Annotated in this window: 108 protein-coding genes and 1 pseudogene (2 of these 109 only partly in view); 47 read left to right on the top strand and 62 right to left on the bottom strand. The window is 61.9% G+C overall.

The genetic code is table 11. From position 1 onward, the window contains the following. Positions 1 to 234 carry the 5' portion of an NAD-dependent epimerase/dehydratase family protein gene (locus tag NCS00_RS21660; protein WP_250436510.1) on the bottom strand. Its footprint begins 597 nt before the window's first position, so 234 of the gene's 831 nt are visible here — the first part of the coding sequence; the start codon lies at positions 232 to 234; its stop codon lies beyond the left edge, outside the window. Between the two features lie 198 nt (positions 235 to 432). Between NCS00_RS21660 and NCS00_RS21655 the strand changes: the two genes are divergently transcribed. Then, a complete protein-coding gene (locus NCS00_RS21655; protein WP_008348017.1) occupies positions 433 to 1,422 on the top strand; it encodes a LacI family DNA-binding transcriptional regulator in 990 nt (329 codons plus the stop codon). A gap of 75 nt (positions 1,423 to 1,497) precedes the next feature. On the opposite strand, the gene NCS00_RS21650 is transcribed toward NCS00_RS21655, so the two are convergent. Then, positions 1,498 to 2,787, bottom strand: coding sequence for an MFS transporter (locus NCS00_RS21650; protein ID WP_250440952.1), 1,290 nt, complete (start codon positions 2,785 to 2,787; stop codon positions 1,498 to 1,500). Positions 2,788 to 3,188: 401 nt separating this feature from the next. On the opposite strand from NCS00_RS21650, the gene NCS00_RS21645 reads away from it, so the two are divergent. After that, on the top strand, positions 3,189 to 5,144 hold the full coding sequence (locus NCS00_RS21645) for a methyl-accepting chemotaxis protein (RefSeq protein ID WP_175980809.1): 1,956 nt from the start codon (positions 3,189 to 3,191) through the stop codon (positions 5,142 to 5,144). An 83-nt stretch (positions 5,145 to 5,227) separates the two neighbouring features. Here the strand turns inward: NCS00_RS21645 and NCS00_RS21640 are convergent, their stop codons facing one another. Both NCS00_RS21640 and NCS00_RS21635 read right to left on the bottom strand, forming a co-directional pair. Further along, entirely contained in the window at positions 5,228 to 5,536 is a 309-nt protein-coding gene (locus NCS00_RS21640) for a non-heme iron oxygenase ferredoxin subunit (protein ID WP_008348011.1), read from the bottom strand. Positions 5,537 to 5,553: 17 nt separating this feature from the next. Then, a complete protein-coding gene (locus NCS00_RS21635; RefSeq protein ID WP_250440951.1) occupies positions 5,554 to 6,633 on the bottom strand; it encodes a fatty acid desaturase family protein in 1,080 nt (359 codons plus the stop codon). 146 nt (positions 6,634 to 6,779) lie between these two features. Between NCS00_RS21635 and NCS00_RS21630 the strand changes: the two genes are divergently transcribed. Together NCS00_RS21630 and NCS00_RS21625 are read left to right on the top strand one after the other, a co-directional pair. Then, a complete protein-coding gene (locus NCS00_RS21630) occupies positions 6,780 to 7,832 on the top strand; it encodes a LacI family DNA-binding transcriptional regulator (protein ID WP_250440950.1) in 1,053 nt (350 codons plus the stop codon). A 692-nt stretch (positions 7,833 to 8,524) separates the two neighbouring features. After that, positions 8,525 to 9,586, top strand: a complete 1,062-nt coding sequence (locus NCS00_RS21625; protein ID WP_250440949.1) for a glycosyltransferase family 2 protein — start codon at positions 8,525 to 8,527, stop codon at positions 9,584 to 9,586. Between the two features lie 13 nt (positions 9,587 to 9,599). On the opposite strand, the gene NCS00_RS21620 is transcribed toward NCS00_RS21625, so the two are convergent. Further along, positions 9,600 to 9,920, bottom strand: coding sequence for a hypothetical protein (locus NCS00_RS21620; protein ID WP_250440948.1), 321 nt, complete (start codon positions 9,918 to 9,920; stop codon positions 9,600 to 9,602). A 272-nt stretch (positions 9,921 to 10,192) separates the two neighbouring features. Here NCS00_RS21620 and NCS00_RS21615 point away from each other — a divergent pair, with 272 nt between their 5' ends. Continuing rightward, on the top strand, positions 10,193 to 10,414 hold the full coding sequence (locus NCS00_RS21615; RefSeq protein WP_250440947.1) for a hypothetical protein: 222 nt from the start codon (positions 10,193 to 10,195) through the stop codon (positions 10,412 to 10,414). A 38-nt stretch (positions 10,415 to 10,452) separates the two neighbouring features. Next, positions 10,453 to 10,710, top strand: coding sequence for a hypothetical protein (locus NCS00_RS21610; protein ID WP_033536198.1), 258 nt, complete (start codon positions 10,453 to 10,455; stop codon positions 10,708 to 10,710). A 17-nt stretch (positions 10,711 to 10,727) separates the two neighbouring features. Here the strand turns inward: NCS00_RS21610 and NCS00_RS21605 are convergent, their stop codons facing one another. Beyond that, positions 10,728 to 12,140 (bottom strand): HdeD family acid-resistance protein, encoded by a 1,413-nt coding sequence (locus tag NCS00_RS21605; RefSeq protein ID WP_250440946.1) that lies wholly within the window; start codon positions 12,138 to 12,140, stop codon positions 10,728 to 10,730. Between the two features lie 129 nt (positions 12,141 to 12,269). Here NCS00_RS21605 and NCS00_RS21600 point away from each other — a divergent pair, with 129 nt between their 5' ends. Next, a complete protein-coding gene (locus NCS00_RS21600; protein WP_241814118.1) occupies positions 12,270 to 12,896 on the top strand; it encodes a DUF1349 domain-containing protein in 627 nt (208 codons plus the stop codon). A gap of 109 nt (positions 12,897 to 13,005) precedes the next feature. Here the strand turns inward: NCS00_RS21600 and NCS00_RS21595 are convergent, their stop codons facing one another. Continuing rightward, positions 13,006 to 13,794, bottom strand: a complete 789-nt coding sequence (locus tag NCS00_RS21595) for an aldolase (RefSeq protein WP_008347995.1) — start codon at positions 13,792 to 13,794, stop codon at positions 13,006 to 13,008. Positions 13,795 to 14,036: 242 nt separating this feature from the next. On the opposite strand from NCS00_RS21595, the gene NCS00_RS21590 reads away from it, so the two are divergent. Next, positions 14,037 to 14,240, top strand: a complete 204-nt coding sequence (locus NCS00_RS21590; protein WP_008347993.1) for a cold-shock protein — start codon at positions 14,037 to 14,039, stop codon at positions 14,238 to 14,240. Positions 14,241 to 14,309: 69 nt separating this feature from the next. Here the strand turns inward: NCS00_RS21590 and NCS00_RS21585 are convergent, their stop codons facing one another. After that, a complete protein-coding gene (locus tag NCS00_RS21585; RefSeq protein WP_250440945.1) occupies positions 14,310 to 14,579 on the bottom strand; it encodes a hypothetical protein in 270 nt (89 codons plus the stop codon). A gap of 30 nt (positions 14,580 to 14,609) precedes the next feature. Between NCS00_RS21585 and NCS00_RS21580 the strand changes: the two genes are divergently transcribed. After that, positions 14,610 to 14,960: a hypothetical protein gene (locus tag NCS00_RS21580; protein WP_235366225.1), complete on the top strand. Its 351-nt coding sequence runs from the start codon at positions 14,610 to 14,612 to the stop codon at positions 14,958 to 14,960. Positions 14,961 to 15,183: 223 nt separating this feature from the next. On the opposite strand, the gene NCS00_RS21575 is transcribed toward NCS00_RS21580, so the two are convergent. Further along, on the bottom strand, positions 15,184 to 15,951 hold the full coding sequence (locus NCS00_RS21575) for a sulfite exporter TauE/SafE family protein (protein WP_250440944.1): 768 nt from the start codon (positions 15,949 to 15,951) through the stop codon (positions 15,184 to 15,186). Positions 15,952 to 16,033: 82 nt separating this feature from the next. Between NCS00_RS21575 and NCS00_RS21570 the strand changes: the two genes are divergently transcribed. Then, positions 16,034 to 16,924, top strand: coding sequence for a LysR substrate-binding domain-containing protein (locus NCS00_RS21570; protein ID WP_008347985.1), 891 nt, complete (start codon positions 16,034 to 16,036; stop codon positions 16,922 to 16,924). Here the strand turns inward: NCS00_RS21570 and ppk2 are convergent. Together ppk2 and NCS00_RS21560 are read right to left on the bottom strand one after the other, a co-directional pair. Then, complete coding sequence (gene ppk2, locus NCS00_RS21565; RefSeq protein ID WP_008347984.1) at positions 16,921 to 18,012, bottom strand: polyphosphate kinase 2; 1,092 nt, start codon at positions 18,010 to 18,012, stop codon at positions 16,921 to 16,923. The genes NCS00_RS21570 and ppk2 overlap by 4 nt on opposite strands. A gap of 52 nt (positions 18,013 to 18,064) precedes the next feature. Beyond that, entirely contained in the window at positions 18,065 to 18,286 is a 222-nt protein-coding gene (locus NCS00_RS21560; RefSeq protein WP_008347983.1) for an HP1242/YdcH family protein, read from the bottom strand. Positions 18,287 to 18,508: 222 nt separating this feature from the next. Between NCS00_RS21560 and NCS00_RS21555 the strand changes: the two genes are divergently transcribed. Together NCS00_RS21555 and NCS00_RS21550 are read left to right on the top strand one after the other, a co-directional pair. After that, positions 18,509 to 18,820, top strand: a complete 312-nt coding sequence (locus NCS00_RS21555; RefSeq protein ID WP_008347982.1) for a hypothetical protein — start codon at positions 18,509 to 18,511, stop codon at positions 18,818 to 18,820. Positions 18,821 to 18,968: 148 nt separating this feature from the next. Continuing rightward, positions 18,969 to 19,616, top strand: coding sequence for a VC0807 family protein (locus NCS00_RS21550; protein ID WP_008347981.1), 648 nt, complete (start codon positions 18,969 to 18,971; stop codon positions 19,614 to 19,616). Here NCS00_RS21550 and NCS00_RS21545 read toward each other — a convergent pair whose 3' ends face one another. Beyond that, a complete protein-coding gene (locus NCS00_RS21545; protein WP_250440943.1) occupies positions 19,617 to 20,441 on the bottom strand; it encodes an alpha/beta fold hydrolase in 825 nt (274 codons plus the stop codon). 25 nt (positions 20,442 to 20,466) lie between these two features. Then, positions 20,467 to 20,640, bottom strand: coding sequence for a DUF3563 family protein (locus NCS00_RS21540; RefSeq protein ID WP_235366224.1), 174 nt, complete (start codon positions 20,638 to 20,640; stop codon positions 20,467 to 20,469). 474 nt (positions 20,641 to 21,114) lie between these two features. On the opposite strand from NCS00_RS21540, the gene NCS00_RS21535 reads away from it, so the two are divergent. Then, entirely contained in the window at positions 21,115 to 25,062 is a 3,948-nt protein-coding gene (locus NCS00_RS21535; RefSeq protein ID WP_250440942.1) for a response regulator, read from the top strand. 21 nt (positions 25,063 to 25,083) lie between these two features. On the opposite strand, the gene NCS00_RS21530 is transcribed toward NCS00_RS21535, so the two are convergent. Continuing rightward, entirely contained in the window at positions 25,084 to 25,995 is a 912-nt protein-coding gene (locus NCS00_RS21530; RefSeq protein ID WP_033536196.1) for a response regulator, read from the bottom strand. A 407-nt stretch (positions 25,996 to 26,402) separates the two neighbouring features. Between NCS00_RS21530 and NCS00_RS21525 the strand changes: the two genes are divergently transcribed. Beyond that, positions 26,403 to 27,776 carry a sigma-54 dependent transcriptional regulator gene (locus NCS00_RS21525; RefSeq protein ID WP_250440941.1) on the top strand — a complete coding sequence of 458 codons (1,374 nt, stop codon included), beginning with the start codon at positions 26,403 to 26,405 and terminating at the stop codon, positions 27,774 to 27,776. A 357-nt stretch (positions 27,777 to 28,133) separates the two neighbouring features. Beyond that, positions 28,134 to 29,441, top strand: coding sequence for an MATE family efflux transporter (locus NCS00_RS21520; RefSeq protein WP_250440940.1), 1,308 nt, complete (start codon positions 28,134 to 28,136; stop codon positions 29,439 to 29,441). Here the strand turns inward: NCS00_RS21520 and NCS00_RS21515 are convergent. The 4 genes from NCS00_RS21515 to NCS00_RS21500 form a co-directional block, all read right to left on the bottom strand. Continuing rightward, a complete protein-coding gene (locus NCS00_RS21515; protein ID WP_250440939.1) occupies positions 29,426 to 30,130 on the bottom strand; it encodes a class I SAM-dependent methyltransferase in 705 nt (234 codons plus the stop codon). The two genes, NCS00_RS21520 and NCS00_RS21515, sit on opposite strands and share 16 nt — an antisense overlap. Positions 30,131 to 30,144: 14 nt before the next feature. Then, complete coding sequence (locus NCS00_RS21510; protein WP_250440938.1) at positions 30,145 to 31,341, bottom strand: acyltransferase family protein; 1,197 nt, start codon at positions 31,339 to 31,341, stop codon at positions 30,145 to 30,147. 142 nt (positions 31,342 to 31,483) lie between these two features. After that, entirely contained in the window at positions 31,484 to 32,656 is a 1,173-nt protein-coding gene (locus tag NCS00_RS21505) for an alpha/beta hydrolase (RefSeq protein ID WP_250440937.1), read from the bottom strand. 29 nt (positions 32,657 to 32,685) lie between these two features. Continuing rightward, a complete protein-coding gene (locus NCS00_RS21500; RefSeq protein ID WP_008347970.1) occupies positions 32,686 to 33,567 on the bottom strand; it encodes a LysR family transcriptional regulator in 882 nt (293 codons plus the stop codon). 126 nt (positions 33,568 to 33,693) lie between these two features. Here NCS00_RS21500 and NCS00_RS21495 point away from each other — a divergent pair, with 126 nt between their 5' ends. The 3 genes from NCS00_RS21495 (at position 33,694) to NCS00_RS21485 (ending at position 36,833) form a co-directional block, all read left to right on the top strand. Further along, on the top strand, positions 33,694 to 34,977 hold the full coding sequence (locus NCS00_RS21495) for an MFS transporter (RefSeq protein WP_008347969.1): 1,284 nt from the start codon (positions 33,694 to 33,696) through the stop codon (positions 34,975 to 34,977). Between the two features lie 7 nt (positions 34,978 to 34,984). Further along, on the top strand, positions 34,985 to 35,854 hold the full coding sequence (locus NCS00_RS21490) for an amidohydrolase family protein (RefSeq protein WP_250440936.1): 870 nt from the start codon (positions 34,985 to 34,987) through the stop codon (positions 35,852 to 35,854). Between the two features lie 97 nt (positions 35,855 to 35,951). Further along, a complete protein-coding gene (locus NCS00_RS21485) occupies positions 35,952 to 36,833 on the top strand; it encodes an isocitrate lyase/PEP mutase family protein (protein ID WP_250440935.1) in 882 nt (293 codons plus the stop codon). 48 nt (positions 36,834 to 36,881) lie between these two features. Here NCS00_RS21485 and NCS00_RS21480 read toward each other — a convergent pair whose 3' ends face one another. Then, positions 36,882 to 37,181: a DUF4148 domain-containing protein gene (locus NCS00_RS21480; RefSeq protein WP_008347964.1), complete on the bottom strand. Its 300-nt coding sequence runs from the start codon at positions 37,179 to 37,181 to the stop codon at positions 36,882 to 36,884. Positions 37,182 to 37,409: 228 nt separating this feature from the next. Between NCS00_RS21480 and NCS00_RS21475 the strand changes: the two genes are divergently transcribed. Continuing rightward, positions 37,410 to 37,703 (top strand): DUF1330 domain-containing protein, encoded by a 294-nt coding sequence (locus tag NCS00_RS21475; RefSeq protein ID WP_008347963.1) that lies wholly within the window; start codon positions 37,410 to 37,412, stop codon positions 37,701 to 37,703. A gap of 33 nt (positions 37,704 to 37,736) precedes the next feature. On the opposite strand, the gene NCS00_RS21470 is transcribed toward NCS00_RS21475, so the two are convergent. Beyond that, the gene (locus tag NCS00_RS21470; protein WP_008347961.1) at positions 37,737 to 38,459 is read right to left on the bottom strand and encodes a haloacid dehalogenase type II; all 723 of its coding nucleotides are present in this window, start codon (positions 38,457 to 38,459) and stop codon (positions 37,737 to 37,739) included. A gap of 186 nt (positions 38,460 to 38,645) precedes the next feature. Between NCS00_RS21470 and NCS00_RS21465 the strand changes: the two genes are divergently transcribed. Then, positions 38,646 to 39,356: an SDR family NAD(P)-dependent oxidoreductase gene (locus tag NCS00_RS21465; RefSeq protein ID WP_250440934.1), complete on the top strand. Its 711-nt coding sequence runs from the start codon at positions 38,646 to 38,648 to the stop codon at positions 39,354 to 39,356. A gap of 69 nt (positions 39,357 to 39,425) precedes the next feature. Then, entirely contained in the window at positions 39,426 to 39,662 is a 237-nt protein-coding gene (locus NCS00_RS21460) for a tautomerase family protein (protein WP_250440933.1), read from the top strand. A gap of 60 nt (positions 39,663 to 39,722) precedes the next feature. Here NCS00_RS21460 and treA read toward each other — a convergent pair whose 3' ends face one another. Beyond that, complete coding sequence (gene treA, locus NCS00_RS21455; RefSeq protein WP_175980770.1) at positions 39,723 to 41,372, bottom strand: alpha,alpha-trehalase TreA; 1,650 nt, start codon at positions 41,370 to 41,372, stop codon at positions 39,723 to 39,725. Positions 41,373 to 41,505: 133 nt separating this feature from the next. Continuing rightward, on the bottom strand, positions 41,506 to 42,399 hold the full coding sequence (locus NCS00_RS21450; RefSeq protein WP_175980768.1) for a helix-turn-helix domain-containing protein: 894 nt from the start codon (positions 42,397 to 42,399) through the stop codon (positions 41,506 to 41,508). A gap of 136 nt (positions 42,400 to 42,535) precedes the next feature. Between NCS00_RS21450 and NCS00_RS21445 the strand changes: the two genes are divergently transcribed. From NCS00_RS21445 to NCS00_RS21430, 4 genes are all read left to right on the top strand, one after another. After that, positions 42,536 to 43,375: an SDR family NAD(P)-dependent oxidoreductase gene (locus NCS00_RS21445; protein WP_250436487.1), complete on the top strand. Its 840-nt coding sequence runs from the start codon at positions 42,536 to 42,538 to the stop codon at positions 43,373 to 43,375. Between the two features lie 60 nt (positions 43,376 to 43,435). Further along, positions 43,436 to 45,181, top strand: coding sequence for an FAD-dependent oxidoreductase (locus NCS00_RS21440; protein ID WP_250440932.1), 1,746 nt, complete (start codon positions 43,436 to 43,438; stop codon positions 45,179 to 45,181). Next, positions 45,178 to 45,513 carry an NIPSNAP family protein gene (locus NCS00_RS21435; RefSeq protein ID WP_008347947.1) on the top strand — a complete coding sequence of 112 codons (336 nt, stop codon included), beginning with the start codon at positions 45,178 to 45,180 and terminating at the stop codon, positions 45,511 to 45,513. The genes NCS00_RS21440 and NCS00_RS21435 overlap by 4 nt, the downstream gene beginning before the upstream one ends. A 71-nt stretch (positions 45,514 to 45,584) precedes the next feature. Beyond that, positions 45,585 to 46,949: an MFS transporter gene (locus NCS00_RS21430; RefSeq protein WP_250436484.1), complete on the top strand. Its 1,365-nt coding sequence runs from the start codon at positions 45,585 to 45,587 to the stop codon at positions 46,947 to 46,949. On the opposite strand, the gene NCS00_RS21425 is transcribed toward NCS00_RS21430, so the two are convergent. The 6 genes from NCS00_RS21425 to NCS00_RS21400 all read right to left on the bottom strand — a co-directional run bounded on the left by NCS00_RS21425 (position 46,931) and on the right by NCS00_RS21400 (position 50,809). Then, entirely contained in the window at positions 46,931 to 47,464 is a 534-nt protein-coding gene (locus NCS00_RS21425; protein WP_008347943.1) for an Ohr family peroxiredoxin, read from the bottom strand. The two genes, NCS00_RS21430 and NCS00_RS21425, sit on opposite strands and share 19 nt — an antisense overlap. 39 nt (positions 47,465 to 47,503) lie before the next feature. After that, positions 47,504 to 47,677, bottom strand: a complete 174-nt coding sequence (locus tag NCS00_RS21420) for an NAD-dependent epimerase/dehydratase family protein (RefSeq protein WP_250436482.1) — start codon at positions 47,675 to 47,677, stop codon at positions 47,504 to 47,506. A 117-nt stretch (positions 47,678 to 47,794) separates the two neighbouring features. Continuing rightward, entirely contained in the window at positions 47,795 to 48,808 is a 1,014-nt protein-coding gene (locus tag NCS00_RS21415) for a LysR family transcriptional regulator (protein WP_250440931.1), read from the bottom strand. Positions 48,809 to 48,884: 76 nt separating this feature from the next. Beyond that, positions 48,885 to 49,292 (bottom strand): cupin domain-containing protein, encoded by a 408-nt coding sequence (locus NCS00_RS21410; protein ID WP_008347938.1) that lies wholly within the window; start codon positions 49,290 to 49,292, stop codon positions 48,885 to 48,887. Positions 49,293 to 49,330: 38 nt separating this feature from the next. Beyond that, positions 49,331 to 49,810, bottom strand: coding sequence for a carboxymuconolactone decarboxylase family protein (locus NCS00_RS21405; protein ID WP_175980753.1), 480 nt, complete (start codon positions 49,808 to 49,810; stop codon positions 49,331 to 49,333). A gap of 117 nt (positions 49,811 to 49,927) precedes the next feature. Further along, a complete protein-coding gene (locus NCS00_RS21400) occupies positions 49,928 to 50,809 on the bottom strand; it encodes an RNA polymerase sigma-70 factor (protein WP_250440930.1) in 882 nt (293 codons plus the stop codon). A gap of 145 nt (positions 50,810 to 50,954) precedes the next feature. On the opposite strand from NCS00_RS21400, the gene NCS00_RS21395 reads away from it, so the two are divergent. Beyond that, entirely contained in the window at positions 50,955 to 52,244 is a 1,290-nt protein-coding gene (locus NCS00_RS21395) for an MFS transporter (protein WP_250440929.1), read from the top strand. On the opposite strand, the gene NCS00_RS21390 is transcribed toward NCS00_RS21395, so the two are convergent. Then, positions 52,195 to 53,247, bottom strand: a complete 1,053-nt coding sequence (locus tag NCS00_RS21390) for a helix-turn-helix transcriptional regulator (RefSeq protein ID WP_250440928.1) — start codon at positions 53,245 to 53,247, stop codon at positions 52,195 to 52,197. The genes NCS00_RS21395 and NCS00_RS21390 overlap by 50 nt on opposite strands. Positions 53,248 to 53,519: 272 nt before the next feature. Between NCS00_RS21390 and NCS00_RS21385 the strand changes: the two genes are divergently transcribed. Beyond that, positions 53,520 to 53,816, top strand: a complete 297-nt coding sequence (locus NCS00_RS21385) for a hypothetical protein (RefSeq protein WP_008347927.1) — start codon at positions 53,520 to 53,522, stop codon at positions 53,814 to 53,816. 205 nt (positions 53,817 to 54,021) lie between these two features. On the opposite strand, the gene NCS00_RS21380 is transcribed toward NCS00_RS21385, so the two are convergent. After that, on the bottom strand, positions 54,022 to 55,128 hold the full coding sequence (locus tag NCS00_RS21380) for an aldose epimerase family protein (RefSeq protein ID WP_250440927.1): 1,107 nt from the start codon (positions 55,126 to 55,128) through the stop codon (positions 54,022 to 54,024). Positions 55,129 to 55,156: 28 nt separating this feature from the next. Here NCS00_RS21380 and NCS00_RS21375 point away from each other — a divergent pair, with 28 nt between their 5' ends. The 8 genes from NCS00_RS21375 to NCS00_RS21340 all read left to right on the top strand — a co-directional run bounded on the left by NCS00_RS21375 (position 55,157) and on the right by NCS00_RS21340 (position 63,942). Beyond that, positions 55,157 to 55,492: a hypothetical protein gene (locus NCS00_RS21375; protein ID WP_250440926.1), complete on the top strand. Its 336-nt coding sequence runs from the start codon at positions 55,157 to 55,159 to the stop codon at positions 55,490 to 55,492. 230 nt (positions 55,493 to 55,722) lie between these two features. Then, positions 55,723 to 58,332, top strand: coding sequence for a PAS domain-containing hybrid sensor histidine kinase/response regulator (locus tag NCS00_RS21370; protein WP_250440925.1), 2,610 nt, complete (start codon positions 55,723 to 55,725; stop codon positions 58,330 to 58,332). Positions 58,333 to 58,380: 48 nt separating this feature from the next. Continuing rightward, entirely contained in the window at positions 58,381 to 58,968 is a 588-nt protein-coding gene (locus NCS00_RS21365; protein ID WP_250436475.1) for a peroxidase-related enzyme, read from the top strand. A gap of 6 nt (positions 58,969 to 58,974) precedes the next feature. Further along, positions 58,975 to 59,868: a LysR substrate-binding domain-containing protein gene (locus NCS00_RS21360; RefSeq protein WP_175980739.1), complete on the top strand. Its 894-nt coding sequence runs from the start codon at positions 58,975 to 58,977 to the stop codon at positions 59,866 to 59,868. Positions 59,869 to 59,961: 93 nt separating this feature from the next. Further along, positions 59,962 to 60,711: an SDR family NAD(P)-dependent oxidoreductase gene (locus tag NCS00_RS21355; RefSeq protein ID WP_008347913.1), complete on the top strand. Its 750-nt coding sequence runs from the start codon at positions 59,962 to 59,964 to the stop codon at positions 60,709 to 60,711. Positions 60,712 to 60,766: 55 nt separating this feature from the next. Further along, positions 60,767 to 62,095, top strand: a complete 1,329-nt coding sequence (locus NCS00_RS21350; RefSeq protein WP_175980735.1) for an MFS transporter — start codon at positions 60,767 to 60,769, stop codon at positions 62,093 to 62,095. Between the two features lie 24 nt (positions 62,096 to 62,119). Then, on the top strand, positions 62,120 to 62,962 hold the full coding sequence (locus NCS00_RS21345; protein WP_250440924.1) for a transketolase: 843 nt from the start codon (positions 62,120 to 62,122) through the stop codon (positions 62,960 to 62,962). Next, positions 62,959 to 63,942, top strand: coding sequence for a transketolase family protein (locus NCS00_RS21340; RefSeq protein WP_008347908.1), 984 nt, complete (start codon positions 62,959 to 62,961; stop codon positions 63,940 to 63,942). The genes NCS00_RS21345 and NCS00_RS21340 overlap by 4 nt, the downstream gene beginning before the upstream one ends. 42 nt (positions 63,943 to 63,984) lie before the next feature. Here NCS00_RS21340 and NCS00_RS21335 read toward each other — a convergent pair whose 3' ends face one another. The 5 genes from NCS00_RS21335 to NCS00_RS21315 form a co-directional block, all read right to left on the bottom strand. After that, positions 63,985 to 64,566: a DUF2894 domain-containing protein gene (locus NCS00_RS21335; RefSeq protein ID WP_250440923.1), complete on the bottom strand. Its 582-nt coding sequence runs from the start codon at positions 64,564 to 64,566 to the stop codon at positions 63,985 to 63,987. Next, the gene (locus NCS00_RS21330) at positions 64,559 to 65,206 is read right to left on the bottom strand and encodes an OmpA family protein (RefSeq protein WP_008347904.1); all 648 of its coding nucleotides are present in this window, start codon (positions 65,204 to 65,206) and stop codon (positions 64,559 to 64,561) included. Before NCS00_RS21330 ends, NCS00_RS21335 begins: the two co-directional genes overlap by 8 nt. After that, positions 65,203 to 67,449 carry a DUF802 domain-containing protein gene (locus NCS00_RS21325; protein ID WP_250440922.1) on the bottom strand — a complete coding sequence of 749 codons (2,247 nt, stop codon included), beginning with the start codon at positions 67,447 to 67,449 and terminating at the stop codon, positions 65,203 to 65,205. The genes NCS00_RS21330 and NCS00_RS21325 overlap by 4 nt, the downstream gene beginning before the upstream one ends. Positions 67,450 to 67,459: 10 nt before the next feature. Next, a complete protein-coding gene (locus tag NCS00_RS21320) occupies positions 67,460 to 68,146 on the bottom strand; it encodes a DUF3348 domain-containing protein (RefSeq protein WP_175980727.1) in 687 nt (228 codons plus the stop codon). Between the two features lie 107 nt (positions 68,147 to 68,253). Continuing rightward, positions 68,254 to 69,339, bottom strand: a complete 1,086-nt coding sequence (locus tag NCS00_RS21315) for a linear amide C-N hydrolase (protein WP_008347896.1) — start codon at positions 69,337 to 69,339, stop codon at positions 68,254 to 68,256. Between the two features lie 245 nt (positions 69,340 to 69,584). Between NCS00_RS21315 and NCS00_RS21310 the strand changes: the two genes are divergently transcribed. Then, positions 69,585 to 70,103 carry a GNAT family N-acetyltransferase gene (locus NCS00_RS21310; protein ID WP_250440921.1) on the top strand — a complete coding sequence of 173 codons (519 nt, stop codon included), beginning with the start codon at positions 69,585 to 69,587 and terminating at the stop codon, positions 70,101 to 70,103. Positions 70,104 to 70,119: 16 nt separating this feature from the next. On the opposite strand, the gene NCS00_RS21305 is transcribed toward NCS00_RS21310, so the two are convergent. The 12 genes from NCS00_RS21305 to manD all read right to left on the bottom strand — a co-directional run bounded on the left by NCS00_RS21305 (position 70,120) and on the right by manD (position 82,928). Next, the gene (locus tag NCS00_RS21305; RefSeq protein ID WP_250440920.1) at positions 70,120 to 71,589 is read right to left on the bottom strand and encodes an alkaline phosphatase family protein; all 1,470 of its coding nucleotides are present in this window, start codon (positions 71,587 to 71,589) and stop codon (positions 70,120 to 70,122) included. Positions 71,590 to 71,731: 142 nt separating this feature from the next. After that, entirely contained in the window at positions 71,732 to 72,103 is a 372-nt protein-coding gene (locus tag NCS00_RS21300) for a GFA family protein (RefSeq protein ID WP_250440919.1), read from the bottom strand. Positions 72,104 to 72,132: 29 nt separating this feature from the next. Further along, a complete protein-coding gene (locus NCS00_RS21295; RefSeq protein ID WP_008347888.1) occupies positions 72,133 to 72,525 on the bottom strand; it encodes a tautomerase family protein in 393 nt (130 codons plus the stop codon). Between the two features lie 103 nt (positions 72,526 to 72,628). Continuing rightward, entirely contained in the window at positions 72,629 to 73,795 is a 1,167-nt protein-coding gene (locus NCS00_RS21290; RefSeq protein ID WP_250440918.1) for an ABC transporter permease, read from the bottom strand. Between the two features lie 9 nt (positions 73,796 to 73,804). Continuing rightward, positions 73,805 to 74,959 carry an ABC transporter permease gene (locus NCS00_RS21285; protein ID WP_008347884.1) on the bottom strand — a complete coding sequence of 385 codons (1,155 nt, stop codon included), beginning with the start codon at positions 74,957 to 74,959 and terminating at the stop codon, positions 73,805 to 73,807. 6 nt (positions 74,960 to 74,965) lie between these two features. Continuing rightward, a complete protein-coding gene (locus tag NCS00_RS21280; RefSeq protein ID WP_250440917.1) occupies positions 74,966 to 75,658 on the bottom strand; it encodes an ABC transporter ATP-binding protein in 693 nt (230 codons plus the stop codon). A 1-nt stretch (position 75,659) separates the two neighbouring features. Next, a complete protein-coding gene (locus NCS00_RS21275) occupies positions 75,660 to 76,814 on the bottom strand; it encodes an efflux RND transporter periplasmic adaptor subunit (protein WP_239294906.1) in 1,155 nt (384 codons plus the stop codon). 132 nt (positions 76,815 to 76,946) lie between these two features. Next, positions 76,947 to 77,753, bottom strand: a complete 807-nt coding sequence (locus tag NCS00_RS21270; RefSeq protein ID WP_008347879.1) for a GntR family transcriptional regulator — start codon at positions 77,751 to 77,753, stop codon at positions 76,947 to 76,949. Positions 77,754 to 77,818: 65 nt separating this feature from the next. Continuing rightward, a complete protein-coding gene (locus NCS00_RS21265) occupies positions 77,819 to 79,117 on the bottom strand; it encodes an MFS transporter (RefSeq protein WP_250440916.1) in 1,299 nt (432 codons plus the stop codon). Between the two features lie 91 nt (positions 79,118 to 79,208). Then, complete coding sequence (locus tag NCS00_RS21260) at positions 79,209 to 80,246, bottom strand: L-idonate 5-dehydrogenase (protein ID WP_250440915.1); 1,038 nt, start codon at positions 80,244 to 80,246, stop codon at positions 79,209 to 79,211. Between the two features lie 55 nt (positions 80,247 to 80,301). Then, the gene (locus NCS00_RS21255) at positions 80,302 to 81,672 is read right to left on the bottom strand and encodes an MFS transporter (RefSeq protein WP_175980709.1); all 1,371 of its coding nucleotides are present in this window, start codon (positions 81,670 to 81,672) and stop codon (positions 80,302 to 80,304) included. Between the two features lie 47 nt (positions 81,673 to 81,719). Beyond that, positions 81,720 to 82,928: a D-mannonate dehydratase ManD gene (gene manD, locus NCS00_RS21250; RefSeq protein ID WP_250440914.1), complete on the bottom strand. Its 1,209-nt coding sequence runs from the start codon at positions 82,926 to 82,928 to the stop codon at positions 81,720 to 81,722. Positions 82,929 to 83,049: 121 nt separating this feature from the next. On the opposite strand from manD, the gene NCS00_RS21245 reads away from it, so the two are divergent. Together NCS00_RS21245 and NCS00_RS21240 are read left to right on the top strand one after the other, a co-directional pair. Next, a complete protein-coding gene (locus NCS00_RS21245) occupies positions 83,050 to 84,516 on the top strand; it encodes a mannitol dehydrogenase family protein (protein ID WP_250440913.1) in 1,467 nt (488 codons plus the stop codon). A 244-nt stretch (positions 84,517 to 84,760) separates the two neighbouring features. Continuing rightward, positions 84,761 to 85,432, top strand: a complete 672-nt coding sequence (locus tag NCS00_RS21240) for a hypothetical protein (RefSeq protein WP_250440912.1) — start codon at positions 84,761 to 84,763, stop codon at positions 85,430 to 85,432. A 24-nt stretch (positions 85,433 to 85,456) separates the two neighbouring features. Here the strand turns inward: NCS00_RS21240 and NCS00_RS21235 are convergent, their stop codons facing one another. The 7 genes from NCS00_RS21235 to NCS00_RS21205 all read right to left on the bottom strand — a co-directional run bounded on the left by NCS00_RS21235 (position 85,457) and on the right by NCS00_RS21205 (position 92,865). Further along, positions 85,457 to 86,938: a M81 family metallopeptidase gene (locus NCS00_RS21235; RefSeq protein WP_250440911.1), complete on the bottom strand. Its 1,482-nt coding sequence runs from the start codon at positions 86,936 to 86,938 to the stop codon at positions 85,457 to 85,459. Then, positions 86,935 to 88,194 carry a Zn-dependent hydrolase gene (locus NCS00_RS21230; RefSeq protein WP_250440910.1) on the bottom strand — a complete coding sequence of 420 codons (1,260 nt, stop codon included), beginning with the start codon at positions 88,192 to 88,194 and terminating at the stop codon, positions 86,935 to 86,937. The genes NCS00_RS21235 and NCS00_RS21230 overlap by 4 nt, the downstream gene beginning before the upstream one ends. Before the next feature lie 36 nt (positions 88,195 to 88,230). Continuing rightward, complete coding sequence (locus NCS00_RS21225; protein WP_250440909.1) at positions 88,231 to 88,932, bottom strand: ABC transporter ATP-binding protein; 702 nt, start codon at positions 88,930 to 88,932, stop codon at positions 88,231 to 88,233. Continuing rightward, positions 88,929 to 89,696 carry an ABC transporter ATP-binding protein gene (locus NCS00_RS21220; RefSeq protein WP_250440908.1) on the bottom strand — a complete coding sequence of 256 codons (768 nt, stop codon included), beginning with the start codon at positions 89,694 to 89,696 and terminating at the stop codon, positions 88,929 to 88,931. The genes NCS00_RS21225 and NCS00_RS21220 overlap by 4 nt, the downstream gene beginning before the upstream one ends. Then, a complete protein-coding gene (locus NCS00_RS21215) occupies positions 89,693 to 90,682 on the bottom strand; it encodes a branched-chain amino acid ABC transporter permease (protein ID WP_250441073.1) in 990 nt (329 codons plus the stop codon). The genes NCS00_RS21220 and NCS00_RS21215 overlap by 4 nt, the downstream gene beginning before the upstream one ends. Before the next feature lie 29 nt (positions 90,683 to 90,711). Further along, positions 90,712 to 91,572, bottom strand: coding sequence for a branched-chain amino acid ABC transporter permease (locus NCS00_RS21210; RefSeq protein ID WP_250440907.1), 861 nt, complete (start codon positions 91,570 to 91,572; stop codon positions 90,712 to 90,714). 84 nt (positions 91,573 to 91,656) lie between these two features. After that, positions 91,657 to 92,865: an ABC transporter substrate-binding protein gene (locus tag NCS00_RS21205; protein WP_250440906.1), complete on the bottom strand. Its 1,209-nt coding sequence runs from the start codon at positions 92,863 to 92,865 to the stop codon at positions 91,657 to 91,659. 212 nt (positions 92,866 to 93,077) lie between these two features. Between NCS00_RS21205 and NCS00_RS21200 the strand changes: the two genes are divergently transcribed. The 3 genes from NCS00_RS21200 (at position 93,078) to NCS00_RS21190 (ending at position 96,434) form a co-directional block, all read left to right on the top strand. Then, complete coding sequence (locus tag NCS00_RS21200) at positions 93,078 to 93,914, top strand: FadR/GntR family transcriptional regulator (RefSeq protein ID WP_008347857.1); 837 nt, start codon at positions 93,078 to 93,080, stop codon at positions 93,912 to 93,914. Positions 93,915 to 94,169: 255 nt separating this feature from the next. Next, positions 94,170 to 95,693, top strand: a complete 1,524-nt coding sequence (locus NCS00_RS21195; protein WP_250440905.1) for a sensor domain-containing diguanylate cyclase — start codon at positions 94,170 to 94,172, stop codon at positions 95,691 to 95,693. Between the two features lie 96 nt (positions 95,694 to 95,789). Further along, complete coding sequence (locus NCS00_RS21190) at positions 95,790 to 96,434, top strand: LysE family translocator (protein ID WP_250440904.1); 645 nt, start codon at positions 95,790 to 95,792, stop codon at positions 96,432 to 96,434. Between the two features lie 127 nt (positions 96,435 to 96,561). On the opposite strand, the gene NCS00_RS21185 is transcribed toward NCS00_RS21190, so the two are convergent. Next, entirely contained in the window at positions 96,562 to 96,756 is a 195-nt protein-coding gene (locus NCS00_RS21185) for a hypothetical protein (RefSeq protein WP_008347853.1), read from the bottom strand. Between the two features lie 352 nt (positions 96,757 to 97,108). Between NCS00_RS21185 and NCS00_RS21180 the strand changes: the two genes are divergently transcribed. The 6 genes and pseudogenes from NCS00_RS21180 to NCS00_RS21155 all read left to right on the top strand — a co-directional run bounded on the left by NCS00_RS21180 (position 97,109) and on the right by NCS00_RS21155 (position 104,223). Continuing rightward, positions 97,109 to 99,052, top strand: a complete 1,944-nt coding sequence (locus NCS00_RS21180) for a sigma-54-dependent Fis family transcriptional regulator (RefSeq protein WP_250440903.1) — start codon at positions 97,109 to 97,111, stop codon at positions 99,050 to 99,052. Positions 99,053 to 99,258: 206 nt separating this feature from the next. Then, entirely contained in the window at positions 99,259 to 99,333 is a 75-nt protein-coding gene (gene pqqA, locus NCS00_RS33520) for a pyrroloquinoline quinone precursor peptide PqqA (RefSeq protein ID WP_008347847.1), read from the top strand. A 66-nt stretch (positions 99,334 to 99,399) separates the two neighbouring features. Continuing rightward, positions 99,400 to 99,675, top strand: a pseudogene (pqqD, locus tag NCS00_RS21170) (pyrroloquinoline quinone biosynthesis peptide chaperone PqqD); the annotation flags it as partial. A 245-nt stretch (positions 99,676 to 99,920) separates the two neighbouring features. Then, entirely contained in the window at positions 99,921 to 101,660 is a 1,740-nt protein-coding gene (locus NCS00_RS21165) for a methanol/ethanol family PQQ-dependent dehydrogenase (protein WP_250436434.1), read from the top strand. Positions 101,661 to 101,734: 74 nt separating this feature from the next. After that, the gene (locus NCS00_RS21160; RefSeq protein ID WP_250440902.1) at positions 101,735 to 102,931 is read left to right on the top strand and encodes a c-type cytochrome; all 1,197 of its coding nucleotides are present in this window, start codon (positions 101,735 to 101,737) and stop codon (positions 102,929 to 102,931) included. 245 nt (positions 102,932 to 103,176) lie between these two features. After that, positions 103,177 to 104,223, top strand: coding sequence for an FUSC family protein (locus tag NCS00_RS21155; RefSeq protein ID WP_250440901.1), 1,047 nt, complete (start codon positions 103,177 to 103,179; stop codon positions 104,221 to 104,223). On the opposite strand, the gene NCS00_RS21150 is transcribed toward NCS00_RS21155, so the two are convergent. From NCS00_RS21150 to NCS00_RS21120, 7 genes are all read right to left on the bottom strand, one after another. Beyond that, the gene (locus tag NCS00_RS21150; protein WP_250440900.1) at positions 104,220 to 105,368 is read right to left on the bottom strand and encodes a DSD1 family PLP-dependent enzyme; all 1,149 of its coding nucleotides are present in this window, start codon (positions 105,366 to 105,368) and stop codon (positions 104,220 to 104,222) included. The two genes, NCS00_RS21155 and NCS00_RS21150, sit on opposite strands and share 4 nt — an antisense overlap. A gap of 93 nt (positions 105,369 to 105,461) precedes the next feature. Further along, the gene (locus tag NCS00_RS21145) at positions 105,462 to 106,700 is read right to left on the bottom strand and encodes a CaiB/BaiF CoA transferase family protein (RefSeq protein WP_175980680.1); all 1,239 of its coding nucleotides are present in this window, start codon (positions 106,698 to 106,700) and stop codon (positions 105,462 to 105,464) included. Between the two features lies 1 nt (position 106,701). Further along, positions 106,702 to 107,511, bottom strand: coding sequence for an enoyl-CoA hydratase/isomerase family protein (locus NCS00_RS21140; protein ID WP_284504127.1), 810 nt, complete (start codon positions 107,509 to 107,511; stop codon positions 106,702 to 106,704). Positions 107,512 to 107,576: 65 nt separating this feature from the next. Next, complete coding sequence (locus NCS00_RS21135) at positions 107,577 to 108,866, bottom strand: MFS transporter (RefSeq protein ID WP_250440899.1); 1,290 nt, start codon at positions 108,864 to 108,866, stop codon at positions 107,577 to 107,579. A 253-nt stretch (positions 108,867 to 109,119) separates the two neighbouring features. Continuing rightward, positions 109,120 to 112,158 (bottom strand): FAD-binding and (Fe-S)-binding domain-containing protein, encoded by a 3,039-nt coding sequence (locus NCS00_RS21130; protein ID WP_250440898.1) that lies wholly within the window; start codon positions 112,156 to 112,158, stop codon positions 109,120 to 109,122. 54 nt (positions 112,159 to 112,212) lie between these two features. After that, positions 112,213 to 112,977, bottom strand: coding sequence for a 2-keto-4-pentenoate hydratase (locus tag NCS00_RS21125; protein ID WP_250440897.1), 765 nt, complete (start codon positions 112,975 to 112,977; stop codon positions 112,213 to 112,215). Then, a protein-coding gene (locus tag NCS00_RS21120) for a pyridoxal-phosphate-dependent aminotransferase family protein (protein ID WP_008347825.1) crosses the window boundary here: on the bottom strand, positions 112,974 to 114,082 show its 3' portion. The gene runs 112 nt beyond the window's last position; 1,109 of the gene's 1,221 nt are visible here — the last part of the coding sequence; the start codon falls outside the window, past its right edge; the stop codon is at positions 112,974 to 112,976. Before NCS00_RS21120 ends, NCS00_RS21125 begins: the two co-directional genes overlap by 4 nt.

Here is a 114,082-nt window from a genome sequence, read left to right as displayed (position 1 = left end):
ATGCACGATCGCGTCGACGCCCTCGACGAGCTGCATCACCTTGTCGCGATCCGCGAGATCGACGGCGCTGATCTCTTCATGGCTCGCTGCATCGTCGAGCGGCGCGATGTCGGAGAGCCTCACGACGTCGGCCCATTGAGCGAGCGCGCCGCGCAACTGACGACCCAGATTGCCGGCCGCGCCGGTCAGAAGCAGACGCTTGAACGGCTTGGCCGCTGCGTTTGGCTGATTCATCGAGACTCCTGTCAATACGTACTGATGCGTTGAAAGCAATAAGGAAGAAAACGTTTTCGGGACTATATCGATCGGCGCGACGCGCCGTCAATCGCCGTCTGGCATGCAAAACGCCGCATGCAAAACGCAAGTTTCGATGTCATCGTTTCCCGAATTTCTGCGACAATCCGTTAACAGTGCGAAAACGTTACCCTCCGAATGAAAAAAATTTCCCCGACCATTCGCGACGTCGCCGCTGCGGCGGGCGTCTCCGTCGCGACCGTCTCGAAGTACATCAATGGCGCGCAGCGCTTCTCCGCGCCGGTCGAGGCCAAGCTCAAGGAAGCCATCGATTCGCTCGGCTACCGCTCGAACCCGCTTGCGCGCTCGATGATTACCGGCAAGACGCGCACCATCGGTCTCACGATCCTCGACATCAGCAATCCGCACTTCACGCATGTCGTGAAAGGCGCGAACCGCATTGCGCTGCGGCACGACTACACGCTGCTGCTCGTCGATATCGACGAGAATCAGGCGCGCGAGCGGCCGCTCATCGAAGCGCTCGCGCAACGCGTGGACGGCCTGCTCGTCAGCTCGCGCCTGGCAGACGAAAACGCGCAGTGGATGCTCGATCTCGACAAGCCCGTCGTGCTGCTGCGTAACGCCGAGCTGCCGATTCCGAGCGTCGGCATCAACAGCCGCCTCGCTACTTACATGCTCGCGCGTCATCTGCTCGATCTCGGGCATCGCCGCATCGCGTATCTCGGCTTCGAGCACGCGCGCATCAACGATGAACGCATTCGCGGCGCGCGCGAGTGTCTCGCCGAAGCGGGCCTCGAACTCGATATCTACGAAGCCCATGCGCCAACGTCGCTTGCCGGCGAACAGGCTTGCTCGCGCGTGATGCTCGGTCCGAAGCGCCCGCAAGCGGTGATCTGCTACAACGACCTGATCGCGCTCGGCTTCATGAAGGAAGCCGCTTCGCTCGGCATTCGCGTGCCGCAGGACGTCTCGGTGACCGGCATCGACAACGTGCCCTACGGCGCATACGCCGCGCCGGGACTCACGACCGTCGACATTCAGAGCGAGAAGATGGGCGAACTCGCGATGCAGAAGCTCATCGACGCCCTCGCCGGTCATCCCGATCCGGGCAACTCCATGTTCGAGCCGCGGCTCATCGTGCGTGAATCGACTGCTGCCGCTGCATGACGTACGCCGCGCTGCCTGCAAGTTGCGAGTGCGGGCGGCGCGGCGCATGTCTTGACTAATAATCGCTAATACGAATTACGCTGCGAGCTTCGCCGGCGTCATCTTCGGCGTGAGCAAGTGCATGATCCCGAAGGCGATGAGATACGCCGATGCGCCGATCGCGAACAGCACCCAGTAGTGACCCGTGCGTTGCAGCACCTGGCCGATCACTTCCGAGAACAGCACGCCGCCGATCGAACCGGCCATGCCGCCGATGCCGACCACCGCGCCCACCGCACGTCGCGGGAACAAGTCCGATGCCGTCGTGAAGAGGTTCGCCGACCAGCCCTGATGCGCCGCTGCGGCGAGACCGACGATGGCCACCGCGACCCACAGGTTTTCTGCCTGCGAAACGAACGCGATCGGCAACACGGCGCATGCGCAGATCAGCATTGCCGTCTTGCGCGCCGCATTCACGGTCCAGCCCGCGCGCAGCAGCGCGGAAGAAATCCAGCCGCCGCCGATGCTGCCGATGGTCGTGATCGCGTAGATCACGACGAGCGGCAAGCCGATGTGCTGCATGTCCATGCCGCGCGATTCGTTGAGCCACTTCGGCAGCCAGAACAGATAGAACCACCACACCGGGTCCGTCAGGAACTTGCCGACGATGAATGCCCACGTCTCACGCTTCCTGATGAGTTCCTTGAACCCCGGCGCGCGCGCCTTGACGTTGGCCGCGTCGGCGGCGTTGGTGTCATCGCCTTCGTCGGCGATTTCGTCGTCGTGCGCGCGGCCGTCCGGCTGGCGGTACATCACGAACCACACGACGAGCCACACGAGGCCGATCGCGCCGACCATCACGAACGCAGCGCGCCACCCGAAGGCCACCGCGAGCGCGGGAATGAGTGCCGGTGCGAAGACCGCGCCGATGTTCGCGCCGGAATTAAAAATACCAGTCGCGAGGGCGCGCTCACGGCGCGGGAACCATTCGGCGGTCGTCTTGATGGCCGCGGGGAAGTTGCCGCCCTCGCCGATGCCCAGCAGCGCGCGGACCATGGCGAAGCCCATCACGGAGCCGACGGCCGCGTGCAGCATCGCGGCGATGCTCCAGACGAACATCGCGAGCGCATAAGAGATGCGCGTGCCGAGCCAGTCGACGATACGCCCGAAACACAGCAGGCCGATCGCATAGAAAGCCGAGAACGCGATCACGATGCGGCCGTACTGCACCTGCGTCCAGCCGATGTCGTGCTGCAGCATCGGGGCGAGCAGACCGAGGATCTGCCGGTCCATGTAGTTGATGACCGTGGCGAAAAACAGCAGCGCGCACACGGTCCAGCGATAGCGGCTGGCGGTACGCACGACGCCGGCAACGACAGTGTTCATGTAAGTCTCCGGACGCGGCGGCGCTCGTCGTGCCGCGTTTCTTGTTGCGTGAACGGCGACGAGCGCCGTGGGCGATGGCTTTGCGCCGGTTAAAAGCGCAAGCTCGCCGAGGGTTTGGAAAACGTTTTTTCGAAGAATAGTGGGTTTGCTGCCTACTGGCTATCCTAGTATTTGCCCTAATCTGTGGCAGAACTGTTGCTGACGGGCGAGTTGGAAGCCCTTTCACCACCCGTATCGGCGCGTACGAAAAGTTAATCGTTTTCTAGGAGTTGTCTTGGGAAACAGGAGCCGCTCGGCGCACGCGAAGCCATCGCAATGGCTTTCATGCCTGCGGCAAATTAAAGTTTCTTAAGCATCTGCCGATAAGGATCATCACAACTCTTATCGCCCAGTGATTCCCCATGTTTCGTAATGTTCTGGCCCGGACCAACGTCGGGACCAAATTCGCCGTGCTCGCCTGCGCGCTCACGGCAGTCGTCGTCGCGTTCTTCACCATCGCCGTCACGCGCAGCGCGGGCGAGCAAGTCGATACGCATGCGCTCGCGCGCGTCGAAAGCGAGAATCGCTCGATCGCGACGATGATCGGCCTCTTCGACAAGGCCGTGAGCGCGGAAGTCACGCGCTTCATGACGATCTTCGCGCATCGTCTGCCTTCGACGTTCGCGCTCGATGAAACCCGCACCGTGGACATCGACGGTAAAGCCACGCCGACTTTCCTCGCGGGCGACAAGGCGCTGAACAACGACTTCACGATTCCCGACGCGTTCCTCGAGGAAAGCGGCGCCATCGCGACGATCTTCGCCCGCACCGGGGACGATTTCGTGCGCGTGACGACGTCGCTCAAGAAGCAGGACGGCACGCGCGCGATTGGCACGCTGCTCGACCGCAAGGGCCCCGCGTATGCGCCGATCCTTGCAGGCAAGCCCTATATCGGCATCGCAGCGCTTTTCGGCAAGCAGTACATCACCGCGTACAAGCCCGTCACCGATGCATCGGGACGCATCATCGGCGCACTTTTCGTTGGCGTCGACGTGACATCCGAATTCGCAGCGTTGCAGGACACCATCGCGAAGCTCGCGATCGGCGCGAGCGGCTATCACTTCGTCGTCGATGCATCGACTGGCCCGAACCGCGGCAAGCTGCTCGTGCATCCCGGTTCGAAAGGCGAACTGGCCGATGAGCGCGTTGCGCCCTTCAAGCAGATGCTCGACACGCACGAAGGCGAGCTCTCGTTCGACGGCCCCGATATCGCGGGCGCGGATTCGCGCGTGCATGGCGGCAACAAGGAAATCATTTATATGACGGTGCCGCAATGGCAATGGATGATCGGCGGCATTGCATATCGCGACGAAGTGCTCGCCGACGTTCACGCGAGCCGCAATCGCTTCCTGGTTCTCGGGCTCGTCATCGTGGCGCTGCTCGTCGGCGTGCTGCTCTATGCGGTCACGCGACTCGTGGGCCGTCCCATCGACGACGTGACGCGCGCGTCGGAACGCATCGCCGCGGGCGACCTGACCGTGCGTATCGACAGCGCGCGCGAGGACGATATCGGCCGGCTGATGCGTGCGATCGACGGCATCGCGCGCGGACTCGCGGGCATCGTCGCGCAGGTGCGCAGCGCATCGGCGGACATGAACGAAGGGACGGCGCGCATTGCATCGGGCAGCAGCGATATCGCCACGCGCATCGCAACCCAGGCCGCGAGCGTCGAAGAAACCGCTGCGAGCATGGAAGAAATCACGAGCACCGTGCAGCAGAACGCTGCGAATACGGCGCAGGCGGGGACGCTCGTCGCGTCCGCATCCGATGCCGCGCGCGCAGGCGGTCATGCAGTCGGGCGCGTGGTCGCGACGATGGGCGAGATCGACGCATCGGCGCGACGCATCGCCGACATCACCGCGACGATCGAAGGCATCGCGTTCCAGACCAACATTCTCGCGTTGAACGCTGCCGTCGAAGCCGCGCGCGCGGGCGAGCACGGCAAGGGCTTCGCGGTGGTCGCATCGGAAGTGCGCGCGCTCGCACAACGCAGCGCGGGCGCAGTCAAAGAGATCGAAGTGCTGATCGCCGAATCGGCCGCGAAGGTCTCGCACGGCTACAAGATCGCCGAGGAAGCGAGCAGCACGATGGGCGGCATCGTCGAGCAAGTCTCGCGCGTGAATGCCATCGTCGATGAAATCGGCGTTGCGTCACGCGAGCAGGCAAGCGGCATCGAGCAGGTGAACAGCGCGGTCATGCTGATCGGCGAAGCGACGCAACAGAACGCCGCGCTCGTCGGTGAAGCGGAGCACTCCACCGCCGAACTGCGCGATCAGGCCGAGCGGCTTGCGCGCGTCGTCAGCATGTTCCGCGTTTAAGCCTTCGCGCATTCATAGCGGTTCAAGCGGACGTGGCGCGTCGTCGTGCGCGCCACATACCGACGTCGATCGTCGACAGGGCATCAGACCTCGATGAAGATGCGGCCATCCTCGACTTTCGCGGGATACGTCCGCAGCTTTTCGCAAACAGGCGCGCACAGCGGCCGGCCGTCGCGAATGTCGAAGCGTCCGTTGTGCTTCGGACATTCGATGACGTGGTCCATCACGAATCCGTCACTCAGATGAACGTGCTCGTGCGTGCATAGGCCATCGCTGGCATAGACGGCATCGTTCACACGATAGATCGCGAAGGTGCGGCCATCGTGATCGAAACGCATCACGTCTTCGTCTTCGATATCGTCCATCGCAGCTGCATCGATCCATTGCGTCATCGGAACGGCCTCCTTGGTCATGCCTGCGTCGCGGCGGGCATCGGTCTTTCGACGTGATACGACGGATCGCGCGTTTGCCGCACGAGCGCCGGAATGATCTCTGCATATGCCGCGATCGTGCTCGTGTAAGGCGGCGGCATGTCATGCTTCACCGCTTCGTGCAGGCGCGGCAGCGCGTAATAAGGCACCATCGGGAACATGTGATGTTCGACGTGATAGTTCATGTTCAGATACAGAAAGCGGAACATGGGATTCATCATCACCGTGCGGCAGTTCTTGCGATGATCGAGCACGTTCTCAGGCATGCCCGCATGCTGCGTGAGGCCGAAGAAGAGATAGAGCCACGCGCCGTACAGACTCGGCAAGCCGATATAAAGCAGGGGAAGGATCGAATGAGACACGAAGCATGCGCCAATCACCGCCGCATAGATCGCAAGCGTCACGCGCGCTTCAAGAATGACTTTCGGCCATTCCGATTCCGGCACGTAGGTCTTTTCTTCGTCGCCGATATTGCCGAACGCGGATGAAACGATCTTCGGCACTTCGCCTGCTGCGTGCTTCAGCGCGAAGACGTTCAATGCGAGACTCAGCCAGTCCGTCGGCAGCGGCACGGCAATCTCGCGATCCCTTCCGACGACCAGCGTATCCGTGTGATGACGCGCGTGACTCCAGCGCCAGATCGTCGGCCGGCGAAACACCTGAAACGACGCGAACTGATAGAGCGCCTTGTTCATCCACGACGTCTTGAATGCGGTGCCGTGACCGCTTTCGTGCCAGCGCGAATCGGCGGGGCTGCAATAGAGCGTGCCGTAAAGAAGAAATGCGGGAATCGCCCAGAGCGAATGCGCTTGCCATGCCAACCACGCCAGCACGCCGCTCGCGATGATCGACGCATACCAGAGCAAGGTGTCGCGGATGGCGCGTGCATCGCCACGCTGCATCAGGCTCTTCATGACCGGCCGCGGCACCGCGCACTTGTACCAGTCCGCATTGACCAGGCCCGACGCTGTCGCACGCTCGCCTGCGCCGCCGATGAGCCGGTAATCGCGATAGCCGTCCCGCGCGCCCGCACCTTGCGCCTGCTCGGAATCCATCATGTCACCTCAAGCGATGATTGGATTTGCATCATTCGTCATTGCTGATTCGATGATAAAAGCGGATACATCGCCCGCGCAATGTTGACGCGCATTTGCTATCTTTAGGCATCATCGAGCGAATTGAAAACCCATCAATTACATCAAAGATGAGCAAGCGTCCCACGCTTCAATCCGTGGCCGATGCTGCCGGCGTCAGTGCGGCAACAGTGGATCGCGTCTTCAACGGACGTCTCAGCGTGCGCGAAGGCACTGCATTGCGCGTGATCGAGGCAGCCGAGCGCATCGGCTATCACGGCGCAGGCTTGATGCGCGAACGTCTGCGCGCGCAACGCGGCGAGCGCCATGAACGCTATGCCCTCGGCTTCTGTCTGCAGAAACGTGCGGATCCCTTCTATCAGACGTTCGCGCGCATTCTGACGGATGCCGCCGCGCGCCACGAACCGGAGCATTGCAACGCCGTCATCGAGTACATGGATGAACTCGATCCGGCTTCCATCGCACGCACGCTGCTTACGCTCGGCGAGCAGGTGGATGCGCTCGGCGTGGTCGCAGTGGACCATCCGCATGTGACCGCCGCAATCGAAACGCTTCACGGGCAGGGCAAGCCGACGGTCACGTTGCTATCGGATCTGAGTGCGCCCTTACGCGCGGGTTATATCGGCGTCGATCCGCGCAAGAGCGGACGCACGGCCGCGTGGGCCGTGAGCCGCCTCACGCGTCGCGACGAAGGCACTGTTGGCGTGTTCGTCGGCACGCCGCGTTATCTCGGTCAGGAAAGCTGCGAGATCAGCTTTCGCTCGTACTTGCGCGAACATGCGCCCGGATTGCGCGTGCTCGATACGCAGATCAATCTCGAAGACAAGCAACTCGCTTACGAGGCGACGCTCGCGATGCTCGCCCGTCATGCCGATCTCGCCGGCCTCTATATCCCCGGCGGCGGCGTGGGCGGCGTGATACGCGCGCTGCGCGAAGAGGCCGCGGGACGACGCATCGTCACCGTGTGCAGCGACCTGATGCCCGACCGGTACGAGGCGCTCGTCGAAGGCGTCATCGATCTCGTGATCGACACGCCGCTTCAACGCATCGCCGAGACGGCCATTCAGGCAATGCTGCGCGCGTTGCAAGCGCTGCCGGGCGAAGCAGCGCAGGCCAGCCAGTATTCGCTGCCGGCGCAGCTTTATACGCCGGAGAACGTCTGAGCTTGATAGCGTGCCGCTTCAACCGAATGCGTATTTTTTTCTTCTTCGACCTCATGACGCCAAAGTCATGAGAAAAATATGCAGGGCATTGCTACAGTCGCTTGCACGCAGAAACCGTTTGTCACGACTGAATGCTGAAGATGCTCGGGCATGTGGCCGAGCGCACCGAACTGCGACCATCGACTCAGGACGATAACGTTTGCGAGCCATCCTGCGTCGCCGATATGAAGCGGAGGCGATGAAATCCCAGCTTCACGCGGCCGTTTTTCCACTAGTATGTCCCGGTGGACTGCATTTGCCTGCACGCTGAAAGAGGCGAGTGTCATCGCTTCGTTGCTTTGAAGGACTAGCATGCAGTTGCTCGGGGAACCCGCCCGGCAAAAACGGCTCTATTAACGATTGTTCCATCGACATGCACGTCAGGCCGGGGTGTCCGGGGCCCGCCATATGACGTGACATGCTCCAACAATAATGCGCTGCCAGAGCTTCCCGTCTTGTACGGTGATCGAGCCAGCCTCATCCATCAGACCAGCTGCATGTCCGGTCGTGCCGCAATCGATCACAAGGTGATGCGCGTTTGCGCGCGGCGGCACGGCGGGACATCGACAACGGCTCTTCGCATGGTGCGTGCGGAGAGACAGAGCCCAATCAATCGACGGAGAGCGTCATCCATGCCGTTTGAGAGTGACTCCTTGCGAGACACCAGTCCGCTGCTCAGCATCGTCGTGGCGGCTTATAACATCGAGGGATACATCGAGGAAGCGCTCGAATCCCTGCTGTCCCAACCTCATATCGACGCGATGAAGGTCATCGTGGTCGATGACGGTTCTCGCGATGAGACCTATGCGGCAGCGCGCTCGGTCGTGGAGCGCGATCGCGGCGTGCACATCGAATTGATACACCAGGAAAATCGCGGCCTGAGCGCCGCGCGCAATACCGGCCTCGCGGCGGTGCGAACGCCTTATGTCGGCTTCCTGGACGGCGACGATATCTATCTGAAGGGCTTCACCGAAGCGATGATCCCGGTGCTCGCCGAGCGCAAGTGGGATGTGGTGGAGTACAACGTCAAGATCATCGATGACGACGACCGCGAGCTCGATAACATCGAACTCGTCGACCATGCGACGAGCGGCGGTCATCCGATGGATCGCGCGGCGCTGCAGCAGTTTGCCGATCGATTCCATACCTTTGCGTGGGCGCGCGTCTATCGCACCGACCTGTTCGACGCAGCGCCCTTTCCCGAAGGACGAAACTACGAAGACATGGCCCTCGTGCCCTCGACTTATCTGCGCGCAAAAAGCATCTATCGGATTCCCGCGCCGCTGATCGGCTATCGGCGGCGCTTCGGCAGCATCACGCAGACAGCCAAGCTGCGCGACATGCACAATCTGCGCCTCACAGGGCAGGAAGCGCTCGCACGTTGCGACGGCAGTGACATGGACGATTTCTGGCTCACCGTCTTCGACAAGCTCTTTCAGCGTGCGTGCCACGTTTGCGCGCGCGTCGATCGCGCTTCGTTCAAGCAGGCGTCCGAGACGCTCACGGCCATGGCCGTCGATCATCGGAAGATGCGCGAGAAACTCACCGAAGGCGGCAAGCGTCAGGTTGTCGAACTGAAGCCGTTCGATCTGAACGTACGCGCGGACCGCTCGATCCACTTCCTCAAGGGCCTCGTGAAAAAGGTGTTGCGCCGCAGCCTCGATCATCATCAGCGGGCGCGGCGGCCGAGCACGTCCAATCAGTTGAGCGGATGACGCGGCCCCCCTTTCACGCCTCTTCGATGGCGCGCAAGCTCATTCGCTTATAGGCATCGACGAGCAATGCGCCCTCACCGCGCTTGTGCGCGACGGCGAGGCGCATTGTTTCTTCGCCTGGCTGCCAGATCAGGAACGCGAGCGCATTGACGCGCTTGCTGTCCGCACGCGGCATCACGCGCCGGATCGCCGACGCCAGCAATGCGCCGCACGCGCGGCTCTCCGCGATCTCGATGTATTCTTCGACGCGTCGTTGTCGAGCGGCGCCGAACGCATCGTGCTGTTGTCGGGACGTGGCGAAGAAGAAACGCAGGCGGCCGAAGAAGCGCTGCAACGCTCCGGGGCGAGCTGGACCATCCTGCGTTGCAGTTGGTTCATGCAGAACTTCAGCGAGAGCTTTCTGCTGGATCCGATCCGTGAGGGCACGCTCGCGCTGCCGTCGCCGATATCAAAGAGCCTTTCGTCGATGCGGAAGATATCGCCGATGCAGCCGTCGCCGCACTCACGCAGCCAGGCCACGAAAAGCGGCTTTACGAACTCACCGGACCTCGCGCGATCACTTTCGCCGAAGCGCTCGCATGCATCGCGAAAGCGACGAGACGTGACATGCGGCTCGTGCCCGTGCCGCCCCATGCATTTCGCGACGCTCTGCTCGCGGCTGGCGTGCCGAAGCCCGAGACCGACCTGATTCTCTATCTCTTAACGACCGTGCTGGATGGCCGCAACGACAAGCCCGCCGATGGCGTGCGCGCCGCGTTGCATCGCGAAGCCTGCTCGTTCGAGGACTACGCCACGCGAGCCGCGGCGAGCGGCGTATGGGATGTGTGACGCACGAAGCCGCCACTGTTTCGCGGTAGACTTGAGGGATGGAAAAATGTCCCTACTGCGAGCGAATCCGTGACGAATGGGACTGTCACGGTCAGGAATGCCGCACCGCCATCGCCCGCGCGCTGCGTCGACAACGCATGGGATTGCCGATGGTACCGAAGGTCATTCGCAATGAGATTCCGCCGGGCGCGTCGACGGGCGAAGTGATCGCTCAGCTATCGCGTCAGCGCTTGCGCGCACGGCGCGCGAACGAGGAACGCCGCGCACGCAAGGAAGCCGAAGACCTCGATCTATAGCGTAGCGGCGCAGCGCATCAAACGCGTGCGGGCGGATCGGCATTCGATCCGCCGTTCTGCGCAAGCGCACCTTCCTCGCGCCATGCACGCCGCGACTTGCGCATCTTCGTAAGCGCCATGCGCGCGACCTTTAGCCAGCCATAGGGACGCGGATCGGCAACCATGCTGAGCGCGCGCGCATAGTCGAGCGTGAGGCCGGGCGTCCAGGCCATCGTCACCGCGCGCTTGCGTATCTGCGCCGCGACCCACAGTTCCGGCGTCACGATCATCCTGACGAGCGCGCCCCAACCCGCGCGCGAACCGTAAAGGCGCCCTGCCGCCCCTTCGAGCGCGGCGTCGAGTGCGCGCGACACGCTGCTCGAACAGTTGCGGTGCGTGAGGTTATAAGTCGTATCCGCGCGATAGTTGCGCCAGAAACTATCGAGCCGCGCCGGGTCGTAATTGCGGATACGCACGCGCACGGTCGATGGACACCATGCCTTCGATTCGATCGCATAACTCGGCTGGAACACGCCGGGCACATCGTTCTCGCGCGTGGCACGCAGCAGGCGCGCGAAGTCATCGGGCGAGCGGTCGATTTCAACCGCGGGATAGAGACTCACATAGATGCCTTCCGGCGATTCGAGCGCCGCGTGTCCCGTCGAGATCACGCCATTGCGATCCACCGCGGCGATATAACGATCGACGATCGGGTGCCATTGCGTTTCGGCCTTCGACGATCCGACCGGCGTCCACACATGCACGGTGAGCGCCGGTTCGTTATCGGCGGGTGGGCCGTCCCATTCGCTGGCTTGCAAGACGCGCGCTTCGTTATCGGGCGCCTTGTCCGCAACGCTCGCCGCTTCCGCGCTTGCATCGCCCCATACGGCCGGATTGCTCGTCAGCTTGCGCACGCGCATGCCGATCATGATCAGATTCCAGCCCGCGAAGATAAAGAACGCACCGATGCAATACGGCACCGTGCCTTTGTAATGCGTCGGATAGGGTTGAATCATGAAGATGCCGAGGACGATCTCGAAGATGGCGAAGCCGAGTGCGACATGATAGCGCCGGTAACGTACGACAAGCGCCGATGTCGCCTGCAACAGGCCGTCGAAGATAAACGCGAGCCCGATCAGGATCGAAAGAATGAAGTGACCGTGATGATCGCCTTCGAAGATCAGAGCGGCAGTAAGAACGAATGCAATTCCCTTCCCATAGCGCAGTCTGCGCTGTCCGCCGACGCCCGCCCACGCGACGGACAATGTCAGCGCGCCCTCGATCAGCAGCAGCCAGCCGACGAACGCGACCGGAAAGCCGAGCGCGCCGTCGAGGGCATCGATGAAGACGCCGATGCCGACGGCCAGAAGCAACCAGCCCGTGACCGTCAGGCTGCGCCAACGATTGCGCAAATAGTCGACGCCCAGCAGAATCATCATCAGCTTGACCATCGTTCTCTCGATTCAAAGCGTGACGGTAAGTGTTCGTATGTTAATGCAGTCGACACAGAAAACCGTTTTCCTACGACCGTTCGTTGCCCTGCACTGCGTCACGCGCGGCAGCATGACGGCTTGCGCGCCGTGAAATACTTGCGCTGCCATCTTCACGCGACGCCAGACGCCATGTTCGAGCAATGCCGATGGATCAACGAGCCCGCGCAATGGCGCGTCGACAACGACACGCTCATCGTCACGACCGACACGAACACCGACTTCTGGCGCAAGACGCATTACGGCTTCGTGCGCGACAACGGCCATGTTTTCGCGGCGAGCGTGGAAGGCGACTTTACGGCGGAAGTCGCCGTCGCTGGCGATTTCTCCGCGCTATACGATCAGGCGGGCCTGATGATCCGCGAAAGCCCCGAGCGCTGGATCAAGGCCGGCGCCGAATACAACGACGGCGCGCTCACGTTCAGCACCGTACTCACGAACGACCTCTCGGACTGGTCGCTCGGCTCGCGTGCCGGCGCAAACCGCTTCCGGCTTCGCGTGACGATCGCGCAAGGCGTGCTGAAAGTGCAATGCAGCGCCGATGAACGCAACTGGACGCTCATGCGTCTCGCGCCTTTCTCATCGAGCAGCGCGAACGCACGATGGCTCGTCGGCCCGATGTGTTGCACGCCCGAGCGCGGCGGTCTCACGGTCCATTTCTCAGACTTCACGATCGGGCCGCCCATCGTGAAAGACCTGCACGACATCTCGATGTAAGGCACACCGGCTCGCAAAAACACTCATTTGCAGGGCCAGGCCGCGATTCCTGCAGCAGACCGACATGGGCAAACGCGGCTGGTTCAGGCGCTTCGACGCGAAGGGGTCATCACGCCTCGAAATCGATGCCTCGCGCGCGCAACTGGCGCATGCCACTCGCGAGATGCGCCCGCGCGCTTTCGGCATCGCCCGCGCGCATCTGTTCGTACGTGCGCTGCGCGATCTCGTGCGGCACCGGCTTGAGCGGCCGGTTCGCGCTCATCGCGCGCAATTGCACTTCGGCCGCGCGCTCCAGATAGTAGAGATCGTCCCAAGCCTCCGCGATAGTTGCGCCTGCAACCATCACGCCGTGATTCTTGAGGAACAGGATATCGGCGTCGCCCATCGTGCGCGCGATGCGATCGCCTTCCGCGTTGTCGAGTGCGAGACCGTTGTAGTCCTCGTCGACCGCCGTGCGGCCGTAGAACTTCAGCGACGTCTGCCCGAGCCACAGAAGCGGCGGGCCGTCGAGCAGGCACAGTGCGGTCGCGTTCGGCATATGCGTATGAAAAGCCGCCTTCACGCGCGGCATCAGCTTGTGCACGCGTGCGTGAATGTAGAATGCGGTCGCTTCGGGCTCGCCTTCGCCGTCGATTACATTGCCGTCGAAATCGCAGATCAGCAGACGCGACGCCGTGATCTCGCCGAACGCATAGCCGTAGGGGTTCACGAAGAACAGATCGTCGTGCCCTGGAACCATCGCGGAAAAATGATTGCAGACGCCCTCTTCGAACCCGTTCAGCGCCGCCAGCCGGAAGCAGGCTGCAAGCTGCCGGCGCGCTTCGGCGATCCCGGGCGCGTCGAGCCGTGCGGAAGCGGACGCGGCGCGCGGTGCGCCGCTGGAAAGCGTATGTGCCATATGAGCTTGCCTTTGTCGTTTGCGTGACCGTGAAGGCGAGGATAATCGAAAGGACGCGCGCATTATGTCCGACAAAAAAAATCAGCGCGACCGGCGCCTGAGCGCGGAGTATGACGCGTGTATGTCATGTCTCTTAGCAGAAACGCTTATTTGAACTCCGACTTGTGGCATGGTAAAACTCTATGCCGCTCGAAATTCGAAGCGCATCTTCAACGTAATTCGTCTCAATAGGGTTTGGAAAAATGGCAACAGGTACTGTGAAGTGGTTCAACGATGCAAAGGGTTTTGGCTTCATCACGCCGGACGACGGCGGTGAAGACTTGTTTGCACATTTCTCCGAAATCCAGTCCAAGGGTTTCAAGTCTCTCCAGGAGAATCAAAAGGTGAGCTTCGAAGTCAAGCAAGGCCCGAAGGGCAAGCAAGCTTCGACGATCCAGCCGCTGTAAGTTTCAACGCTGGCGCCTCAGGCACGAAACGGCCCGTATGGGCCGTTTTTGCATTGGTGCACGCGGAGATTATTTATCTACCGGATGGTCGGGATTTTCGCGCCAGCGCAAACTGACCTCGGCGCGCATGTCCTTTGAATAAATCAGTAGAATAAATACTGTATTTGCAGCGCCGTTCTCATTGACGGTAATGCGAAATTCTTTCCTCTGATTCACGTGAACTCGGCAAGCAATCGGAAAAAATGCCGTCCGCTGGTTCGGCACAAAACAAAAGCATTGCTCGTCGTCGTTTGGTTCCTGACTTGCGATGCGCGCGCGCAATCGTTCGCGGCGAATCAAAATGCCGCGCGTTTCGTCTCGGAGGTTGTGATGAACGACTTTCGCACCGCCCAGGCGGGCGGCGGTTACGTGTTTTCCTACGATAGCCGCGAAACCGAAGCGTCCTTGTCTGCCAGGCTCGATCGCTGGCTTTCGGGCGCCGATCCCCAGGCCATCGCCATGGACCCAGCGGAAAAGCAGGCGCTCTTCGGCTTCTACTGGGCCGCCAGCATGATGCCGGCGAATTCGCCGTGCTTCCGCGACATCGCCGACCCGGCTTGCGGCGCGGATCTGTCCAAGTGGATGGCGCGCGAACTCGACGACGATCCGCGCTTCATCCGTGCCTACGAGTCCGCGAGAAAGCCGCTCGGCCTGCCGCCAATCGAACGCAACGCGCACTGACCGGCATACGGGCGCGATGTGTTTCGTCGCGGATTCTCGAGCGAAAACATCCGATTCGCGCGCGCCTGATCGATGCGGATTTCGGCGTTTCGGGCTCGTCTTCCTCGCGCGATCCGTGCAGCAGCACGATCTTCGCCGCGATGCTTGCGAGCAGCGATAACGCCCCGATAGTCTCAAGCAAGGCGGGAATCATGTCTGTCTCCCTGAACGTCGACGCACTCGATCATCGATGCGAGAGCATCGGCCCGTAGGTCTTTACGAAAAATGCAATCGTGATACCGGCGCTGACGATCAAGGTGCCCGCGCGAACCCACTGCGGCGGCGCGCGCCGGCCGATCTGCGCGCCGCCATACCCGCCGGCGATCGCCGCGAGCAGCATCGCGATCGTCTCCGGCCAGCGCACTGCCTGCGCCGCCGCGAACATCAGCACGGCCACCGAGTTGGCCGCGCTCACGAGCAACGTGCGCGGCGCGTTCAGACTCTTCAGGTCGCGCGAATCGAGCAGGCCCCAGACGGCCATCATCATGATGCCGACCGCGCCGCCGAAATACCCGCCATACACGCCGAGCGCGAACTGGATCGACAGCACCGCCGCCGCGCCGATATGCCAGCGCCGCCGCAACATCTCGCCCAGCTTGCGGCCGAACGCAAGCGTGAAGCTCGCGCACAGAAGCAGCCACGGCAGCACGAACGAAAACGTCCGCGACGACGTGGACAGCAACAAGACTGCGCCGACGAGCCCGCCGGCGAGCGTCGTCACGAGCATCTTGCGGATCGACACCGAGCCGACCGGACCGAGCCCGTCGCGATAGGCCCACGCGCTCACGACACCGCCCGGAAACAGCGCGACGGTGCTCGAAGCGTTCGCCTGAACCGGTGGCAAGCCGGCGGCGATCATCGCGGGGAGGCTCACGAACGAGCCGCCGCCGGCCAGCGCATTCATCGCGCCCGCAAGAAAACCGGCGCCGATAACGACAATGAAGGGTTCCATGCGACAGATGCTAGCGACGCGGCCGTCCCCTTACAATCTGGCATTTCCAATGCGAGGCTTCGGCCAATCCGAAGGAAGCGCGATGCGTTTCGATCTGACCGACATGCGGCTTTTCCTGACCGTGGTCGAGCGCGGCAGCATCACGGCGGGCGCTCAGGCGATGCACCTCGCGCTGGCCTCGGCGAGCGAGCGCATCGCGGGCATGGAGGCCGCGCTTGGCGCGCCGCTGCTCGAGCGCAACCGCCGCGGCGTGCAGGCGACCGCCGCCGGCGATGCCTTCGTGCGCCACGCGCGCGCGATTCTCGGCCAGGTCGAGCAGATGCGCGGCGAGCTGCGCTCGTTCGCAACCGGCCTCAAAGGCCGCATCCGGCTGATGTCCAACACGGCGGCGCTGGCCGCCTTCCTGCCGCCGAGACTCTCGCGTTTTCTCGTCGCCTATCCCGATCTTTCGATCGATCTCGACGAACGCCCGAGTGTGGAGATCGTGCAGGCGCTCGCGGAGAGGCGCGCGGATCTCGGCGTCGTCTCGGACACGACCGATCTTGGACAATTGGAGACGCATCTGCTCGCGAAGGATCGACTCGTGGTCGTGGCGAATCGCGCGCATCGGATTGCGGGAGAAAGCGAGGTGGCGTTCGCGGAAATCGTCGGCGAGGCATTCGTCGGGCTGTCGGATGCCGCGCTCGAATTGCATCTTGCGGAGCGCGCCTCGCGACTTGGCCGCCAGATTGCCTACCGAATCCGCATGCGCAGTATCGACAACGTCGGGATGCTCGTCGAATCGGGCATCGGACTCGCGATTCTGTCCGAGGCATCGGCGCGGATGCTGGAGCGGCCGACGCTTGCGGTCGTGCCGCTATCGGAGCCGTGGGCGACACGCCGTCTGCATCTGTGTGCCCGCGACTTCCGCGCGCTCACGCCGCACGCGCGTTTGCTCGCCGAAACGTTGATGGACGGCGCAACCGCAAGCTAGAACGGACGCCCGACGATAAACGGATCGACCGCGCCGATCGCTTTGAGATCGCGATTCGCGTAGGGCAGCTTGTGCAGCACATAGCGCATCGCGTTGAGGCGCGCGCGCTTCTTGCAATCGGAGCGTACGACGGTCCAGGGCGTGTCCGCGCTATCGGTATGCGCGAACATGGCTTCCTTGGCGTCGGTGTACGCATCCCACTTGTCGAGCGACGCGAGATCGACCGGACTCAGCTTCCATTGCTTCAGCGGATGAATCTCGCGCTCCTTGAAGCGTCGGCGCTGCTCGGCGCGGCTCACGGAGAACCACAGCTTGATGACGTGCGTGCCGCTCTGCGAAAGATGCCGTTCGAACGCGGGCACCTGCTGCATGAAGTCTTCGTATTCGCGCGGCGAGCAGAAGCCCATCACGCGCTCGACGCCCGCGCGGTTGTACCACGAGCGGTCGAAGAGCACGATTTCGCCCGCCGTCGGCAAGTGTTCGACATAGCGCTGGAAATACCACTGACCACGCTCGCGCTCGGACGGCTTTTCCAGTGCGACGACGCGCGCGCCGCGCGGATTCAGATGCTCCATGAAGCGCTTGATGGTGCCACCCTTGCCCGCCGCGTCGCGCCCTTCGAAGAGGATGACGACGCGCTGACCCGTGTCGCGCACCCACGCCTGCAACTTCAGCAACTCCACCTGAAGGCGATACTTCTGCTTCTCATACGCGCGCCGCGACATCAGGTTCCGATACGGATAGCCGCCATCTCTCCACGACGGCGACAGTTCGTCGTCGGGATCAGGCGTGCCGTTGGCGGCCCGCAGCATCGCGTCGCCATCGAAAAGATGGGCGCGCAACGCCGATACTTCATCCGGCGACATACCGCCGATCAAGGTTCGGACGGTATCGACCAGCGATTCAGCTTGTGCGCCGTCTCGCGCGTCGAAGCGCTTCAGTATGTCGTCCAGGCTGCTCGTCAGCAGGTCATGCGCCGCTTCGACCGCGCGGCCCGTTTCTTCCTGTTCGATGGACGGCGGCTTCGTTCGCGCCGCGACGCCGCCGTCGCTCGATTCGGCAGTGTTACCTGGCGATATCAACTTCATTCCTTCCTCGATGTTGTTGCTCGGAGTCTCTGTCTCTCACGTCGTTTTGTCTTCAGGCGGCTTCGTGCGCCTTTCGCAAGACCGTGTAGAGCTTGTCCTTCAGCAGCAGCTTTTCTTTTTTCAGCGATTCGATGGCGAAGCCATCCGCAGGCGTGACACCGGTCTCCATGTTGTGGATCTGATGATCGAGTTCGTTGTGGCGCTCGAAGAGCCGCGAGAAGTGGCCGTCTTCGGTCTTCAGGCGCGAGATGAGATCGCGATATTCGGGAAACATGCTTGATCCTCCGGTTGATAAACAATTAGCAATTCGAAGTACATATTACCGACCAGAGAGGGCCTTTTCTTAGACAAATATCAAGCGATGCTGTGTCAGACCGCCGCGGATTGCATTTGCAAGCACCTAGGCAAAACCCTCTTTCGCCCGGGTATCGTCCTTGCACAGAATGATGTCGCCGGCCGGGCATCCGCGCGGCCGGCGTGAGCCAAGGAGGCCGACATGAAGAAAAGCCGCAATTGCGCGCAGGGACGCGCCCTGCACATTGCGTTGATCGCCGGCGCTGCTGGCTTGTGCTTCGCCACGGCGGCCAGCGCGGACAGCCAAGCCGCGAAGAAGATGGGCCAGATGGGCGTCATCAACCAGACACTGCAGCCGAAGCCCCTGAAGCCGGCGACGCCGAACACGCCGAACGCGAATACGACGACGCCGAACTACAACGCGAACTCGAACTACAACCCCAACGCGGGCAATACGGCAAACGGCGCCGTGCCCGGAACGCCCGCCGCCGCGGGCGCGCCCCCGAGAAAGTAGGCGCCATGTGCGCGTCGGGCCGCTCGTTGGATCGGGAGCGGCCCGAGCCCTTCCCAGCGAACCGGCGCGCGCGTTCGCACGGCCGCGCATTGTCGATCTCTTATACTTGGCTCAGGCATTGCCATTCAAAGCGCACATTCCTGAGTCCATGAAAAAGATCAAACCCGGTCTCGTGCTCGAACTCGTCGCTAACCTGCTGCTTCCGTGGCTTGCGTACCGGCTCGCGCTGCCTTACTGGGGCGATGTCGGCGCGCTGTATGCATCGGCCGCGCCGCCGCTCATGTGGAGCGTCGCCGAATTCGCGCGCTCGCGCCGCGTGGATGCGCTTTCCGCGCTCGTGCTGTTCGGCATCGCGCTATCGATCGTCATGCTCGCGATGGGCGGCAGCCCGCGCATCCTGCTCGTGCGCGAATCGCTCGCGGCGGGCGCAACGGGCATCGTTTTTCTGATCTCGCTGTTTTTCGAGCGCCCGCTCGTCTTCTATCTCGCCCGCGCGACCGTCACTCGCGAGCAGGAAGACGGTGCGAAACGTTTCGAGGCGTACTGGAGCGAGAGCGCTTCGCTGCGCATGTCGTTGCGGCTGATGACGCTCGTGTGGGGCGTCGGGCTCTCGCTCGAAACCGTGCTGCGCTTCTGGTTCGCGTGGACGTGGCCGGTCGAGCGTTATCTGGTTGTCTCGCCGGTCGTGAGCTACGTGATCTACGGCGGATTGCTCGCGTGGACGTTTTGGTTCCGCGCGCGGCTCATCGAGCGTCAGGGAGAAAGCGCGTCGTCGCGCGACGGTCTGCTCGGCTAGCTAGGCCAGCGGCGCGCACGTCGCCATCGCGATGTGATCCGCGATCGCCGCGTTCACCGCACAGGCATGCGTGAGCGGCCCCATGTGTCCCGCATCCGGCACGACGATCAGCTTCGCCGCCGGCATCAGATCGGGCAAGGTTTCCGCGATCAGGCGCGTCGGCGCGGGCGCGTGCTCGCCGCGCATGACGAGCGTGGGAATGCGCAGCTTCGCATACGCGCTCGCCGGCGTCGGCTCGTGAATCAGCGCGCGAAAATCGAGCGGCGCTTTCGGCACCCAGCGCGTGAGCATCGCCTGTACGGACGGCCGCAACGCCGACCATGCGCCATGTCCGCCCCAATAATCGACGAAGGAATGCGCCGCGCCGCGCAGATCGCCGGCGACGACGCCCTCCGCCGTGCGCGCCGCGATCGCGAGAATCTCGGCGAATTCAGTCGCACCGCGCGCGCCCATGCTCTTCAGCAGATGAAACGCCGACGGCTCGTAAAGCGTGATGCTCGCGACGCCGTGCGGCCGTTCCAGCGCGGCGCGCAACGCGACGCCGCCGCCATACGAATGTCCGACGAGATGCACCTTGCCGCGCTGACGATCGATGATGTCGATCGTGCGGGCTGCTTCGTCCGCGAGCGTGAAGGCGCGCTCGCCGCTCCACGGTCCGACGCTGTCGCAACCATAGTGCTCCGGCGCCATCAACGTGTAGCGCGCGTGATCCGCGTTGAGTGCGTCGAGCGTTTCGCCGAGCTGGCGCCATTGATTCGCGCCCGCGCCCGAGCAGTGCAGCGCGATGACCGCTGCGGCGGTGTGTTCGTCGTTCGAATCCATCATCGTTCGTTCTCGCTTTCGTGAGTGATCAGGCGTCGCCGTCGCACGCGCGCATACGGCGTTCGAGCTCGCCGATATCCGCGCACGATCCGAGATAGGCGTCGCGGCGGCTATGCTCCGCACGTTCCAGCAGCATCCCGGTCCAGCAGATCAGATGCGGCAGCATGAAGTCCTTTCCGACATTGATTAGGTATCCCAACATGATTCGCTCCACTTGCACCAACGAGACCTTCCATGAAATGCCGGCTGAGCGAACGTGCAAGACGGATGAATCGGAGAGTCGCTGAGGCGGCGGGTGTCGATGCAATGCAGCGACCGTGCCAGTTTCGCCGATGCCTTGCCAGTCAAGGCTCGGGGCGAAATCAGCCGCGCGCAGGCCGACGCGAGTGTCGGGCGCGAGCCAACGCTTCGTCTTCGGAAAGACGGCGGACGTCGAACACGTCGCCGGACCTCGTCGGAAGCGACTCCTTGCTTGAGATACGGAAAAGGCCGCGAGAATATTCCCTTCGCATGGGATCAAGCTTTCGCGCCGCCGCGCCGTTAATACGGCTGATTGCCGCGAAAGTCGCTTCGCCCGGCGCGCCTGCCCGTCGACCGGCCCGCTTCGGATGGCGCGATAAGATACGGCAGCGTTCGATCTTAGCGTCCCGCAATCGCTCATTCGGAGACAAACGGCTTGCACAGTCGCCACTCGCTCACTTTCAGGATGACGGTGTTCATCGGCGTCGTCTGCGTGCTCCTCATCGGCACCGATCTCTGGCGCAGCGTCGCCGCACGCCGCGCGCAGATCGACGAGATGACGACGGCGACGTCCAACCTCGCGCGCGCGATGGCGCAGCACGCGAACGACGCGTTCAAGGAAGCCGATACGACGCTCATCGGCATGGTGGAGCGCGTCGAGGAGGACGGCACGTCGCCGGCCGACCTCGCGCGCCTGCACCGCTCGCTCGTGTCACGCGTGCAGCAGTTGCCGCAATTGAACGGGCTCTTCATCTTCGACAAGGACGGCGCGTGGATCGTCAATTCGCAGGCGAAGCTCGACTCGCGATTCAATAACTCGGACCGCGAGTACTTCGAATATCACCGCACGCATACCGATCAGGGCTCGCACATCGGGCCGCCGGTCAAGAGCCGTTCGACGGGAAAGTGGATCGTGCCGGTATCACGCCGCATCGACGCGCCCGACGGCAGCTTCGCGGGCGTCGCGCTCGCGACCATCGACATCGATTTCTTTTCGCGCTTCTACGACAGCCTCGATCTCGGCCAGTCGGGCGCGGCGGTTCTCGTGCTGAACTCGGGCACGATGATCGTGCGCCGCCCTTTCGAGGATCGTTTCGTCGGCAAGAACGTGAGCGACACCGCCCTTTATCGCTCGCATCTGGACGGCCGCTCGGGCGTGTTCACGACCAAATCGTCGCAGGATCACGTCACTCGTCTAAACAGCCTGCGGGAATTGCAGGACTATCCGCTCTTCGTCGCCGCAGCACTTTCGGAAGATGAAATCCTCGGCCCGTGGTGGCGCGATACGCTCTGGCACGCCTCGGTCACGACCGTGCTCGCGCTCGTCATCGCGATGTTCGGCGCACGGCTCGTGCGTCAGGTCACGGCGCGCACCCACATCGAGCAGGCGCTCGCTCGCAGCCTCGCGACGACTCAAACCGTCCTCGACACCGCGATCAGCCCGATCATCACCGTGGACGAGCGCGGCGCGGTCCGCTCCTTCAATTCGGCCGGCGAAAAGGTATTCGGCTATAAGGCGAGCGAAGTCATCGGGCAAAACATCCGGATGCTGGTGCCGCCGCCCCATCTGGATTTGTATAACGAATACATAATGCAATTCAAGGGGGAAAGCGGCGTCGCGACGGCCGACTGCGAACTCGCCGGACAGCGCAAGGACGGCACGTCGTTTCCTGCGCATGTATCGACGGGCGCGATGCGTCTCGATGGCGCTTTGCATTTTGTATCCGTAATTACGGATATCTCCAGGCAGCGGAAGGAACGCAGCGAACTGGCGCACGCGCGCGACCAGTTGCTTCTGGCTGCCGACATTGCCGAACTGGGCATCTGGTCGTGGGATCTGGTGACGGACAAGCTGCACTGGAACGCGCGCATGTTCGAGATTTATCAATATCCGCCGGAGATGCTCGATAACGGGCTGCACTTCGAGCACTGGCGCCTGCGCATACATCCCGAGGATCACGACGCGATCATGGCGAACCTGCGCGCGGCCGCTGCAGGAGAGATCGAGACCTTGCAGCCGTTCCGGATCGTCCTGCCAGACGGGACGACGCGGCGCATCCAGAGCGGGCTGCGCACGCAGCGCACGGCGAATGGCACGCCCGTCGTGATGACCGGCGTGAACTACGACGTCACCGACCAGTACGAACTGGAGTTCCATCTGCGCAATGCGAAGGAGCAGGCGGATGCCGCGAGCGCGGCGAAGTCTTCGTTCCTCGCGAACATGAGCCACGAAATCCGCACTCCGATGAACGCGGTGCTCGGCATGTTGCATCTCGTGCAGCTGACGGCGCTCAATGCGCGCCAGCAGGACTATGTGAGCAAGGCGGAAACCGCGGCCAGATCGTTGCTGAATTTGCTCAACGATATTCTCGATTATTCGAAGATCGAAGCGGGCAAGCTGCAGCTCGACAGCCATCCGTTCGAGCCGGAAAAACTGATGGAAGAGCTCGGCATCGTGCTCTCGGGCAACCAGGGCGCGAAGGATGTCGAAGTGCTGTTCGATCTCGATCCGTCCGTGCCGACTGTGCTCGTCGGCGATAGCTTCCGCCTTCAGCAAGTGCTGATCAATCTCGCGGGCAATGCGCTCAAGTTCACGTCGGCGGGGCAGATCGTCGTGAGCGTGCATCGGCTCGACGGTTCGCCCGATGCATCCGGCGATGCGGTGCGCTTGCGTATCACGGTCAGCGATAGCGGCATCGGCATCAGCGAGGCACAGCTCGAACGCATCTTTGAGGGCTTCACGCAGGCGGAGGCATCGACTTCGCGCCGTTACGGCGGCTCGGGCCTCGGGCTCGTCATCAGCAAGCGGCTTGTCGCGATGATGGGCGGGCAGCTCGAAGTCGAAAGCCGTGTGGGCGAAGGCAGCCGCTTCTGGTTCGACATCACGCTTGGCGTCGAAACGGCGAGCGCGTTGACGCATGACGAAAGCGCGAACCTCGAACATGGCGCGCGCATTCTCATCGCCGATGACAACGCGATCGCAGGCGAGATCATGGCGCGCACGGTGCGCTCGCTCGGCTGGCGCGCTGACATCGTGACGAGCGGACGCGAAGCGGTCGAACGCATCGGCGAAGCTGCGCTGAACGATGCGCCCTACGACATCGCCCTCCTCGACTGGCGCATGCCGGAACTCGACGGGCTCAACGCCGCCAGGCAGATTCACGCGATGAAAGGCCGCGCTGCGCCGCCTCTCGTGCTGCTCGTCACGGCATTCGGCCGCGAGGTGTTGAAGGAGTCGCAGGAAGGCGGCGACGCGCCTTTCGCCGGCTTCCTGACGAAGCCCGTGACGCCGAAGCAACTCGCGGCGGCAATCCGTGCCGCGCTGCCTCGCGACACCGAAACGACGCGGCCCGTCACGCCGCTGCCGACAATGAAAGCGCGCCGCCTTGCGGGACTCGCGTTGCTCGTCGTCGAAGACAATGCGCTCAACCGCCAGGTTGCCGAAGGCGTGCTGCTCGCTGAAGGCGCATCCGTCACGCTTGCGCAAAGCGGCCGTGAAGGCGTCGATCGGGTCATCGCAGCAAACGCCTGCTTCGACGCGGTGCTCATGGACGTGCAGATGCCCGATCTCGATGGACTCGAAGCGACACGCCTCATTCGCGCGGACGGCCGCTTCGCCGCGCTGCCCGTCATCGCGATGACGGCCAATGCATCGGGCGCGGATCGCGATGCATGCATAGCGGCCGGCATGAACGAACATGTAGGCAAGCCAATCGATGTAGAGCGGCTGGTCGCGGTGCTGCGCGCGCACACCGAACGCACGCTGCAAGCGCCGGATGCACATCACGCGAATGCCGATATCGAATCCATCATGGAGCCGCGTGATTCGATCGTCGCGCGTTTCGGCGGCAACGTCGATCTGATCCGCAAGGCGATCGACGGCCTCGACGCGCAGACTGGCAAGCAACTCGCGATGCTCGCCTCGGCGCTCGCGGCGCACGACGTGCGCGGCGCCGCGGCGATGCTGCATGCGATCAAAGGCAGCGCGGGCACGATCGGCGCTGCTGCGCTCGCGCGGCTCGCGAGCACGCTCGAGAAGGACGCGCATGTTCTGGAAGCTGCGCGCGTGGCGTTGCCGAGCATGCAGCAGTTGCTTGCATCGAGCGTGGCGCAACTCGTCGATGAATTCGGTCGGCCCCGATCGCCTGCACGGAACACTTCCAACGTTTCACCGCTGCAAGACCACGACTGGCGCGCACGCCTCACTGCTATCGTCGAATTGCTCGATGCATCGAATCTGCAGGCGATCGCGCTATCCGAGAACTTGTCGCCTTATGCGCCGAGCGCGTATCGCGAGCACTTCGAGCAGTTTCTCGCGTGCGTGCGCGCACTCGAATTCGCGCGCGCATCGGAGATCGCGCGCGATATGCTCGAACAGGTTTGAGCCGAACGAGAACGCTAGACGTTAGCGGCCATTTGCATCGCGAACATACACCGGAAACGGATGGACGTTCGCGCCGCATGCCGAGTCCAGCATCGCGCGCAATTCTTCCCGCGCCTTGCGCGCAGAAGCCAGCGCGCCCTGCACGCGCGCCTGCAACACGGCGGACCTGGCCGGCTTTGCAATGACATCCGCCGCGCCCGCATCGAGCGTGCATTGCTCCGTTTCGACATCGCGCGCATCGGCCAGCACGACGATCGGTACGTGGGCCAGTTCCGACAACAATGCGCGCACCGCCGCGCAAGGGTTATCGCAACAACGCGCATCCAGCACGATCGCATCCGGCTCCTTGCTTTGCGCAAGACCTAGCGCGGCATTGCAATCCTTCGCGAGATCGAGTGCGCCGATGCCTTCGAGCGCATGCCGATGCGCCTCGATCGTGTCGTCCCCGAGGATGCCGAGCACGCGCACGCCCGTAGGTTTCGACGCCGCCGCTTTACCCTGCTCGTGCCGACGCGCCTGCGCCTCCATCACGCGATGCCGCAGACGAAGCTGTGCCCGCACACGTGCCTGCAGGCGCGGCGCGACCAGCGGTTTGATGACGTAATCCGCCGCGCCGATGTTGAAGGCGTCGACTTCGAGCGCGGGCGCGTCGTGACTGGTGACGAATATCACCGGCACGCGCGCGAGCTTCGCATCGCGCTTGAGGATTTCGCAGACATCGAAGCCCGTCATGTTGGGCAGATTGGCGTCGAGAAGGATCAGATCCGGCGTCGACTCGCGCGCCAGCGCGAGTGCCGCTTCGCCAGTGGTGGCAAAGCGCTGGTTGGGGAACTCCGCGAGCATGTCCCCAATGATGCGAATCATCGCCGGGTCGTCGTCGACGAGAAGCAAACGCGGCTGGTACGTTGAGGTGGAGTTCTCTGCTTTATCCATATTCGAACGGTCATTCATCAGACGAGATGCACCTTTATGAACTCTACGTCCGCAATGCGTGCGCCGCAAATTGATATGCGTGGAGGTATTAATTATCTGATATTTCAGTGCTCGCAGATTTCTGTTCCGCAAATACTTTCGTGCATGGACATATTCATAAGTGAATAAGTAACTTGTTGCGAGCGCTCCGTGCGCGCCCGTCCGTGTCATTTAGGGCACGGCCGGATAAAGCACGTTCGTTCCGCAGGTTTTCGCACGGGCGTCCCGCAAAAAATGCTATGACGTTTTTAATCGAATCCGCCGATCAATGTAAACATTCAAAAACGGCTTATCGTTTGCGAGGCTTTTTACATTGCGACCTCAGGGCGCATACTTGCCGCAATATCTATAAAAGCCGGGAAAAAGCCATGTACGGGGAAGCCAGAACGCTCTACTTCGTGGGCCGCGCATTATCGGACGATGTCTCCGAGCGTTTGTGCGCTCGTGGCTGGACCGTCGAGCGCATCGACCCGGCCAAGCCGCCCAAGTCCGCCAAACACGGCAAACGCGCAGCGGCGGGTATCGTCGATCTCACCAGTCGCGGTTTTGCACAGGACGCGGCCGCGCTCACCGCGATGCTCGCAAGTTATCAGATCGGCTGGGTCGCGACGGTCGACGCCGAGCATGTCGATAACCCCGATATCTGCCGCCTCATTCGCGATTTTTGTTTCGACTATGTGACCGTGCCGTCCACCGCCGATCGAATCGTCGATGCAGTGGGACACGCATACGGCATGGTTTCGCTGCACGATGCCGCGAGCAACGATCCGCGCAAGGACGAATGCAAGGAAGGCAGCATGGTCGGTTCCTGCGATGCAATGCAGGCGCTTTATCGCTCGATTCGAAAAGTCGCGATGACCGATGCGCCCGTCTTCATCTCCGGCGAATCGGGCACGGGCAAGGAACTCACCGCTGTTGCGATTCACGAGCGATCCGTGCGGCGCGAGCGGCCTTTCGTCGCGATCAACTGCGGCGCGATTCCCGCGCATCTGTTGCAGTCGGAACTCTTCGGTTATGAGCGCGGCGCATTTACCGGCGCCAATCAGCGCAAGATCGGTCGCGTTGAAGCGGCCGACGGCGGCACGCTCTTTCTCGATGAAATCGGCGATCTGCCGCTCGAAAGTCAGACGAGTCTGCTGCGCTTTCTTCAAGAGCGCAAGATCGAGCGTCTCGGCGGACAAGGTTCGACGGACGTCGATGTACGCATCATTTCGGCGACGCACGTCGACATGCAGACGGCCATGCTCGAAGGACGCTTCCGCGCGGACTTGTACCATCGCCTGTGCGTATTGCAGATCGACGAGCCGCCGCTGCGCGTGCGCGGCAAGGATATCGAACTGCTTGCGAATCACATGCTCGATCGCTTCAGAAAGGACGCGAGCCGGCGGCTTCGCGGCTTCGCGCCGTGCGCGATTGCAGCGCTGCATAACTATGGCTGGCCCGGCAATGTGCGCGAGTTGATCAATCGCGTGCGTCGCGCAATCGTCATGTCGGAAGGAAGGCAGATTCTCGCCAGCGATCTCGAACTGGGCGAATATGCGGAAGCCGCGCCGATGACGCTCGCACAAGCGCGCGAAGCAGCCGAGCGACAGGCTATCGACGTGGCGTTGTTGCGTCATCGCGGACGTCTCGGCGAAGCGGCGGACGAACTGGGCATCTCCCGCGTCACGCTGTATCGCATGTTGACTGCCTATGGCTTGCGCGCCAAGGCCGACAGGCCGCTGGAGGCATCAGGCGGCTGACCGGTGCGCGAATCATGATTCGCTCAAAAGGGCAATAAGGAACCTTCATTCGCCTTCGCCGCTCCAATCACGGCGTCATGAAAGCGTGAAGCGGCATTCACACCGCATTCGTACCTCACGCACGTCGCAGTTCCTCTCGTAGCGCTCCCGCGCTACGCAGTCTCGTTTCAATCATTTGCGGCCCGCCTGCGTATCTTCGGCGCGCTCATTCTGCGCTAATGCGCCATGCCATAACATTCATTCGCACGCATGATGCGTCGCGAATTCTTATGGGCGTGCCTAGCGAGTAACGTCTGGTTGTCAGTCATGGCTTTCTATAACAACGCTTCTCTCATTCGTCAATTTTCGAACTATGCAGTGCCCACCGTGCTGGCTGCATGGGTGTACTGCATGCACTCGGTCATCAGCGGCATCTTCATCGGACGCCATGTCGGCCCAGATGCGCTTGCCGCGTTGAATCTGCTCGTTCCGTTGCTCTATCTGCCTTACGCATTCAGCGTGATGATCGGCGTCGGCGGATCGACGCTCGTCGCGAGATTGCTCGGCGAGCAGCGCGAACGCGATGCCGCCGAAGCATTCACACAGGCGCTCTGGCTGCTCGGTCTATGCGGCGTGACATTCGCGATGGCGATCCATTTTTATGCCGATACCTTCGTGCAATGGACGGGCGCGCGCGGCGAGCTTGCGCTGCTCGCGAAAGACTTCCTGCACGCCTATGCGCCTTTCGTTCTGTTTCCGACCGCATGTTATGCGCTCGAACTGTTCTTGCGAATCGAAGGCGCGGCGAAGTTCGGTCTCGTCTGCCTGATCGCGGGCGGCATCGCCGATGTCGCCTTGACATGGTGGATGGTGAGCCACATGCAATGGGGCATGCGTGGCGCGGCGCTCGCATCGGGCATCAGCCAGGCGCTCGCCTGCATGCCGATGCTCGCCTACCACTTCGTCAAGGCCCGGCACGTTCGGCCTGTTGCCCATGCTTTCACGCGGCTCGATCACGCATGGCGCATGGCTTATAACGGGGCATCGGAGTTTCTCGGCGAGATCGCGCCAAGCGTCACGCTCTTCGCGTTCAATCACGCTGTATTGCGCTGGCTCGGCGACACCGGCCTCGTTGCGTTCGCAGTCGTGGAATACATGACGATGATCGCGTCGGTCACGATGGTCGCGCTCGTACAGAGCATGCAGCCTATCGTGAGCTTTCAGCGCGGCGCGGGCAACGCGCATGCCGTGTCGCGCGCGTTTTCGATCGGCGTCATCGTTACGGCAGGCTTCGCACTCGCCGCCGCTTTCGCCATCCTCGCGCTCGCGCAACCGCTCGGGGCGCTCTTCGTGCCCGACAGTCCTGCGGCACAAGCGCTTCTGCGCGACGCATTGCCGTGGTGCGCGCTCGCGTTCCTGCCTGCCGCGATCAACGTAGCGATCAGCGGCTATCTGACGGCCATCGAAGCGCCGCTCGCGTCGATGATCGTCGCCCTGTTGCGAAGCTGGCTGCTGCTCTTGTCGATGCTCTGGCTTCTGACCGAATGGTTCGGGCCGCGCGGCATCTGGATGACCGTCGCCATCACCGAGCTTGCGACGCTGGCTCTGAGCATCGTGCTGTATCGCACGCGCGGAAGGCGGTTCGAATTGCCCGCGCCAGCGACGACGAATCAGGCGCTTTTGTAGGCAACGAGTCCGACCCACTCGCGGCCATCGAGAGGGAAGTATTCCGGATTCACGCCGCGAGGACACGGCGTGAATTCCACGCACTCGATGCGAAAACCCGCGAGCATGAATTCGCGGGCGAGTATCGTCGGGTCCATGAGGTTGACTGTCGCGGGCAATAGCTTTGGCGCGAGTGCATAGCGATCCGAATCCTCCGTCAATCCTGGCCATGCATTGCCCGATACGATCGCCCGCTCGTAGTCGGAAATCATCTTCGCCATAAAACGATGATACGGCGTGAAGCACAGCACGAATGCCTTGCCGTTGGGTTTGAGCCAATCGAATAGCCGGGCGACGCCCGTGCGGAAATCATCGGGCGCGAGGAAATGGAGTACGTGAGACGCGAGAATCACGTCGAGAGAAGAGGCTTCGAGTTCGTAGTGCGGGAACGCGCCTTCCAGCAAGACGAGATTACTGACGTACGCGGCTGGTGCAGCCTGCCGGATTTGCTCCAGTTGCGCCCGGGAAATGTCGTTCGCGATCACGCGCGTGCGTTTGCTTAACGCAGGCAGGGACGCGGTTCCATAACCTGCGCCGATATCCAGCAATACCCCACCTCGCTTGCGAGCGAATCGAATGAACGCGCGCGTGTACTTTGACAGCGGGAAAGCCGAGCCATGCCGGCTTTCCGTCAGGCGTTCTGCGCTCATGCTTATCCTCGCAATCAGGCGTCGCGCGTCAGATGAAAGCGTCGATCGACCGATGCGAGCAGGCGTCTCGACAAGCGTGTAGCACGCCCTTGAATCAGCCGGTCCGACACACGCGACAATGCATAAGAGACGACGAGCACCGCGATCAGCGTCGCGCCGAACAACGCGAGCGACGTCTCTCCATTCTTCTGTCCGAATGAGCGATCGAAGAAATGAAACGTCACGTAGACGCAGATGAAGTGCCAGAGATAAATACCATAACTTTCGCGGCCGAGCGCGGCGGCGGCGCGTCGAACGAGTGTGACGCGCGGCACGGCATGCTTGTTATCGCGATGCTTGCGGGCATGACGTGAACACACGAAGAGCAGAAAGGCCACGGCGCTGCATGCCGCGAATACGGGGGCGAGCGCATGCGCCTTGTCGAGCCACACGCCGAGCGCTGCGGTCATGAGCGCAAAAGCCAGCGCCAGTGAAAAATACAGTAAAGACACGCGCGCCGTCACGTCGGACACGCCGAGAAGATGCGAGCGAAATGCATACCACGCCCACATGCCGACGATGAAGCACGGACCCTGCACGGGCGGCCAGAAATAGCTGAACGTGTTATTGGCGACATTGCAATCGAGCGTGCCGTTGCAATCGGCCATCGACATCACGGCATACGAGAGGCCGAGCAACAACACCGTAGCCAGCAAGAGGCGCGCGCGATTCATCGCGAGAAAAAATAGAAGTGGCGCAATCAGGTAGAACAGCATCTCCACGCCGATCGACCATCCGCCTGGCACGACGTTATTGATCGCTGTCGGCGAAAGCGCATGCAGAAAGACCAGGTTGAGCAGCACGTCCATCGGCCCATGTGCGCCGAGAATCCATGCGCGTTCGATGCCCGAGCGCGTCGCGCCATAGCTGATGAGTCCATAGACCGCGATCGCTGCGTAGTACATCGGCGCTATGCGAAAGAAACGCTTGATATAGAAGCGCAACGTGACATGACGCGCATCCGCGCAGCGCGCGTGATCCACTTCGAGCGTCATGAAGATCGTGATCGCGCTGATCACGAAGAACAACTGCACGCCGTATTGGCCCATGCGCGCAATGAGCGTGACGGTGCCCGGCAGATTGGGAAACTGAAACGACAGGTGTACTGCGACTACCCCGACGATCGCGAGCGCCCGGCCAGCGTCGAGCGCGGCAACACGTCCTTTATCCATCGATACTCTCCTCGCGGTTCATGCCGACCTACAAAAAAGGCCGCGAGGCTCGTGGACAGCCGCGATTTCAATGAAGTTCCGCCGGACAACTCATTCAGATGAGACTCTTACAACAAGAAACTTCATACACGTATGGATACATCTATGGCGCATTCTGACGGAGAAACCGCAGTATGCGGCTGACGACCGTGCTCGGCTGCTCCTGCTGCACCCAATGCCCTGCGCCTTCGATCAGATGCGTCGCGCGAAAATCGGTGCAGGCCAGCACGCGCATCGCTTCGAAATCGCCCGGCCGCTGGTAATAGCCCCAGTCGCTCGCGCCTGCGATAAAGCATGACGGCACGTCGATAGTGCGCCCCGACCACATCCGCAGTGCAGCAGCAAGACTCGGATCGGTGCCGCACCGATACCAGTTCAGTCCACCCTGAAATCCCGTGCGCGCGTATTCGCTCGCATAGACGTTCAAATCGCGGTCGGACAGCCAGGCACATCCGGCGATTTGATCGGCGTCGGGCGAATGTTCGGCGACGGTTTGCGGCATCGTCGCATCCGCGTTCATTACGTAGTACGTGGGCAGCAAAGCCAGTTGATCGGCAGAAACGGATGCGAGCGGATGCGGATCATTGTCCGGCCAGTCCGCGCTCTTCATGTGGTAATACGCGCGCAAGAACGCGGCGAGTCCTTGCGGCGGGTGCCACATGTCGTCATTCGCCTGCGCGCCCGAGTAATACCATTGATAGTGCTTGCGCGGCGGATCGAGCGACGCGAGCCCGGCGACCGCTTCGGCCATGATCGATTGCGCCGTCTCGACGCGCGCGAGCCTTGCATCGTCGTTCGCGGTATTGAAGGCGAATGCGGGCGGCCCCGCAAAAGGCGCGCTCATCATCACGACCGATGCGAATACATCGGGACGAATCAATGCACACCACGCGGCAACGGGCGAGCCGAAATCGTGACCGATAACCGATGCGACTCTACGATAACCCAGCGCCGACACGAGACCCAGTACATCGCGGACCAGATTCGGAAATGTGAACTCGTCGAGATCGGTATCGAATGAAGCAATACCGCCGATAGTGCGCCCATAACCGCGCTGATCCGGCGCGACGACATGAAAGCCCGCATCGGCAAGCGGTTTCATGATCTTGCGCCAGCTATAAGCGAGTTCGGGAAAGCCGTGAAGGAGCACGATGCAAGGCCGACCGGGGATATCGAATCCGGCTTCGAGCACATGCATCGAAAGGCCATTGCCATTGTCGATCATGCGCGCGCGAATGCCGTCCGGTAGCGGCAGATCGTTCGATGTTTCATTCATGCGTGTCTCCTTGCGATGCGATCATGCGCTCAAGCTTCGAGCAAGGCCGCGAAGCGATCCGCGAGCGTCGGGCGGGAACGCATCGGCCATATTGCGCTGAGTTCGAATGGTGGCAGGTTATCGCCGTCGCGCACGTCGCAGAAGCGCACGCCGGCGAACTGCAACGCAGTCACGGATTGCGGCAGGAGCGATGCGCCGCATCCGGCCGCGACGCAAGCCAATACCGTCAGAGAACGATTCGCGTCCTGCACGACGTTGGCTTCGCAACCCGCTTTACGAAAAGCACTGAGGATGCCCGCGCGAACTACCGGCAATTGATCGCTCGGAAACCATACGAGGCCTGCATCGGATAACTCCTTCAAACCGACTTTTCCATCGTCGCCAATAACAAAAGACATCGGCAGTACCGCGAGCAAGCGCTCTCTCACGATCAACTTTTCGCGCATGCGCCCGCCCACGGCAACAGGCGTATGCAGCAAGCCGATATCGATCGTGCCTTTCTCCAACGCGCTTGCCTGCTCCGCATTGCTCATTTCTCTCAGCATGAGTTCGACGTTGGGCACCTCTTCGCGCAGCGCCGCAATCGCGCGAGGCAACAGGCTGAAAAGTGCCGCCGATGCAAAGCCTATCGTCAGACGCCCGCCGCGCTGCGCACCGATTTCACGCGCACGATGCGATGCCGCGTCAATGCGCGCCACGCTCAATCGAATGTCTTCGACGATTGCGTCGCCCGCCGGAGTCAATTGCGCGCCACGTCGCGTGCGCTCGAAAAGCTTCACGCCAAGATCGCGCTCCATGCGCGAAAGCGCCTGACTCAACGCGGGTTGCGCAATATCGAGTACCTCGGCCGCGCGCGTGACGCTGCCTGCATCGACTACCGCGAGAAAGTATTTGAGGTTGCGCGTCTCCATCTTGCGAGCATATCAAAATGCTATGAAAGATGAACGTATCCATAGTATGCGCGGCCGCGATTCGTTTTTAGAATTCAGTGGCATATTGAACAAGAGCCGGCCAGAGGCCAGCACAGGAGACGCGAGATGAATTGGTACCGTGAAATTTCCACGGCGGAAAGACGCACGCTATGGGGATGCTTTGCAGGCTGGGCGCTCGACGGCGTCGATACGCAGTTATTCAGTCTCGTCATTCCGACACTCATCGCGACATGGGGCATCGGAAAAGGACAAGCCGGTCTGATCGGCGGCGCGACGCTCGTCGCGGGCGCATTGGGCGGACTCTTCGCGGGCGTGCTTTCCGATCGAATCGGACGCGTCAAGGCCTTGCAAGTCACGGTTCTCTGGTTTTCGCTTTTCACGTTTCTCAGCGCCTTTGCGCAGAATTTCGAACAGTTGCTCGTGCTCAAGTCGCTTCAGGGACTCGGCTTCGGCGGCGAATGGACGGCGGGCGCAGTATTGTTGAGCGAAACGATTCGCGCGAAACATCGCGGCAAAGCTATGGGCATCGTGCAAAGCGCATGGGGCTTTGGCTGGGCCGGTGCGGTTCTGCTCTATGCAATCGTATTTTCATGGGTATCACCCGACTGGGCCTGGCGCGTGCTGTTCGCCGTCGGCCTCATTCCGGCTGTGCTCGTCATTTATATGCGCCGCAATATCGAAGAGCCGCCGCGTGAATCGAAACCTGCCGAAAAGGAACATGCACAACGTCAGAGCGCTCTCGCCATTCTCGCTGGAATCTTTCATCCTTCTGTGCTGCGCACGACGATCGTCGGCGGATTGATCGGCCTCGGCGCGCACGGCGGCTATCACGCCATTACCACATGGCTGCCCACCTACCTGAAAACCGAGCGGCATTTGTCGGTGCTCGGCACGGGCGGCTATCTGGCTGTCGTGATTACGGCATTCATCATCGGATGCTTTGTCAGTGCATGGCTGCAAGACAAGATCGGTCGCAGGAAGAACGTGATTCTCTTCGCTGTCTGTTGCGCGGTCACGGTCAACGTCTATGTGTTCCTGCCCATCGGCGATATTGCCATGCTCGTATTGAGCTTCCCGCTCGGTCTGTTCTCCGCGGGCATTCCCGCAACGCTCGGCGCGCTCTTCAACGAGCTCTATCCGCAAGGCGTGCGCGGTACGGGCGTCGGCTTCTGCTACAACTTCGGACGCGTCGTGTCGGCGGCGTTTCCGGTGCTCGTCGGCCACATGGGCAATTCGATGCCGATCGGACAGGCAATCGGCATCGACGCGGGCGCGGCCTATGGACTCGTCGTCGTGGCCGCGTTGCTCTTGCCTGAAACGAAAGGCCGTCGCATTGCTGTTGTGCCTGGTCAAGCTGCGTCGAACGAGCGTTCGCCCAAGCATGTCTGAACTTTCCATGACGCGTTCACTTCATTCCACGCTCGGCGATGAGCAATGGCTCGAATCGAAGCCTGCCGCCATCGAAGCGATCGACAGTCACGCGCATGTCTTCGTGCGCGGCCTGCCGCTGGCACCGCATCGTCGACACGCACCCGACTACGACGCAACGCTCGATGCCTATGCGGAACACTTGCGCACCAACGGCGTCTCTCATGCGGTGCTCGTGCAACCGAGTTTTCTCGGCACCGACAATTCGTTTTTTCTCGATGTGCTGCAGCGCTATCCGCAACGCTTTCGCGGTGTGGCCGTTATCGATCCTTCGATCAGCGACGCGGAGTTGTATCGCCTCGCGGCACTCGGCGTCGTCGGCATGCGGCTCAATCTGATCGGGCTTGCGTTGCCCGATCTGCGTGAAGCGCGTTGGCGAGCGTTATTCGAGCGCGTCAACGCGCTCGGCTGGCACGTCGAGATTCATCGCGATGCCGTGGACTTGCCGATGCTTATCGCGCCATTGCTCGAACAAGCCTGCACAATCGTGATCGATCATTTCGGCCGTCCCGATCCGGCATTTGGCGCCGACGATCCGGGCTTTCGCTATCTGCTGACGACGGCGCAATGCGGCCGCGTGTGGGTCAAGCTATCGGCGGCTTACCGCAGCGTGGAAGGCGAAACCGGCACGTCGCTCGGTCAGACGCTCACGTCCGCCTTGCTCGATTCATTCGGCGCAGCGCGGCTCGTGTGGGGCAGCGACTGGCCGCACACGCAACATCAAAGCCTGATGGACTACGGCGCATCGCGCGAAGCGCTCGACCGCTGGATTCCCGACGCATCGCTGCGTACCATCGTGTTGCGCGATTCGGCGCGTGCGCTGTTCCGCTTCGAATGACGTTCGTGCGAGCGCCGAAGCGCATCGCGCGTTAGCATTGCAGACGCTGGCGCATGCATCGACGCCGAACACGAACTATCTTTCCGGAACCTTAGCCATGACCACTTCTTCCTCGCGCCGCCGCGCGGCCTTTCGCGAACGGGTCAACGCTCGCAGCGCCCTGCTGCTGCCCGGCGCATTCAACGCAATGAGCGCGCAAGTCGCCGCCGATCTCGGCTTCGAGGCGATCTACATCACCGGTGCAGGTGTAACCAACATGTCGCTCGGCCTGCCGGATCTCGGCTTCATGGGACTCGCGGAAATCGCGGAGCATACGTCGCGCATCCGCGATGCAGTGGACCTGCCGCTTATCGTCGACGCGGACACGGGCTTCGGCAATGCGCTCAACGTGCGTCACACGGTACGCACGCTGGAGCGCGCGGGCGCGGACGCCATTCAGCTCGAAGATCAGGTTATGCCGAAGAAATGCGGGCACTTCGCGGGCAAAGCCGTGATATCGACCAATGAAATGGTAGGGAAGATACGCGCAGCGGCGGATGCCCGCGAAGACGATAACTTTCAGATCATCGCGCGCACCGATGCGTGTGCGGTGGAGGGCTTCGATGCAGCGATCGTACGAGCACGCGCATTCGTCGAAGCGGGCGCCGACATTCTCTTCGTCGAAGCGATCGAAACGCCGGAGCAAATCGCGTCACTGCCGAAGCTGCTCGACGCGCCGCAACTGATCAACATCGTGATCGGCGGAAAGACGCCTGTTACCGACCGCGCGGATCTCGAACGCCTCGGCTTCAGCCTCGTGCTCTATGCAAATGCGGCATTGCAAAGCGCCGTGCGCGGCATGCAGACCGCGCTCGGCGCCTTGAAATCGCAGGGACGTCTCGACGAAAATCCCGCTGTCGTTGCGCCTTTCGCCGAGCGTCAACGGCTCGTGAACAAGCCGCTTTTCGATGAACTCGACCGCAAATACGCTGCGGACTGAATGCATCGCCTGAAGCGGTCACATAGACCGCTTCGGTCATTCACGCATTTAGCGCGAGTACATTGCGTTCCAGTCGGACTGCGACACACGTGCGCTACCCGATTGCGATGCACCGTTGGCCGCGCCGCCATAGGCCGTCGCACCATCGCGTGCGGCGAGCTTCGCTTCGGCCGCTTGAATGGCTTCGGGATAGTGCGCCTGATCGCCGTCGCCGACGTGATAGCCGACGCTCTCCAATGCGGCCAATTCCGCGCGCACTTGAGCGCGCGTGATCTGGCTTTGCGCGAACGAAGCGACGGGAATGACGAGAGCGGTTGCGACGAGTGCTGCGCGGATGATCGACTTCATGATTAAACTCCAGTGTTATGAGGTGCCCGGCTTCGAACACAGTGCCTTTCGAAGCAGTGAAAGCAGTTTATGACGCAGGTGCTCTCGGGTTAACCCCTAGCGCAAGAAAGCACCTTTCACCGAAACGCGCTTAATCGAGAATTTGCTATGCTGTCCGCCGGACTGAATGCAAATGCACAGTGCGTTCGCCTCATGGCGCAAGGCGCCCTTCAAACACTGGAGATAAAGATGGCAAAGGGATATTGGGTCAGTGTGTACACAAAAATCATGAAGCCCGATCAGGTTGCGGAATACTCGAAGATCGCAACGCAGGCTATTGCAGAAGGCGGCGGCCGTCCGCTCGTGCGCGGCGTTGCGTCGATGGTGCAAGGCGAAGGCGTGCTCGAGCGCACCGTCGTCATCGAATACGATTCACTCGAAGCAGCCGTCGCCGCCTATAACAGTGCAACGTATAAGCGCGCACTGGAAGTGCTGGGCGATTCCGTCGTGCGCGACTTCCGCATCGTCGAAGGCGTCGCTTAAATCCAGCTCGTCATTGGCCGATGCTCGCAGCGCTCACGCACCCACGGCATCGGCCAATTCGTTCATATCCTTGGCAACGACATCCCAATCGCTTTCGGCTTTTAAATCCACTGTCTGAGCGGGACCGCGTTCATAGGGCCGTGCGATGAACGCCGTGCGCAACCCACACCTTCTTGCCGCCGCGAGATCGTCGTTATGCGCGGCGACGAGACATACTTCTTCCGGCGTCAGCATCAACACTTCGGCCGTGCGTAAATACGCCTGCGGATCGGGCTTATAGATTTGCGCAATCTCCGCGCCGAGAATCGCATCCCAAGGCAGACCGGCGCGCTTCGCCATATCGACCATTAATCGAATATTGCCGTTGGAAAGCGGCGCGATGATATGGCGCGCCTTGAGCCGTTGCAAACCCGTTATCGAATCCGGCCACGGATCGAGCCGATGCCATGCAAGATTCAACTCTTCGAGCGCTTCGGCAGCCACGGCATTCGGATCGATGCCGAACTCCGGCAGCACGTCGAGCAGATTCTCGCGATGCAGCACATCGAGCCGCACGAATGGCCGCTCCCCGTTGATCACCTTGCGCATCGCAGGCACGTAGCGGCTTCGCCATGCATCGGCGAACGCTTCGGGCGTTGCGTCGATCGCGCCGTGGCGTTGAAGAAATGGCGCAGCCTCGCGTGCAACTCCGCCGCGCCAGTCCACTACCGTGCCGAATACGTCGAACACGAAGGCCTTTACGTTTTGCAGCGTCACGTCGTTTCTCCTATCGGTGATTCATTCGTCTGATCGATTTCGCTGCGGCCCATTTGTTCCTCGCACGCAAGACTGATTGTCCATCACGGGTGTACGCAAGGAATCTCGAAAGGCCTAGATTACGAGCCATCGGAGCCGTCGGTCCGATCCGCAACAGGCCCAAACCAACATTCATCGAGGTTCATCATGAGCAACGCAAGCAAAGTCGCTATCGTTACCGGTGCATCGCAAGGCATCGGCGCTGAAATCGTCAAGGCACTCCGTGCGCAAGGTTATCGCGTCGTCGCGACCGCCCGTTCAATTCAGCAACCGGACGATCCGAACGTCGTCGCTGTCGCCGGTGATATCGGCGATCGCGCCACCGCGCAGCGCGTGGTCGAAGCGGCAATCGCAAAGTTCGGCCGCATCGATACGCTCGTCAACAACGCCGGCATATTCGTCGCAAAGCCTTTCACGCAATATACGCAGGAAGACTATGCCGCGGTTCTGAACGTGAATGTGAATGGCTTCTTCCACATCACGCAACTGGCTATCGAGCAAATGGAAAAGAACAAGAGCGGCCACATCGTCAGCATCACGACGTCGCTCGTGGATCATGCGGTAAGCGGCGTGCCTTCGGTATTGGCGTCGCTGACCAAGGGCGGTCTGAATTCCGCGACAAAGTCGCTTGCTATCGAGTATGCGAAGTCAGGCATTCGCGCGAATGCAGTGTCGCCCGGCATCATCAAGTCGCCGATGCATGCGCCCGAAACGCACGACGCGCTCGGCGCACTGCATCCGATGGGACACATGGGCGAAATGAGCGACATCGCGAACGCGGTGCTGTATCTTGATGCGGCGCCGTTCGTGACGGGCGAGATCCTGCACGTCGACGGCGGTCAAAGCGCGGGACATTGATCGATTCTTTACCCGTTGAGGATGCGCCTCTCGCAGGCGCTTCGTCGTTTCCCACTCAAGGAGATCGTCATGCCGATCGTAACGATTCAGGTGACACGCGAAGGCAACAAGCCCGGCACGAACGCGGTGACTGCCGAGGAAAAGAAGCAACTCATCGAGGGCGCGAGCCAACTCCTTCTCGAAGTATTGAACAAGCCGCTCGATACCACGTTCGTCGTCATCCAGGAAGTGAAAATGGAGAACTGGGGCGTGGGCGGCATGACAGTACCGGAATATCGGCGGCAAAAGCAGGCGAAGAAGGATTGACGCGAACCGAAACGCGGGCATCGCTACATGACCTTTGACGATGCCCGCCGTTTCATCGGCTCATTGCCCCGGCGAATAGAGATCGAGCAGTTTCAGCGTCACGCCATTCGTCCATCCGAAACCATCCTGTAACGGATATTCCCCACCTCCTCCGCCGCCCGTTCCACTACCTTCCACGATGTACTTCTCAACGAGCTTATGTTGAGTGTTATAGACGTTATTCACGTCGGCAAGAAAGCGCGTGCCGATCTGTTGCGCGAGATCGCTGCGCCCATAGCGCTTCAATCCTTGCACGGCGATCCAGTGCAATGGCGCCCAGCCATTCGGCGCGTCCCATTGCTGCGTCGTGTTGTACGTGGTCGTCGTGAGTCCGCCCGGCTTGAGCAAGATCGCTTCGACGGTTTCCGCGGTCTTGTGCGCGCGCTCCGGCCACGCCACGTTGGCGAAGAGCGGATAGAGCATAGCAGCCGATGGGTTGTTGCGCGGCTGACCGAGTTTCCAGTCGTAATCGCCGTAATACCCGTTCTTGTTCCAGAGATATCTGTTGATGCCGATCGCGCGTTTGGCCGCACGCCCCACGAATTCGCCGACACAACGGAAATCACGCGCCTCGCCGCAACCGATTGCGATCGTCGTTTCGAGGTGGAACATCAGGCTATTCAAATCGACGGGAATGATCGATGTCGTGCGGATCGTCGCAAGCGTCATATTGTCGCCGAACCAGCGCGAGCTGAAGTCCCAGCCGCTTTCAGCCGCCGCACGCAAGTCGCGATACACCTCGTTCGCCGGACGGTTCGTGACCAGCTTGGCGGTCGCCACGTCTTCCGAGTAGGACTCGTCGCGCGGCGTATCGCGTTCGTCCCAATACCGATTGAGCACGGTCTTGTCCGGCATCATCACGACGTTGCGTACCGCGCCGCCTGGCCGCAGCGTATCCGCTCCTTGCATCCAGTAATCATGTTCGCGGCGCAATTGCGGCAAATACTTCTGATAAACACGTCCACCTTCCTTGTGCGCGGCAAGTTCGACCATATAGGAGAAGAACGGCGGCTGCGAACGGCTCACATAGTATGTGCGATTGCCATTCGGAATATGGCCGATCGTGTCGATCAGATACGCGAAGTTATCGAGCATATCGTCGACGAGATCTTCGCGGCCTGCCTCCTGCAGACCGAGCATCGTGAAATAGGTATCCCAGTAGTAACCTTCCCGAAAGCGTCCGCCAGGCACCACGTACTGCTTTGGCATCGGAATCAGGGAACTGTTGGCGGGTACGTTCGCGGTCGTCGTCAGACGCGTGAGTTCGGGCCAAAGCCAGTCGATATGTTCGCGCAGGCTCTGATTCGGCGGCGGCGTAATCACCTGATCCGTCGGCGGCGTGAAGTATTGTGCGACGAACGTCGCGAGCGAGAAGCCCGGCACCGACATCTGCTGATGATAAGCCTGCACGATCTGCGCGGGGTCTATCTTGGGTATGGCATCGACGAAAGTCTTCTGATCGGGATAGACGCCCTGCGTCTGCACGGCGACGAAAAGGTCACCGTATAACTCGCTGGGTGGCGGCAGAAGCGTATACGCCGTTTGTGCGTCGGCATAGGCGACATTGGCAGCCGAGCTCATGACGAGCCAGGCGCACAGCATTCCGCGTGCCTTTATGCGGAAGCGCCGCGACGCGTCGTGCGCCGCTGGATCCGATGACAGTACGATCATGTTCACTCCTTCGAAGGGTGATTAAACCGGACTGGTCTCGCTCGGGCCTTTCTTGTTGTTATCGATTTACAGCACGGCGAAGCATCGCACGCTTGTACGAAGCTGGCAACCCTCGAAGAAGGAAGCGAACGGGCTATTGAATGGCCAGCGCCTTGTGCGCTTCCGCCTGGAATCGGGTCGGCGTGACGCCGGTCTGCTTGCGAAAATAGCGGCTGAAATAAGCGATATCGGCAAAGCCCAGTCCATGTGCGATCTGCTTGACCGACATGCTGGAATAAACGAGATCGCGCTGCGCCTCGCGCACAAGATGCTCGTTGATCATTGCGAGCGGCGAACTCGAGATCTCTTCGCGGCATATCCGCCCGAGTTGTGTGACCGTCATGCCGAGCTTCTGCGCATAGAACTCGACAGGTCGATGCTCGCGAAAATGCGCGGCCACCAGTTCCCTGAAGCGCTTGATCTGCTGCGCCCGCCTTTCGGTCGATGCGACACTCGGCGCAGATGCGCTTTCGCATAGGCGCACGACATGCACAAAGAGTGCAATCAATAGCGACATGCCCGCCGCCATGTGACCGCGATTCGTCGCGCGGAATTCCTTCTCGAGCAATTCGACGATCGGCAAGAATGCGCTTTCCTTCATGGAGTGGGCACTCATGCGCGAGACGCCTGCGCGTTGCAACACCGGAACGAGTCCCGGCGCCGCGATCGATGCCAGCGCCTCGATCGATCTTTGCGCGACGGTCACGACGAGACCATCCACGTTCGGCGCGAAGTTGAATCCATGAACCGTTTGCGCGGGCAGCATGATGACGCACGGCGGCACGAGATCGATCATGCTGTTCTCGATCAGCACTTGCCCGCCGCCGCCGCGAATGTACAGAAATTGCAAGAGCGCATCGTGGCGATGCGCGTCGATATGCCAGTCGTTGGGCGCGCTGCGCTCGACGATCCATTCGAAGTTGAACGCGTCATACCACGGTGGACGCGCCGATTCCCCGTACAAGTTGTAGTTAGGGATTTTCCTCATATCCTGCGTCTCCTGATGCACAAATTGTCCTGTCGTCTGCGTCCTTTGTCCAATCTTTCGTGCATGGGCGTGAATATACTTTTTTCACAGGCAAGGCTATCGGCGCCTTTGCATCGAACGAACTCAGGAGACAAGGATGACTAATCAGGCCGCGCGGGATCACACCGCGCAGCATTGGCTCGGCCTCGAATCGAGCGTATGCGTAGTGACGGGTTCGGCCGGCGGAATCGGGCGCGCCATTGCATCGACATTCGCCGATGCGGGCGCAAGGCTCGCATTACTCGATCGCGATGAAGCGGGCTGCAACGATGCGGCGCAAGCATTGCGCGCGACTGGCGTCGATGCCATCGCCATAACTTGCGATATCGGCGATGCAACGAGCGTGAACCGCGCACGCGATCAAGTTGCACGCAAGTTCGGTCAGGTCGATGTGCTCGTCAATAACGCAGGCCTGTTGCGCGCGGGCGGCATCGAAGATATCGGCCTCGATGCATGGAATGCGATGCTCGCCGTCAATCTCACCGGCTACATGTTATGTGCGCAGGCATTCGGGCGCGACATGCTCGCGCGCGGCGCCGGAAGCATCGTGCATATCGCATCGGTGGCGGCGCATCATCCGCAGACGTGGAGCGGCGCATATAGCCCGAGCAAGGCGGGCATCGCAATGTTATCCCGTCAGATCGCCGCCGAATGGGGCGGGCGCGGCGTGCGCAGCAATACGGTCTGCCCCGGCATGATCCGCACGCCGCTTTCGATGGCGTTCTATGAGCAAGGCGATGTCGAAGCGCGCCGTAGCGCAATGATCGCAAGCCGGCGCATCGGCGAACCGCGCGATATCGCCGAGGTGGTTGCATTCCTCGCAAGCCAGCGCGCGGCCTATGTGAACGGCGCGGAGCTTGCCGTCGACGGCGGCTTCGAATGCATGTTGATGGATCTCGTTCCACGTCCCGGCTTCGAAGCGCCGCGCAACGCCTGACACGCTGCTTCTCATCTCACGGGCGTGCGAAGCGCCCGGCTTCAATCAAAGGACTTCATCATGACTACCGTAACGCGGTCGTCCGATCTCGCTTGCGATGTCCTCGTGATCGGCTCGGGCGCCGGCGGCCTTTCCACGGCCATTACAGCGAAGAAGCAAGGGCTCGACGTGATCGTCGTCGAGAAGGAGGAATACTTCGGCGGCACGACCGCGTTCTCGGGCGGCGTCTTGTGGATACCGGGAAATCGCCACGCGAAAGAAGCGGGCGTGCAGGATACGCGCGAAGCCGCAGTTCGATACATGCGCAGCGAAACGGGCGCGATGTATGACGAAGCAGCCGTCGAAGCGTTCCTTGAAAGCGGCCCACGCATGATCGAATTCTTCGAGCGCGAGACCTCGGTCGAATTTCTGCCGACGCTCTACCCCGACTATCATCCCGATGCGCCGGGCGGTGTCGACGTGGGACGTTCCGTCGTTGCAAAACCGTTCGACGCACGCGCGCTTGGCAAGGACATCGTGCGCCTGCGCCCGCCGCTCAAGACGATAACTTTCATCGGCATGATGTTCAATTCGTCGAGCGCGGATCTCAAGCATTTCTTTAACGCGACGAAATCGATCGAATCCGCGTGGTATGTCGCGAAGCGACTCGCGAGCCATATCCGGGAACTCGCACAATACAAGCGCGGCGTGCAGATCACGAGCGGCAACGCACTCGCCGCGCGCCTCGCGAAATCCGCGCTCGATCTCGGCATTCCGATTCACACGCGAACGGGCGCGAAAGAACTGATTACGGTGAAGGGCCGCGTGACCGGGGCGATCGTGATTGCGAACGGACATGAAACGCGCATCGTTGCGCGACGCGGTGTCGTGCTGGCGTGTGGCGGCTTCTCTCACGATGTCGCGCGCATCGCAAAGGCCTATCCGCATGTGCGGCGCGGCGGCGAACATGTATCGCCTGTGCCGGCAGGCAATACCGGCGATGGCGCGCGCATGGCCGAGCGCGTGGGCGGACGTGTCGATATTCGCTATCCGCAGCCCGCTGCGTGGATGCCGGTCTCGCGCGTGCCGCTAAAAGGCGGCAAATACGGCGTGTTCCCGCATCTGCTCGATCGCTACAAGCCGGGCGTGATCGGCGTGACACGCAGCGGCGTGCGCTTCACCAACGAATCGAACTCCTACCACGATGTCGGCGCAGCGATGATCGAAGCCTGTCGCGATGAAAGCGAAACAGCCATGTGGCTCATCTGCGATCACGCGACGATTCGCAAATACGGCCTCGGCTTTGCAAAGCCCGCGCCGCTACCGGTCGGTCCTCATCTGAAGAACGGTTATCTCGTCAAAGGCCGCACGCTCGCGGAACTGGCACGGCAGACAGGCATCGACGCCACAGCGCTCGAAGCGACGGTCCGCGACTATAACCGCGATGCCACGCATGGCAAGGACACTGCTTTCGGCCGTGGCACGACATCTTTCAACCGCTATCGCGGCGATGCCGCTCACAAGCCGAATCCTTGCATCGCACCGATTGGCGACGGTCCGTACTACGCGCTCAAGGTCGTTATGGGCGATCTCGGCACCTTCGACGGAATCGCGACGAATCCGCATGGCCAGGTACTCAAGGGCAGCGAGCCGATACCAGGGCTCTATGCCGTCGGCAACGACCGCGCGAGCGTCATGGGCGGCAACTACCCCGGCGCGGGCATCACGCTCGGTCCAATCATGACGTTCGGTTATCTCACCGGATTGCATCTCGCGGGCAGCGTCGACGCGCACGCGAAGTCCAGCGAATTGAGGAGCGCAGCATGAGCAAGCCCTTCATCGATCACCGCATCTATACGATCAAGCCGCGCGGCATGTCGGAATTCATCGACGTATTCGACCGTCTAGCGATGCCTATTCAGACCAGATATCTCGGCGCGCCCGTAGGTTTCTATATGAGCGATATCGGCGCGTTGAATCAGGTCGTGCATCTGTGGGGCTACGAGAGCATCGCGGATTACGACCAGCGGCGCACCGCGCGCGACAACGACCCCGAATGGCCCGCTTATCTGCATGCGTCGGCGCATCTCATCGTCGCCCAGGAAAGCCGCATCATCAGGCGCGTCGAGTTCAAGAGTCTTTCGCCAGCAGTTCGATAAGCGCGCGGCATAGCGGCACGACGAAGGCCGCATTCTTCCGCTTGCACATGAATGAATGGAGACATAACGGCATGGAAAAGAACGTCGGGACCATCGAGGTCCAGAGCTTTATCGACGGCGAGCGCTTCTCGCCCTATCAATGGGTCATTCTGATCCTGTGCTTTCTCGTCGTCGCGGCCGACGGTTTCGATACCGCGGCAATCGGTTTTATCGCGCCGTCGTTGATCGGCGACTGGGGCATCACGCGCGCCGCGTTAGGCCCGGTGATGAGTGCGGCGCTCGTCGGTCTCGGCATCGGCGCGCTCGTGGCCGGGCCGGCCGCCGACCGTATCGGACGCAAGGCGGTGCTTGCCCTTTCCGTGTTCTTCTTTGGCGTATGGAGCCTCGCATCGGCACAAGCAAGCTCAGTCGAAACACTAACCGCGTGGCGCTTTCTCACCGGCCTGGGTCTCGGCGCGGCAATGCCCAACGCGGTCACGCTGATGTCCGAATACGCACCGGCGCGCGTTCGTGCTATCGCCGTCAATGCGATGTTCTGCGGCTTCTCCGTAGGACTATCGCTTGGCGGGCTCTGCGCCGCATGGCTCATACCGCATTTCGGCTGGCAAAGCGTGCTCGTCGCCGGCGGACTCGGTCCTATCGTGCTCACCGTGCTGTTGCTCGTTCTGTTGCCCGAGTCCGCACAGTTCATGGTCGTGAGACAACGCCCTACGCGAAAGATCGCGCGCGTCCTGCGCCGCATCTCGAACGATCTGCGTCTCGCGGAAGGCGCGCGCGTCACGTTCACTTCTGCCGATACGCGCACGGCCGGCGCCGACAAATCTTCGCTCGGCATCATCGTCTCGCGTCCCTATCGCTTTGGCACGTCCATGTTATGGCTCGCCTATTTCATGGGGCTGATGATCTTCTATCTGCTGACGAACTGGCTTCCTACGCTTTTCAAGGATGCAGGCTTCTCCGCCGAGCGCGCTGCGCTCACGACATCGCTCTTTCCGCTCGGCGGCATTCTCGGCAACCTGTGCCTTGGCTGGGTGATGGGCAAGGCCAATCCGCGACGCGTGAACGCGTGCGCTTATGTGCTCGCAGCGGCGATGGTGCTGACAATCGGACGCGGCATCGCGGATCAGTTCTGGCTTGCTCTGCTGATCTTCCTGACCGGAACAGCGGTGACGAGCGCGGTTACATCGATGTCGGCGCTCGCCGCGTCGTTCTATCCGACGCGAAGCCGCGCGACCGGCGTCGCATGGATGCTTGGCATCGGCCGCATGGGCGCGGTCGCGGGCGCAATGACCGGCGGCGTGCTCATGAGCATGGGGCTGCAATTTGGCGCGGTCTTCACGCTGCTCGCGATTCCCGCAATCATCGCCGCGTTCGCGTTGGGCGCGTTGAGCCGGCGCGATAGAGCGAGTGAAGCCACTCAACGTTTGATGACTTGATGTGCTTTCGAGGCATCGTCGGTATTTGCAAGCGCAACTATGTTGACGATGCCCTGACGCGCCATCTTCGTATAAGGGCAAAAGCGTTCCGTGCTGCGCACGAGTTCCTCAGCTACGCTGCGTTCGATGCCGGGCATCTGCACGCGTGTGTGGGCGGTCAACACGAAGAGCCCGTCCATCGGATCGCGGCTGAATTCGACCGTGACGTACACGCTTGCAGCCGCGACAACGATGCCGGCGCGCGCCGCAAGCAGGACCATCGCGCCATGAAAACATGCAGCGTAGGCCGCGGCGAACAGTTGCTCGGGGTTCGTGCCGCCGCCGGGACCGCCGAGCGCCTCGGGCATACGCAGGTCAAGAGCGAGATTGCCGTCGTCGGATCGTGCCTCGCCCGTCGCGCGGCCATGTCCCGCATCGCCACCCGTCACCGCGACGGTCGTCGAATACAGGGGTTGCACGTCGCGTCCTTGATACCTGTCGAGCAGGCTGACGGGCGGCGGATCGATATGCTCCATGGCGGTCATCCATTCTTCGCGCGAACGTTGCACGATCGCTCAAGGCGCCGCGACCTCGCGCGCGTCCTGCAACCCTTCTTGCAGGCCCTTTCCTGTCATCGTGTCGACGCCTGATGCCGGCGATGCCGCGATTACTTCGTGCCCGCGCGCACGCAGACGCTCCACGACCTTGCTGCCGATGAGTCCGCTTCCGCCGATGACTACGGTGTTCATGATTTCCTCCTCGAAACGATGCGCGAATGCGCGAATGCGCGATGATGACGCATCGTAGGCGTGCAGGCGTGCATCCGGTAGCGCCTCGCACGGATGCGCAGTGTTGCCTTCGATGCATCAATCGGTTGAGATGAGCTGCTGCACGCCCGCACGTGGGTTCGTGATGAACGTCGTCAGGCAATGCAGATCAAGCGCCCGCGTCTGCTCGGTCATGTAATCGACGAATACACGCACGCGCGCGGGCAAATGCTTGCGGCTGAGATAGCAAAGATAGTGGCCGCCATCGTCGGGCGCGTATTGCGCGAGACAGGTGACGAGGCGCCCCGCCTTGAGCGAATCGCAGACGAGATACGCAGGCAGTTGTGCGATGCCCTGCCCGTCGAGCACTGCTTGCAGCATCAGGTCGATATCGTTGAAGGTTTGCCGGGCCGCAGGCGAGCGCTTTCGCGCAAGGCCGTCGACCTTGAATTCCCATTCAGCGATGCGCCCCGCCGGCGCGCGGAAATTGATGCAGCGATGGTCGTCGAGATCGTCGACATGACGCGGCAGGCCGTGCTCGCGCGCATACGCCGGCGATGCGCAGACGATCATCTGCATCGGAATCAATTGCTTTGCAACGACTTCGCTATCTTCCATGTGACCATCGCGAAACGCGACATCCACCCGATCTGCCGTGAAATCGCACGGACGATCGTTCAGCAGCAGTTCGAGTGCGATGTCCGGATAGCATGCATTAAAGCCGGCTAGAAGCGGCGCGACGACCTTGCGGCCGAAGCCCGGCGCCGACGCGATGCGCAAGTGACCGCGTGGCGGCCCGTTGCGCAACTCGCGCATGTCCTCCAGCGCCTGCACGATGCGCTCCACGCCTGGCTGACAATTCTTGTAGAAGAGCTCGCCTTCGCGTGTGAGCGACGTGCTGCGCGTCGTGCGCAGGAAGAGACGCGCATCGAGCTGTGCTTCCAGCTTCTGTACGTTGCGGCTGACGGCGGAACGGCCGATGCCCAGGCGGTCGCTCGCTTTCGCGAAGCTGCCTTCGTTGGCGACGGCAAGAAAAGAAACGACGCCCGCATAACTCGCTACGAAGCTATACGCGAGAGAATCGTCGGAATGACACACAAGGTCTGATGGCATGGCGGCACGAAACGTAGTGGCTCTGTCCAACAAGACGTTTGCGCCACACGGTTTGTGACGCGCCATGCCGAATTTTTTATTTAACGGGCGTCAGAACGGGCTTGTCCTTGTCCTTGAGAAGCAGCACGATGAATTTCGCGCGCTTCGTGTTGCTCGCGTTGCGTCCCACAGTGTGAATGTCGTCAGGGCCTTCATAAAAGGTATCGCCGGCTTTGAGCGTCACGGCCTTGCCGCCGCGAACCTGCATGACGATCGTACCTTCCAGGACATATACGTAGGCATGAGCGTCGTGACGATGCACGGGATCGACCGCGCCCGGAGGATACTCCACGCTGATCATCAGCGCCTCCTTGCCGGGATATTCCGGAAGCGGCTTCGTCATGAGTTCCTTGACGATGGCCTCCGGCGCCGCGTGCGCCGTGCTCGCCGCGAGCGCCGCGCATCCGAAGACGAGTGCAAGTCCCACGCGTTTGATGCTGTGCATGATCCGTTCTCCCATGATCGAACGACGGCGCGAACGCACTACGACAGGTTTGCCTTGTCCAGGCCGAAAGCTTTATCCGACGAACCCGGAACCGTCTGAAACGCGACATTCGCACGGTTCCACCCATTGATCTCGATGATGATGTACGTCAGATCCGACAACTCCTTCTCCGAAAACTGCTCACGCACGCGTGCAAAGAGATCGTCGGACACGCCATGCTCGGGAATGCGCGTCAGCACTTCGGTCCACGCGAGCGCGGCACGTTCACGCGGCGAAAACAGCGGCGATTCACGCCAGATCGCAACGTGATGCGTGCGCAGTTCGCGCTCGCCATGAATCTTCGCTTCCTTCACATGCATATCGACGCAAAACGCACAGCCATTCATTTGCGATGCGCGAAGCGTCACGAGATCGCGGGTCGTCTGCTCGATCGAGCATTCACGCACCGCCTGACTGAACTCATAGAACTTCCGGAAAAGCTCGGGAGATTGTTGAATGTAGTTGATTCGCTGCGTCATGATGACTCCATGTCTGGTTGAAGATGGATGTCATCCTAGGTTTGCGCGACTTGTCGCGGTAGACACGCGAACGTGCCCACGCTGTTGCCTCGCACGCATCAATCGAATCGCGAGCGTTCATGCATTGCCATGGCGAGCCGCAATGCGTTCGAGCTTATCCGGATTGCGCTGCACCTGTATGCGTACGATGCGTTCATCTTCGATATCGAAAGTCTGCGCGGATTCGAGCTTGCCGTCGATGAAACGCAGCAGCGCCCATTGCTCATTCAGCATGACGAGTTCGAGACACACGCCGTTTCCATACCGCAGAAAGGCCGCATAAAAAAGCTGCGCGATGCGTTTGCCGCCCAAAAGCGGTTTGGGGAAACTCTGCACGCGCCCGCCGCCATCGCCGATCAGCATGGCGTCCTCCGCGAGCATCGCGTGAATAGCTGCGAAATCGCCGAGCTCCATCGCGTGCGCGAATCCATGCAGCAAGCGCCTTTGAATCTCTCGCGACACCGAACGTCGCGGACGCTCTTCGCGTAGTTGTGCCTTGGCTCGGCTCACGAGCTGGCGGCATGCGGCCTCCGTCTTGCCGATGATGTTCGCGACCTCCGCATAGTCGGCGTCGAAGACCTCGCGCAACAGAAACGCCGCGCGCGCTTCGGGCGTGAGGCGTTCGAGCAGCATGAGGAACGCGACGGATACGTCGTCCGCGCGCTCCGTGACTTCCTCCGGCGTTGCCGGCGGGTCGGTGATCTGCGGCTCGGGCAGCCAGATGCCGGTGTAGTGTTCGCGCCGCAACTTCGCGGCGCGCAACCGGTCGATCGAATGGCGCGTCGTCACTGCGACGAGCCACGCCTCGGCATTCCCGATCGCTTCGCGAGCCGCCGCATGCCAGCGCAGCCACACGTCCTGCACGATATCCTCGGCTTCGGCGACCGAACCGAGCATGCGATACGCAATGCCCTGCAGACGAGGGCGCAAGCGGTCGAATTCGCGCGTGGCGTCATCCATGAAGGCGATTCCTCGTTACTGAACGTCTGTGAAGTCATCGGCTTGAAAGGAGATCGTATATTACGCGTGCGCGATATTCCTTTAAAGATATGAATAACACGGCCGTTAATATCGATGGCCGGAATCGAACGCGCCAATCTCATTCATGACTGAAATCGAACGTCCACAAGCGCCCGCGAATCTGACCCGCATCATCGTAGCGACGGTGATCAGCAACGGCTTCGTCGCATACGACTTCACTGTGTACGGCTTCTCCGCGGCGATCATCGGGCGGCTGTTCTTTCCCGCGCATGATCCCGCCTCGTCTCTGCTGCTATCGCTCGCGACATTCGGCGCCGGCTTCGTGATGCGTCCGCTCGGCGCAGTGCTCATCGGACGATACGCGGATCGATGCGGACGCGAAGCCGGCATGCGGCTGTCGATCGCCGTGATGGCGCTGGGTACGTGGCTGATCGCATGCTTGCCGACGCACGCGGCGATCGGCGCGAGCGCGACCGTGCTGATCGTGGTCGCGCGGCTTTTGCAAGGACTCGCGGCGGGCGGCGAGATCGGACCGGCATCGGCGCTGCTGATGGAATCCGTGCCTTATGAACGGCGCTGCTTCATCGTCAGCTGGCGTGGTGCGAGTCAGGGCGCGGCCGCGTGCGTGGCGGCGCTCGTCGGCGCGTGCACATCGGCGCTTCTGTCGCCGGAGCAACTCTTGCAATGGGGATGGCGCGTGCCCTTCTTCATCGGCGGACTGATCGCGCCGCTCGGATGGTTTCTGCGCCGCATGCCGGGCGACGCATCCACGTCGAAGCCCCGACCCGCGCGCACGCCGCTCGCAACTGTACTGCGCGAGCACGCGCGCCCGCTCGCATGCGGCATCCTGATGATGGCCGCGCCATCGTCGAGCATCTACATCGCCGTGCTGTACATGCCGAGCTATCTGACGCATACGCTGCAGCGGCCCCCTGTCATCAGCTTTCTGATCGCGTCGCTCTCCGGCCTCGTTATTCTGATCGTCACGCCGCTCGTCGCGCTTGCGGCCGATCGGCTGATGAGCCGCAAGACGCTGCAATATGCCTCGCTCTTCGCCGCGCTCGCGACGGCTTATCCCGCGTTTTATGCGCTCACGCGAGGCGCACCGGATGGGCTCGCGCTCGTCATCATCCTGCTCTATGTCGCAGTCGCGCTGAACAACGCGGGCGCCGCTTCGGTGCTCATGCTCGAAGCCTTCCCGAGGGATCGGCGCGCGGCGAGCCTCGCCGTGATCTATACCTTCGGCGTCGTCATCTTCGGGGGATTCTCGCCGTTGACGGTCGCATGGCTCGTCGGCGCGACGGGCAACGTAATGACGCCCGCGTGGTATCTGCTCGCCGCGAACTGCCTGACGCTTCTTGCGCTCAGCCGCTTTCCGGAAGGCCGCGCGAGTGCGCGGCGCGCATCCGCATGACGGGATCGCCACTCGTCGCGCGCAACAGTTCGAGCGCGCGCAGGCGCATCTCGAGCGGACTGACGTCGAACGCGCGGCGAAACGCGCGCGTGAAATCCGATGCGCTCTTGAAGCCGAGACCGAATGCGATATCCGCAATCTGCAGATTGGGAAACAGCGCGAGTTCGTCGGCCGCTTCGCGCAAGCGGCGAAGTCGAATATATGCGGCGAGCCCGCCCTCCTGCTCGAACCACCGATAGACTGTCGCGCGCTTGAGCCCGAGTGCCTCGACGATCGCGGTCGGCGTGAGATCGGCCTCATGCAGGCGCGTTTCGATGTAACGCTTCACCTGGCTCTTCACGGCCGTTTGCAGTGCGGCGCGTGAATCGCTCGCGGCATTCGGCTTGTCGGCGAATGCCGCGAGCAGGAGCCGCGCGCCGGCATCGAGCGCGTCAGCGGCGTCGGGCCGGTCGAGCACCGGCAATTCTCGCGCGGTGGCCTCGAAATGTTCGAACACGAAATGCACGAGCGGCGCGTGATCGGGCAGCACGCGACCGTGCAACGCGTCGCAGTCGCCGATATGCGCGGCGACGATTACACGCGGTACGAACATCGTCAGCACGCGGCACGCCGGACGTTCGACGCGAAAGCGCTGATTCAGATCGAGTGCGATGATGCCGCGCACAGAGCCAGGCGCGCTGCGCTTGACGCTCAGCCCGCTGACGTGACCGGTCTCGCCTTCCACATAGACGTGAAATGCGAAATCGCGACGCGTGTCAGTGGAGACGCGCGCGATAGATCGCTCGAGCACGAGCGCGTCGGTGCGCGCTTCCGTGAACACGAGGCCGCCCGCCGCATGCAAATCGATGCTGCCCGAGAAACCGCGTGCAATCTGATCCTTGTCCGGCACGACATCGACCACATGCCCGACCCGATCGCGCCATGCGAGCAATTGACGCTCACGCGGACAGGCGCGCGTCGAAAAGTGCGTGGAAATCTTCGGCGGATCGGAATCTGCGGGCATATGCGGCAGTCGATGTTGTCGGGTCGTCCTTCGCGCTGTGGCGCGCACGATACGCGCCAGCAAATGAGACGCATGGTAAAGCGTATTTTGAATGCCGGTATATCGTGCTGGACGAGGAGCAGCGTGTGCGGCGTCGTGGGCGGCCAGGTCGGCGATTCCTTGCCTTCATCCCGCCGTCACATTGCTGACTCCCCATCCTAGGGTTTACGGCTAGTCAAGATAAAAAATTCAGCCGCACATAAAGAGAGAAAAGACGTTTCGGGGCGTCACACATGGAAAAGTCGAAAATTGTGCAAGTCGGGCGCGCCGCGCAGGCCACGCGAGCGATGCTCAAGCCCGCGCGTCTCGCGGACACCCAGCTCGATCATCTCGAGCACATGATCCGTTCGCTCGCGCTATCGGGAAATTCAAAGGCGGTCGACCAGTTCGATCATGCCTACTGGAAAAGGCGGCTCGCCGCGGTCGGCGACGAAAGCGATCTCGTCTCGACGCAACGCGCCCGCGTGCTGCGGCTCCTCGATCTTCTCGAACAGAACCGGGCAGCAGACTCCGACAAGGCGGCCGCCTAGCGCTCCGCCAGCAACGCATGCGAAATGCAAAACACGACAAGGCATTTCGAATGCAAAACGCAAAATTCCGTTTGCGCCGAACGAATTCCGAGGGCCAGCCTGAGAGAGAGCACTCGACGCGGGGGCCGATTCCGACCACCGCGTCGAAAAGTGCCTCTACGTGTGGCTTCGCGTCCCGGGGTACGATTCGCACCCGACTCATGCGCTAACGCACACCGATCTTCCAGACGGTGACTTCGTGATACTCGTCGCCGGGCTTGAGTTCGGTCGATGGGAACGTGGGGCGGTTCGGCGAGTCCGGGAAATGCTGGGTTTCTAGCGCGAAGCCATCCGTTTGTCGATACGCCACGCCCGACGTGCCGATCGCGCTGCCATCGAGACCGTTGCCCGTGTAGAACTGCAAGCCGGGCTGCGTCGTATAGACATCGAGCACGCGGCCGCTCGACGGATCGTAGGCGCGCGCGGCAAAGCCGGGTTCTCCATTGCGCTGTCCGTTCTTGTTGAGCTTCCAGTTGTGGTCGTAGCCGCGCGCATAACGCATCTGCTGATTCGACGAACGCAAACGCGCGCCGATCGGCGTCAGCGCTCGCAGATCCAGCGGTGTGTTCTCGACGCTCGCCATCTCGCCGGTCGGAATCGAATCGGCGCGCGTCGGCGTATAGCTCGATCCCGCGATCATGATGAGCTGCCCTTCGACATTGCCGCTGCCCTCGCCCGCGAGGTTGAAGTAGCTATGGTTCGTGAGGTTCAGGACGGTCGGCTTGTCCGTCTTCGCACGATAGTCGATACGCACTTCGTTATCGTCGGTGAGCGTGTAGGTTACGTCGACAGTAAGCGTGCCGGGAAAGCCGTTCTCGCCATCGGGACTCACATAGCGAAGCTGCACGCCCGCGCCTTGCGCGCCCTGAAACGTCTTCACCACGGTCCAGATTTTCTCGTCGAATCCATGCGGACCGCCATGCAGTGTATTCGGTGGCTCGTTGACGGGCAGCTTGTAGTCGCGGCCATCAAGTTCGAACTTTCCATCGGCGATGCGATTCGCATAACGCCCGATCAGACCGCCGAAATGGATCTTGCCGTTGTACTTCTCATAGTCGTTGAGCGAGCCAAAGCCGAGCACGATATCCGCGCGACGCCCGCGCCGGTCCGGCACATCGAGACGCGTGACGATGCCGCCATACGTGATGCAGTTCATCGACACGCCGCGCGCATTGGACAACGTGAATTGCGTCACCGCCTGGCCTTGTTGGGTCGCGCCATAGGGCGCGGAGGCAATCGAAGCAGCGAAGCCGCGCGGCGATAACAAAATCATGCATGCGATAGCGGCAAAACGAATGAGCGTGTTTTTCGCGAACTGCATAAGAGCAATGAGAGAAGAACGTTCGATCGATACATCGGAGTGTGAATTGAGCATCGGCTGTACCCGGTACGGCGGGCACGTCGGATGCGACCTCTTCATGTCATCCGACGAACACGACAAGGAGCCGCTCATGAATCAGCAAACCGATCGACCGACGCCGCCCACCCAAACGCCAGAAGATCCGAACATGGCCGACCGCCGCTTGTCCGACGAGCAAAAGCGCACGATGAGAAATGAGCCCGAGCCGCCGAAGCGCACCGATCAAAGCAAGGAAGAAAAGCTGCCGAATCCGAAAGACGTAGGTGAGGCCGGCTGATCTTGCGTGCTTGCTATCGTCCAATGAATCAATAAGGCGACGCGCTGATTCATAAGACGAAACATTCTTTGATACGTATAAATTACATATAACCTTTCGGAGCGATGATGGCTGCATCGCCGTATCGCGATGAAGCCCATCGCTTTTGTTGTATGGTATCCCTAAGCTATCAAAGCCTCGGATGGCGTGCGCGGCGACGCTTTTCGCCGGAGTAAGGAAGCAAGGACGCCATGCACGATCCTGCTCATTTCCTGCCGTCGTTTGTGTGGCGCGCGGCACGAGACGGGGTAATCCAGTACGCCAATCCGTGGGCTTGCCGGTATCTCGGCATTCCGTTTCCCGAACTCGTCGGGCAGCATTGGAAAGCTTTTGTTCACCCCGACGACATCCCGCCGGTTCTCGAAGCACTGCGTCAGATGCGCGACGGCACGCTGCTTCGCAACGTCGATGTGCGCCTGTTACGCAACGATGCCGCGTTCCGCTGGCATACGCTCCATCTTCAGGCGCGGCGCGATGAGGAAGGGCAGATCGGCGAGACGGTCGGTGTGGCCATCGACATTCATGAGTGTCGTCACGCATGGGCAATGTATGAAGCCAGCGAGCGGCGCTTGCAGGCCGCTTTCGCGGGCGCACGCATGGGCGCGTGGGAATGGGACATGAAGACGCGCGTCGTACGCATGACCGCACAGCTCGCCGCGCTCTATTCTTTTCCGCCCGGAACCGAAGCGGTTCTTCTTTCGGAAGTGTGGGACCGCGTCGCGCCCGAACATCGCGAGCCGTTTCAGCGCAAGTTGACCGAAGCATTGCGCGATGGCGGACCATTCGAATTCGACTTCGTTCTGGAAAGCGAACAAGGACAACGTCGATGGCTGCGCATGCGCGGGCATCCCGAGTTCGACCGTCATGGCGTGCTCACGCGCGTCTATGGCGTGAGCTTCGATATCAGCACGCAACGCGCCGATGAAGATCGCCTGAGCCTTTCGGAACGACGCTATCGGGCACTCGTCGAAACGACGGGCGCGCTCGTCTGGTCCGCCGATGCAAACGGCGAAATTCGTCCTTCTGGCGGCGAATGGGAACAGTTCACGGGCACATCGCCGGACGTGTTGTCCGGCTGGGGCTGGCTCGATTACATCCATCCCGACGATCGCGAGCACACGCATCAGGCATGGCTCGATGCATTGCGCGACGGCGTCGCTTGCACGCTCACCTTTCGCATGTACCGTCGCGACGGCGTTTATCGCATGGTGCAGGCGCACGCCGCGCCACTCTACGACGACAAGGGTAGCTTGCAGGAATGGTTCGGCACGACGACCGACGTCACGCCGCGCTTCGAAGCGCAAGCCGCAATCGAGGCGCGCAGCTTGCGCCTCACGGTGGCGATGCAGGCCGCGAACATTCATATCGCGTCGCTGGAACTCGCGACGTGGACGTTGTCGCTCGAAACCGGCGGCGAGCGTCAGACCACCGAAACGCTCAGCTATGAGGCAGCGCTCGCACGCGTGCATCCCGATGACAGCGCCATGCTCGATCGCTATGTGCGCAGCATCGCGGCCGGTGAAGACGCCGAGGGACATTTCGAGTTTCGCGTGCGCAACATGCACGGAGAACAGTGGATGCAAGGCAGCGCCCTGCTCCAGCGCAGCAAGGACGGCGAGCCGCTGCGCATCATCGGCAGCGTGATAGACATCACCGAACGCAAGCATATGGAGCTGATGTTGCGCGAAGCGGGACGACGCAAGGACGAGTTCCTCGCGATGCTCGCGCATGAACTGCGCAATCCGCTTGCGCCGCTGCGAACGGCCATAGCGCTCCTGCAAAAGGATCAAGATGGCGACACGCATCCGCGCGATCTTATCGATCTCATGCGCCGGCAAGTGGAGCACATGACGCGCATCGTCGACGACTTGCTGGAGGTTTCGCGCATTACGCAGGGACGCATCGCCTTGCAACTCGAACCGATTCTCGTCGGCACGGCGGTATATCACGCAGTCGAAGCCATTGCGGGCATGGTCGAGTCGCGTTCGCAAAACATTCAAGTCGATGTTTCCGATGCGACGACATGGGTCTGCGGCGATCCCACGCGTCTCTCGCAGATCCTTGTCAACGTGCTGAACAATGCGAGCAAGTACACACCGGAGCAAGGCCGTATCAGCGTGAGTGTGCAGGCTGCCGACGATTCGGTGTCTATCGTCATCGCCGATACGGGCACGGGCATTTCCGCCGACCTTCTGCCGAAAGTATTCGAGCTATTCTCGCAAGGCGAGCGCACGCTCGACCGCTCGAACGGCGGCCTCGGCATCGGGCTTTCTCTCGTGAAGAAGCTCGTGGAAATGCATAAAGGCACGATCACCGTGCAAAGCCCGGGACCGGGCCTCGGCACGACGGTGACCGTGCGGCTGCCGCGTTTGCATCATCACGAAAGGCATTCCGCGCTCGCACTTTCGGAGACGAGCATGCGCGAGACGCGCACGGCGCTGCGCATTCTCGTCGTGGACGATAACCGCGATGCCGCCGATTCGCTCGCGATGCTGTGCGAGTCGGAGGAACATGTCGCGCGCGTCGCGTATTCATCGGCGGAAGCGCTGGAAGCCGCGCCGCTCTTGCAGCCCGATGTGGCGCTGCTCGATATCGGCCTGCCAGATATCGACGGCTACGAACTCGCGCGTCGTTTGCGTCGCAAGGGAGACACGACGCCTTTGCTGATCGCGATCACGGGTTATGGCCAGGCCGAAGACCGATTGCGCGCGCAATCGGCAGGCTTCGACTATCACTTCGTGAAGCCCGTGAATGTCGAGAGCCTCTTGAAGCTATTGTCGTCGCTCACAGTCACGCGTTGACGAACTCTCGCTCTACAATGGGCGTTCGATCAAGCCTTCGAGGACGTCATGACGCCAAAGCCCATCAGCCGCTATCCCGTTCCCGATCCGAAAGAATGGCCCGACGATATCCGCGCACGCATTCTCGAAGTGCAGGACAAGGCGGGGTTCGTGCCGAACGTGTTTCTCACGCTTGCGCACCGGCCCGATGAATTCCGCGCGTTCTTCGCTTATCACGATGCGCTGATGCTCAAGGAAGGCGGCCTGAGCAAGGGCGAGCGCGAGATGATCGTCGTCGCGACGAGCGCGGTGAACGATTGCCTTTATTGCGTCGTCGCGCACGGAGCGATTCTGCGCATCTATGAAAAGAACGCGCTCGTGGCGGATCAGGTGGCGGTGAATCATCGCAAGGCGGATATCACGCCGCGTCAGAAGGCGATGCTCGATTTTGCGCTTAAGGTATGCCGCGCATCGGGCACGGTGAATGATGCCGATTTCGCGGCATTGCACGCGCATGACTTCAGCGATGAAGATATCTGGGATATCGCCGCGATCACCGCATTTTTCGGGTTATCGAATCGCATGGCGAATGTCATTTCAATGCGGCCCAACGACGAGTTCTTTTTGATGGGGCGCGTGCCGAAGGAGCCGAAGTAAGCTTCCATGCGCCTTCCTCCTCTCAAATCCATCATCGCGTTCGAGAGCGTCGCGCGCACGAAGAGCGTCAACCGCGCAGCCGACGAACTCGGCCTCACGCCTTCGGCCGTCAGTCATCAACTGGCGAATCTGGAGAGCATCGTCGGGCGGCCGTTGTTCACGCGGTTCGGCCGCGGTCTCGTCCTCACCCCGACCGGCACGCAATATCTTGCCGACGTCACCGGCGCGCTCGCCGAATTGAATCGCGCGACGGAACGCGCATCGAGCGAAACATCCGTCGAGATACTGCGCATTCATTCGAGTCCGAGCTTCGGCCTGATGTGGCTATTGCCGCGTCTCGCCGCGTTTCAGGAAGCCAATGGCGATATTCAAATGAACCTCGCGTGCTCGTATGAAGACGTGTCGTTCACATCGGGTTACTACGATATCGCCGTGCGTCATGGCTATGCTCATTGGACCGATGTCGAAGTGAAGACGCTGCGGCATGAAAGCATTGCGCCGCTCGCTTCGCGCGCCTATCTCGAACGCTTTCCAGTCGCTACGCCAGATGATCTGCTCGACCGTCGTCTGATTCTCTCCGAATCGCCGCTCGTTCAATGGCAGCAGTGGTTCGGCAAGTTCGGCGTCGCGGTGAAGCGCAAGGCATTCGACTTTTCATTCGACCGCTCGTACATGTCGCTCGAAGCGGCCGCGCTCGGTCACGGCATCGCGCTCGAAAGCACGATGCTCGCGTCCGGGCATCTGGAACGCGGTTCGCTCGTGCCTGTATTCGGCAAGGAATACGCGGTCGAAGTCGGCGCGCATCATCTCGTTTACCCGAGTCAAAACGCCGGATTGCCACGCGTCGCAAAGTTTCTGGCGTGGATGGATCAGCAAATCGAGCGTCGCGGCGATACCTGAAAATTTCTCAGCAATAGTTGAGCCAAACTGCGTTGATCGTCAGGTCGAAGGCGGAGAAACTGCGCCTACACCAGACAACCAACGGAGACAACGATGTTGCTCGAGAACCAGGTAGTGATCGTCACGGGCGCGGCTTCGGCGCGCGGTATCGGCAAGGCAACGGCGAAGGCGCTTGCGGCGCAAGGCGCGCGCATCGTCGTGCTGGATCTGAAGGAAGCAGACGCGCAAAGCGCCGCGAACGATCTGGGCGATGGCCATCTCGGTCTCGCTTGCGACGTCACCGATAAGAACGCGTGCATCGCGGCCGCCAATGCCACCATCGATAAATACGGACGCATCGACGCGCTCATCAACAACGCGGGCATCACGCAGCCGATCAAGACGCTGGAGATAGGCGCCGATAACTTCGATGCCGTCATCGACGTGAATCTGCGCGGCACGCTGTATATGTCGCAAGCCGTTATTCCGCAGATGAAAAAGCAGAAGAGCGGCAGCATCGTATGCATGTCGTCAGTGTCGGCGCAACGTGGCGGCGGCATCTTCGGCGGGCCGCATTACAGCGCGGCGAAGGCCGGCGTGCTGGGCCTCGCGAAGGCAATGGCGCGTGAATTCGGCGCCGACGGCATCCGTGTGAATTCGATCACGCCGGGCCTCATTCAAACCGACATCACCGGTGACAAGCTCACGCCCGAAATGCGCGCGGACATCATCAAGAGCATTCCGCTCGCGCGTCTCGGCGATGCAGCGGATATCGCCAACGCGTGCCTGTATCTCGCGAGCGATCTTTCTTCCTATCTCACTGGCGTCACACTCGATGTCAACGGCGGCATGCTGATTCATTGATTGCACGTACGGGCGCACCTGGAAACCAGGGCGCCGAACATGGATGGAGACACACATGAAATCAAAGTTATCCGCGGCGGCGGTAAGCGCTGAGTTCACATCGTCCGACGATGCCGCCAGCTTCGAAGCAAAGACCTATGCCAAGGTCGGACGCCGCCTGATTCCCTTTCTGATGCTGTGCTATCTCGGCGCGTATCTGGATCGCGTGAACGTCGGCTTCGCCAAGCTGCAGATGCTCAACGATTTGCGCTTCTCCGAAACCATCTACGGCATCGGCGCGGGCATCTTCTTTCTCGGCTACTTCCTGTTCGAAGTGCCCAGTAACGTCATCCTTCATAAAGTGGGCGCGCGCAACTGGCTCGCACGCATCATGCTGACGTGGGCCGTGATATCCGCGAGCTTCGTGTTCGTGAAGTCACCGACAGTCTTCTATGTCCTGCGATTTTTGCTTGGCGTCGCAGAAGCGGGTTTCGCGCCGGGCGTCATTCTCTATTTGACGTACTGGTTTCCCGCCGCGCGCCGCGCCAAGGCGCTCTCGCTGTTCTTCATGGCGATTCCGCTCGCGGGCATCGTCGGCGGACCGCTCTCGGGCTACATCATGCATGCGTTCCAGGGCGTGCAGGGGCTCGCCGGATGGAAGTGGCTCTTCATGCTCGAAGCGCTGCCTTCGCTCTTCCTGGGTGTCGCGATCCTGTTCTACCTCGACAACGGCATCGCCGGCGCGAAGTGGCTCAGCGACGAAGAGAAAGCATTGCTTCGGCGCAATGTCGAGAAGGACAACGCGCAGACGGTGAAGCACGTATCGATCCGCGCGTTCATCGGCGATCGTCGTCTTTGGCTGATGGCCGCGATCTACTTCTGCGTCGTGATGGGTCAATACGGACTCACGTTCTGGCTGCCGACCATCGTGCGCCGCACCGGCGTAGCGGACCCGCTGTGGGTCGGCATTCTCACCGCGATTCCGTATCTTTGCGCCATCGTCGCGCTGCCGCTGATCGGTGCAAGTGCCGACAAGCGTCGCGAACGCCGCCTGCATCTCGCGATTCCGATGCTTGTGTCCGCAGCCGGCTTCGCCACCTTGCCGATGCTCGGCAGCGTGGGCGCATCGATCGTCTGCGTGAGCATCGCGGCAGCAGGCATCCTCGCGTCATCGTCGCAATTCTGGTCCTTGCCTACGGCTGTGCTGGGCGGCATGTCGGCGGCGGCGGGCATTGCCGCGGTCAACTGCTTCGCCAATCTCGCGGGCTTCTTCTCGCCTGCCATCGTCGGATGGCTCAACGACTTCACCGGCAAATCGACCGCGGGCCTGATCTTCATTTCCATAGCCATCGTGATCGGCGCGGCGCTCGTGTTCTTCGTGCCCGCGAAAACGGTCAATCGCTAATTTTATTAATCAAGGAGACAACGCATGAATGCTCCCGTTATCGAAGAGGTGACGCTCGCCGAGCGCGCCTATCGTATCCGCCGCAATGCCCTTCTGATGGGCGAAGTGCAAGGTCAAGGTTATATCGGCCAGGCGCTCGATATCGCCGATGTGCTGGCCGTCGCCTACTTCGGCGCGATGAACTACCGCCCCGACGATCCCGAATGGGAAGGCCGCGACCGCTTCCTGCTGTCGAACGGTCACTATGCAATTGCGCTGTATGCCGCGCTCTTCGAAGCAGGCATCCTGCCGCAAGAGGAACTCGAAACCTATGGCAGCGACGATAGCCGTCTGCCGATGTCCGGCATGGCAAGCTACACGCCCGGCATGGAAATGTCCGGCGGGTCGCTCGGGCAAGGTCTCACGATCGCTGTGGGCCGCTGCCTCGGTCTGAAGCGCAAGGGCTCGAGGTCTTTCGTGTACACGCTCTTCTCCGATGGCGAGCTCGATGAAGGCTCGATCTGGGAAGGTCTGATGTCGGCGGCGCACTGGAAGCTCGACAATCTCATCGCAATGGTCGATGTGAACAATCAGCAGGCGGACGGCCCGTCGACGCAGATCATGTCGTTCGAGCCGCTCGTCGACAAGCTCGAAGCATTCGGCTGGTACGTGCAGCGCGTGAACGGCAACGACATCGATGCGGTGAAGAACGCTTTCGACAACGCGCGCAATCTTGAGGACGCGAAGCCGCGCATCATCGTATGCGATACGCAGATGGGCCGTGGCGTGCCCTTTCTCGAACAACGCGAGAAAAACCACTTCATCCGCGTCGATGCCCATGAATGGCAACTGGCGCTGCAAGCACTCGAAGCAGGGAGACAAGCATGAGCACTCGTTTGAAGACATCCGCGATGATCGCGTCGATCGCAAGCGAAGGACAGGTCACGCGTTCGGCCCCCTTCGGCCATGCGCTCGTGGAAGAAGCGCGCACGAAGACGAATATCATCGGCATGACGGCCGATCTCGGCAAGTACACGGACCTGCATATCTTCGCGAAGGCATTCCCCGAGCGTTACTACCAGATGGGCATGGCCGAGCAATTGCTGATGGGCGCGGCTGCGGGCTTCGCACACGAAGGCGCGCAGCCGTTCGTGACGACGTACGCGGTATTCGCGACGCGCCGTGCGTATGACTTCATCCATCAAACGATCGCGGAAGACAATCTCGATGTAAAGATCGTCGCCGCGCTGCCGGGACTCACGACGGGTTACGGCCCGAGCCATCAAGCCGCGGAGGACCTCGCACTGATGCGCGCGATGCCGAACATGACCGTGATCGATCCGTGCGATGCGCTCGATATCGAACAGATGGTACCCGCGATCGCCGCGCACAAAGGTCCGGTGTATGCGCGTCTCTTGCGCGGCAACGTGCCCGCCGTGCTCGACGAATACGACTATCGCTTTGAACTCGGCAAGGCGAAGCTGCTGCGCGATGGCCGCGACGTGCTCATCATTTCGTCGGGCATTCTGACGATGCGCGCGCTCGAAACCGCGAAGGCATTGCAAGCCGATAACGTCGATGTCGCCGTGCTGCATGTGCCGACGATCAAGCCGCTCGACACGGAGACGATCGTCCGCGAAGCGAAGCGCTCGGGACGTCTCGTCGTGGTGGCGGAAAACCATACGGTGATCGGCGGGCTCGGCGAAGCGGTGGCAACCGCACTGCTGACGGCGGGGGTCGCGCCGGCTTATCGTCAGATCGCATTGCCCGATGCGTTCCTCGATGCAGGCGCGTTGCCTACGCTGCACGATCGCTACGGCATTTCGACGAACGTGATGTCGAGCACGATCAAAGGCTGGCTCGCGTAACAGGCTGCATGCCGCGCGATCGATGAATCGCGCGGCGCTTCATCACTTCTTCTTGCGTCCGCCCTTCTTCGCACCCGACGCTTCTTTCGCGACGGTCACAGTCGGCCCGTTCAACTCTTCCATCCACGAAAGCGCATCGACGTAGGCAAGAAATTGCTGGAGATAACCCGGCGATACTTCGCGCATCAGCGACAACGAACGATGCACGAGACTGCTCGAATTGAGCGGTCCTGCGTTTCGGGGCACCTGTGCGAGCGAATCGCGCAACTGCTTTTCCGCACTGACTTTCGACCATACCGCGCGAAAGTAATCGAGCAACTCCGCATGAGATGTTCCATGCATCGAAGATGCTTTGGCGATGTCAGCGATCAGCGTTGCCAGCGGACCGCGCACATCGGCATCGCTTATCGGTGCATCGGAAGATGCAGCACGTTCCATATCGCTTCGATACGCATCGAGCAATTGCGCGACACGTTCATCGAGCAGGCGACGCGCCTCGCCTTCATACGCGGCCGCGCGCTTGTCCAGCGCAACGATCAGATGGAAGCGCACGGGATTCGCGCGATCGTCGCCATTCGCGCGCCATGCTTCGAGTATCGCGCGTGCAGAGGCCACGTTACTCATGCGCCTTCACCGCGCCATCCGACGAGCGCGGCACAGCTGAAATCTCCACGCGACGATTCTTCGCCCGCCCGCTTTCATCGGCATTGGAACTCACCGGCTGTTCCGAGCCGAACGCCGCCGCGAACACCGACGACGAAGGCACGCCCGCATCGATCAACGCGCGCATGACCGTCAGTGCGCGTTTCGCTGAAAGCTCCCAGTTGTCCGCGAATCGGCGGTTGCCTTCGTGGACTTGCTGATCGTCGGCGAAACCGCTCACCATGAGAATCTCTTCATGCGCACGTAGATACGTCGAAAGCGGCGCTGCGAGACTCTTCAGCACATCGCGGCCCTGCGGCTGCAATTGATCGGAATTGAGCGCGAAAAGCACGCTGCCGCTGATGCCGATGCGACCGTTCACGAGCGTCACGCGTCCCGATGCGAGCGGTCCCGCGAGCGCCTGTTCCAGCGTCTTGCGGCGCTGCGTCTCTTCCTGACGATGCTTCACCTCTTCGTCGAGCTTGTTCTCCAGCTGCAACTGCACGCCGATCACGCCGACGAGTATCAGCACGAACGCGCCCAGCAGCACCGACATCAGATCGGCGAACGCGGCCCAGATCGGCGCGGCGTGTTCCGCGCCGCCGTCGATTTCCTCGTTCATGCCGCGCGCGCTCCGGCCACGCGTTGCCCGGCGATATGCTGCAAGTCCTCGACGATCTGCTTCTGCGACATCATGCTCAGGTCGATCACTTCCTTCGCCTGCGCAACGTAATACGCGAGCTGTTCATCGCTGCGCGCAAGCGATTTGTCGAGCGCGCTCTCGATGCGTTCGAGATGCGCGACGAGCTTGTCGTTCGATTCGCCGAAAGACTGCACGGCCGCGCCGAACGCATCCGAGAGGCTCGCCATTTCGACGGCGCTCGTCGTCACTTGCGCGGCCATCGAAACGAGTTTGCCGGCCTCGGCTTCGACCGTGCCGGTGAACTGCGCGCCGACGCGTTCGAGCAGCGTCGCCGATGTGTCGACGAGCGCATCGATCGCGGCGCGTTGCTCGTTCGATGCGAGGTTCACCGCGCCGAGCAATGTCTCGACGGTGGCGAGCAAGCGGCTGCGTTCATCGAGCATCGCGGTATCGCGGACCATCGAATCGGACAGCTTCTGACGCATTTCGGCGACGACTTCGGCGGCTGCCTTCGGTGCTTCAGATGCAGCCTGCACGAGCCGCTCGATCTCCGCGATGGTCGCGCTCGCGTGTGTCTGCGATTGCGCGGACATGTCGCGCGCGGTTTGCGCGAGGGCATCGCAGATGTCCTTCTGACGATTCGCCGCGACGTCGCTCGTTTGCTGCCATTGCTCGCGCAACGAGCCGGTCATCGAGTCGAGCGCGCTGCTCCATGCGGCGAGGCGCTCTTCCCCGCTTTGCGCGAGTTCGGCGCGTAAATCCGCATGCGAACGATCGACCGATTGCACGAGCGCCGCTGCATGTTGCTCGAAGCTGGCCGCCGCGGTCGTCAACGCGTTCTGGTTCTGCGCGGCTGCCTGCTCGCTCGCGCGCGCGTGCTGTGCGAGCGCATCGGTCCACGCTTGCGACATGTTTCCCGTCGCGGTTTCGAGGCGCGCGGACACATCGTCGATCAAGCCGGACGAACGCGTATCGAAAGTCTGTGCGAAGCGTTCCAGCGATGCATCCATGCGTGCGACGAGCGCATCGCGCGATTGCTCGTGCTTCGCAACCGACGACGCCAGCGCGCCCGACACGCGATCCATTTGCGCGGACACGCCATCGACGAGATGCGTCGAACGTTGCTCGAATGCTTGCGCGAAGCGATCGAGCGACGCGCTCATCTCGCCGACGAGCGTTGCGTTCGACTGCGCGTGCTTCGCGAGCGATGCGTTCCAGATGTCCGCGACCTTCGCCGACGATGCCTCGAAGCCGCTCGACAAGCCTTCCAGTTGACGCGCCACCGCCTGCTCGACATTGCCGTGCAACGCGGTGACTTCGCGCGCGATGCCGTCCATCGTCGCCTGCATGACGGGCTGCAACGCGGCGCTCGCGGCGCGCGCGCTATCGGCAACGCTTTGCTTCAACGACAGTTCGACCGATGTTGCGAGCCGCCGATACGACGTCTCCGCTTTCGCATGAAACGCATCCTGACTCGCGATCTGACGCTCGCTCGCGGCGAGGCTTTGCTGTTCGATTGCGATCGTCATCGACTGAAGACGATCGACGAGCTTCGGCATCAGTTCGGTCTGAAGCTGCAGCAGCTTGAACGTTTCGTCGCGTTGATGCGCCTGCGTGAAGACGCGAAGTGTCGTCGCGATCTTCACGTCGAGTTGCTGCGTGACATGAAGACGCTCGCGACGGCACAGCGCCGACAGCAGGCCGAGCATCGCGGATGTCGCGACACCCGCGATCGACGTGCCGAACGCGAAGCCCAGCCCAGTCACGGGCGCGGAAAGCGATGCGCGGATCGCCGTCAGATCGGATGCGCTTTGCAGCGCCGTGCCGGTGCCGCGCAAGGTCGCGACCATGCCGAGCAGCGTACCGAGCATGCCGAGCAACACGAGCAGACCGACGAGATACGGCGCGAGCACCGGACCGGGCAACGGCGCGCGCTCGCCTTCGACACGCAGACGCACCGCATTGCGCAGGCTCGGATCGAGGCTGTCGAGCCACACGGCGAGGCTGCGCGGCGCGGTCGAGAGTTGTGCGACGGCCTGTTCGAGCGAGCCGGTGATCTGTTGATAGCGGCGCAATTCCGCCGCGCCCGCGAGATAGCATGCGGCGATCACGAGCGTGACGGCGAACGCGATCGCATTCGACGTGACGTATGCAATGCCGATGCCGAGCACCGCGGCGAGGCCAATCGAAAATACAGCGATGTTCAAAAGATTTCGGGGCATAGCGAGCCAGTTAGCGGGGCCGAAGAGCCGCGAGCAAGCCTTCGATCGGTTGAAAACGAACATCCAGTTCGGCGAGCAGCACGCTCTGCAGATCCTTGCGAAACACGTCGAGCCATGCATTCGGCGCCGATGTCTCGACAGCGGCTTGAGCGCGCTTCAGACGCTCGAAATGCTTGCCGAGCAGCGCGGGCACGTTGCCGAGCAGACTGCGTTCGCGCGCGCTCAACGCCTGTTCCATCACGGCATCGACGACGGCGAGACGCGCCATGTCCGGCGATTTCGTCGCGAGCGTCGATCGCAGACGCGTGCGCAGCGCACCGATGTCGGATTCCATCGCTTGCTGCAAGGACACATAGCGCTGACGAAAGTCCGCGTAGTCGATGGGCGCATCGTCGGACGACGGCTTCACCGGCGCACGATTCCTGCGGCGCACGGCCGCTTCCTCGCGTGCGAATGCGCCTGCGAGCGAGTTGCGCACGCGCGCGCACTCTTCTTCCACCTCGCGCGCAACGGATCGCGCGCCCGACGCGGCGGGCGGATCGGATGCGAGCGCAGTGGACAGCGCAATCGCATCGGTCCAGCCGAGCCATTGGCTCAGGCGGTCCGCGAGCGATTGAGCGGGTTCGTGAACGTCGAGATCGGCAAAATGTGCCAGCAGGCGAACGAGCGCCGGGCCGCTGAATGCCGTGCGCTTCATGCCTTGCACAGGATCACCGGGGGCAAAAGGACACTATTTTACCTGCGCGGGCGAAATCGATGCCCCGTTTCGTGCGGAGCCGCGACAACATCGAGGCAAATGCTGGCTCATGGCGCCTTCGCGGGCATGAACGCGAAAGGCTGCGTCGCGACGAAGCTGCCCGCGGTCTCGCCGGAGAAGACCTGTCCCGAATCGATCGTCAGCTTCATCACCGGCGCGCCTGGATTCAGGTTGAGCTTCTTGAGCGACACCCAGAACGTATCGGGCCGCGTCGCTGAATCGAAGTAATAGATCAGGTTCTGCTGATCCGAGACCGTGCGCCATATCGTCGACGACAGATTCGGCTGCTCCGGCGTGCTGATGCCGAGCGGCACGCTCACCGAACGCATGAGACTCATCACGCTCGCGACGGCCTGGAACGCGTACGACTGCTGCGGCACGCCCGCCATGTAATTCGCATCGGCCTGCTTCGGAATCGCATCGAGCAGAAACGACGCGCGCACGAAGCGGTCCGCCGCGCGATTCGTGCCCGGCAAGAAGCCCATGCCGCCGACGCTTCTCCAGTAAGTATCGATAGCAAGCTGTTCATCGTAGATCGGCGAGTTGGTCATCACCTTGTACTTCTTGCCTTGATGAATGATGAGCTTGCCGTTGATGTACTCGAAGATAGCAGAGTCGCCGCGCGCATCGGAAAGAGAAAGATGGATCGTCAGCGGCTTGCCGTTGGGCAGGGGCGGCGCGATGATCTGGAACGGTTCGCGCGACATCACATACACGGCTTGCCCGACGGTCGCGAAGTTATCGAGCGCATATTGCGCCCACAGACTGATCGACATCGGATCGCGCTTCGGGTCGGGCTTGCCGTAATCGGTCTCCGCGAGATAGAGCGCATTGGCGACGAGCCCGCGCTCGTTCATGCCGTCCACCGTGCCAATTTCATAACCCGACACCACCACGCTGCCGTACTTCGATTTCCATTTGATCGAGCGCGGCCCCGCGTTGCCATCGCGTTCGATGCCCGCGGGCATCACCCAGAGATTGGAACGCATGTCCTCGGACCAGTCCATCGAACGGCCGGTGATGACGAGGCCTTTGTCGCCGACATAGAGCGTGCGCGTGCAGGCAAGCGCGAGCGACGTGGAGAGCAATGCCAGCGCGAAGAGGAAAGCGAACGTTCGAATCAGACGGGTCATGGCCGTGTTCCCTTTTCGTTGGTTCGTGAAGCCGCCTTCAGAAATATTGGATTCGCCCTGCTTTGTAAAGCGCACCGGTGGCAACAAGGGCGTCGTCTTTATGATTACCCGATGGTGACAATTACCTGAAGACATTCGATCGGCGCATGGGCTAAGGATTTATTTCCGATTCGTCCGCCTGCGAAGAGGAGATGTGAGGCGCCCGGCTATCATGGATGTCCCCCCATTTGTTCATTGCATGCGTTATGCAGAATGCCATCATCCCGCCGATCAGACGCCTGACGCCCGCCGACGCACAAGCGTTCCGCGATATTCGTCTCGAAGGCCTGCAGCGTTATCCAACGTCGTTCGGCGCTTCGTATGACGACGAGCGCATGCAGACGCCCGACTGGTTCGGCGCGCGCATCGCGGATCACGCGGTGTTCGGTGGCGACGGCCGCGATGGCATGTTAGCCGGGGTAGCCGGGCTGCTCGTGCCGACGGGCGCAAAGCTCCGGCACAAAGGCGTTCTCTGGGGCATGTACGTGCGCGAGAGTGCGCGCGGCACGGGACTTGCCGCTGCGCTCGTCGATGCCGTGCTTGCGTACGCGCGGGGCGTCGTCGACGAAATCAAGCTCGAAGTCGCGCCGGACAATCTCGCTGCAATGAGGCTGTATCGCGCGGCGGGATTCGTCGAATACGCGCGCGAGCCGCGTGCGCTGAAGATCGACGGCACGTATCACGATTCGGTCCTCATGACGCTCGACTTCGCGCGCGGTGCATAGCGCGTCGATCAGGAAATCACGAAGAAGGGAATCCCAGCGCAGTTGCCTTGGCGCGCAAGTCGGCGAAGCGCCCGCCGGGCGTCGGCGTCTGCGATGCGCCCTCCGCTGCTTTCGCCGTCCGCGACTTGTCGATGGTCTCGAGACCCGATCCTGTCGACGCCGTGTTCGAGCATTCGAGTCCGAACGGCCCTTGCGCCACCGTAATCGCGGGCGCATCGGTGCGTGGCGCATCGCTCAGATCGAGCGCGTAAGCCATGTTGAACGTGGTCGGATCGCTCGCGCGCACGCCCAGCGGATCGAGCCCGAAGCGCCAGACAAGCAGTTGATGGATCGAACTCGGATCGAACGGATAGCGCGCCACGTTGTTCGCGCGCACGCGCGGTCCGAGCAATACGCATGGCACACGAAAACCCAAGCGGCCGTCGTTGCCGAGCTTCTGTTCCGCCTCCGACAGCGACTTGACCGGCGGCGCGACATGCTCGAAGAATCCGCCCCACTCGTCGTAGACGACGATCATGAGCGTCTTGCTCCAGTTTGGGCTCGTGCGCAGCGCTTCGTAGATTTGCGCGAGCAGGACCTGGCCGTTGCGGACATCGGCATGAGGATGATCGTCGTTGGACGTGCCGTTCGCCTCGCCGGCAAAGCTCGGATCGACCATGCAGAACGACGGCAGATTGCCGCCCGCCGCATCGGACAGGAAATCGGAAAAGAGCTTCGAGCGGCCGACGTAACGCGTGCCGTAAAGCGCCGTGAACGGCACGTCATGAAAGTAATACTTCGACGACACGTTCTTCGCATCGAGCCGGTCCCAGATCGTCGATAGCGACGATGTATCGAGCGTATCGCTCAAGCGATCCGTTTCGCCGCTATGCAGATAGACGCGGTTCGGAAACGTGTCGGCGAGAATGCCGCTCATGTAGTAATCGCAGACGGTGTATTGCGTCGCCGCCTGTCGATAGAACTCGAGATCGCTGCCCGTGAAGTAACCGATCGGCAGCAGATCGCCGCGCGTCTTGTTCGTATCCGGCGTGAGCAGGAAGCCGTTCATCGCGCCGTTCGCGAGATGCGTGCGGCCTGCGTCGTAGGCGTGATCGGGATCGGCAAACTGGCAGCCTTGATAACCAAACGCAGCGTTGGCCGACAGCGCGAATGTCGATTGCACCGTGCCGAACGCATCGGTGAACTGCTTACCCGCCTGCACGCCCTCCGCGCCCGGCACCCAGCCGAGCATGTGATCGAAGGAGCGGTTTTCCATCGTCACGAGCACCATGTGATCGATGCCCGAAGTCTCCGGCGCGGGCAACGCCGGACGCGGCAGATTCGCGCGATCGGACGGAATCGTGCCGATAGGACTCGTCGGCGTGACGGTGCCCGAGTCATCGTCGCTGCCGCCGCCACCGCAGGCCGACAGCATCGCCGTGCTGGCGAACGCGGCAAGCAGACGCCGGCGTACCGCGTCGGGTTCGTTGGAAGGCTTGTGTGCCATGACGGCGCTCCATGTGAGTGTTGTTATCGAACGCCGTTCTCGGAAACGCGGTTGCGCCTCGAACATCGAACGCGAACGGCTTGTGGGTGCCGGGTTGTAGCACGCGGCGTTCCCGGCACCCTTCACTCACATGGCGACGCTGCTATGCGCGCCCCCCTACCGAACTGCTCGCGCCGTCCTTGACGGGTGCATCGAGCGAATACGCATCCACGCCATCGACACAGCCGAGGTTCACGCGCCATTCAGCAGGATTCGAACGCGTTTGATGGAACGTGTAAATTCCACAGCGCTTGCAAAAGTAATGCTTCGCGACCTGCGTGTTGAATTGATAAAGCGTGAGTTCGTCCTCGCCCGACAGGATGCGCAACTTCTCTTTGACAAAGGGCGGCGACATGACCGCGCCGCGCCTTCGGCAGAAACTGCAATTGCAGCGCGCGGCGGGTTCCGGCGAAGTTTCGACTTCGAAGGTGATCGCGCCGCAGTGACACGCGCCTTTCAGGGTCGTCGGGTTCATCGTGGATACGGCTCCTTTGCGGTTTTCGGTCAGGCCGCGTCCTCCACGTACTGCGCGAGTCCGCGTCCGAACGACCAGTCTTCGCGGCGATTCGGCGCGAGCGCGATCATCACGTCGTCGGGCCGCAGTCCGGGCGATGCCGCGAGCTTCGCCACCAGTGTCTTGTAGAACGCTTTCTTCGTCGCCGTGTCGCGCCAGTCGCTCGCGGTGATGTGGATGAACACGACGTCGTCGCTGCGTTCGACACCGAGATAACCGGGATCGTAAATGAAGTGGTCGCGCTCGTGTTCGTCGATCAATTGAAAGCGGTCGTCGGCGGGGACCTTGAACGCTTCGACGAGCGCTTCGTGCACGCCGTTCGAGATCGCGCGGATATGCTCGCGCGGCTTGCCTTTCATGAGCGAGATTCTGACGAGCGGCATGATGAAACTCCTTCGAGATCGAGTTCGGGTGATCTCGACTCTACGCCGCACAATGCATGTTGAATATTGAATACTTTCGGAGCGACCGTTCGACGAAACGGGATCATCGCGCGCGCAGCGCGTCCACGATATTCATCCGCGACGCCCGCATCGCCGGCAGGAATCCGCCGACGAGTCCCATCGCGAGCGAGAACCCGAGTGTCTTTGCGATCACCGAAGGCGTCAGGATGAAGCGGAACGACAAGTCCGCGAAGGTCTGAAAATTGGTCGTGGAAAACGAAGCGAACTGCATCAGCGCGGCGCACGAAAGTCCGGCCACGCCGCCGACCAGCCCGAGCAACAACGCTTCGAGCAGGAACGCCCCGAGCACGTCGAAGCGCTTGAAGCCGAGCGCGCGCAACGTTCCGATCTCCGCGACACGATTGGCCACCGACGCGTACATCGTGATCATCGCCCCGATCATCGCCGCGATCGAAAAGATGATCGACAGCGTGAAGCCGAGGATATTGATGAACGTCGACAGCGCCTTCGACTGATCGCCGTAGAACACCTGTTCGCGCTTCGCTTCGTCGGCGAGGCGCGGGTCCACGTCGATATCGCCGCGAAAGCGCTCGAATGCATCGCTGCGGGCGAGCCGCACGACCATCGACGAATAACTCGTGCGCCGGAACGATTGCATCAACTGATCGACGTCGCCCCATATTTCCGAATCGAAGCCGCTGCCGCCCGCATCGAAATGGCCGACCACGGTCCAGTCGCGCTGCGCGAAACGCAGGGAGTCGCCGATGCGCGTGCCGCCGAACCCCTTCGCGATGCTGCTGCCCACGATGATCTCCGACGAGCCGCGCCTGAACATGCGCCCCGCCGTGAGCTTCACTTGCGGACGCAATTGCACGCCCATCGGCGAGACGCCGCGAATCACGACGTTGGCGGGCGTGTTGGTGCCGAGCTTGGTGAGCGAGATCAGCACGACGGTTTCCTTCGATGCGAGCGGCTCGCCGTCGCCGTTCATCGCGACCGACGGATGCATCTCCATCGCGTTCGCCTGATTGCGGTCGATCGCGCTTTGTATCTCCGTCTCCGCGCCCTTTCGGATCACGACGACGTTGTCCGCTTCGCCCGTCGATACGAGCGTTTTCGTCAGTCCCGCGTCGAGCATCAGCACGGTCGCGAACACGAACACCACGAGCGCGAGACCGCCTGCCGTCAGCATGGTCGTGAGACGGCGCGCCCAGAGATTGCGTGCGACGTAGGAAACGGGAATGGCCATCGCGCGTCCTCAGCCGATCGCCCGCAGGCCTTCGACGATGCGCACGCGGCTCGCCTGCACCGCCGGCACGATCGCCGCTGCCATCGCGACGGCGAACGCGCATGCCGCCTGCAGAAGCATCGTCTCGTGCGACACCATGAAGACCGGGAACACGCCGCCTGTGGCGTGCTTGAAGACTTCGGCCATCGGCGGCGTCGCCAGGATGCCGATGCCACCGCCGATCGCGCAGATTGCCATCGATTCGCCGAACACGAGCACCGATAGAAATGCGGAGCCGAAGCCGAGCGCCTTCAATGTCGCGTATTCGGTGATGCGCTCGCGCGCGCTCATTGCCATCGCGTTCGCCATCACCGCCATGATGATCAGGATCACTACATATGACACGACGCGTATCGCCGCGATGATCTGATTCGACATTGCGACGAAGCCGAGCTGAAACGCCTGCTCCGTTTCCGTCAGCGTTTCGGCGAGCGAGTTCTTGAAGACATTGTCGATCTTGCGCGACACGACAGCCGCTTCGTCCGGATCCTTGATGCCGACCACGTACACGCCGACCTGATCGACATTGCGCTTGGTCGTCTTGCGGATCGTCTCGTTCAGATAGTCGTAGTGAAAAATCAGTTGCCGCGTGATGGTCGATTCGTCGCGCCCTTCCATGATGCCGCGCACGACGAAGTCCCATGTTCCCGGATAGATCGTGCCCTTGAGCGGAATGACGTCGCCGACCTTGAAGCCGTATTGATCCGCGAGCTGCCGGCCGATGAGCGCGCCTTTGCGATCGCGTCGATAATCGGCGCGTTGCTGCTCGGGCACGATGAACTCGGGATAGAGATCGAGATAGTTGTCGGACACGGCGAACTGCGCGAAGAAGTTCTTCGGATCGCGATACACGCCGCCGAACCAGTTCGAGCGCGCAACGAGCGTCACGCCCTCGACGCCGCGTATGCGGTTCTCATAGGCGAGCGGCAACGGAAACACGAGCGAGATTGCATTGCGCGTGACGAGCCGCGCGTTCGATGCAGCCGCGGCGCCTGCATACCACGCATCGACGACGGTATGCAAAAGACCATATGCGAGCACCGCGATGGTCAGCCCGAGCACCGTCAGCGTGGTGCGCAGCTTGTGCCGCATCGCGTTGCGCAGGATCAGCTTGAACACGAACATGATGGCTTAGCCCACGGTTCCATCGATCAGCTCGCCTTTCTCCAGATGCACGAGCGCCTTCGCCGCGCCGGCCGCGTGCGCGTCGTGCGTCACCATGATGATGGTCTTGCCGAGCTTGTCGTTGAGACGTTGCAGCATCGCGAGGACATCGGCGGCGGAGCTGCGGTCGAGATCGCCGGTCGGTTCGTCGGCGACGATCAGCTTCGGGTCCGTGATCAGCGCACGCGCGATCGCGATGCGCTGCTGCTGCCCGCCCGACAGCTCCGACGGATAGTGACTCATGCGATCGGCCATGTTGACCATGTCGAGCACCATCGCGACGCGTTCCTTGCGCTCGTGGCGCGTGAGGCGCGTGAGCATCAGCGGCAACTCGACGTTCTCGAACGCGGACAGCACCGGCATCAGGTTATAGAACTGGAAGATGAAGCCGACGTTCGCCGCGCGCCAGTCGGCAAGCGCGGCTTCGGGCAGGCGCGTGATATCGAGTCCGCCGACGAGCAACTCGCCGCTATCGGGCCGGTCGATGCCCGCGATCAGGTTGAGCAGCGTGCTCTTGCCCGAACCCGACGGCCCCATCAACGCGACGAAATTGCCTTCCGCGATGGACAACGTGATGTCGGTGAGCACCGGCACGGTCTGCACGCCGCGCCGATACGACTTCGCGACGTGGCTGATCTGAACGAGAGGCGTCGTGCTCACGTTATTTCTTCGCCAGCGTGACTTTGGCGCCGTCCTTGATCTTGTCGCCGGGCGCGAGCACGAGCACGTCGCCGGGCTTCACGCCCTGCACGGCCAGCAGATCGCCGATGCGCTCGCCCGTCGTCACCGGCACTTCGCGCGCGGCGTCGTGATCTACCACGTAGACCACTTTCCTGCCATCGCGCGTGACGACCGCCGATGGCTGCACGGCGACAACCGCCTTCTTCTCCTCGGGCGGCACCGGCTTCGACAGGAACGCGACTTTCGCGGACATATCGGGCAGCACGCGCGAATCGCGTTCGACGAAACGCACTTTCACGAGCACGGTGGCTTTGGATCGATCGACCGTCGGCACGATGCGCGACACGCGGCCCGCGAAGCGCGCGTCGGGCAGCGCATCGAGTTGAATCTCGCACGGCTGATCGACAGCGATGCGCGCGATGTTCGACTCGGCGACATCGGCTTCGACTTCGAGCGTCTTCATGTCGGCGATGGTGACAACCGCGCCCTTGCTGTCCGACGCCGATGAGAACGGCGTGATGTTGTCGCCGACATTCGCGTGCTTCTCGATCACGACGCCGTCGAAGGGCGCGCGAATCACGGTTTGATCGACGGCTACTTGCGCTGCCTGCGCGTTGGCTTGCGCGGAGACGATCGCGGCTTCGTCGCTGTTGATCGACGCCTTGGCCTTGTCGAAGCGGGCGAGCGCGGCATCGTACTGTGTCGCCGGAATCGCGCCTTGCGGTGCGAGGATCTTGTAGCGCTTGAGATCGACTTCCGCGTTCTTCAGTTCGGCGCGCTGCAGCTCGAGATTCGCCCGCGCGACCTTGACCTGCGCCTGGGCCTGCGCGAGCGACGCAGCCACGTCATTGCTCTCCAGCCGCGCGATGATCTGCCCTTCCTTCACCGGCGTGCCTTCGAGCACGCCGAGCCATTCGACGCGCCCTTGTCCTTTCGATGCGACTGCGGCCTTGCGTTGCGGCACGACATAGCCCGTGGCGTTCAGAAGCGTATAGCTCTGCGACGGATACACCGACGTGACCGTGGCGGTTTCGACGGCCTGCGGGCCGGTGAGACGAAACGCCACGCCGATGAGCGCGAGCAGAATCGCAACGATGATGGCGTAACGAAGCCAGTTGCGCCGGCGCCGCGGCATCGCGGCAGACGGACCCCGGTCGATCTTGAGTTTTTCTAAGTTGTGTTCAGCCAATTTTGAACGTGCGCCGCGGGATGGGCCCGCGGATCGGCATGCGGTGAAAGGATGGTCAGTATAGCGCTGTCCTTTCAATCAGCTTCCCAAGGCCACCCGCTCCGGCTCGTCGGGCTCGAACCAATCGGGATTGCGTTCCGCGATCGGATGCAACGACACCAGAATCTCGCGCAGATGCGCGCGCATCGCTTCCTCGGCGCCATCGGGATCATGCGCCTTCAACGCGCTCACGATGCGCGCATGCTGCTTGATGAGCAGATCGAGCGGCGATACATCCGGCAAGCTCAGATAACGCACGCGATCCATCTGCGCCTTGATGTCCTGGATCGTGTCCCATGCAGCGACGCAGTCGATCGATTGCGCGATCTGCATGTGGAACTGTTCATCGAGTGCGAGAAAGGCAGTGGTGTCGTTCACTTTCGATGCGCTCTTCTGCTCGCGAAGATTCGCGGCGAGATCGTCGAGTTGCGAATCGGTGATGGCGACCGCGGCCTTGCGCGCGACCGCCGTTTCGATCGCCTCGCGAATGAAACGCCCTTCGCGCACCTGACGCGGCGATATTTTTTTCACGAAGGTGCCGCGCTGAGGCAACACTTGCAGCACGCCCGCCTCGACGAGCTTGATGAAGGTCTCGCGCACCGGCTGCCGCGAAACCTGGAACATCTCCGCGACTTCCTTTTCGGAAAGCGGCGTGCCGGGCACGAGTTGTCCCGCGAAGATAGCCTGACGCAGCGCCCGAAAAATCTGCTTGCCGATGGGCTCATGCGAGTCGTGCGATATCGCCGAAGTCAGATCGGGCAATTCGAACTTCTGCGATGCGAGCGGCCTGCGTACGCGCGCACGCCGCACTGCAGCCGAGCCATTCGACACGATACCGTCTTGCATGATTGAACCTGAACGCTAATGAGGAGAAAGCGAGCCACGTTCGCGCGCCTCGCTTCCCGATACTATCACGCAGCACTCGCCGCGCTTTCACGCTTCGCGCGCGCTTTCGGCTCGCGAATCCATACGAGCGAACACAGCGCGCCGAGCACCGCGATCGCGCCCGCCAGAACGAAGGCGCTGCCATACGCGCCGTGCGTCGCCTCGACGATGAAGCCCGTCACCGCCGGTCCGATCACGCCCGCGAGATTCGCGAGCAGATGCACGAAACCGCCCACGCCGCCGACGTTTTCGCGCCGCACCGTGTCCTGAATCACGGCCCAGTACACGGACCCGGTTACATAGAGGAAGAAGATCGTCACGGACATCAACGCCACCGCGCCCTGCGTGCTCTCCACACGCCCCGCGAACGCGACGCACAGCGCCGCCAGGCCGAGGCACACGGTCAGCACGATGCGGCGCGACATGAGCGGCTTGCCTGTGATACGCAGAATCGCATCGGTGATGAAGCCGCCCGCCGCGAGCCCGATGCTGCCGAGCAGCCACGGAATCACCGTCGCAAAGCTCATGTCGCGCAGCGACATGTGATGCGCTTCGGTCAGATACGTCGGGAACCACGAGAGAAAGAAGAACAGCACGTAGTTGTATGCAAAAAACGCGAATGCCGTGGCGAGGATGATCGGCTGACGCAGATAAAAGCCGAGATTCGCCTGCTTGCCGTGCGTGCCGTGCTCCATCGACGCGGCGTCCTGCTGGCCCGCGACGATCAGATCGAGTTCGGCCTGCGTGACGCGCTTGTTCTGTTGCGGATGCTCGGTCGTCGAAAGCGCCCAAAGCACGAGCCACGCGAAGCCGATCATCATGATGATGACGAACGCCCAGCGCCAGCCGAACTGGATCGCCATGTAACCGACGACCGGGCCGGCGAGCGCGCCGCCCAGCGGCGTCCCCGAACTGATGACCCCGATCGCGCTCGCCACTTCACGACGCGGAAACCAGTTGTTCACCATCTTGCTGTTCGACGAGCTGAACGGTCCCTCTCCCATGCCGAAGAGCACGCGAAGCACGATCAGCGACACGAGACTGCTCGCCAGCGCAGTCGCACCGCAAAACAGCGACCAGATACCCATTGCGCCGCCGAAGACTTTCTTCGCGCCGATCCTGTCCGACAGCACGCCGCCGACAAAATTGAATAATGCATACCCGATGAAAAAGCTGCTGAACACGATGCCCATCTGTGCATGCGTGAAATGCAGGTCTTTCTGGATGAGCGGAGCGGCGATGGAAAGCGCCGCGCGGTCGAGATAGTTGACGACGCCCGCGAGGAACAGCAGGCCGACGACGAACCACCGCTGACTTTTGATCATGTCGAGTCTCCGATGCACCGCTTCTTGTGGCCTTCCGGTCCGGCGGTTTCATGAATGATGAATTTTGAATGCCGATGCCAAGTGGCGCCCGTCAGTCGAACTGGAGATGCACCTTCATCGATTGAGAGCGATCCAGCGCGACTTCGAATGCACGATTCGCTTCGGCGAGCGGAAATGCGTGCGTCATCAGCAGACGAAGGTCGATGCGCTGCAAGGCGATTTCATCCGCGGCGATCGCGTATTCATCGGTGAAGCGGAACGAGCCCTGATAACGCAGCTCTTTCGCCATCACGAGGTTCGCCGCGACCGGCGACTGACCAGCCGGCAGATTTCCGAGCTGGATCACCGTGCCGCCCGCACGCACCGAGCGCAACGCGGTGTCGAGACCGGCGGGGCTGCCCGATGCCTCGATCACGACGTCGAAGGTGCCGCGTTCGCGCGACCAGGCATCGATGCGCGCCTGATCGTTCGCGAGCACGGTCTCGTCGGCGCCGAGCGACGCCGCCATCGCGAGCGCCTTGTCAGCAAGATCGAGCGCGACGATGCGATGCGCGCCCGCGCGCCGCGCGGCGGCCAACACGATGCAGCCGATCGGCCCGCAACCCACGAGCAGCATCTTCGCGCCGACGAGCGGGCCGGCGAGCTTCAACGCGTGCAGCGCGACAGCAAGCGGCTCGGCCATCGACGCCTGCGCGAAATCGAGGGTATCCGGCACCGGAACGCATTGCCGCGCGGCTGCCGTGATGTATTGCCGGAACATGCCCTGCATATGCGGGAACGTCGACGCGCTGCCCATGAAGCGCATCTTCAGGCAATGGTTCGGCATGCCTTTCTCGCAAAAGCGGCACGTTCCGCAATTCAGGCCCGGATTCACCGCGACCCGCTGGCCGACTGCAAGGCCCGTCACGCCCTCGCCCAGCGCGGCAATCTCGCCCGCGACTTCGTGACCGAGCACGAACGGCTCGCGCACGGCGAAGTCGCCGCTTTTGCCCTTGAAGTAATACGAAAGATCCGACCCGCAGATGCCGCCCGCGCGCACGCGAATCTGCACCTGTCCGGGTTCTGGTTCGGGCGTGTCGATCTCGTCGATGACGAGGTTCTTCGGTTCGTGTAGAACGGCTGCGAGCATGATCTGTGTCCTGGAATCTGCGGTTTGCACTTTGTATAAAGCGTTTTGCATGCAATCAACGGCGGGCGGCGAGCGCCGGTTCTGCGTTCGATCCGGCGATCGCGGCATCGTGTTGCGGCGCGCCCCAGTCGTGCAGATCACGGCCGACGCGCGCCGGCGCGGTCTCGGGCAGAAGCAGAAGCGAGATCGTCGAGACGATGCCGAGCGCGGCAACGTACACGATGAGACCGATCGAGCTTCCGCCCGTCGCCTGAATCAGCTTCACCGCGACGAGACCTAGCACGCCGCTGCCGATCAGCGAACCGATCTGCCAGATGAGCGCAATGCCGCTGCATCGCACGCGTGCCGGAAAGAGCTCGGGAAAGAGCGATGCTTGCGGTGCATAGCAAAGGCTGTGGCCGACGGTGATCGCGAGAATCATCACGGTCTGGATCGCGAGGCGGCTGCCGCTATCGATAGCGTGAAAGAGCGGCATGACGAGCAGCACATGCAGCACTGCGCCCGCGATGAATGTCGCGCGCCGACCGATGCGATCCGACAGTGCGCCCGCGAGCGGGATCGCAATCAGTTCGAGCACGACCGCGACGATGATCGTCTGCAGAAGCAGCGAGTCGGCGATGCCGTGCGCGCGGCCGTAGGCGAGCACGATCATCGTGTACATCGCGAACGTGCAAGCCTCGATCAGCTTCGCGCCGACACCCTTCACGATCGTCGCGCCGTGCTGCTTCACCACTTCCACGACGGGCCGCGATTCGACCGCCTTGGTCTCGCGGATCGCCGCGAACACCGGCGATTCCTCGGTGCGCAGTCGAATATAAAGCCCGACGACGACAAGCACGATGCTGCCGAGAAATGGCAGACGCCAGCCCCAGTCCATCAGTTGTTCGTGCGTGAGCATCGCGGTCAGAACGGCGAAGATGCCCGATGGGATCAGAAAGCCCGCGGGCGCGCCGAGCTGCACGAGGCTCGCGAAGAAGCCGCGTTCGCGCGGCGGCGCATATTCGGCGGTGAGCAAGACCGCGCCGGCCTGCTCGCCGCCGACGCCGAAGCCTTGCAGCACGCGGATCAGCACAAGCGCCGCCGGCGCCCAGATGCCGATCTGCGAGTAATCCGGCAACAAGCCGATGGCGAACGTGCCCAGACCCACGATCAGAATGGTGACAATCAGCGCTTTCTTGCGGCCGATCTTGTCGCCGAAATGCCCGAACACGATACCGCCCACAGGCCGCGCGACGAACCCGACCGCATACGTGGCGAACGCGGCCAGCGTGCCGATCAGCGGATCGTGGCTCGGAAAGAATTTTGCGCCGAACACGAGCACCGCTGCCGTGCCGTACACGAAGAAGTCGTAATACTCCGCCGCCGTGCCGATGGTCGATGCCGCTGCCACCCGGCGCAGCATCGCGCTGGTTTCCCTGTGTGCCATGTCTGTCTCCGGTATCTTGTGTTTTGAATGCCTTAAACCAAACGCGATTACCAGTTCCAGAGCGTGCCGTCTTCGAGGCGCGCCACCGGCAAGTACGCCGGATCGTACGGATACCTTGCGGCGAGCTTTTCGTCGATGTCTACACCGTGCCCCGGCGCTTCGCCCGGGTGCATCATCCCGCGATCGAACGACCATGCATGCGGGAACACATCGAGCGCTTCCTTCGGAAAGCCCATGTACTCCTGCACGCCGAAGTTGGGCACCCACAAGTCGAAGTGCAGCGCTGCGCCCATGCAGACCGGCGACAGATCCGAAGGACCGTGGCAGCCCGTGCGGACCTGATACAGCGATGCGAAATCGGCGATGCGCTTCAGATGCGTGATGCCGCCCGCATGCGTGAGCGTCGCGCGGATGTAGTCGATCAGTTGCTCTTCGATCAGCTGCTTGCAGTCCCAGATGCTGTTGAACACCTCGCCCACCGCAATCGGGGTCACGGTGTGCTCGCGGATCAGACGGAAGCCGGCCTGATTCTCGGCGGGCGTCGGATCCTCCATCCAGAACAGGCGATACGGCTCGACCGATTTGCCGAGCCGCGCCGCTTCGATCGGCGTAAGCCGGTGATGCACATCGTGCAGCAGATGCGTGTCGAAACCGAACTTGTCGCGCACGGCTTCAAAGAGTTTCGGCACGAAATCCAGGTACTTTTCGGAGGACCAGCTCTGCTCCTCGACCGCACCCTTCGTCGCCGGCTCATACATGCCGTCGCCCTTCGCGACGCCATAAACCGAACGCATGTTCGGCACGCCGCACTGGATGCGAATCGCCCTGTAGCCCTCTTCGATATGCTCCGCGTAGCGGTCGAGCGCTTCGGGGATGTCGCGGCCGGTTGCGTGTCCGTAGACCATCACGCCGTCGCGCGACGCACCGCCGAGCAGCTTGTAGAGCGGCATGTTCGCGGCCTTGCCGAGGATGTCCCAGAGCGCCATGTCGACGGCGGCGATTGCGGTCATCGTGACGGGGCCGCGTCGCCAGTACGCGCCCTTGTAGAGAAACTGCCACGTGTCTTCGATGCGGCCCGCTTCGCGCCCGATCAACAGCGGACATACGTGATCCTTCAGATACGACGCGACAGCGAGTTCGCGGCCATTGAGCGTCGCATCGCCGATACCGTAGATGCCCTCGTCCGTTTCCACTTTCAGCGTGACGAAGTTGCGGCCGGGGCAAGTCACGATCACGTCGGCGCGGATGATCTTCATAGGTATTTCCTTGAATGGGCATTCGATGTGGCGGATACTACCATACCAGTATGTTACGACGTCAATAACGGGTTTTCCCCATTCCTAATTCAAAATGCCATCGAAAATGCCTGAGAAATCAATGCTCTCCCGTACATCGCTCAATGCACTCGAAGGCCATTGCCTGTCGCGCGAGTGGCACGAGCCAGCTATCGGCATCGTGCATCTGGGCATCGGCAACTTTCATCGCGCGCATGAAGCGCTCTATACCGAAGAGGCGATGCTCGCCGAGCCGGGCGATTGGGGCATTTGCGGCGTCACGCTGCAGGGCGACGTCACCAAGCGCGATGCGTTGATGGCACAGGACGGCCTCTACAGCGTCGTGGAACGCGGGCCGGACGGCGTGCGCGTGACGGTCGTGCGTGCATTGCGCGAAGTGCTGGCGATGCCCTTCGATCGCGCACGTCTCGTCGAGCTTTTCGCCGACGAACGCGTCCGCATCGTGTCGCTGACGGTTACGGAAAAAGGCTACTGTCGCGATCCGCGAACCGGCGATGCCGACTTTGCGCACGCGGGCGTCGCGCACGATCTCGCGCATCCGGACGAGCCGTCCACCGTGCCGGGCATACTCTGCGCCGCGTTGCGAGCGCGACGCGACGCGGACGCCACCCCCTTCACCGTGCTTTCCTGCGACAACCTCTCGCACAACGGCGATGCATTGCGTCAGGCGGTGTGTTCGTTCGCACGCAGGCTGGACCCGGCGCTCGCGACGTGGATCGAGACGCGCGTCGCGTTTCCGTCGACGATGGTGGATCGCATCGTCCCCGCCACGACCGACGCGGATCGCGAAGCCGCCCAAGCGGCGCTGGGCGTGGGCGATGAAGTGCCCGTGCCGTGCGAGCCGTTCAGGCAATGGGTCATCGAAGATCGCTTCCCCGCCGGGCGTCCTGCGTGGGAAGCGGCAGGCGCGCAACTTGTCGACGACGTCGCGCCCTTCGAGATCGCGAAACTGCGCATGCTCAACGCGACACACTCGACGCTCGCGTATCTGTCCATGCTCGCCGGTTTCGACACGATCAGCGACGCCGTCGGCCACCCGCCGCTGAAGTCACTGATCCACGCGATGATGACGCGCGAGATAGCGCCGACGCTCGCGGTACCGGCATCGTTCGATCTCGCCGCATACCGCGACGCGCTCCTCGACCGCTACGCGAATCCCGCGCTGAAACACCGTTGCAGCCAGATTGCGATGGACGGTAGCCAGAAGATGCCGCCGCGAATTTTGTCGACCATTCAGGCAAGGCTCGACGCGGGTCAGCCGTTCGAACGGCTCGCGCTTGCGGTGGCGGCATGGTCTACGTTTCTGCGCGGACGAGCGGACGACGGCACCCGTTACGCGATCAGCGATCCGCTGGGCGAACGTCTCACGAAAGCGGCGGAGGATGCGACCACGCCGGCAGGCCTCGTCGATGCGCTCGTCGGCGCAAGCGATGTTTTCCCCGCATCGCTGGCACGCAATCCGGTTCTCCGGGAAGCGCTTCTGCGCGCCGCGACAAGGCTCGCGAACGGCGCGCTCACGGCGATCGACGAATATGTGCGGTTGGATTGAATTCATTATCACGCATGCAAAATGCCGAACAGTCCGCTTCGTTTTAAGATAGCCACTTCCATCATGAGCGGCCCTGACGCGCCAGGAGTGGCAGGTGTATTTATTGAAACGTGGACGTAGCTCTGCTCTGTGCATCGCATGCGCGCTGTCGTGGGTATCCGTATCCGCTCTGGCGGCCGCGCCGCAGCCTGGCCGTGCAGCGAGCGCTGCCGACATAGCGAGCGGCGCCAATGCTCAAGGCATCATGTCGGCCGACACGCTCGCACCGAACTTTACCGGCGACGATCCGGAACACGTCCGCGATGCGCTGGCAGGTCATTCCGCACCGGGACAGCCTGCATCGATAACCGGCCGCGTACGGGCGTTTCTTTCGCGGCCCTTCACCAAGGCGCAGCATGCCGCGAGCCAACCCGGCGCGCAGACAGATCGCACGTTCACGTTCGTCATTCCGGTTTCATACGGCGTGCGCTATCTGTCGAAGAAGAAAGTGCTGACGGTGAACGTCTCCCTGGCGGCGTCTCACGATCCGGATGCCATCCTGCTGAAGGAAACGGTAAAGGGGCAAAGCGGCCGCAAGCTCGTTGTTGCGCCTGAAGCCAAGGAAAAGGGTTTCGTTCAGACCTTCGACAGCATTGAACTGAAGCAGGAAGGCAGCGCGAGAACCACGGTCAGAGGCAGCATCGTGCTTCCGAACTTCGACCGCGCGCATGGCAGCGATGACTTCGCGATCGTGCTCATCTGCACGCTCGCGCCACCCTACCTGACGGACGACATCGAGCATAACGCGCCCACCGATGAAGAACCCACGGATATCACGCGCAGAACATCGATATTGATGGGCCATGTCGATGCAGCGTGGCTCATCGATCGCAAGGAAGGCACGATCATTACGAAGCGGCTGCGCCTCGTGAAGTGAAAGGCGCGCCGCTCTTCTGTTCGATCAATATTCGACGTTCGAATCCAGCGGATAGACGGGCCGCTTCAGGTTCTCGAATGCGAAGAGTCCATAGTCCGAACTCGTGACACCGCGGCTATCGCATTCGACGAGGCCACCCGATATCGGCACGAAGACGGGGCGGCAGTACATGCGGGACTTGAGAATCAGAAAGCGCGCGCCGCGTGGATCGATGCCGACACTCTCGAACACGCGCAGGTCCCACGGCTCGTGCGTGCGTTCCGTTACAAGGATGCGCGCCGCGGCGGTCTCGATCACGGCCGCGCGGCCCATGAACGCGCGCTGCCCCGTATACGTCGGTCCGCTGATGATGTATTCGCCATCGGTCAACGCCCGCACTATGCCGGTAACCTCGAGCGGCGGCTTCGCTCGGGACGCCACGCTCGCTAGCTTGTTGCCGACGCCGATCGTGACCGTTGCGCCCTCGCCGGCTGCGAAGAGTTGCGCGACAGCTTCGGGATCGCATAAAGGTCCCACGACGATGCCATCGAGTCCTTGCTTCAACGCTTCTTCGAATGCGTCGGTCGTGTCGCACGTTCCGCCCGACATGCAGTTGTCGCCGTGGTCGAGCAGCAGTACGGGCTTGTCCGTTTCGCGTGCGAGCGCAGCGCCCTCGCTGATCGATTGCGCGAGCGGCACGCTGCGATAAACGAACGCGTCACGCTCGTTCCAGATTTGCCGCGCGATGCGGTCCGCCACGCTCTGCGCCTTCGCGCGCTCGCCATCCGCCACCACGACCACGCTGATGCAAGGCGCGGCGATATCCGCCAGCGAGAAACCGGATAGCACCGACACGGCCAGCACGCCATCTTCAGCTTCGGCTGCGCGCGCGGCATCGACTGCACGCTTCATTGCACCGTCCGCTGTCGAACTCCTCAGCGTATGCGTGAGCAGCGGCGGCTGCGCCCAAGCGATCACGGGCTTCGCCTTGTCGTGAATCAGATCGAGCAGCAGTCGCGCCGCATGCTCACCGCTCTCGTACATATCGACGTGAGGATAGGTCTTGAAGCTCGTGATCACGTCCGCGTTGTCGATCATCTTCTGCGTGACGTTCGCATGCAGATCGAGCGATACAGCAATAGGCGCATGTGGCAGCGCGCGTCGCACGCGTTCCAGCAAATCGCCTTCGCCATCGGGCGAATTCTCCGCGACCATCGCGCCGTGGAGGTCGAGCATCACGGCATCGCAGCCTTCTGTTGCATCGACGATCGACTGGCAAATCGCGTCATAAGCGGCAGCAGCGACGGGACCGCTCGGATTTGCCGAAGCGGATATCGGCGTCACGATGTCCGCATGTTCGCGCTTCGCAGCATCGATGAATGCGGACATCGCCGTACGCATGCCGGCATTCTCGTTATACGCTTCGGCGCCATGACACGGACCGTCGCGCCCGAATGCTTCGAGCGGCGTCGCAACGGGCGAGAACGTGTTGGTCTCGTGGTTCATGCGGGCGATGAGTATCTTCATGCTGCGTCTCCTTCGGACGCGTTGGCTGCGCGCAGCATCGCTTGCAGAAGCACATTGCAGCCTGCTGCGAGATGATCGGCGCGCGCATCCTCGATCTCGTTGTGGCTGATGCCGTCCTTGCACGGCACGAAGATCATCGCTGCCGGCGCCACGCGTGCGAGATAGACGGCGTCATGACCCGCGCCGCTCACGACATCCATCGACGTGAAGCCGAGCGCATCGGCGCTCTCGCGCACCGACGCAACCAGCGATGCGTCGAACGGTTGCGGCGCGAAGTAGACAACTTCGTCTACCTTGACCGGCAGATCCGCTTGCTCGCATGCGTCGCGCATTGCACGGTCCATTGCGAGAAGCGTCGCGTCGTCTGGCGCGCGCAGATCAACGGTCAGCTTGACGCGCCCCGGAATGACATTGCGCGAGTTCGGATGCACGTCGACCCAGCCGACCGTTCCGCGTCCATGCGGCGCATGATCGATTGCGATGCGATTGACGGCGCGAATGAGATCTGCCGCGACGAGCAAGGCGTCGCGGCGCAGTTCCATCGGCGTCGGACCCGCGTGCGCTTCCATGCCTTCGATCGTCACGTCGTACCAGCGTTGACCGAGCGCGCCTTGCACGACGCCGATCACCTTGTCCTTCGCCTCCAGCACCGGACCCTGCTCAATGTGCGCTTCGAAATACGCACCCACGTCATGCGCCTCGACGCGATCTCCCGCATAACCTATCGATGCCAGCGCGTCCCGCACGAACACGCCGTCGCGATCCTTCTGCGCGAGTGCATGATCCAGCGTGAACGCGCCCGCGAATACACCGGAACCCATCATCACCGGCACGAAGCGCGAGCCTTCCTCGTTAGTCCAGACGGCAACTTCGAGCGGCGCAACCGTACGCACGTTATTGTCATTCAGCGTGCGCAACACTTCGAGGCCCGCCAGCACGCCATAGTTGCCATCGAACTTGCCGCCCGTCGGTTGCGTATCGATATGGCTGCCCGTCATCACAGGCGGAAGATCGTCACGCGTGCCCGCACGGCGCGCGAAGATGTTGCCGATCGCATCCACGCGCACGGTGCAGCCGATTTCCTTTGCCCACGCGATAAAAAGATCGCGGCCTTGCTTGTCGAGTTGCGTCAATGCGAGACGGCACACGCCGCCCTTCTCCGTCGCGCCGATGCGCGCGAGATCCATCAGACTGTTCCAGAGACGCGCACCGTCGATGCGCAGAGCGGCCTGCGCCGGCATATCATGAGCTTGCATTCGAGGTTCCTGAGCTGAGTGATGCAGATATGAGGTTCAGACGACGCCCACGCCGAGATAGCGATCCTTGATCGATTCATCGGCGATGAACGCATCGTTCGTTCCTTCGTACACGATGCGCCCTTGCTCAATGATGTAATGGCGGTCGGCGAGTTGCGTGCAGACTTCCAGATTCTGTTCGACGAGCAGAATCGTCACGCCCGCTTGGCGAATCAGCTTCAGTTGCGCGACGATTTCCTCGACGATCACAGGCGCGAGTCCTTCCACCGGTTCATCGAGCATCAGCAAGCGCGGATGATTCATCAATGCGCGGCCGATCGCGAGCATCTGCTGCTCGCCGCCCGAGAGTTGGCCACCGCCGTTCGTCCGGCGCTCCTTGAGACGCGGAAAGATGCGATAGATATCCGCGAGTTGCCATGGAGAACCTTTGCGCGCGCCGAGCCGCAGATTCTCTTCGACGGACAAGAGCTTGAAGATACCGCGATGTTCCGGCACGAAGCACACGCCGCGCGCAGCGATCTTGTGCGGCGGCATCTTCGCGAGCTCGACGCCCTTGAACTTCACGCTGCCGCGCTGCGGCGCCACGACGCCGGCGATGCTTTTCAGCGTGGTCGATTTTCCCGCGCCGTTACGGCCGAGCAGCGTGACGGTTTCGCCTTCGCCCATCGTGAGCGAGACGCCTTGAAGAATATGGCTCTTGCCGTAATAGCCGTGAATGTTATCGACATCGAGCATCATGCGCGTCCTCCGGTGATCATGTTGCCGAGATAGGCGCTGCGCACACGTTCGTCCCCGCGGATATCGGCGGGCTTGCCTTCGACAAGCACGCGGCCTTGCTGCATCACCGTGATGATGTCGGAGATGTCCATCACGATATCCATGTTGTGCTCGATCAGCACGACCGTGTAGTCATCGCGCAGACTGCGGATCAGATGCTTCATGTCGTCGAGATCGTCGATGCCCATACCCGAGGTCGGCTCGTCGAGAAAGATCGCCTTGGGCCGGGCGGCGAGCGCCATGCCCACTTCGAGACGCCGCTGCTGGCCATGCGATAACGCGCTCGCCTGCGTCGACGCCAGGCGTTGCAGCGCGAGACGTTCGAGAATGCCATCGACCGTATCGCGATGTTCCAGCGCGCCGCGCGGCGGCGTCCATGCGTTGAGTGCGCGCTTCGAGTCCACGCCTTGCGCGGCGAGCCGCAGATTCTCACGCACCGACAGATTCGTGAAGAGGCTCGTCACCTGAAACGATCGTGCGATGCCACGCTTCACGCGACGATGATCGGGTTCCTTTGTCACGTCGTGACCATCGAACACGATATTGCCCGCGGTGATCGGCACGGTCCCGGTCAACACATGAAACAGTGTGGTCTTGCCCGCACCGTTCGGTCCGATCACGGAATGCACCGTGTTCCTTGCGATGCGCAGATTGACATCGGTTAGCGCGGCGAACTTGCCATAGCGCTTCACGACGCCCTTTGCTTCCAGTATCGACGCGCTCATGCCGGCTCTCCTCGATCGCGCTTCATCGCGCGCCAGATGCGTTCACCCAGACCCCACAAACCGCGCTGCATGAAGAGACTTACCGCGATCAGCACGAGCCCGAGCAACAGCAGCCAGCGCGGCCATAGCGTTGAAAGCCAGTCGGCGAATAGCACATAGAACGCTGCGCCCAGTACGGAAGAAAAGAGATTGCCCGTACCGCCGATAACGGTCATCACGAGAATCATCTCGCTCGTGTGGTAGTCGATGTTCGATAACGGCGCGATGCCCGTCATCATCGCGTGCAATGCCCCGGCCAGGCCAGTGACCGCACCCGATACGACGAACGCGGCCAGCTTGAAACGCTTTACGTCATAACCTACGGCAGCGGCGCGCGCCTCGTTATCGCGGATTGCGAGCAGCGTGCGGCCGAAGACCGAATGCGACACGCGCAACATGAACCAGAATGCGATCAAGAACAATACGGCGACGAACGCGTAGTACTGCCACGGCGACACGAGCGAAACGAGTGGCTGCCCGAAGAATGACAACGCGGGCCGCGGAATATCGAGCAAGCCGTTGTCGCCGCCGGTGAGATCGGGTGTCGTATAGGCAAGGAAATAGAACATCTGTCCGAATGCGAGCGTGAGCATCACGAAGTACGCGCCGCGCTGACGAATGGAGAACCATCCGACGAGAGCCGCGGCGAGCGCACCCGCGATGATGGCGCCGAGCAATGCCGCGGGAATCTGAAGCCCTGACTTCGTGAGGATCAGACCCGCGGCATAGCTTCCTAGACCAAAGAATATGCCTTGTCCGAACGACAGCAGGCCCGTATGCCCGAGCAGCAGATTACAGCCGAGCGCGGCGAGCGCATAGACGAGCACTTCGGTTGCGAGCGATCCGGAGCGGATCGTCAGCGGAAGAACGCAGACGACGATGGCCGCGAGCAGCAGAAAGCGATAGCGATGAAGCGACTGCCTGAAGGATCGCGGTGGCGCGCTCATGTCCAGTGTCTTCGAATCCAGTTTGGAATTCACGCGGTCCTCCCGAGTAATCCGTTCGGACGCAGCAGCAGCACCGCGGCCATCGCCACATAGATCATGAGACGCGCGCCTTCCGGCCACACCGTACTCATCACGCTCTGCACGATGCCGACGAGCAGTCCGCCGACGAGCGCACCCAGAAAATTGCCCATGCCGCCCACGACCACGACGACGAATGCGACGCCCAGTGCTTCGATCCCCATGAACGGATCGACGCCGCGTATCGGCGCGGCAAGCACGCCCGCGAGTGCCGCTGTTCCCGCACCGAGCGCGAATACAAGACTGAAGATGCGCGTCACGTTGATGCCGAGCAGCGATACCATCTCGCTCGATTCGCTGCCCGCTCGCACAGCGCTGCCGAGCCGCGTGCCTTCGAGCACCCACCATAGAATGCCCGCCAGCACCGCCGTGAACGCGATGACGAAGAGACGGTACTTCGGGTAGATGAAGCTGCCCCACATCACAACGCCGTTGAGAACGTCCGGCACCGGGACGTTATCGCCGAGCGGTCCCCACGCGATGATCGCGCACTCCTGAATCACGAGCGCAAGGCCGACTGTCGCGAGAATATGAAACTCGTGTTGCTGTGCATAGACGTGGCGCAGCACGACTTTCTCGACGATCCATGCGATCACGCCGACGACGATGGGCACGACGACGAGCGCACTCCAGAAGTTCATCGACCACTGCATCGCCTGATAACAGAAGTACGCGCCCAGCAGATAGAAAGCGCCGTGCGCGAAGTTCACGAAGCGCAGCAACCCGAACACGATCGACAACCCGACCGCGAGCAGAAAATACAGCATGCCCACGCCGATGCCGTTCACGACCTGCAACAGATAAACGTTCATGGCCTTGCATCAGAAGAGTGGCAACGCGAATGCAGAACTCGCCCGCATTCGCATGAAAACAACGCGCGTCACAAGATCAGGCGATCACGCAAGCTTGCATTGCGTCTTGTCGAGCGGCAGGAACGACTGGCCCGAACTCACGATGTCGGCGTAATCGTCTTTATCCTTCATCTTGCTCTTGGGCTTGCCTTTGAGAAGATAGTAGTTCTTCAACACCTGATGATCGCCCGCGCGAATTTCCTCCGGCCCGGTCAGGCCCGCGTACTTCATGCCTTGCAGCGCAGCGACGACTTTTTTCGGGTCGGCGGTGCCCGCTTTTACGATGCCGTCGAGCAAAATCTTCGTGCAGATGTACGAACCCGCGAGGCTATAGTTAGGGTTCGATTTATAAGCCGCATTCACACGCTTGACGAGGTCCTGATTGAGCGGCGTATCGACCGCATGCCAGTATTGCGCGCCGAAATAGACGCCCTCGCAGATTTCCGGTCCGAGTGCTTCGAATTGCTCCAGCCCCGACGCCCATGCCATCAGGATCGTGCAGTTGTTCTTCATGCCAAAGCTCACGGCCTGACGCAACGTGTCCGATGATTGCGAGCCGAAGTTGAGGATAAGAAGAACATCGGGCTTCGCCGCGACAGCATTCGTCAAATAACCGCTGAACTCTTTTTCATTGAGCGAGTGATAGCTGTTGCCCACATGCTCGATACCCTTCTCTTTGAAGATGTTCTGCGCCGCCGATAAAAGCCCGTCTCCGAACACGTATTGCGGCGTGATCGTGTACCAGCGCTTTGCATTGGGCATCGACTGAATGAGCGGCCGCACCGTTTGCTCGATCGCGCCGAAAGTGGGCACCGACCAGCGAAACGTCGCGCTGTTGCAATCCTTGCCGGTGAGTTCGTCGGCGCCCGCAGTCGTGATGAAGATGCCGCCGGCCTTCTCCGCTTCCTTGCCCATCGCGAGTGCTTCCGACGAAAGAATGCCGCCCGCGAAATAACGTGCGTTCTTCTGCTGCGCGATTTCCTGCACGCGGCGCACGGCCGTTGCGGGTTTTCCCTCGGTGTCGAGCGTCGCATAGGCGAGCGGTTGACCCAGCACCTTGCCGTATTGTTCGATAGCCAGCTTCATGCCGAGATCGGCGTACTTGCCATTGGCCGCGAACGGACCGGACATCGGCACAGGGCATGCGAACTGGATCGGCGAGCCCTGCGCAAAGGCGCTTCTTGCGACGAGCGCTTCGAACGATCCTGGAATGGCCGACAGCGCGGCCAGCTTCAACATGTTTCGGCGATTCAAAATTGACGCTCCTTGAGAAGATGACCCGCGCAGCCGCCCCGCTTTTTTTCGTGGTAGGTTCAAGCCTCGGCTCGGTTCATTCTATTTATCATGATAAATAGAATGAACCTGATGCTAGGAACAATAAATTCGGGTGTCAATAAGGCAATATTCCAGTCTGCGAATTCGCGACACGCGCGCGTATAAAGCAGACAAAGACAGGGAGCATCGACATGGTGATGGAGCGTGCAAAACGCACCGGGGCGGCAATCGAAATCGCGCAGCAGCCGATCAAACAGCCCAAGCGCGCGGATCTCGTCGCCGAAGAAATCAAGCGGCTGATCACGGAAAAGAACCTGAAGCCCGGCGACAAGCTGCCGCGTGAAGTGGAATTGCAGCAGCTCTTTTCCGTCAGCAAGAGCACGACGCGCGAGGCGCTCAAATCGCTGGAAGTGCAAGGGCTGATCAAAGTGACGACGGGACCTTCGGGTGGCGGCACGATCGTCGAGGTGCCGCTCGATCGCACCTTGCAACTCTTGCAGAACTATCTGTTCTTCAAGGACGTGACCATCGACGATATCTATACGGTGCGTCAGTTGCTCGAACCGGAGCTCGCGGCAGGCGCAGTGCCGCATCTCACCGACGATGACTTCAACGCGCTGGAAGCGAACATCGCTTGTTGCGACGAGCCGGCCTCGGCGCACGCGAATCGCGACATCGTCCGGCAACGACAGGAAGACGTGAACTTCCACGATATTCTGGCCGCTGCGAATCCCAATCCGTTTTTGCGCTTCACCTGCGAGTTGATCAACGAAATGATCCGGCAACTCATCGAGTTCAGGAACGACACGCCGCAAGCCGAACATGAACGCTTCGGCCGCGCGAACGTGAAGATTCACAAGGCGATCACCGAAGCGGCGCGCGCGCGGGACGCGGACAAGGTTCGAGAACTGATGGTGATTCACATGACCGAGGCGCCGCGCTATGTGAAGCGCATGAAGGGCAAGCTGCGCGGGCGGCTCATTCTCGACTCGGAGATTCGCAAGCGCATGGGCGGGCGCGGCGGGTGATTCGAGCATGGCCGTGCAGAAAGGATTGAGCCTGAGCGACTACAATCGGGGTGCAAATACGCGCGGCGCTGTTCACCACATAGCGCATAAGATGCAAACCAATCCATAAGATACGGAGTTTTTCGACGCATAGCGCAGTCGCGCCGCACATCATGTCGTGCCCGGATGTGCGGAAATCGCGCCGCGCGGAGAACCTGAATGCCCGCCAGATTAAAAGCCGTTCGTAAGACCGGACGCATGGTCAGTCGCCGGTTGATGCGACGCAACAGCACCGCCGCAATCCGTTTCGCCGAAGTGTTTTCGCACTTTCCGGCGCTCGCTGGTCTTATCGGCACCGCCATCGCCATTTGTATGGCCGTGTTGTCGTTTGCCGCGCTGTGGCAGGGACGCGCGCAAGCGCTGCAAAACGCGCATCAGGCTGCGGCCAATCTCGTCGCCACCTTGAGCGCCGATATCGCGCGCAATATCGAATCGAGCGACCTGTCGCTGCGCACCATCGTCAATGGCGTTAGAAACCCTGCCGTAATGGGGCTTCCGCCTGATCTGCGCAAGCTTGTTCTATTCGATGGCGCCACCGGCATGAACTCCGTCGGCGGCGCATTCGTGATGAATCGCGAGGGACGCATCGTCATCGAACGCGATCCTTCCGATCATGCCGACTTGCTCTTCAACGATCGCGACTACTTCAAGGTCCACGCCGAGCACCCCGACGCCGGTCTCTACATTTCCGGACCCTATGCGTCGCGATTGCGCAAGGGCGCGGCTTCGCTCGCATTGAGCCGGCGCATCGATGCATCGGATGGCTCGTTTGCGGGCGTCGCCGTGATCGCCTTGAACGTCTCCTACTTCAAGGACCTGCTGTCGCGCGTGAAGCTCGGCACTTCGGGCGCGGTGTTCATCGTGCAACAGGATGGCGTGATGATCGCGCGCAAGCCTGCGCTGCCAGGCGATAGCGACGGCTACGTCGCGAAGTCACCGACCTTCTCCGCGATGCGCGACGCGGCTTCAGGCTCATACATCTCACGGTCTCCGCTCGATGGCGTCAGGCGGCTCTATACATTCCAGCACGTACCCGGCACCCGATTGATCGCGGCGGTCGCGCCCGCCGAGGATGACGTCCTCGCGGCGTGGCGCGAACGCAGCCTCGTCATCGGCGGATTGACGATGGCGTTCGGAGGCGGCTTCATCGTCATCTCATGGCTGCTCGCAATTTCACTGCGCTCGCGAGCAATTGCGCAAGAGAAGCTGCAACGGCTCGCGGGTACCGATGCGCTCACCGGACTATGCAACCGCCGCGCGCTGGACCGGCAGCTCGACGAAGAATGGCGGCGAGCGCGCCGCGTCGATCAGCCCCTGTCCGCGCTGTTCATCGACGTGGACCACTTCAAGCTCTATAACGACACCTACGGTCACGCGATGGGCGACGACGCGCTCATCGCCGTGGCCGACTGCATACAAAATGCCGCGAAGCGCCCCGGCGACATCGTCGCGCGCTATGGCGGCGAAGAATTCGTCGTGGTTTTGCCGGGCGCCGCGGCGAGCGGCGCGCTCACATTTGCCGAGCGTCTGCGCGAGAACGTGGAACAACTCGCCATTCCTCACAGCGCGGCGCCAAGGAGCGTGCTGACGATCAGCATCGGCATTGCCACGGCCTCGCCACGCCATAACGACGACGCGCTCAAGTTGCTGAACAATGCCGACGCCGCGCTCTATCTCGCCAAACGCAGCGGGCGCAATCGCGCCATCCACGAAGACAGCGTCGCCGGCAGCGGCGCCTGACGCGATGCACGTGAAGTCGGACGTATCATGCGTCGTGAATGCAATCCGGCGTTTTGCATGCCGCATTCAAACTGCACATCCGAAGGAGTTATTCCGATGACCGCTTCGACCGCCGTACTCGCGATTCTCTTTTCACTGTTGCTGGGCGCGATGATTCCGGGCCCGAGCTTCGTAATCGTGGCGCGCAATGCCATCGGCATATCACGCGCCGATGGCCTCGCGGCCGCGCTCGGCATGGGCGTGGGCGGCATCTTCTTCGGCGGCGTCGCCCTCGCGGGACTGTACACGCTGCTCGTTGCCGTCGAGTGGCTCTATCTCGCGCTGAAGGTCGCCGGTGGCCTGTATCTGATTTATGTGGCGTCGAAGATTTGGCGGGGCGCCGCGCAGCCGATGGAGATGCCGGCAACGGACGGCGCGTCCCGGCTCACCGGGCGCGCTCGAAAGTCCTTTTGGCTTGGCCTCTCGACGCAACTGAGCAATCCCAAGACAGCCATCTGGTACGGCAGCATTTTCGCGGCGCTCTTGCCGCAGCATCCTCCGCTGTGGTGCTACTTCGTATTGCCGCCTATGGTCTTCGTGATCGAGACGGGCTGGTACACCATCGTCGCGCTTGGCTTCTCAAGCAAGCGTCCGCGCGAGATGTATCTGCGGGCGAGGAAGTGGATCGACCGTTTCGCAGCGAGCGTCATCGCGATGCTCGGCCTGCGCCTCGTGCTGACGGCGGGTCGAACCGGCCTTTGATTTCGCATGCAAAACGCGTAACTCAAAAAGCCTTCGGAAACTCTGAATGCAAAAGGCAAAAGACAAAAGGCCGGCCGCGCCGCGAGGCTCGTCCCGCCTTCCTGCAAGCAGCATCGATGTGCGCGAATCACAGCGGATGCAACTTGCCGTCAAGATCCATCGTCCACTTCGAGCCGTCCTTGAACGTCAGCACGCCGCTCTGAGCGTCGATATGGATGGGTCTGCCGGCTGGCTCCTTTTTGTCTCCGCCGATGATGCGCTTCATCTCGGAAGCGGAAAGCTCCTGACTATGTTGCAGATCGTCGAGCTTCAGGTTCGTCATGGTGTTTCTCCTTACGGTGCGTGAGCAAGCGTTCGTTTGAGTCGAATCGAGCGTGTGTCGGCGCTCGCCTGGTCTTTTGCATTGGATATGCCAACGCGCGGGCGCAACGCTCGAATGCCCGCAGCGCCTTGCGCGGCGCGCTCGCAGGGTGCAGACACACCTGCTCCGTCAGCGCGTCGAGTCATCCGCAGCCCAACACAACGTCCGCGGAGCTGTCGGCGTCACGATGACATCCCGCATCCTTTCGATTAGCCCACGACAGCCGTCGACGGCGCTTATTGGCGCAGGACTTGCTTTTCTCCCCGCTCAAATATCCGGCGACATGACCGGCACTTGCACAACGGAGGAGACGATGCAAGACAACATCCACGAGATCGCGGCTGCCCACGATGAACGACAGAGCGCCTGGCTGATTCCCGCGATACGCAAGGCGCACGAACGCTCCGAGACATTCGGTCTGAACGCCTCGACACGACCCGACTACGACGTGCTTACCGAAGGCGAGTTGCTCCTCAAGCTCGAGCAGAACCGCGTGCTATGCGCGCACGCGACGCCGGTGATGGAAACGCTGCGTGAACAGATCGTCAACACGCAAAGCATGATCGTACTGACCGACGCACAAGGGCTCATCCTCCACTCCACAGGCGATGACGACTTCCTCGCACGCGCAGAAAAGGTCGCGCTCAGGGCGGGGGCGAACTGGGCCGAGGAACGGCAAGGGACCAACGCCATCGGCACGGCCATCGCAGAACGCTCGCCGACGGTCGTGCACGGCGATCAACACTATCTTGCGGCCAATCGCTTTCTGACCTGCTCCAGCGTGCCGATTCTCGATCCGTACGGCGATCTGATCGGCGTGCTCGACGTCACCGGCGATCATCGCAGCTACCATCGACACACGATGGCCCTCGCGCGCATGTCCGTCCAGATGATCGAAAACCACCTGTTTTCCAGCACTTTTCAGGGCATGTTGCAGATCGCATTTCACAGCCGCCCCGAGTTTCTCGGCACGCTGATGGAAGGGATTATGGCCTTCACCTGCGATGGACGTTTTCTCTCCGCCAATCGCAGCGCGCAGTTTCAGTTCGGCTTGCCGCTCTCGGCGCTGCGCGCACATACGCTGTCGTCGCTCTTCGGACTGACGAGCGCGCAACTGATCGATCGTTCGCAAGCGAGCCGCGCGCCGCACATGTCGCTCGATCTCAACAATGGCGCAGTCGTATGCGCCCGCGTGCGCCTCAACCGCGCGCCTTTCGTCGAAACTCCGTCCACGTCCGTGCCGATGAGATCCGCGCCGCGCGCATCGGCTGCGATCGATTCATCGTCGAAGCTCGCATCGCTCGACACGGGCGACCCGAAAGTGGCCGCGGTCATCGGCAAGGTACGCAAGGTCATCGGCAAGGACATACCGATACTCATCACCGGCGAAACCGGCACCGGCAAGGAACTGCTCGCACAAGCCATTCACAGCGATTCGCCGCGTCGCGCGGGGCCGTTCGTCGCGGTGAACTGCGCATCGATCCCGGAGAACCTGATCGAATCGGAACTCTTCGGTTATGAGGAAGGCGCGTTCACGGGCGCACGGCGCAAGGGCGCGGCGGGCAAGCTGCTACAGGCCAATGGCGGCACGCTCTTTCTCGATGAAATCGGCGACATGCCCTACCCGCTGCAAGTGCGCCTCTTGCGCGTGCTGCAAGAGCGCGTCGTCGATCCGCTCGGCTCCAGCAAGTCGATTCCTGTCGATGTCGCCATCATCTGCGCGACGCACCGTAACCTGCGCGAGATGATCGAGCAGAGTCGCTTCCGTGAGGACTTGTACTACCGTCTGAACGGGCTCGTCGTCAAACTACCGCCATTGCGCGAACGCACCGATCTCGCAGCCGTGATCACGAAGATGCTCCACGCCGTAAGCGCCGATGATGGGAGCGGCATGCGCCTGTCCATCGACGATGACGTAATGGCGCTCTTCGAGCGCTATGCGTGGCCCGGCAACTTCAGGCAACTGTGCAACCTGCTACGCACTGCTGCAGCGATGGTCGACGACGACGGCTGCATTCGCCGGCAACATCTACCGGAAGACTTCTTCGATGAACCTCGCGCCAACGTGCATCGCGTGTCCGAAGCATGCGCTCCATCGGCGCTCGCTTCGGGACGCCTGCAGGAAGTCACGGCATCCGTCATCGCGGCGGCGCTCGCGCAACATCGTGGCAATGTCTCCGCCGCCGCGCGCGCCTTGGGCATATCGCGCAACACCATCTATCGAAAGATGCCCGCATGTTCATCGATGGAGCAATGAGTTGTTCAGTGCAGTGTTTCACTTCGGTACACCCTTGTTGCGAAGCGGAACAACATCGTCACATCCATTGCGCGTCATCGAAATCGAATTGAAAGGCAAAGAGCGTGCACGTGCACTGTCGATGATCGAAGGCATGGACCTTGCATTTCGAGGTCCGGTCGCGAAACGGCTCGCGATCCAACTCGAACATCATCAAGGAGATGAACATGCAATGGACGACACCCGCCTTCACCGACCTGCGCTTCGGCTTCGAGATCACGATGTACATCGCTACACGTTGATCCTTCGATGACGGCAAGCCTGGGGCGAATCTGCCCCGGGCCTGCACCCTTCCCTTTCCGTCCCACATGAACTCTACGACCGCGCATGCGGACGCATGCACGCGCCCGCGCCTGCGTGCGTCATTCAAGCTGCATTGGCATGCGGACATGCAAACGTGCGAGATCGTTCATCGGCACGGCAGCGTCGAACTGAACCGCAGCGCGGGCGAGATACTCGCACGCTGCGATGGCACGCGCGCGCTCGACGAGATCATCGGCGAACTGGAGACGCGCTTCGGCATCGCAGGTCTCGCCGCGGATGTCTATCGCTTCGTCGATGCAGCACGTCGACTAGGTTGGCTCACTGAGCTCGCGTTGTCACATCGGGCAACACGTCAAACGTCCCACTGCTCCACGATGCAACACCTCTTCAATAACGCCTCAATGCGCCCGCATTGAGCGCTTTGGACGCGACAACCGCGTACAGCAAGGCGATTGCGCGTATCGGTCGTCGATGGCACATGACTTGCCTTGATGACGTCGCAACTGCTTCGCATCGCTATCGAGTTTCAATAAGACGTTGCATCGACAATATCCAGGAGACAACGATGAACATTCGCTTCAGTCCGGCCCTGCGCGTCGCGGCCCTTGCAGCAGGTGCCGTCGCTGCGTTCAGCGTGGCGCAGCATCTTGCCATCGCGGCGGAAGGCACACCGGCGCAGTACCCGGACGTCAGCTATGAACGCCTCGCGAACGCGCAAGACGACCCCGGCTGGCTCACGTATTACCGCACGTATAACGGTCATGGGCATTCGCCGCTCAAGCAGATCGATACGAGCAACGTGAAGAACCTGAAGCAGGTGTGGAGCTACAAGTTTCCAAAGGACTTGCAGCAAGGCTTCGAGGCCACGCCCATCGTCAACGGTCGCTTTCTCTTCGTGACGACGCCCAAGGACAACGTCTATGCATTCGATGCCGCAACGGGCAAACAACTCTGGAAATACGAGCCGAATCTCGATGCGAAATCGTTCAAGACCGCATGTTGCGATGTGGTCAATCGCGGAGTCGCGTTATACGGCAAGAACGTTTATGTCGCGATGTTGAACGGCGAAGTGGCCGCGCTCGATGCGCAAACGGGCTCGCTCGTGTGGAAGAAGGCGATGTTCGATCCGGGCGTCGGATATGCGTTCTCGCTCGCACCGCTCGCACTCGATGGCGCGCTCGTCGTCGGCAGCTCGGGCGGCGAGTATGGCGCGCGCGGCTTCATCGCAGCACTCGATCCCAACGACGGCAAGGTGCTGTGGAAACGCTATACGGTGCCCGGCGCGAAGGAGCCCGGCGGCAACACATGGCCCGATGGCATGCAGGAGCATGGCGGCGCCCCCGCGTGGCTCACCGGCACCTATGATGCGGCGAGCAAGACGCTTTATTGGGGCGTCGGAAATCCGGGACCGTGGCTCGCCGATCTTCGTCCTGGCGACAACCTCTATTCCGACTCGTTGCTCGCGCTCGATCCGAAGACGGGCGATCTCAAGTGGCACTATCAATACACGACGAATGACACGTGGGACTATGACGGCGTCAATACGCCGGTACTCGCGAACATCAAGTATCAGGGCAAGGACTACGACGCCATCATTCACGCAGACCGCAATGGCTTTTTCCATGCGATCGATCGCAGCAACGGCAAGCTAATCTATGCGCGGCCCTTCGTCACCGCGACATCGGTCACAGGCTATACGGACGATGGCAAGCCGATTCAGGATCCCGCCAAGTATCCGAAGACCGGCACGACCATCGAAACGTGTCCGAGCTTCCTCGGAGGCAAGAACTGGTGGTCCGTTTCATACGATCCGCAGAAACATATAGCCTTCGTGCCGGCGCTGCATGCGTGCATGTCCCTGTCCGGCAAATCGGTGAACTACATGGAAGGCCTGCCCTATCTCGGCGAAGGCTTCGAGATCAAGCCGGAACCGAACAGCAAGGGCTACGGCGAACTGCAGGCGATCGATGTCGACACCGGCAAGAAGATCTGGAGCCACTGGACCAAGCTGCCTTGGAACGGCGGCGTCGCGACGACGGCGGGCGGCCTCGCATTCAGCGGCTCGCTCGACGGCCATCTCTACGCGTTCGATGAAAAGACCGGCAAGGTCTTGTGGCAAAGCCCCAAACTCGCGAGCGGCATCATCGCCCAGCCTTCGGTGTACGAGATCGACGGCAAGGAATACGTTGCCATTCTCGCGGGATACGGTGGCGCCAATCCGATCTGGGGCGGACCGATGGCGAAGGCCGCGGACAAGGTGCCGCGCGGCGGCACGCTCTATGTGTTCGCGCTCAATCGCGCCTGACCCATGCTGATCGAACCGCGAGCGCGCATCGCCGCGCGCTTGCGGTGCTCACCGACATCACCGGACGCTTCGACATGAATCATTCGCTCAACTCCATTCGCGCAGCAGGCATGCTGGCCGCATGCATCGCGCTCGCACCATCGGCTTCCGACGCGGCCGTGAAGATCTGCACGTTTCCCGGCAGTCCTTCGGCCGCGCTCGACCGCAGCGTCGCGCAAGCGGTCTTCGCCCGTGCCAACATCGCAGCAACGTTCGTATCGCACGGTATCGGCGAAGGCGACGACGACGGCGTGTCGCTTCACGAACTCGACAAGACGCTCGCGCGCGATTGCGATGTGATCGCTGGCTTTCCCCGTTCCACCGTCGCCGATGCATCGGGTGGCAAGATGCAATTCTCGCGCGGCTATCTGCGTGCGGGCTATGTCAGCATCGAAGCGCCTGACGTGGTCCTGAACGATGCCGCAAAGCGCACGGTCGCCGCGACCTATGCAAGCCCCGCACAACTGATCGCCGTGCTGCAGCGCGACGTGACGCTCGATCTGGAGAACACGTCGGCATCGACGGTCGATGCAGTCGCGAACGGACGCGCTTATCGTGCGATCGTGTGGTATCCCGCTGTCGTGGCTTATCGCATTGCGCATCCGCAACAGAGCTTCACCGTCGCAGCCGCGAATTCGCCCTACGCGGACTGGCATCTGGCATTCGCATTCGGCGACAGGAGCGCTGCGTTGCGTCCGCGCATCGACGATGCGCTCAAATCGATGATCGACGAAGGCCGCCTTCAGGCGCTCACGAAACAGTGGACGTTTCCCGTGCAAACTGCATCGTCTTCTGCAGCACCGTCGAAGCACTCGGGCATCATGCTCGCCGACATGAATGGCGCGCGCGCCGGCCGCTTCATCAAGGTCGCGAATGAGGGAACCGTCGAGCCGCCGACGTTCGAACAAGCGCAAACGACGCACGGCAAGGCGCTTTATTCGAGCTCGTGCGCGAAGTGCCATGGGGCACAGTTGCAAGGCATCACAGCGCCCGCGTTGCAAGGTCCGTCGTTCGCACCGCCGTCGAATTCGCATCTCACCGTGGGCGGCATCTTCACCTACATGGCCACCAACATGCCCGCGGACCGTCCAGGCAAGATGAAGGACCAGGACTATGCCGACATCATGGCCTACCTGCTGATGTCGAACGGCTACAAGCCCGGCGGTGCAAAGATGACAGCCGACAGTGCCCGCGCGTCGAAACTCCCGCTCAACGCCGGGCCGGCCCGATAAGGTCGCCATGCCAGCACCGGCCACTCAGGCTCATATAGCGACGCTGGTGGAAGCCGTGCCGATGCTTACGTCGCGACACGAGGGCGGCACATGTGCCCCGGAAACATCGGGCATATGTGCCGCCTTGTCTTTCCCTTCCTGAACAGCTTCATTTTTTCGCACCGTGCACATTGGCATAATGCAGCACGGGCGCGCATGCTTCGCGTCTCCTTCGCTTGTCCCGTTTCGTCAACGACCGAGACCGCATGACTTCGATCACTCGTACTCGAGTTCAGGTGCGCGCCTTCTTCGGCGCACCCGAAGCAAGACGCCTTCTTCGCACACTGATGAGTTGCGCGATCAGCTATGCCGCCGCACGACTGGCCGCACTGCCCGAAGGTTACTGGGCACTTATCACGACGCTCGTCATCGTGACGCAACCGAGCCTCTCGCAGGCGGTCGATATTGCTCGCGACCAGATCATCGGCGCATTCATCGGCGCGATCGCGGGCGTGCTCGGCATTGTCGCGATGAACCGCGGCGCGCCGCCGCTCGCGGTGTTTTCGGTCGCGCTCGTGCCGCTTGCCGCGTTGAGCGCGAAGCGGCCTGCGTTCAGGCTTGCGTGCGTGACGCTCGTGATCGTCGTGCTGATTCCGGCGGGACCGGGATCGCCTTTCGAGCGGCCGATGCATCGCGTGCTGGAGATTCTGATCGGCGCCGCTTCGTCCTTCGTGTCGGCGCTCTGGCCCAATCGTGCGCTTACGGCCGCGCATCGCAGCGTCGCCGATACGTTGAAGAGCCTCGGCCAGTTGATCGCGCTCCATCTTTCGGGCGAGCGGGATGATGCTCGCGCGACGCGCCTCGAAACGCAAAGCACCGACGCGCAAAAAGCCTTCGACGATGCGTTGAAGGAAGCCGAACGCGAACACATCATCGTGCTCGTGCAAAACCGCCGCTCGGATGCCATCGACAAGGCCGCACCGTTTCTGCGGCGTCTCCATAGCGATGCGCTCTTTCTCGCGAAAGCTGTATCGCGCCTCGATCGCGATACTTGCGCGGCTCGGCTCGGCGCGGCCGGTCGCGAATTGCAGGCTTTGTTCGAGACGCTCGCGAGCGTGCTTGCAGCGAATCGTCAGGACGATGAGAAGCTGGCGCGCGCACGTTCCGCCGTGAACGAACTCAAGGCCATGCTCGAGCAACAGGAAGCGACGCACGGCGCGCAGGAAGTGGCGCAGTTCGTGATCGGCCTGATCGTTGCCGACGTCGATGCGCTGATCGCCACGATCTATCCGCCGAAGGAGTCACGGGCTTAGCGCGAAAGACCGCGCGCGTCGATCGGCCATATGTCGGTCACGCGTTCGCCTCGATAGCAGACGTATTCATCGTAGAGATTCACGGTCGGATCGCAATGACCCGGCGGCAACAGCACACGCTTGCCGACGAGATCAGCGAAATCGCCTTCAGGATCACGTTGCGCTTGCAGCATGCCGTGCTCATCGTTCGCGGAGATATAACTGAACGTGGGCTTGGCGCCCGCACCGAGCCAGTTCACGCTGCGCGGCAAGCCCGAATCGACCGCGAGCCCTTTCAGGCCGACATCGCATACGGCCATGCCGGGGCGCGTGGCGCTCATGACCGTCGACAGCACGAAGAGACTGTGACGCCAGCGCAATTCGCCGCCCCAACCGATGCCGCCATAGTCGCCGTCCATGAACAGATACGAGCCCGGCTGCAATTCGGTGAAGACGCCACTCGCAGCATCGAACTCGACAGTGCCTGTGCCGCCGCCCGTCACGATGCCGCAACGCACGCCGCGAACATCGAGCGCGCGGACGTAGCGCGCGGCGATATCGGCGGCGCGGCTTGCTTCGGCCTTGCGTGCAATCCAATCCGCGACGTGTTGGATGCCGCCGTGATACGCCTGCAATCCTGCGAAGCGCAGCGCGCTCTGCGCTGCGATGCCGTCGACGAGCGCGAGCAGCGCATCTTCGCTCGTCACGCCGCAGCGATGCTGACCTGCATCGACTTCCGGCAGCACGTCGATCGTGACGCCCGCGCGTGCCGCTGCGTCGCCGAGGGCCTGAACTTGCGGCAACGCATCCACGCATACCGAAAGATGCACATGCGATGCGAGTTCGACGGCCATCGCGAGTTTGTCCGCGCCGACGAACTCATTGCTGACATGAATGCTCGCGATGCCCGCCGCCGCGAACGGATACGCCTCCGACAGCTTCTGACAACACACGCCGACCGCACCCGCGCCGACCTGACGCTTCGCGATCTCGCTGCACTTGTGCGCCTTCGCATGCGGACGCAACGCGACGCCATGACGCGCGGCGAACGCCGACATCGCCGCGAGATTGGCGTCGAAGGCATCGAGATCGATCATCAGGGAAGGCGTGGCGACCGAAGCGAGCGAATCGCCCGCGCGAGCGGCGGGAGGAGGTGCGAGCGTCATGGCAGAGGGTGTCGATGAAGTTGGATCAGACATCGATCATAGCGCTGCATACTGCATGATGAATGCATAAAACCATTCGCTCGCCCGTCGCTTTCACGCGGGAACCTCCGTTTCCAGAATCGCGCCTTCGTCCTTGAGCGCCTGAATGCGCGCCTCGTCGAAACCGTATTCGTCGAGCACTTCGCCGGTGTGCTGACCGAGCAGCGGCGCGGGACGCGAAGCCTTCGTGCAGCCTTCGGAGAAGTGAATCGGCAACCCGATGCCGCGCATCGGGCCGGCAAGCGGATGCTCCGTTTCGACGATCATCCCGCGCGCCATGGCCTGCTCGTGCGACGACGCTTCCGGCACGCCCAACACCGCGCCGCTCGGCAATCCGATGGCATCGAAGGAAACGAGCCACTCGTCGGTCGTGCGTTCGATGAGACGCGCCGTCAGGATATCGACGAGCGCCTCGCGATGCTTCAGACGTCCCGCGTTGGTCTGGAAGCGCTCGTCCTCAGCGAGTCCCGGAATATTCAACACGCCGACGAGACGCTCGTAGTTGCTCTGATTCGCCGCGCCGATGTTCACCCAGCCGTCCCGCGTGCGAAACGCCTGATACGGCGCGCTCGTGGGGTTGGCCGAGCCGGCTTTAGGCAGGACGGTGCCATCGGCGAAGTAGTTGGCGAAGGCCCAGTACATCTGCTGCAGGCCGGCTTCGAAGAGCGACGTATCGACCATCTGCCCGAGACCGGTCGCCTGCTTGCGCGCATAAGCCGCACTGATGCCGAGCGCCGCGAGGATGCCCGCGTTGATGTCGGTGACGGGCGAGCCCGCCTTGATCGGCGCCTGCCCCGGCTCGCCCGTCATGCTCATCAAACCGCTCAGCCCTTGCGCGATGAGATCGAAGCCGCCCTTGTCGGCCATCGGCCCGCTGCGCCCATAGCCCGATATCGCGCAGTAGATGAGTCCCGGATTCACGGCCTTCAGCGTTTCGTAGCCCATGCCGAGCTTTTCCATCGTGCCGCGCCGATAGTTCTCCGTCACGACGTCCGCGCTCGCGAGCATCTTCCTCAGCACTTCCTTGCCGCCCTCGGTCTTGAGATTGAGGGCGATGCCGCGCTTGTTGCGGTTCACGATCATGAACGACGCGGATTCGCCGCTCGCAAGAATGGGTGCGAAACGACGGCAATCGTCGCCGCCGGGGATCTTCTCCACTTTGATGACATCGGCACCCATGTCCGCGAGCATCATCCCGCAGATGGGCCCCGACATGATGTGCGCGAGTTCGATCACGCGCATCCCCGCAAGCGGTCCCGCGCCGGGCGCTACTGTCGATTTCGTGTCTGCCATGTCAACGTCCCTTGAATTGCGGTTTGATCTTGTCGAGGAAGGCCTGATAGCCGATGCGAAAATCCTCAGTGCCGAAGCATGCGAAGCCTTCATCGCGCTCTTCGTCGGTAAGCGGCTGAGGCTCCATCACGCGGCGCACGAACTGCTTGTGCCAGCGCGCGACGAGCGGTGCGCCGTCCGCGATGCGCCGCGCGGTTTCATACGCGTGCGCCGTCACTTCCCCATCCGCGACGACACGCGTGACGAGTCCTTTTGCAAGCGCTTCCTTTGCATCGAAGATGCGTCCTTCGAGAAGAATCTCGAGCGCGACGGCAGGCCCCGCAAGACGCACGAGCCCTTCCATTTCCGCATGCGCCATCACGAGGCCGAGATTCTTGATGGGGACGCCGAAGCGGCTCGATTCGCCGCAAATGCGCAGATCGGACATCGCCGCGATCTCGAGACCGCCGCCGACGCAGATGCCATGAATCATCGCGACGATAGGATGCCGGCACTCGCGTAATGCATGCAAAGTGCGATGCATGATCGCGCCGTACGTACGCGCCTGTTCGACGTTCGAGCGATCCGTGCGGAACTCCGCGATGTCGTTGCCCGGCGAGAACGCTTTCTCGCCCGCGCCGCGCAGCACGATGCAGCGCAGCGTGTCGTCGCCGGAAAGCGTCTCGATGGTCTCTCCGAGCAAGCGCCACAAGTGCTTGGTCATTGCGTTGAGCTTCTCGGGCCGGTCGATCACGACTGTCGCGATATCGCCGTCACGCTCGATCAGGATGGATGGTTCCGCCACGTCGCCTCCAAGAATTGAATGCTGCATGCTGAATGCTTTATTCGATGCGGTTCAATGCATGCAAAATGCACCGAACCGCCGCGTGCGCAGAGTCAGACGAACTTGCGGGTGTCTGCCGCGTCGCTCTTTTCCTCCTCGACTTCCAGAGCACGGTCCGGGCGCATCATGAACGAAAGGACGATGCCGGCCGCCATCAGGATCATCGACACGGTGAACGGCAGGTTCCAGTTGCCTGTGCGGTCGATCAGCCAGCCGCCCACGACCGGGCTGATGATCGCCGCAAGCGCCGAACCGGAATTCATGATGCCGGCCGCGGTGCCCGAATGCTTGGGCGCGATATCCATGGGCACGGACCACATCGGGCCGATCGTCATTTCGTTGAAGAAGAAGCCGGCCGAGAGGCACACCGCCGCGAGCGTGATGGAGATATTGGAGATCAGCATGATCGGCGCGAGCGAGAGCAGCGTCAGCAGCATGCACACGCCGACCATCACGTTGCGCGCAAGCCGCACGTTGCCGCTCTTTCTCAGGATGCGATCGGTGAGCGAGCCGCCGAGCCAGTCGCCGAGTACGCCAGCGAAGAACACGCCCGAGGCGAACAGCGCCGATTTGCCGAGCTGCATGTGATAGCTGTGCAGAAAGTATTGCGGAAGCCAGCCGAGAAAGAGCCACAGGACCCAGCCATAGCAGAAATACACGGCCGTGACGGGCGCCATGCGGCCGAGCAGCGTGCGCCACGGCACAGGCGTGCGTTGCTTCACACCCGAATACGTCGCGAGCGTCGCGCATTCTGTTTCCGTGATGCGCGGATGATCGCGTGGGTTATCGCGGAAATAGAAGACCCATGCGAGCGCCCAAAGGAAACTGATGACGCCGGTGATGATGAACGCGCCGCGCCAGCTCGTCGCGACCATCAGCCAGACGATGAGCGGCGGCGCCACTGCATTGCCGATGCGTGATGCTGCATGCGTAATGCCTTGTGCAAAACCACGCTGATCGGCGGGCATCCAGTTCGACATTGCGCGCGTCGCGGTCGGAAAGGTCGCGCCCTCACCGAGGCCGAGCAGCACGCGAGCCACGATCAGCGACACGAAGCCGCCCGCGAGACCGGAGAGGACGGTGGCGCCCGCCCAGATGATCGCGCATATCGTGAGCGTTCGCCGCGGTCCGAACCGGTCGCCGACCCATCCGCCGATGATCTGAAACACGAGATACGGATACGCAAAGGCGGAAAACACGAAACCGACTTGCGTGTGCGAGAGGCCAAGCTCCGCGCCAAACTGGGCCGCCGCCGTGCTGACATTGACCCGGTCGATATAGGTGATGAAATACATCGCGCATAGCAATAGTAGAACGCGCGTCGTGGCTCGACGGAACATCATCGTCTCCTTGTTGGCCGCGTGCGTGCGCGAGCCACCTTCGAATGTCGAAAGGCGCCCGATGTCACGGCATGCGGAACTTCACGTGAATACGTCGGATGAGGACTGCAGCTCGGTATGAGCCTGCCTATTGCGTTCTGCGGCGCAGTTTGCGAATGCGTGGTTTGCGCGGTGATGTCATGGTTCGTCTCCTGATCGCGGCTCGTCGATGTCCGCTTTTTTTGCTTCGGTGAATGAAACGCTTGTCCTGCTCTTTTCAATCCATCGCATCGAGCGCCATGGCGAGAACTCGCGCGACATGAAGCGCCTCACGTTGTGCACCATCCGCGATCTGGTGACGGCAACTCGTGCCGTCCGCCACGATCAGCGCATCGTGTGCGGCGCGAACAGCCGGCAGCAGCGACAACTCCGCCATCGCCTGCGATGCGTCGTAATGTTCCGCTTCATATCCGAAGCTGCCCGCCATGCCGCAGCATGATGATTCGATCGTTCTCACATCGAGCCCCGGAATCCAGCCGAGCACTTTCTCGATGGGACGCACGGCATCGAATGCCTTCTGGTGACAATGTCCGTGCAACAGAGCCTTGGATCGACCGAGCGGTTTGAGCTTCAGTTGCAATCGCCCTTCCGCTTCTTCGCGCACGAGAAATTCCTCGAACAGAAACGACGCTTGCGACAGCTTGCGCGCGGCATCGCCATAGCCGTACCCGAGAAACTCGTCACGCAGCGAGAGCAGACATGAAGGCTCCAGGCCGACGATCATCACGCCGCGCTCGACATAAGGCATGAGTGCGTCGAGCGCGCGGCGTGCTTCGACCTTCGCTTCATCGACGAGACCGGCGGAAAGAAACGTGCGCCCGCAACAGAGCGGCCGCTCGGCCGCCTTCACGTTCAGATGAACCGCATAGCCTGCCGCTTCGAGCACGCGCTTGGCTGCGCGCGCGTTCTCGGGTTCGATGTAGTTGTTGAACGTGTCGACGAAGAGCAGGACTTCGTTAGTTGCAGACGCAACCGGTTTGTCCGTGGCATTCGCGAGAAACGGCTTTTCGAAACGTGGAAACGCACGTTGCCGCGCGAGACCGAGTTTCGACTTCAGCCAGCGCGCCACGCCCGGCATGTTCGATTCGAAAACATGCGACAGCGCAGGCATGCGGCTCGCATACGGCGCATAGCGCGGCAGGAACGCAATCAGGCGCTCACGCAATCGAACGCCATGACGCTGCGTCCATGCGGCGCGTGCCTCGATCTTGATACGCGCCATGTCGACACCGGTCGGGCAATCGCGCTTGCAACCCTTGCACGAGACGCATAGATCGAGGACGTCCTTCACATCCTGACTCGCGAGGCCGTCATCGCCCAATTGTCCCGACAATGCGAGCCGCAACGTGTTCGCACGGCCGCGCGTGAGATGCTGCTCGTCCTTCGTGATGCGATAGCTCGGGCACATCGTGCCTGCATCGAACTTGCGGCAATGGCCGTTGTTGTTGCACATCTCGACCGCTTTCGCGAGCCCGCCGGACAGATCGCCGCCCGATCCCGGCACGCCGTGCTCGCCCGTCAATGGATCGCGGGTGACGTTCCATGCCGACCAGTCGAGACGAGGGGTCAATCCACGCTCGCGATAAGAAGGCGGAAAGCGGAAGTTGCGCGCATCATCCATCTTCGGCGGCGCCACGATGCGATCAGGGCTCAGCCGGTTCTCCGGATCGAAGAGCCGCTTGATCTCGCGAAATGCCTCGTTGATGCGCGGGCCGTATTGCCACGCCACCCATTCGCCGCGGCACAGACCATCGCCGTGCTCACCCGAGAACGCGCCCTTGTATTCGCGCACCATCGCCGCGGCTTCTTCGGCGATCGCGCGCATCTTGATGGCCCCGTCGCGGCGCATGTCGAGAATCGGCCTCACATGCAGCGTGCCGACGCTCGCATGCGCGTACCACGTTCCTTCGGTTCCGTGCTTCCTGAATACATCGGTCAATCGACTGGTGTATTCGGCGAGATGTTCGAGCGGCACCGCGCAGTCTTCGATGAAGGACACCGGCTTGCCATCGCCCTTCATGCTCATCATGATGTTGAGACCGGCCTTGCGCACTTCCCACAGGGCCTTCTGCGGCCCCGCATCGGGCATTTGCACGACCGATCCCGGCAGGCCGAGATCGCTCATCAACGCGACGAGCTGCGCAAGCTTTGCTACTTGCGTATCGCGATCCGCGCCCGCGAACTCGACGAGCAGAATCGCTTCCGGCTCGCCGACCAAAGCCTTTGCGATGACGGGACGAAACGCCGGATTCGACATCGCGAGGTTGATCATCGTGCGATCGACCAACTCGACCGCCACCGGCCCCAGCTTCACGATGTGCTGCGTCATGTCCATCGCATCGTAGAAGCTCGGGAAGTTCACGACGCCGAGCGTTTTGTGCGCGGGCAACGGCGCGAGCGTCAATGTCAGTTGACGGCTGAACGCGAGCGTGCCTTCGGAGCCGACCAGAAGGTTTGCAAGATTCGGCTCGCCGTCGTTGGTGAATGCAAGCGGGCTCTGACAATCGAAGAGATCGAGGTTGTAACCCGCGACGCGTCGCAGCACCTTCGGGATGCGTTCGCGCATCTCCTGTTGCTCGCGCATGGCGATGCCCCGCACGCCATCGACGAGATCGCGCGTGCGTGCATCGGTCGTCATCGACGACAGCTTGCCGAAGCGCGCTTCGTGACCGTCGGCGAGGATCGCGTCGATCGCGTCGACGTTATGCACCATGATCCCGTATTCCATCGATCGCGAGCCGCACGAGTTGTTGCCCGCCATGCCGCCGATCGTGCATTGCGCGCTCGTCGATACGTCCACCGGAAACCAGAGGCCATGCGGCCTGAGCCACGCATTCAGGTGATCGAGCACGACGCCCGGTTCGACCGTGACCGTGCGCGCGTCCTTGTCGAAGTGAATGATGTTGTTGAGCCACTTCGTCGTGTCGATGACGAGCGCTTCGCCCACTGTCTGCCCGCATTGGCTCGTGCCTGCGCCGCGCGCCAGCACGCTCGCGCGGCTGTCGCGGGCAATCTGCAACGCAACGCGCAAGTCGTCCTGATCCTTCGGCACGACGACGCCGAGCGGCACGATCTGATAGATCGACGCATCGGTCGCATAGCGTCCGCGCGATGCGCGATCGAACAACACATCGCCTTTTAGCTCGCGCTGCAATCGCGCCTGCAGCGGTGTCGCCGTTGACGCGACCCGCGCACGCGCGGAAGCGGGCATCAGATGAATCGGCTTGACGAGCCGGTCTGTGGGGGAATTGAGCATCGTCGCTGTCGGTGAGTGCCGGAGTGCCTTGCGGTTCCTGGCCTTATGAATGCGTTATGCGAAATGCAATTCGACGGCGGGCAAGCCTTCGATCGCGCCGATGGCCGTGCCGGGCACATCCGGAAACGCCATGCCGGTGTAAGAACCCGCCGTGAGCACGGTCCCGCGTTCGACCGCGAGCCCGCGCGCCACGCTGTGATTGACCGTCCACGCGAGCAGGCGCCGCGGGTCGCCCGCAGGATTCGCCGGAACGCCGTCGAAAAGCGACGCGCCGTCGAACGTGAACGCCATCGCGGGCGATACGAACGGGAACGCCGCGTCGTAAGGCACGCCCTCGCCCACGATCAACGCGCCGTGATTCTGCAAATCGGCGAGTTGCCACGGCTTTTCGACATCGGGCCACGCGGCGAAACGGCTCGCGACCACTTCGATGGCCGCATGCACGGACTCGATCGCAGCGACCACGTCTTCATCGCTATACGGTCCGCTTTTCGGTTCGAAGCGCCGGCCGATCCTGAATGCCACTTCGAGTTCGAGACCGGCCTTGCCGAAAGCGAGCATCGAGAGACGCGCACCGGTTTTATGCATGCCATCGGCGGGAAGCGGTGCACCCTGGATCGGCCCGTCGTGCGTCTTCGCGCCGACCTTCCATCCGCCGATGTCTGCATTCAGCGCACGCAGCGTCGCGTCCTGCGCCGCGTAGGCATCGTCGGCGTCGGACGGACGTGCGCCCAAGGGCAGCGCGTCGAGCTTCGCCCGATGCGCGCGCGCGTCGACGAGAAGCCGCGCGAGCGCATCGGCGTCGAACGCGGCGCTCATGCGGCCGCCTTCAACGCGGGCTTCGCGACGTGGCTCGTCAGATAGTCCATCGCCGCCGCCACGCCGCTGTCCTTCAACGCGATACCCGAGAGCTTCAGTCCCATCTCGCAACCGGTGAGCGCGGCCATCAGCGTGAGGTCGTTGCAATCGCCGAGGTGACCGATGCGGAACATGCGGCCCTTCGCCTTGCCGAGCCCCGTACCGAGCGACAGATCGAAATGCTCGTAGATGAGCTTGCGCACCGCATCGGCATCGACGCCTTCGGGTGTCATCACGCCCGTCAGCACCGGCGAATACACGGCGGGATCGGCGCATTGAATCTCCAGTCCCCACGCGTTCACCGCCGCGCGGCACGCGGCCGCGAGCCGTTGATGGCGCGCGAACACGTTGTCGAGCCCTTCGCCAAGGATCATGTCGAGCGCTTCCGAGAGGCCGTAGAGCAGGTTCGTGTTCGGCGTGTAAGGCCAGTAGCCTTGCTTGTTCATCTCGATGATGTCGGTCCAATCCCAGAATGCGCGCGGCAACGTGGCGCGCTTCGACGCCTCGCGCGCCTTCTCCGATACCGCATTGAAGCTGATCCCCGGCGGCAGCATCAAACCTTTCTGCGAACCGGAAACGGTCACGTCGACGCCCCATTCATCGTGACGATAGTCAGCCGATGCCAAACCCGAGATCGTGTCCACCATCAACAGCGCGGGATGCTTCGCGGCGTCGATCGCGCGTCGCACGGCGGCGATATCCGACGTCACGCCCGTCGACGTTTCGTTATGGACGACACAGACGGCCTTGATAGCGTGATTCGTGTCGTCACGCAGACGCTTCTCGATCATGTCGGCCTGTACGCCGCGCCGCCAGCCTTCGATGCCGGGCAGACCGAGAAACTCCGGCTTCAGCCCGAGGCTCTCGGCCATCTTCTTCCATAGCGTTGCGAAGTGGCCCGTCTCATACATCAGCACCGTGTCGCCGGAACTGAGCGTGTTGCAAAGCGCCGCTTCCCATGCGCCCGTGCCCGATGCCGGATAGATCACCACCGGTTGGCTCGTCTTGAAGATCTTCTTGATGCCATCGAGCACCTTGAGACCCAGCGCGCCGAACTCCGGCCCGC

It is taken from the genome of Caballeronia sp. AZ1_KS37, assembly GCF_023631165.1.
Classification (GTDB): domain Bacteria; phylum Pseudomonadota; class Gammaproteobacteria; order Burkholderiales; family Burkholderiaceae; genus Caballeronia; species Caballeronia zhejiangensis.
This window is presented reverse-complemented; position numbering and strand designations above follow the sequence as displayed.

Bases quoted from the DNA above. Each gene is read 5' to 3' on its own strand.
- NCS00_RS21350 (WP_175980735.1), top strand. From the start codon at position 60,767: ATGAAATCAAAGTTATCCGCGGCGGCGGTAAGCGCTGAGTTCACATCG.
- NCS00_RS21365 (WP_250436475.1), top strand. From the start codon at position 58,381: ATGACGCCAAAGCCCATCAGCCGCTATCCCGTTCCCGATCCGAAAGAA.
- NCS00_RS21190 (WP_250440904.1), top strand. From the start codon at position 95,790: ATGACCGCTTCGACCGCCGTACTCGCGATTCTCTTTTCACTGTTGCTG.
- NCS00_RS21140 (WP_284504127.1), bottom strand. From the start codon at position 107,511: ATGCAGCATTCAATTCTTGGAGGCGACGTGGCGGAACCATCCATCCTG.
- NCS00_RS21340 (WP_008347908.1), top strand. From the start codon at position 62,959: ATGAGCACTCGTTTGAAGACATCCGCGATGATCGCGTCGATCGCAAGC.
- NCS00_RS21395 (WP_250440929.1), top strand. From the start codon at position 50,955: ATGACTGAAATCGAACGTCCACAAGCGCCCGCGAATCTGACCCGCATC.
- NCS00_RS21270 (WP_008347879.1), bottom strand. From the start codon at position 77,753: ATGCAAGACGGTATCGTGTCGAATGGCTCGGCTGCAGTGCGGCGTGCG.
- NCS00_RS21135 (WP_250440899.1), bottom strand. From the start codon at position 108,866: ATGATGTTCCGTCGAGCCACGACGCGCGTTCTACTATTGCTATGCGCG.
- NCS00_RS21210 (WP_250440907.1), bottom strand. From the start codon at position 91,572: ATGAACGTTTATCTGTTGCAGGTCGTGAACGGCATCGGCGTGGGCATG.
- NCS00_RS21150 (WP_250440900.1), bottom strand. From the start codon at position 105,368: ATGACGCTCGCACCTCCTCCCGCCGCTCGCGCGGGCGATTCGCTCGCT.
- NCS00_RS21405 (WP_175980753.1), bottom strand. From the start codon at position 49,810: ATGACGCAGCGAATCAACTACATTCAACAATCTCCCGAGCTTTTCCGG.
- NCS00_RS21200 (WP_008347857.1), top strand. From the start codon at position 93,078: ATGGTGATGGAGCGTGCAAAACGCACCGGGGCGGCAATCGAAATCGCG.
- NCS00_RS21385 (WP_008347927.1), top strand. From the start codon at position 53,520: ATGGAAAAGTCGAAAATTGTGCAAGTCGGGCGCGCCGCGCAGGCCACG.
- NCS00_RS21590 (WP_008347993.1), top strand. From the start codon at position 14,037: ATGGCAACAGGTACTGTGAAGTGGTTCAACGATGCAAAGGGTTTTGGC.
- NCS00_RS21485 (WP_250440935.1), top strand. From the start codon at position 35,952: ATGACCACTTCTTCCTCGCGCCGCCGCGCGGCCTTTCGCGAACGGGTC.
- NCS00_RS21230 (WP_250440910.1), bottom strand. From the start codon at position 88,194: ATGCAAGCTCATGATATGCCGGCGCAGGCCGCTCTGCGCATCGACGGT.
- NCS00_RS21330 (WP_008347904.1), bottom strand. From the start codon at position 65,206: ATGAACGAGGAAATCGACGGCGGCGCGGAACACGCCGCGCCGATCTGG.
- NCS00_RS21195 (WP_250440905.1), top strand. From the start codon at position 94,170: ATGCGACGCAACAGCACCGCCGCAATCCGTTTCGCCGAAGTGTTTTCG.
- NCS00_RS21655 (WP_008348017.1), top strand. From the start codon at position 433: ATGAAAAAAATTTCCCCGACCATTCGCGACGTCGCCGCTGCGGCGGGC.
- NCS00_RS21540 (WP_235366224.1), bottom strand. From the start codon at position 20,640: ATGTTGGGATACCTAATCAATGTCGGAAAGGACTTCATGCTGCCGCAT.
- NCS00_RS21515 (WP_250440939.1), bottom strand. From the start codon at position 30,130: ATGAGCGCAGAACGCCTGACGGAAAGCCGGCATGGCTCGGCTTTCCCG.
- NCS00_RS21510 (WP_250440938.1), bottom strand. From the start codon at position 31,341: ATGGATAAAGGACGTGTTGCCGCGCTCGACGCTGGCCGGGCGCTCGCG.
- NCS00_RS21525 (WP_250440941.1), top strand. From the start codon at position 26,403: ATGTACGGGGAAGCCAGAACGCTCTACTTCGTGGGCCGCGCATTATCG.
- NCS00_RS21640 (WP_008348011.1), bottom strand. From the start codon at position 5,536: ATGACGCAATGGATCGATGCAGCTGCGATGGACGATATCGAAGACGAA.
- NCS00_RS21425 (WP_008347943.1), bottom strand. From the start codon at position 47,464: ATGGAGCATATCGATCCGCCGCCCGTCAGCCTGCTCGACAGGTATCAA.
- NCS00_RS21415 (WP_250440931.1), bottom strand. From the start codon at position 48,808: ATGCCATCAGACCTTGTGTGTCATTCCGACGATTCTCTCGCGTATAGC.
- NCS00_RS21130 (WP_250440898.1), bottom strand. From the start codon at position 112,158: ATGCTCAATTCCCCCACAGACCGGCTCGTCAAGCCGATTCATCTGATG.
- NCS00_RS21245 (WP_250440913.1), top strand. From the start codon at position 83,050: ATGCTCTCCCGTACATCGCTCAATGCACTCGAAGGCCATTGCCTGTCG.
- NCS00_RS21435 (WP_008347947.1), top strand. From the start codon at position 45,178: ATGAGCAAGCCCTTCATCGATCACCGCATCTATACGATCAAGCCGCGC.
- NCS00_RS21295 (WP_008347888.1), bottom strand. From the start codon at position 72,525: ATGCCGCTCGTCAGAATCTCGCTCATGAAAGGCAAGCCGCGCGAGCAT.
- NCS00_RS21400 (WP_250440930.1), bottom strand. From the start codon at position 50,809: ATGGATGACGCCACGCGCGAATTCGACCGCTTGCGCCCTCGTCTGCAG.
- NCS00_RS21445 (WP_250436487.1), top strand. From the start codon at position 42,536: ATGACTAATCAGGCCGCGCGGGATCACACCGCGCAGCATTGGCTCGGC.
- NCS00_RS21255 (WP_175980709.1), bottom strand. From the start codon at position 81,672: ATGGCACACAGGGAAACCAGCGCGATGCTGCGCCGGGTGGCAGCGGCA.
- NCS00_RS21265 (WP_250440916.1), bottom strand. From the start codon at position 79,117: ATGATCAAAAGTCAGCGGTGGTTCGTCGTCGGCCTGCTGTTCCTCGCG.
- NCS00_RS21555 (WP_008347982.1), top strand. From the start codon at position 18,509: ATGAAGAAAAGCCGCAATTGCGCGCAGGGACGCGCCCTGCACATTGCG.
- NCS00_RS21380 (WP_250440927.1), bottom strand. From the start codon at position 55,128: ATGATTTTGTTATCGCCGCGCGGCTTCGCTGCTTCGATTGCCTCCGCG.
- NCS00_RS21185 (WP_008347853.1), bottom strand. From the start codon at position 96,756: ATGACGAACCTGAAGCTCGACGATCTGCAACATAGTCAGGAGCTTTCC.
- NCS00_RS21325 (WP_250440922.1), bottom strand. From the start codon at position 67,449: ATGCCCCGAAATCTTTTGAACATCGCTGTATTTTCGATTGGCCTCGCC.
- NCS00_RS21465 (WP_250440934.1), top strand. From the start codon at position 38,646: ATGAGCAACGCAAGCAAAGTCGCTATCGTTACCGGTGCATCGCAAGGC.
- NCS00_RS21615 (WP_250440947.1), top strand. From the start codon at position 10,193: ATGCGGCTCGTGCCCGTGCCGCCCCATGCATTTCGCGACGCTCTGCTC.
- NCS00_RS21570 (WP_008347985.1), top strand. From the start codon at position 16,034: ATGCGTTTCGATCTGACCGACATGCGGCTTTTCCTGACCGTGGTCGAG.
- NCS00_RS21645 (WP_175980809.1), top strand. From the start codon at position 3,189: ATGTTTCGTAATGTTCTGGCCCGGACCAACGTCGGGACCAAATTCGCC.
- NCS00_RS21575 (WP_250440944.1), bottom strand. From the start codon at position 15,951: ATGGAACCCTTCATTGTCGTTATCGGCGCCGGTTTTCTTGCGGGCGCG.
- NCS00_RS21500 (WP_008347970.1), bottom strand. From the start codon at position 33,567: ATGGAGACGCGCAACCTCAAATACTTTCTCGCGGTAGTCGATGCAGGC.
- NCS00_RS21495 (WP_008347969.1), top strand. From the start codon at position 33,694: ATGAATTGGTACCGTGAAATTTCCACGGCGGAAAGACGCACGCTATGG.
- NCS00_RS21630 (WP_250440950.1), top strand. From the start codon at position 6,780: ATGAGCAAGCGTCCCACGCTTCAATCCGTGGCCGATGCTGCCGGCGTC.
- NCS00_RS21225 (WP_250440909.1), bottom strand. From the start codon at position 88,932: ATGATGCTCGATGTCGATAACATTCACGGCTATTACGGCAAGAGCCAT.
- NCS00_RS21260 (WP_250440915.1), bottom strand. From the start codon at position 80,246: ATGCTCGCAGCCGTTCTACACGAACCGAAGAACCTCGTCATCGACGAG.
- NCS00_RS21475 (WP_008347963.1), top strand. From the start codon at position 37,410: ATGGCAAAGGGATATTGGGTCAGTGTGTACACAAAAATCATGAAGCCC.
- NCS00_RS21390 (WP_250440928.1), bottom strand. From the start codon at position 53,247: ATGCCCGCAGATTCCGATCCGCCGAAGATTTCCACGCACTTTTCGACG.
- NCS00_RS21480 (WP_008347964.1), bottom strand. From the start codon at position 37,181: ATGAAGTCGATCATCCGCGCAGCACTCGTCGCAACCGCTCTCGTCATT.
- NCS00_RS21550 (WP_008347981.1), top strand. From the start codon at position 18,969: ATGAAAAAGATCAAACCCGGTCTCGTGCTCGAACTCGTCGCTAACCTG.
- NCS00_RS21240 (WP_250440912.1), top strand. From the start codon at position 84,761: ATGTCGGCCGACACGCTCGCACCGAACTTTACCGGCGACGATCCGGAA.
- NCS00_RS21315 (WP_008347896.1), bottom strand. From the start codon at position 69,339: ATGACCCGTCTGATTCGAACGTTCGCTTTCCTCTTCGCGCTGGCATTG.
- NCS00_RS21155 (WP_250440901.1), top strand. From the start codon at position 103,177: ATGACTTCGATCACTCGTACTCGAGTTCAGGTGCGCGCCTTCTTCGGC.
- NCS00_RS21335 (WP_250440923.1), bottom strand. From the start codon at position 64,566: ATGAGTAACGTGGCCTCTGCACGCGCGATACTCGAAGCATGGCGCGCG.
- treA (WP_175980770.1), bottom strand. From the start codon at position 41,372: ATGATCGTACTGTCATCGGATCCAGCGGCGCACGACGCGTCGCGGCGC.
- NCS00_RS21220 (WP_250440908.1), bottom strand. From the start codon at position 89,696: ATGAGCGCGTCGATACTGGAAGCAAAGGGCGTCGTGAAGCGCTATGGC.
- NCS00_RS21165 (WP_250436434.1), top strand. From the start codon at position 99,921: ATGAACATTCGCTTCAGTCCGGCCCTGCGCGTCGCGGCCCTTGCAGCA.
- NCS00_RS21300 (WP_250440919.1), bottom strand. From the start codon at position 72,103: ATGAACCCGACGACCCTGAAAGGCGCGTGTCACTGCGGCGCGATCACC.
- NCS00_RS21305 (WP_250440920.1), bottom strand. From the start codon at position 71,589: ATGGCACACAAGCCTTCCAACGAACCCGACGCGGTACGCCGGCGTCTG.
- NCS00_RS21635 (WP_250440951.1), bottom strand. From the start codon at position 6,633: ATGATGGATTCCGAGCAGGCGCAAGGTGCGGGCGCGCGGGACGGCTAT.
- NCS00_RS21560 (WP_008347983.1), bottom strand. From the start codon at position 18,286: ATGTTTCCCGAATATCGCGATCTCATCTCGCGCCTGAAGACCGAAGAC.
- NCS00_RS21545 (WP_250440943.1), bottom strand. From the start codon at position 20,441: ATGATGGATTCGAACGACGAACACACCGCCGCAGCGGTCATCGCGCTG.
- NCS00_RS21125 (WP_250440897.1), bottom strand. From the start codon at position 112,977: ATGAGCGCCGCGTTCGACGCCGATGCGCTCGCGCGGCTTCTCGTCGAC.
- NCS00_RS21430 (WP_250436484.1), top strand. From the start codon at position 45,585: ATGGAAAAGAACGTCGGGACCATCGAGGTCCAGAGCTTTATCGACGGC.
- ppk2 (WP_008347984.1), bottom strand. From the start codon at position 18,012: ATGAAGTTGATATCGCCAGGTAACACTGCCGAATCGAGCGACGGCGGC.
- NCS00_RS21505 (WP_250440937.1), bottom strand. From the start codon at position 32,656: ATGAATGAAACATCGAACGATCTGCCGCTACCGGACGGCATTCGCGCG.
- manD (WP_250440914.1), bottom strand. From the start codon at position 82,928: ATGAAGATCATCCGCGCCGACGTGATCGTGACTTGCCCCGGCCGCAAC.
- NCS00_RS21490 (WP_250440936.1), top strand. From the start codon at position 34,985: ATGACGCGTTCACTTCATTCCACGCTCGGCGATGAGCAATGGCTCGAA.
- NCS00_RS21360 (WP_175980739.1), top strand. From the start codon at position 58,975: ATGCGCCTTCCTCCTCTCAAATCCATCATCGCGTTCGAGAGCGTCGCG.
- NCS00_RS21605 (WP_250440946.1), bottom strand. From the start codon at position 12,140: ATGGTCAAGCTGATGATGATTCTGCTGGGCGTCGACTATTTGCGCAAT.
- NCS00_RS21160 (WP_250440902.1), top strand. From the start codon at position 101,735: ATGAATCATTCGCTCAACTCCATTCGCGCAGCAGGCATGCTGGCCGCA.
- NCS00_RS21530 (WP_033536196.1), bottom strand. From the start codon at position 25,995: ATGGATAAAGCAGAGAACTCCACCTCAACGTACCAGCCGCGTTTGCTT.
- NCS00_RS21310 (WP_250440921.1), top strand. From the start codon at position 69,585: ATGCAGAATGCCATCATCCCGCCGATCAGACGCCTGACGCCCGCCGAC.
- NCS00_RS21320 (WP_175980727.1), bottom strand. From the start codon at position 68,146: ATGAAGCGCACGGCATTCAGCGGCCCGGCGCTCGTTCGCCTGCTGGCA.
- NCS00_RS21420 (WP_250436482.1), bottom strand. From the start codon at position 47,677: ATGAACACCGTAGTCATCGGCGGAAGCGGACTCATCGGCAGCAAGGTC.
- NCS00_RS21440 (WP_250440932.1), top strand. From the start codon at position 43,436: ATGACTACCGTAACGCGGTCGTCCGATCTCGCTTGCGATGTCCTCGTG.
- NCS00_RS21215 (WP_250441073.1), bottom strand. From the start codon at position 90,682: ATGAGCGCGCCACCGCGATCCTTCAGGCAGTCGCTTCATCGCTATCGC.
- NCS00_RS21180 (WP_250440903.1), top strand. From the start codon at position 97,109: ATGCAAGACAACATCCACGAGATCGCGGCTGCCCACGATGAACGACAG.
- NCS00_RS21410 (WP_008347938.1), bottom strand. From the start codon at position 49,292: ATGCACAGCATCAAACGCGTGGGACTTGCACTCGTCTTCGGATGCGCG.
- NCS00_RS21275 (WP_239294906.1), bottom strand. From the start codon at position 76,814: ATGCCGCGGCGCCGGCGCAACTGGCTTCGTTACGCCATCATCGTTGCG.
- NCS00_RS21610 (WP_033536198.1), top strand. From the start codon at position 10,453: ATGGAAAAATGTCCCTACTGCGAGCGAATCCGTGACGAATGGGACTGT.
- NCS00_RS21145 (WP_175980680.1), bottom strand. From the start codon at position 106,700: ATGGCAGACACGAAATCGACAGTAGCGCCCGGCGCGGGACCGCTTGCG.
- NCS00_RS21450 (WP_175980768.1), bottom strand. From the start codon at position 42,399: ATGAGGAAAATCCCTAACTACAACTTGTACGGGGAATCGGCGCGTCCA.
- NCS00_RS21345 (WP_250440924.1), top strand. From the start codon at position 62,120: ATGAATGCTCCCGTTATCGAAGAGGTGACGCTCGCCGAGCGCGCCTAT.
- NCS00_RS21370 (WP_250440925.1), top strand. From the start codon at position 55,723: ATGCACGATCCTGCTCATTTCCTGCCGTCGTTTGTGTGGCGCGCGGCA.
- NCS00_RS21580 (WP_235366225.1), top strand. From the start codon at position 14,610: ATGAACGACTTTCGCACCGCCCAGGCGGGCGGCGGTTACGTGTTTTCC.
- NCS00_RS21355 (WP_008347913.1), top strand. From the start codon at position 59,962: ATGTTGCTCGAGAACCAGGTAGTGATCGTCACGGGCGCGGCTTCGGCG.
- NCS00_RS21595 (WP_008347995.1), bottom strand. From the start codon at position 13,794: ATGGCACATACGCTTTCCAGCGGCGCACCGCGCGCCGCGTCCGCTTCC.
- NCS00_RS21285 (WP_008347884.1), bottom strand. From the start codon at position 74,959: ATGTTCGTGTTCAAGCTGATCCTGCGCAACGCGATGCGGCACAAGCTG.
- NCS00_RS21235 (WP_250440911.1), bottom strand. From the start codon at position 86,938: ATGAAGATACTCATCGCCCGCATGAACCACGAGACCAACACGTTCTCG.
- NCS00_RS21460 (WP_250440933.1), top strand. From the start codon at position 39,426: ATGCCGATCGTAACGATTCAGGTGACACGCGAAGGCAACAAGCCCGGC.
- NCS00_RS21650 (WP_250440952.1), bottom strand. From the start codon at position 2,787: ATGAACACTGTCGTTGCCGGCGTCGTGCGTACCGCCAGCCGCTATCGC.
- NCS00_RS21290 (WP_250440918.1), bottom strand. From the start codon at position 73,795: ATGGCCATTCCCGTTTCCTACGTCGCACGCAATCTCTGGGCGCGCCGT.